This window comes from Mycobacterium kansasii ATCC 12478 (assembly GCF_000157895.3).
GTDB lineage: Bacteria > Actinomycetota > Actinomycetes > Mycobacteriales > Mycobacteriaceae > Mycobacterium > Mycobacterium kansasii.
In genome coordinates this window covers 172,077-283,895 of record NC_022663.1, presented here as the reverse complement: position 1 = coordinate 283,895, position 111,819 = coordinate 172,077, and the positions used below count along the sequence as shown (strand labels likewise).

Sequence of the window (111,819 nt, the reverse complement as noted above, 5' to 3'; positions counted from 1 at the left end):
AGCTCGAGGCAGATCTTGGGCAGCTGGGTGGTCTTTCCCGAACCGGTTTCGCCGGCAACGACGACCACCTGATGCGCCCGCACCGCGTTGGCGATCTCCTCCCGTCGCCCGCTGATCGGCAGGTCAGGATAGGTGATCGTCGGGACGGCCGCGTGCCGCGCGGCCACCAGAGCTTCCGCCACCGCGATCTGGTCGGTGAGCTGTCGCAGCTTGTCGGGCTTGGCACCGCGGAGGTTCTTCAGGCGCCGGCCCAGGCGCGCCGCGTCGCGGATGGTCAGACCGTCGAGTCGGCTGCGTAGATTCGCCCTAGACGTTTCGACGGACGGCTCGGACACGCCGGCCAGGATAGGCGCCATCCGGCTGCCTCGGCGACACTCCTCAGGTGGCCAACCGGGCGTCCGACCGCCGCCCGGCGTTACCAACCGCGTGCGGCAGGGTATGGGGTGGCGAAGGCCTTACGGCGGGCCGACCGGAAGATCCGACCTCAACGGAAGCAGTTATGACTGAATTCGATAGCGACCACCTGGACCACTCTCAGAAGCTGGAGAACATCGTCGACCGGCTCGATGAGAAGGTCGCCGAGGAACGCGAGGCCGAAGGCGTACCGGGCAAACCCAGCGACCGGGAACGTGCTGCACCGGGTGGCTCGGAGGATGAGCCGCCCGATTAGCCGGATCAGCAAGGCGCTGCGACTATCGGCACCGGCCTGTCGCATTTCGTACCTTCTGTTGCGATGCGGGCATTTGGGGCCCGACGACGCACGGCGACAATTTCGTAGGCTGGCGGCCACCGTCCGCCGGCGCCGAAATGTTTCGGCGGCCGCTAGATTTCTGCACCGAAGCGGTGTCCCCCGATTGGCGGACATGGTATCCATCAAACGTATCGGTCGATCGGTGGACAGACCGCCTTGGGGAGTAAGGGAAAGATAAGACGAAATCCCTACCGCCTGGCATGGCTGAGATTGCGCATTGCCAAGAAGTGACGATGTAATGGCTGAGAACGGTTTTGAGACATCACCGCCAGTGGAAGTCCGGCTGCGCGATGTGCCTGGGCAGCCCGCATCGTGGCGGTCGGTTGTTAGCGGGTGCTCGCTGCTGGCTGATGGTGTGGGTCGGGTGGTGGCGTGACGGTTTTGCTGGTCAATCCTCCGGGGGTCCGTGCCAACGGGCGAACCTATGTCGGCGAGCAGAAACTCGGCGATCCGTGGGTGTATTCCTCGATGCCGATGGAGCATTTGGGGATGATGTCGATCAAGGCTTATGCCAAGGCGCGTGGGCTCGAGGTCGCGACGGTCAATGGGTTGGTGGCCGGGCATGAGTGTGTGGAGCAGACGTGGCAGGCGATGCAGGCCGCAGCGACGGTGTCGGGCGTGCCTCGGTTGGTGGGCTTTTCGTGTATCGACACCTTCGCCGAGGTGCTGTGGTTGGCCCGGCGGGCGCGTCAGTGCTGGGAGGGCGTGCAGATCGCGTTGGGCAATGTGATCGCCACACTGAACTACGAGCGCATTCTGGGTGAGTATGACTGCTTCGACTTCGTCGTGGTCGGCGACGGGGAGGTGACGTTTACCGAGTTGGCCTTGGCGGTGGCCAATGGTGCTGGGGTCGAGGGTATTCCGGGGCTAGCGCGCCGTGACGAACAGGGCCGGATCGTGTGCTCGCCGTCTGGTCTGGTTGATCTGGACGAATTGCCATGGCCGGCTCGGGAGGAGTTGCCGACGGTGCTCGGCGATGGTTTTGCCGCGTCGGTGTTCACCACCCGGGGTTGTCCGTATCGTTGCACGTTCTGCGGGACCGGGGCGGTGTCGGCGATGTTGGGCCGCACCAGTTACCGGGTCAAGTCGGTGGATGCGGTTGTTGATGAAATCGCCTATCTGGTCTCGGATTTCGATATCCAGTTTTTGTCGATCACCGATGACTTGTTCGTCTCCAAGCATCCCGGTTCACAGCAGCGCGCGGTCGAGTTTGCCTCCGCGATGCTTGGCCGGGGTATCGACGTCAACTTCATGATCGATATCCGGCTGGACTCGGTCGTCGACCTCGACCTGTTCAAACACTTGCACCGGGCGGGTCTGCGCCGGGTGTTCGTCGGGTTGGAGACCGGCTCCTACGACCAGTTGCGCGCTTACCGCAAGCAGATCCTCAGCCGTGGCCAAGACGCCGCCGACACCATCAACGCTTTGCAGCAGTTGGGAATCGACGTGATCCCCGGGACCATCATGTTTCACCCCACGGTGCGCCCCGAGGAGCTACGCGAAACCGCCCGCCTGCTGCGGGCAACCAAATACACCCAGCCTTTCAAGTTCATGGGCCGGATCACCCCGTATCCGGGAACGCCGTTGTACCAGGCATATTCGGAGGCAGGCTATCTGAGCGCGGAATGGCCGCTGGGTCAATGGGACTTCGTCGACCCGGAAGCGGCACGGGTTTACGCCGATGTGGTCGCCCGCATCGCCCCCGACGAAGACATCACCTTCGACGAAGCCGAAGCGTTCTTCCTCGCCCGCCTCGACGAATGGGACAACGCCACCGCACGCCAAATCGCCTGAGCGGTAGGCCGAGACATCGACGGAGCTATCAGTCGCGCCGACCGCACAAAACCCAAAGCCAGATGCTTCGCGACGGGCCATCCGATCCGAACCGCGCGTTCTTGGCTTCAGCTCATTCGAGATTGAGGTTTCCTGGTTTGCCGGCCGGCCCGGTGGCGGCCGCACAAGGGCGCAGAATGGCACAAAGGCGCATGAAGACCAGGCGGCTGCCAGCGCCGACCCGGCGGCACCGCGCTCGCCGGCGATGTGTCAGCATGTGCAGATGACTACACGCAGCCTTGCTCGCATCGTTGGTGTCGCGGTTGTGACGGCGTGGGCGATGGTGAGCGCAGCCGTCATCAGCCCCGCCGCTCAGGCCGACCCATGCTCCGACGTCGCGGTGGTATTCGCTCGGGGCACCCATCAGGCGCCCGGTCTCGGGGACGTCGGCCAGGCATTCGTCGACTCACTCAGCTCGCAGGCGGGTGGGCGTTCCGTCGGGGTCTACGCGGTGAATTACCCCGCCAGCGACGACTATCACGCGAGCGCGTCAATCGGGTCCGACGATGCGGCTGCTCACATCCAGAACACCGTCGGGAGTTGCCCCAACTCGAAGATTGTGCTCGGTGGTTATTCTCAGGGCGCGGGCGTGATCGATTTGGCGTCTGCGGCGATGCCGCCCTCGGTGGCCGACCATGTGGTTGCGGTCGCGCTGTTCGGCGAGCCGTCCAGCGGGTTCTCGAGCATGTTGTGGGGCGGGCAGCCGTTGCCAACCCTCAACCCGCTGTACAGCTCCAAGGTCATCAATTTGTGCGCCGCCGACGACCCGATATGCACGGGCGGCGGAAACATCATGGCCCACGTTTCCTACATCCAGTCCGGGATGACAACGCAGGCAGCCACATTCGCTGCTGACAAGCTCGGCCAGGGCAGCGAACGCGCGTAGCAGCACGCCCGATTACCAGCTCGGGCCCGGCCGCCTACCGGCTAATGAAAGACCGTCGTCCCCACGCCGGATGGGCTGTACGAGATGTACACCGGTTGCTGGTCGAAGGGCACGTACCCGGTGTTCATCAGGCCACTGGAAATGACCCGGGGGCCGTTCCCGTTAACGACGTATTCGTACAGCAATGTACTGCCGTCGTTGGTGTAGACCTGAATGTGAGTTCCGTTCGGCACGTTCCCGGAAACCTGGCCGGTGCCGAGCACGTTTGCCGGCATGGTGCCCAGCACGCCGCCCGAATCGACGATCATCGGAACGTGCTGCAACGAGCCGCCGTTGATTCTGAGACCCAGTGTCGCGATCGGCGATCCGGTAATGGAGTCTCCGCCGACCAGCGGATCGGGACCGAACCGCATCGTGCCCTCGGGGATGTTGATGAGCACACCCTGATTGAGGTCGCCCGGCAGCGCCTGGTTCGGAATGCTGGGACCGGGGCCGGTCGCATTGGGTCCAATGCCCAACACGCCGTTGACACCGGCGGGCGCGAAATACCCGGAGAATGTTTGGGGGAATGACAGCAGGACGACGTTGACGTTGGTCGGCGGGGTGGCGATGCCGTTCCCGAAATCGACTGGCGCATGGTAGGTGGCATAGAGGTAGGTCAGCCCGCCGCTGTAACCGCTGAGCCCGAAATTGGTCGGCAAGCCCATGCGGAAGAGGCCGAATAGTCCCCCGACCTCGTTGGGCGTGACGACAAGGCCGGCGGATCCGGTGTCAACCAGTATGGGCACGTTCGGTCCGCCGTTGACGGACATGAATACCACCGGCTCGGTGACCGCGTGCATGGTCAGCGGCACGGTTCGGCCGTCCAGACCTGGCCCGCTGATCCCGGCGTTGCCCCACAACAAGCCGCCGCGCCCACCGGCGCCGCCGGTGCCGAGCATTCCGCCGTCGCCGAGACCGCCGGCGCCACCACCCCCGCCCCAGCCGAGCAGGCCCGCAGCGCCACCGACGCCACCGGTCCCGCCAATGCCAAGCGACGCCCCGCCGGCTCCGCCGTGCCCGCCGTAACCCCACAGCCAGCCACCGTTACCGCCGGCCCCGCCCGGTGCGCCGGTTCCGCCCGTACCCCCGGCGCCGCCGTTGCCGATCAGCCCGGCCGGGCCACCAGCCCCGCCGGGTACTCCCGACGCCGTTTGGGAATAACCGTTGCCGCCGTTGCCGAGCAACAGCCCACCCGCCGCACCGTTGGGACTCGACACGGTCCCGTGTGCGCCATCCCCGATCAGCGGGCGACCCAACAGCGCCAGGGTGGGTGCATTCACCGCGCCCAGCAGATCGCTTTGTGCCGTCTGCAACAGCGACACGGCCTGGGCTTCTCCGGCCTGATAGGTCCCGCCCGACGAGTTCAGCGTCGCCACGAACTGCTGGAAAAAGGTATTGGCCTGGGTGCTGAGCACCTGGTATTCCTGACCGAACCCGGCGAACAGGGTGGCCACCGCCGCCGACACCTCGTCAATGCCGGCGGCCGCAAGCACAGTTGTCGGTCCGGCAGCCGCCGCGTTCGCCGCATTCAGCGCCGAGTAGAGGCTCTCCAGATCCGCTGCCGCCGATGCCACGATCTCGGGAGCCACGACCAGAAGTGACACGCCGCTCCCTCCGCGTCAATCGCCCACCCGTGTGTGCACTAAGGGTATCCAGGTCCTGCCTCGGGATATGCGTTTTCGGCACAGCGGCCCTATATCGCGTCACGAATCGGCCCGGGGCACCCGGTGCCGCCTTCCTGCCCTCAGTCAACCGGCGCGGCCTTCGCGCAGTGACGAAATTGCCCGGGGCGGGTAGGTAGTGTCTGCACGCGGGTTGATCGGAAGGGTCGGGGTATGCGATTGGTGGTCGATCTCAACAGGTGCCAGGGCTACGCCCAGTGCGTCCCGCTGGCGCCCGAGGTGTTGCAGCTTGTCGGCGAAGAGGCGCTGGCCTACGACCCGAACCCCGACGACTCGCAACGCCAGCGGGTCTTGCGCGCGGCGGCCTCCTGCCCCGTCCAGGCGATCATCCTCGAAGTGGACCCGCCGGCGGACCGGGACACCAAATGAACGCGGTTTCACTGGTCGATCAGCTTGTCGACAGCTTCAAGGCTCAGGGCCGGATCGTCATCGTGGGTGCGTCCCTGGCAGGTCTGCGTGCAGCAGAAGCCTTGCGGGACAATGGATTTCGTGGCGCGCTCACCATCATCGGCGACGAGCCGCACGAACCTTACGACCGGCCGCCGCTATCCAAGCAGGTGCTGAAGGGCTGGGTTCCCGCCGACCACACCAAACTCCCCCGGCTGCGTCCCGTCGACGCGCAGTGGCGGTTGGGCGTGGCGGCGGTGGGGTTGGACCGGTCCAATCGCCAGGTGCTGCTGGCCAACGGCGAGAAGGTGGACTACGACCGGCTGCTGATCGCCACCGGGACCAGGGCCCGGCCCTGGTTCAACCCGGAGGAGGCGGCGTTGCGGGGGCTGTTCACGGTGCGCACCTGTGACGACGCCGCGAAGTTGGCGACCGCGCTGCAGGCGCGGCCTCGCCGGGTGCTCATTGTCGGTTCGGGTTTCGTCGGTTCGGAGATCGCCTCGGTGTGCCGCGAACTCGGCCTTTCGGTGACGGTCGCCGAGCGCGGCAAAGCGCCGCTGGTCGGCGCGCTCGGCGGGGTGATCGGCGACATCGCCGCACAGATGCAGATCGAGGCCGGGGTGGACCTGCGCACCGGGGTTGCAGTGGAAAGTCTCGACGGTGACGCCGACGGCCATGTCCGCGCGGCGCGGCTTTCCGACGGCACCGTGCTCGACGTCGACGTGGTGGTGGCCTCGCTGGGCTCGATCCGCAACGTGGAATGGCTCGACGGCGCCCAGCTGGCGAGCGGATTCTGGGGAGTCGCGTGTGACGCCGGCTGCCGCGCCTTCGACATCAACGGGGTGGTGACCGACAACATCTTCGTTGCCGGTGACGTGGCACGGGCACCGCACGTGCTCTACGAATACCAATTCATGTCCCAAGAGCATTGGGACAACGCCGTTTTCGGAGCCCAGGTGGCGGCCAACAACATGATCAGCCTGGAGACCGGACGACGGCCGCATCTGCCGCTGCCGTCGTTCTGGTCCGGGCAGTTCGGCGTCAATATCAAGAGCGTCGGCGTGTGCTCGTTCGGCGACCAAATCGTGTTCACCCAGGGCTCGCCCGCGCAACGCCGGTTCGCGGCCGCTTACGGCCATCGGGGCCGCATCGTCGGGGCGGTAACGTTCAACCACGGCAAGTGGCTGCCTTACTACGCCTCACTCATCGAGCGGTCCGCGGCGTTCCCACCGCCCCCGCCGGGCTACGACCGACCAGCCAGTTGCGAGCCGATGCCGGCCCGGTTCCCCGACCCTCGCGAACCGACCGCGGTGCCCGACGTGGTGCTGACCGGACACGACCCGACCTCGCGGGGTGCCGAATTCCGCGCTCGAACCCGCTGACGGTAGGAGAAGACGTTGGACGCCGCAACCGCCTGGGCCGAGGCGATGAAGTTCGAGAACCGCCCCAACCCCTACCCGTACTTCAAGGAGCTGCGCCGGACTCCGGTGGCCAAGGTCGCCGACAAGACTTATGTCGTCACCGGTTACCTCGAATTGCTGGCCCTGGCGCACGACCCGCGGATCAGCTCCGACATCAGCCGAAGCCCCGCAAGCTTGGGCGGCGAAAAGCCCGCTCCCGGGAGCGAACACATGCGGACCTACGGCCGCAGCCCCAGCATCATCGTCTCCGACCCGCCCGAGCACGACCGGGCCCGCCGGCAGGTGATGCGCCACTTCGGCCCGCCGCACTCTCCCGATCTGATCCCGGGCATGGAGCCGTTTGTCGTGCAGCTCGCCGACGACATGCTGGACAAGGTCAAAGCCTGCGGCAAGAGCCGCTTGGACGTGGTCGAGGAGTTCGCCTACCCGATACCCGTGACGGTCATCTGCAAAATTCTCGGCGTGCCGGTCGAAGACGAGCCGATGTTTCACGCCTGGATCTTCGACTTCATGATGGGCAGCGACCTGGGCCCGGATGGCGCCACCGAGGAGGGCCGCGCGCTGGCCGAGAAGGGCCGCGCCAGCACCGCCGCGTTGCAGGGCTACCTCGGAGGCCTGGTGCAGAAGTACGCGCAAACACCCGGCGAGGGCCTGCTGTCCAGGCTGCTGCACGACGATGGACCCGACGGCCCGATGTCGGCGGCGGAGACGACGTCGAACGCCATGCTGCTATTGGTTGCCGGCCACGACTCGACGGTCAACACCATCACCAATTGCGTCATGACGTTGTTGCGCAATCCCGGCTCCTGGGACCTGCTGCGGCAGAACCCGGAGCTGATTCCACGCGCTATCGAAGAGGTACAGCGCCTGCAGTCCGCGGTGCAGTTTTTCCCCAGCCGCAGCGCCACCGCCGACATCGAGATCGGCGGGACGGTGATCCCGGCAGGGGCGGCGGTGCACCTGATCTATGCGGCGGCCAATCGTGATCCACGGCGGTTCGACAATCCGGATCGCTTCGACCCGTTGCGCGAGGACAACGAGCACTTCGGCTGGGGCAGCGGCATCCACACCTGCATGGGCGGCCCGCTGGCTCGCCTCGAGGTCAACTTGGCGTTGGAGATATTGCTGCGCCGTGTCGAATCCCCGACGCTGGTGGTCGACCCGCCGCCATATCGGCACAACCAGGTGTTTCGCGGTCCCCGGCATCTCTGGGTGGACTTCGCCGCGATCGCCGGTTGAGCCTCGTTCTCGGTGATCTGCTGGCGGCCGGCACGACCCGGACCAGTTGTCGACGGCGTCTCGGCGATATCGCCGAGATCGACACCGACGGGTCGAATTGCTATCGCTGGCGGCTGCGCGACCAACGAAAGGTGATGTGGAACTCGAGGCTGGCGGAGCCGGACGGGGTCCGATTCGTCGGCGATACGGGCCTTGATGCGGGCTGCGTGCCGGGCCGGCTAAGCATCCCCGGACCCGCCGGCGGCAAGGCTGCAGGACGCGATCAAAGCCGGCCCATAGGTAGCTGCACCGCACTCGCATTGCCAACAGATGTGCCGTCCGCAGGAACATTGGATGGTGGCCACGATCATGTGCCCGGGCAACAGCCAGTGGCCACGCCCGCAACGCCGGGGCGGTCGGTCCGCCCAGTGCGCTGCCCAGCCATGCGCCAACTCGCCGACGTCAACACTCACCGCAACACACTCGCATCCGTTTGCGGACCAATTCCAGGGTGGGCGCCGAATCGTTATCCTTCGTTTTCCGCTCTTGGCCGTGTCGTTGCATCCGCATTGGTGCCGGGTGCTCCCCACCCGCGTGGCCACCGTGTCGCCAGGGTCGGCGCGAAGCGTTACTTCTGTAGCGTGAACTGGTTGACGTCGATGTAGCCGGTGCGGAACGCCTTGGCGCAGCCGGTCAGGTACTTCATGTAGCGCTGGTAGATCTCTTCGGACTGGATCGCGATGGCCTCGTCCTGGTGCGCCTGCAGCGCCTGTGCCCACAGGTCCAGGGTCCGCGCATAGTGCTGTTGCAGCGACTGGCGCCGGGTCAGCGTGAAGCCCGACTTTGCCGAGCGCTCCGCCACCATGTCGATCGAGGGCAACCGGCCACCGGGGAAGATCTCGGTGACGATGAACTTGACGAAGCGGATGATGTCGATCGAGATGGGCAGACCCTGCTCGCTGAGCTGCTCTCGGGTCAAGCCGGTGATGGTGTGCAGCAGCATCACGCCGTCGGCGGGCAGAACCCGGTATGCCATGGCAAAGAAGTCGTCGTAGCGGTCGTGGCCGAAGTGCTCGAAGGCGCCGATGGACACGATCCGGTCGACGGGCTCGTCGAACTGTTCCCAGCCTTTCAGTAACACCGTCCTGGTGCGCGCGGTGTCGAGCTCGTCGAAGCTCTTCTGCACGTGGGCGGCCTGGTTCTTCGACAAGGTCAGGCCGATGACGTTGACGTCGTACTTCTCGATGGCCCGGCGCATGGTGGCGCCCCAGCCGCAGCCGACGTCGAGCAGCGTCATGCCCGGCTGCAGGCCCAGCTTGCCCAGCGCCAGGTCGATCTTGGCGATCTGGGCCTCTTCCAGGGTCATGTCGTCGCGCTCGAAGTAGGCGCAGCTGTAGGTCTGGGTCGGGTCCAGAAACAGCCGGAAGAACTCGTCGGACAAGTCGTAATGCGCCTGCACCTTGTCGAAATGCGGCCTCAGCTTCTGAGCCATGATCGTGTGCCTTTCTGGCCCCCCTGAGGCCCCCGCGGTGGCATGCACCGGTCTGCACCATTCTCCCCGTGTTATCCATCAAACCAGCCGGCGGGCCATCCACCCGTTCGTACCCCGCCCGTCGGGTGCGCCAGACCAGGGCCGGGGCGCAAGGAGGGGTGGGCTCCCGGTGTGGTTGGCTGGACTTTCGCGACAAGTAATCGGGCGCGCCTGTGGACCGAGGACAACGCATGAACATGAATCCAGAGCGGTTTGTCGTCAGCCGCATCATCGCCGCGACACCGGCGGAGGTTTTCGCAGTTCTGGTCGAGCCGTCACGCCATCGGGACACCGAGCCCGGCGATTGGGTCCGCGACGCCGTCGACGCCGCACCGATCACCGGCCGCGGTCAGGTCTTCGCGATGAATATGTACTTGACTGAAGCCGGTGGTGACTACGTCACCTACAACTTGGTCAATGTCTTCGACCGGGACCGCGCCATCGGCTGGTTGCCGGGCCAGCTCGACACCGCAGGAAACCACGTTGCCGGCGGTTGGTGGTGGCGTTATGACCTGGTCCCCAGGGGGGAGCACACCGACGTCACTCTCACCTACGACTGGAGTGCCACTCCGCAGAGTTTTCGCGACCAGGTCGGCGGGATGCCTCCGTTTTCGGAGGCCTACCTGGCCGCGTCGCTACAGACGCTGGAGCGCTTGGTCAGCGGTTGAGCCGCGATCCACAATCGCGGCTCACTGCTTGCGCCGCAAGGCCATTGAACTCATGAGCCGATGCGTCGAGGCGAACGACGCCTGATGGTCCGACCGGTCGCAGCCGACAGCGATGGTCCCCGAGGGGATTCGCCAAATCCCACCCCCAGAAGTCTTGACTGATTCAAGATAAGGCGTCATAGTGGCGAAGTGGCGTCAACGGCGCACTACACACAAAAGCTGCGAATGGCCGACCTGCGTGTCACCCGGCCCCGGCTGGCCGTGCTCGAAGCCGTAGACGCCCACCCGCACGCCGACACCGAAACAATCTTCTCGGCGGTACGCACCGGCCTGCCCGACGTTTCCCGCCAGGCGGTGTACGACGTGCTCAATGCGCTCACCTCGGTAGGCCTGATCCGCCGGATCCAGCCCTCGGGGTCGGTGGCCCGTTACGAGTCCCGAGTCGGCGACAACCACCATCACGTCGTGTGCCGCTCGTGCGGAGTGATCGCCGACATCGACTGTGCGGTCGGGGATGCGCCGTGCCTGACTCCCGCGGACGACGGCGATGTTCTTGATGGCTTCGTTCTCGACGAGGCCGAAGTCATCTACTGGGGCATGTGCCCCGACTGCTCGACCGCAGTACCTCGATCACAGCCGTGATCGCAGCCCGTTTCACTCACCCGGAAGGAATGCTGTGTCATCCGATACATCCGAAAGCCGCCCGCCGCACCCGGATTCGAACACGGCGAGCACCAGTGAGAGCGAAAACCCGGCGATCCCGTCGCCCAAGCCCAAGGCGCATGCGCCGCTGACGAACCGCGACTGGTGGCCCGATCAGATCGACGTGTCGATGCTGCACCCGAACCCGCCGGCGGCCAGCCCGCTGGGCGCGGACTTTGACTACGCCAGTGAGTTCGCCAAGCTCGACGTCGACGCGCTCAAGGCGGACCTGGTCGAGGTGATGACCACCTCACAGGACTGGTGGCCCGCCGACTACGGTCACTACGGCGGCCTGTTCATCCGGATGAGCTGGCACGCCGCGGGCACTTATCGCATTCACGACGGCCGCGGCGGCGGTGGCCAGGGTATGCAGCGGTTCGCCCCGCTCAACAGCTGGCCGGACAACGCCAGCCTGGACAAGGCCCGCCGGCTGCTGTGGCCGGTCAAGAAGAAGCACGGCAACAAGATCTCCTGGGCGGACCTGATCATCTTCGCCGGCAACGTCGCCCTGGAATCGATGGGATTCAAGACCTTCGGCTTCGGCTTCGGCCGCGAAGACGTCTGGGAGCCCGAAGAAATCCTCTGGGGCGAAGAGGACGAATGGTTGGGCACCAACAAGCGCTACTCGGGCGAACGTGACCTTGCCCAGCCCTACGGAGCCACCACCATGGGCCTGATCTACGTCAATCCCGAAGGCCCCGAGGGCAAGCCGGATCCGATCGCCGCGGCGATCGACATCCGCGAAACGTTCGGCCGGATGGCGATGAACGACGAGGAGACGGCAGCCCTGATCGTGGGTGGGCACAGCTTCGGCAAGACCCACGGGCGCGGCGATCCCGAGTTGGTCGGCCCCGAGCCGGAGGCCGCCCCAATCGAGCAACAGGGGCTGGGCTGGAAGAGTTCCTACGGCAGCGGCAAGGGCAAGGACGCCATGACCAGCGGCCTGGAGGTCGTCTGGACACCCACACCGACCAAGTGGGACAACTCCTTCCTGGAAACCCTGTACGGCTACGAGTGGGAGCTGACCAAGAGCCCAGCCGGAGCCTGGCAGTTCACCGCTAAGGACGGCGCCGGCGCCGGCACCATCCCCGACCCGTTCGGCGGACCGGGCCGCGTCCCGACGATGCTGGTCACCGACATCTCGCTCCGCGAGTCGCCGATCTACCGCGACATCACCCGGCGTTGGCTGGATCACCCCGAGGAGTTGCAAGAGGCATTCGCCAAGGCGTGGTACAAGCTGCTGCACCGCGACATGGGGCCGATCAGCCGCTACCTGGGTCCGTGGGTTGCCGAGCCGCAGCTGTGGCAGGACCCGGTTCCGGCCGTCGACCACGAGCTGGTCGACGAGCAGGATGTCGCCGCGCTCAAGAGCAAGGTGCTCGAATCCGGCTTGTCCGTCCCGCAACTGGTCAAGACGGCATGGTCGGCTGCGGGAAGTTTCCGCCGTACCGACAAGCGGGGCGGCGCCAACGGAGGCCGGTTGCGGCTCGAGCCGCAGAAGAGTTGGGAGGCCAACGAGCCCGCCGAGTTGCAGCAGGTGCTGCCCGTGCTGGAGCGCATCCAGCAGGAGTTCAACGGATCGGCATCCGGCGGTAAGAAGATCTCGCTGGCCGACCTGATCGTGCTGGCCGGATCCGCGGCGGTGGAGAAGGCGGCCAAGGACGCCGGCTATGAGATCTCGGTGCATTTCGCCCCCGGGCGAACCGACGCCTCGCAGGAGAACACCGACGTGGAGTCGTTCGCGGTGCTCGAACCACGGGCCGATGGGTTCCGCAACTACGTGCGTCCCGGCGAGAAGGCTCCGCTCGAGCACCTGCTGGTCGAGCGGGCATACCTGCTGGGGGTGACGGCTCCGGAGATGACGGTGCTGGTCGGCGGGTTGCGTGCCCTCGGTGCCAACCACGGGGGCAACAAGCACGGTGTATTCACCGACCGGCCGGGCGCGTTGACCAATGACTTCTTCGTCAACCTGCTCGACATGGGTACGGAGTGGAAGCCCTCGGAGGCCGCGGAGAACATATACGAAGGTCATGACCGGGCCACGGGCAATCTGAAGTGGACCGCGACCGCCAATGACCTGGTGTTCGGGTCGAATTCGGTGTTGCGCGCACTGGCCGAGGTCTACGCCCAGGACGACAACGCGGGCAAGTTCGTCGAGGACTTTGTCGCGGCCTGGGTCAAGGTCATGAACAACGACCGGTTCGATCTCGCCTGATCCGCCGGCGCGACCGAGCGACACCCCGCGAGCCGCCGGTTCGCGGGGTGTCGTTTTCGCTCAACCTGCGGCGGCAGTGACCACGATCGAATCCCCGCCGGTGCGCCAGGCCGCCGTGAAGGCGGTCACGGCGACCTGCTCGTCGGCATGGTCGGCGCCGGGGTCGTTGAGGTGGACGATCTCGTTGTTGGTGTCGATCCCGGTGACGACGAGGAAGTGGTCGGCCGTGCTGCGCTGATCGTCACTGTTCCAGATGACCGCGGAATTGACCCAGGCGATGATCTTGCGGTTATCGGTGAGGTACCGCTGCAGGGCGGGCAGCCCGGTCTGATCGGGGTGCGTGGTATCGGTCATCAAGGATGTGATGCCGTAGTGCGCCAGCAGTACGACCGTGTCCCCCAGCTCGATGCCCCCGGTGCCGTTGGCGTGGCTCGGGTCGTCGGCGGGGGCATATATCGGCCCCGGGTTGGCCTGCGAAGGAGTGCTTTCCGCCAACGCGATCATCTCTTGCTCGGTCGGCGCGTGCCCGGTGATTTGACCGACCACGTCGGCGACCGAAATCAGCCCGCAGTTGTCCTCGAGCGACTGCTGCTGCCAGTACCTGGCGGCCGCGACGGGGTCGCCGTACATGCCGGCGACGATGGTCGGGGACGCCGTTACCGGGAGATTGGTGGACGTGGCACCGGCGGTGACCGTCGACAGCGTCGTCGACGGTTCCGACGGCGCAGGATGGCCACACGCCGAGACGATGGAAATACCGGCCACGACCAACGCGGCCCGCACCGCATTGCGCGCGGCGGCTGCGATCCGGACGTCGGCCATGGTGTTGATTATCGATCAGGGTCTGGCTGCAGTTGTGATTTCGCCTCTTTAACCAGATCCGCCGCGGTGCGGCTGGCTTCGTGGGCCTTGCGTTCGGACAGCGCGGCATCGGCATCGGCCCTGGCGTGACATCCCGCTGCCCGAGAACGAGCCGGTTGACAATCCACGCCGCCGTCGTGGGCTTGCGCGCCGCGGAGATCCCTTTCGCGGCGGCGGCATGATCTCTCGCCCGGTGCGCAACATCGGTTTCAGATCACCCACCCACGGGTTACTTGATACCAGAGCTGCCGACGCCCGAAATCAACTTCGGGCCAGCACACGAAAACCGGGGACCACAAACGTCAATGACGTGCAACGACAGTGCTGAGTTGGTCCGGCGGATACTGGGCATCAGCTGGCCGCGCCGCTTTCTGCTAGCCGTGTTCGTCGTAGTCGGGGTGGTCGGTGCGATTCGGATCGCCGGGTTGCCCGGTTGCCCGGACTGCCGTCGGCCCGGGGCCACGGCAGAGGCGTCTGGACCCGCACACGTGACGATCACCCCCGGACCCGACGCCCACGACGTCGACCCGGTGGCGCGCGTGGTGGTGAAAGCCGATGTGGGAACGCTGACCGATGTCCGCATGGTCAATGACGGCGGCAAACCGGTGCCGGGCATCATGACCCCGGACAACACCGTGTGGAAACCCACCGTGCCCCTGGGCTATGGCCGCACCTACACACTGACGGTTGCCAGCCGGGGTCCCAACGGCGTTGCGGCCGAACACGTGTCGTCATTCGCCACGCTGCGGCCGTCCAACCAGACCAAGGTTTCGCTGACCACCACCTCGGAGGCCCCGTTGCGCGAGGGCGGCACTTACGGCGTCGGAACTGTGATCGTCGCGCACTTCGATGAACAGATCGTTGACCGCGCCGCCGCCGAGCGACAGCTGGCGGTGACGACCGATCCCGCGGTCGCCGGCTCCTGGTTCTGGGTCGACGACCAGAACGCCCATTGGCGACCCGAGCATTACTATGCGCCGGACACCACCGTCACCGTCGAGGCAAAGATCTACGGAATCGCGTTGGGTAACGGCATATTCGGGCAGGAAGACAACCGGGTGTCCTTCCGGATCGGCGGTTCGCACATCGCTATTGCCGACGATGCCACCAAGCTGGTCAGCGTGTTCGACAACGGCGCGCTGGTCCGCACCATGCCCACCTCGATGGGAATGGGCGGCACCGAAACGGTCGGTGGGCGCACCCTGTCGTTCTGGACTCCCCCCGGCATCTATACCGTGCTCGACAAGGGCAACCCGGTGGTGATGGACTCGTCGACCTTCGGGCTGCCCAAGAATTCCCGCCTCGGATATCGCGAGACCATCAACTACGCCACCCGGATCAGCACCGACGGCATCTATCTGCATCAGCTCGACGCGACGGTGTGGGCTCAGGGCCATACCGATACTTCGCACGGATGCTTGAACCTCAACGGCGACAATGCGAAATGGTTCTACGACTTCGCCGTACCCGGTGATGTGGTCGAGGTGCGCAACAGCGGAGGACCGCCGCTGCAACTGTCGCAGAACGGCGACTGGACCCTGAGTTGGGACCAATGGCGCAAGGGCAGCGCCTTGAACGCCGGCGGTAACTAATTTCCGGCGAACCACGCGGTGGCCACCGCGCGAGTCTGCGGCGGCGGGAAGTGCTCGCCCGGTGTGCCCAATTGCCCCACCTTGACCGTCCACAGCGGCGCCGAGCGGTCGATGCAGGTCCCGGCGCCCTGGCTGGGCAGCCACAAGACCGCGAGGTTCGCGTCGGGCGCGCCGCATCCGTAGACGCCGACGTATCCATCGTCACGGCCGCCCCAGGCACCGCCGTTGCGTAGCAGGCAGCGGGTCCCGTCGTCGAGTGCCAGCGCGAACGGATCGGGTGTCGCGATCGGGTGCACCCGTGGGAGCGGGCCGCCGTAGGTCACCCGATGCAGCCGCTGGTCCCACGGATTGTCCACGCACAGCAGCGATTCCGGCGTCGATGGCCAGCAGGTTCCGGCATCTGCCGCGCTCGGCGAGCAATAGTAGATGTTGTCGGCCACTGCCGACGGCGACGCCGTCGTGCAGCTATCGACGGCGGTGACGTTGCCCTGCGCGGGGGCCTCGCGGTACCCATTGATCGGCTGGCCATCGGATCCGACGGCCACGGCGGTGATCACCCGCGTCGGTGCGGGATCGGCCAGCGCCGACCCGCACACGGAGAAGATCGCGCAGGCAAGCATCGCGCTCGGCGTCGCGACGGCTCGAAAGACGAAGTCCACGAGCCCAACTCTGCTCCCTCGCGGGCCAGCTTTCAAAGGGGCAATCCGATTCACCTTGTTGATTCGGAGCCGAAGCTCAGTCCCGTACCCCGTCCACCGTGACGACCACGTGGCGTGGCCCGCGCAGCAGAGGATTCCTGCGGTACGGAGGCGGATCAGCGACCAGCCGCGGTGATTCCAGCCGGCGTACCAGTGCGGTCAACGCGATCTGTGTCTCGAGCCGAGCCATGGGAGCACCGAAGCACGCGTGAATGCCGTGTCCGAAACCGAGATGTTGATTGTCCGGGCGGTCGGGCACGAACAGGTCAGGGTCGGTGAAGCGTCGCGGATCCCGATTTCCCGCGGCAAGCAGAAGATTGACTTTCGCGCCCCGTGGGATCGTCTCCCCGGCAATGGAGATGTCGGCCAAGGCAACCCGCGGCGTGATTTGTGCGGGTGGCTCATACCGGAGCAGTTCCTCGACCAACGGGATGACGAAGTCGGGTTCGCGGCGCAGCCGGTCCATCACCTCCGGATGCCGCAGTAGGGTCAGCATCCCATTGGCGATCAGGTTGACGGTAGTTTCGTGGCCGCCGATGAGCAGCAGGACTCCCGTGTCGGCGATCTCGGTCGTGCTCATCTGGCCGTCGGGGTTGTCGTCGGTGACCCACCGCGACAGTATGTTGTCCCCCGGCTGGCGGCGATAGGCCTCGGCGATTTCGGTGATGTATTCCCGCATCTCGGCGATCGCTTGCTCGCCTCGCTGCCGCTGTTGGGGTGTCCCGAATTCGCCGTCGAGGAAGTCTTGTGTCCAGCGCTGGAACCGGGGTTCGTCCTCGAGCGGGACCCCGAGCATGTCGCAGATCACCGACACCGGAAGTGGATACGCCAGGTCGTCCACGATGTCTATCTGGCCACGGCCGCGACAGTCGTCGATGAGGCGCTCGACCATGTCGGCGAACTTGTCGCGCATGCCGTCGATCCATCCGGCCCGGTGCGGCGGACCGAAATGCCGCATCGCCATGCGGCGCAGCCGGCCGTGCTCGGGCGGGTCGAGCGTGATGAAGCCCGGAATCAGATCAGGCTCGAGCTGGGTGCCCTTGGTCATGTCGGAGCTGATCCGCGGGTCGTGAAGCAAAGCCACGATCTCCCGATGGGTGCTGACGACGTAGCTGCCATCCTCGTACCGGGCCACCGGTGTCTGCCGCAGCTGGGCGTACAGCGGATATGGGTTGGCGCGGTTGGCGTAGTCGAGGACTTGTCGATACGCGGACTGTCGCGTCATGACGCCTCACTTTCAGTCCGCTCAGGAAAGGTTCGTGACTGGCTTGCTCGTTGCCGCGGCGGTGCGAATGTCGCGCGGCGCTCACTCGATGCGTGGCAGATCGGAATGACGTCGGGCTGTTGGCTGGGCAGGCCGCGAGTCGGGAATCGAGCAGGGACCGGCTGGGCGTCGGCCGGTCGGTCGAAACCGGGTGCAGCCGGCGGGAACGGTGCCGATTCGGCGATCAGCCGTTCGAAGAAGTCCAGCCACATGCCCTGGTTGACGGTGACAGCCCCGACGAGTCGGCCTTGCCTGCCGTAGGCGGCGACGAACCGGTGTTTATCGACCGAGCCTTGGCTGACGACGACCTCATCGGCGAAGCGCGGCACGCCGACGGACTTGATATTGACGCCGAACTGGGCGGACCAAAACGTGGGCACCGCCAGATAGGGACGGCGCCGGGCGGGGGCGCACACCATATTGTGGGCCGCGACCTCGGCCTGGGCCACGGCGTTGCTCCAGTGCTCTACACCCAGGAACTCGAAATCGTAGAGCGGGTGTGCGGCGCGGGCCACGTCGCCTGCGACGAAGACATTGTCGGTGACGATGCCGTTCAGATCGAAGGCGCGGCAGGCCGGGTCGCAGGCCACACCCCAGTTGCTGTCGGCGGCCAGCCCCGAGTCGTGCAACCACTCGGTATTGCGGAGCGAGCCGAGCGCGACCACGGCCACCTCGACGTCGAGCGTGGTCCCGTCGGACAGGTGAGCGCGCCGGAGTCGCCCGTTCCCATCGTCCTCCAACTCGGTTACGGTGACGCCGCAGCGCAGATCGACGCCGTGCTGTCGTTGCAGTGTCGCGGCGACGTCGCCGATCACCCCGCCCAAAGCGTTCTCCAGCGGAGCCCGGCCCCGATCGACCACCGTCACGGGCAGGTCTAGTTCGCGGCAGACCGATGCGATTTCCGAGCCGATGAACCCGGCGCCGATGGTGAGCACCCGCCGCGGCTTGACGGCCAGGTACTGCCGCAGCCGGGCCGCGTCATCGCGCGTGCGCAGCACACCGACGCCGTCGAGAGTGGCTTCCGCTTGGTTCGGCCAAGGTCGGGCGCGCGCCCCGGTGGCGATCATTATGCGGTCGAAGCCAACTTTCTGACCGTCGGCGAGGTGCACCCGCTGCGCGGCCAGATCCACGCCGACGGCGGCGACGCCCAGCCGCCATTCGGCATCGAGCCGGCACAGGCGCGGCAACGCGGTTTGGTCGGCCGGCGCGTAGCCCGTCAGGACTTGCTTGGACAGCGGCGGGCGGTCGTAGGGCTCGTGGGGCTCTTCGCCGATCAGGGTCAACTTTCCGCGAAAACCCTTCTTGCGCAACGTCTCAGCCGCCCGCAGTCCCGCCAGAGACGCACCGACGATCACGATCCGCCCGCGGCGGTGGCGGGTCTCGGCAACCGAGCCGGTCATACTGACCCCGTTTCGTGGGCCAGTTGCGAAGTTTCTAACGGGTCCATCCGGATCGCCTGGACCGGACAGGCTGCCGCGGCCCGCAGGATCTGCTGACGTTGCGTATCGTCCGGATTGGGGTGATATACCAGCGCCTCCTCCCCCGCCAGCTTGAATGCCCGGGGCGCAAGGAAGCAGCACTGGGCGTAGCCCTGACAACGCACCAGGTCGACCACGATACGCAAGACAAATTCTCCTTTGCGGCCGGACGAGAGTTCTCGTGAGGGCGTGAAGCGGCGCATCCGAAGTGCCATGTTTTCGATGCAGCCCCGGCGAAGTCTCCCCAGGTCGGCGATCGACCCATCGTCACTGAGGTTATCGAACGATAACCGAAGTGTCAATGGACGCTCCGCGCGCTGACCGTTGAACTCGATCGGCAGGTCGCTGAGTCAGCCCCGGGACTGAGTGCGCCGCGACACCCGGGCGATGCGCGGTGACCTCGCCGAACAAGTCGTCTTACACCCGGAACCGCGGCTGCTAGTACCGCGGCAGGAAACATTCTGGGCCACACGGAAAGTCGAGTTCCGTCACGGGTAACCCCGAGGTTTGGATCGGGCGGCTCGGCTAACACGTCGACTGACAGTGCCCATGCTACGGATAGCGGCGACGGCTACCCGACGCCCGTGGTGATAGCAGCGGAACTCGCCGCGGCTCAACCAGTTTCGCGAACCCGACGGCCACGGAGTTGACTGCCCGCCGCCGGATCCGTCGCCGGATACGGCGAGCCACCATCACCGCGACGACACCGACCGCTACGTCGGCAAGTATCGCCCCGCGCGCTCGGCGCTGCCGGCGTGGGCTGCTCGAGCGGCGGCCGAGGCGGTAGCCGACGCCCAGCGCAATCAGCAACGCAGCGATCGCCGTCAACGCGGTCATGCAATTGAGGATCTTGCGTCGCCGTCGCGGTTGGGTCACGGGCCAGGCACGCCTTGGCCAACACCAATGGTGCTACCCACCCGGGCAACCGGAGCTGGTCAGCGATCGATGCGGAAACGTTTGAGCCGCGAGCGCGCGCCCGACACCAATTCGACTCGGGTCCTTGGCAAGTGAAAGTGAGCTGCCAGCAGCCGGGCAACCGCTTCGTTGGCTTTGCCGCCCACCGCCGGCTCGGGCACGTAGATCGTCAGCTCGACGCCGGAAACCGTCTCGACCCGCGGACCGTTGCGAGAGCCGGGTTTCACCTTGACGACGACGATGTCGGCCATGCCGGGTGCCGCTATCCGGTACTCGCCATCACGATTGGTGGGTGCGGAAACTGAAGGGGCTTGGGCTCGCAGAACGCGTCCTCGAGAGTGAAGAAGTCGCTCGAAAAGTTCACCAACTCCTCGGTCCAGAGCCTGCGGATCACCGTCAATGCTTCGTCGACCATTGCGACCCGGCTCACTGGGCTCGGCAACGCGATCCCGTACCCACGATGCTCGGCCTCGTGCCATCCCGCGCCGATGCCGAAGTTTTGCCGCCCGCCGGAGATGTGGTCGACGGTGGCCGCCATTTCGGCCAGAACCGCCGGATTCCGGTACGTCACGCCGGTCACCAGGCAGCCGATCCGAGTCTGTTCGGTAATCGCCGCCATGGCGGCCAGCGTCGTCCAGCCCTCGTAGGTCGGCTCGTCGAACTCCGATGGTCCAAAGAAGTGGTCGTAGTCCCAAATCCCTTCGAAACCAAGGTGATCGGCGCTTCGCCATAAATCGTTGAGTTCGGGGAATGCGAAACTCAGGTGGAACTTTACCGAGATCCGCATGCCGCGATAGTACGGTCGGCGCCGCGGTCGCGTGGCGCTTATCTGCTCATGCGCGGCCAATAGCCGGCAGTCAGCGTCAAGCCGGCCAACGGCTGGGCCGGAATGGCTACCATCTTCGTGTGCGCGCTCCGCTTGCCGTGAAGTCGGTTGAACAATTGTTGGTGGCTGGTGCAGTCTCCGTTGCGCTGACGATCGCCGCGGCCGTGTTGCCGCCCGGCGCGCCGGGCGCCCCGCGGCGGGCCAGTGCGGCGAATTGCCCGCAGGTGGAAGTTGTCTTCGCCCGCGGCAGATTAGAGTCGCCAGGGCCCGGCGTGATCGGCAATGCGTTTATCAGCACTCTCGCCTCCAAGGTTGGCGGCAGGAGCATGGGCAGCTATGCCGTCAAATACCCGGCCGACACCGAGGTCGACGTCGGCGCCAACGACATGAGCCGTCACGTTCAGTACATGATCAATGCCTGCCCGGCCACCCGGCTGGTGCTCGGCGGCTACTCCCTCGGCGCCGCGGTCACCGACGTTGTGCTTGCGGTGCCGATGTCCGCATTTGGGTTCGACAGCCCGCTACCCCCGGGCGCCGACGAGCACATCGCCGCCGTCGCGTTGTTCGGCAACGGAAGTCAGTGGGTGGGTCCGATCACCAACTTCAGCCCGCTCTACAACGACAGGACCATCGAGTTGTGCCACGGCTCCGACCCCGTCTGCAACCCCGCCGACCCGAACACCTGGAAGCAGAACTGGCCGCAACATAACCCCAGCGCCTACATCCAGGCGGGCATGGTCAACCAGGCAGCCGACTTCGTCGCCGGCAAGCTCTAGAGGGTGGATATCGGGCGACTCGTCACGCGTTACGCCCGCCGTTTCAGTCGGGTGCACGCCGGCGTGCACTCGGTGTCGTCGCCGTTGGGCGCGTGGTTGCTCCTCGCCCTGGCCGCGCCGGTTGCGCGCGGTCGGGTCCGAGACGACATCGAGGACGTGCTCGGCACCGACGCCGAGCATGCGCGCCGGGCGCTGGACGAACTGCTCGCCGACCCGCCGGATGTCATCCGGGCCGCGCTGGCGGTGTGGGGCTTCGACGACTGGCCCGGTGGTCTGCCGGCCGACGTGGATGTGGGCCCTGTCCCCAGCCAGGAGCAGGCCAATGGGTGGGCTCGCGACCACACCGACGGGTTGATCGAGCGTTTCCCCGTTGCCGTGTCGGATATGACGGCGGTGTTGGCCAGCGCGCTGGCGACCCGCATCAGTTGGCGTCGACCCTACGAGGTCACCGATGCCCGCGAGCTGCAGTCGCCGTGGAGCACGCGGCTGGCTGACGCCCTGACGCTCGGCGGCGCCGACGGTTACTTCACCGACATTGAGAAGTTGGGCAAGTTGGGCAAGTTGGGCAAGTTGGGCATTGGCGCGGTGCACCCCGCGGTCGGCAACGGTGACCTGCATGTGACGTCGGTGATCGCGAGCCGAGACGCTTCGTTCGAGGCGGTGCTGGCGGCCGCACACGACATTGCCCGGCGAGAAGCAACCGGTTCCACCGTGCGCCGACGTGCCTTAGCGGACATGACGCTCGGCGAGGGTGAATTCTGGACGATCACGCAGGAACATCGGCCCGGCGGTGAGCAGGTCCGGGTGGTGTTGCCGGCGTGGCAGGCCACCTCGAACCACGACCTGACCGCCGACCCGGGCCTGGGTTTCGCCGCGGTGGGACGGGCACTGGCAGCAGCGACGACGACGTCGCCCGGGATCCCGGACATCAGCGCCCGGCAGTCCGCGGCAGCCCGCTACGGCCGGTGGGGATTCGAGGCGGCCGCTGTCACCTCGGTTGCCCTACGCAGCGCGGTGGTGTCGTCGGTGCCGTCGCGGTCGGCCACGCTGCGTTTCGGTCATCCGTACGCGGTGGTGGCAGTGACCGGTGCGCGTCGGCGCGGTGATCCGTGGGCGGGCGTGCCGGTGTTCGCCGCGTGGGTGTGCGAACCCGCCGACGTCGCGGCGATCGGCTAACCAGCCGTCATTTGGGCTGCCGCCATTCGTTGATTTTGCGGCCCAGCGAATCGGCCGCGCTCGTGGCGGCACGCCCGACGCCGTCGACGAAGCCGCCGAGGCCGTCGCGGATGCCCTTGATCAGCGGGTCGTCGGATTGGTCGAATCCGTCGCGGTAGTGCCGGGCAGCCTGGCCCAGGTCGTCGGTAAACGAGGACTTGTCGTCGTCGGCTCGGCGCGGATAGTCGCCGGACATCACCTTGCCGTAGCCGCCGGTGTCCACCCACTTGTTCAGGGCGGCGGCCCGCAGCACCGAGAACGGATGTGTCTGCAATTCCAGGTTCAGCAGCTTGAGCAGCCCGTCGCGCATGTCTCCGGAATGTGCGTACTCCCGCGCCTGGGCCAAAAAGGCCTCGGAATCGAGCTTGTCCAACCGGCCACCGCCGGCGAGCTTCATCTCGACCCGAATCGCGGTGTCCAAGTCCTGGCTGCACAGCAGCCCGGCCCGGTCTCCGGACAGCTCGGATTTTCGTTGCCACTCCAGCAGGGCGGCGATGATGGCGCGCAGCGCCCAGCCGCCGACCGGTACCACGCCGAACGACCGTGCCAGGCGCATCAAGTGCATCATCATCGTGCGGTACACCGCGTGCCCGGACAGCGCGTGGCCCAGCTCGTGACCCACGACGAATCGGAGTTCGTCGTGGGTCATCAAGTCGTAGAGCGCGGAAGTGATCACGATGAACGGCTGCTCCATCCCGATCGTGTAGGCGTTCACGATCGGCGACTGCACGACGTACAGCTCGGGCTTGGCCGGCGCGTCCAGAACGTCGGCGCATTCGTCCAGCAGGGCGTCGAGGTCAGCGAATTGGCGCGGCCCGACGCGGGCGGCGCTGGCTAGGTAGAGCAGCCGGTGTTGGCGCTCGCGCAGCATGCCCGAGAGGAGTTTCAGGATTTGGTCGAAGCCTTTGAGGCGGCGCAATGCCGATAACGCGGTCCGGTCGGCGGGATGCTCCCAGGCGCGCGAGCTGATGCCGGGGAAGGTCGTGCGGGTGGTGGCGGGTGTCTGAGACATGGCGCTCCCCTCGGTGTTCCGTATCAGGATACGGAGGCTGGCGCGGGGCGCCATTGAACTGAATGTGGGCAGGCTGTAGGCCGGCTTTAGGCCGGTGCGTCGGCGCTGACCCATCCTGGGGTGGCGGGCGCACCGGTGCCGACATCATGCCCCATTGCTGCTGCGCGCTGGCGACCCAGATATGCGGGATGACGACGCATCTCTTCGAGGAGTTGACTTTCCCGCCGCTGGGCCGCAATCCAAGCCGGGTGTGACTCCAGACTGATCACCGTTGCCCCTGATGCCTTCGCCACGATTGTCCGCTCCTCTCATCCCAACGACTCAGGTTCACACGGCGCTGTGCAACGTAAAGTTAGGATTCTTAGCAAACCTGTGATCAAACCGTGTCTTTAGATAAGAATTAGCCATGAATTTCCGGGGGCACCCCGCGTTTCCGCAGGTCCGGCGCCGGCGGCGGCCCGCGGGCCGGTCACCGGACGACGTCGTTGCATTGCCGGTGGATCCGAAAACCGGCAGTTGATGATGCGCGTTGCCCGGTCCTGGGGCGAATTGTTATCGGACGCAGCGGAAATCCGCGGAGACGTCAATTTGTGTAGTTCGTGGATTCACTGCGTGAGCAGGGCGACCGCACTCCAAGGTCTACGGCCCGGATGACGCGGATTGGGCTGGGGCAACCATGCGACTGCGCGCATGGATTTGGGCAACCGGTGAAATCGATTTGCGGCCGCAAACAACGATTCCGATTCGGTTACTCGCCAGCCGAGGCTTTCGAAGAAGGCCAGCCCGTTATCGGGCGCGAATGTGAAGGGCGCATTCTCCAGCATGCCGGCCATCCTCTTGTTCATCATCTTCTTCAGACCCGGACCGGCGAAATCGAGCATCCACCACCCGACTTCGGGTCGGCGTATCGCTTCCGAAAGTGCAACGACGTCCTGCTCGTCGAGATACATCAGCAAGCCCTCGGTCAGGACCAGTGCACGGGCGGCACCGTCCAGGGCCTCGGCGAAAAACGCCTCGCGGGCAAGCGGGTCGGCCAGGTCAACGGCGCTGCGGGTCAGTTGGCATCGCGGTGTCTGGTCGGCAAGCAATTCGGTTTTTTCGGCCAGCAACTGCGGCAAATCGGCTTCGATCCATTGCAAATGAGATGGCAGATTCAGCCGATACGGTCGGGTGTCCAGTCCGGCGGCCAGGTTGAGCACTCGGTCACAGCCGTCCGCGATTGCCCGGGCAATGGTGTCGTCGATGATTTTGGTGCGGGCGACCAGCCACCAGCCATTGCGAAGTGTCCACGGGGCGTGCCGGACAATCGTGCGGCCGTGCTGGCCGGCCAGGCGCTGGGCAAGCGGGTCGCTGAACAATGCGTCGGGCCGGGAAGATTCGGTGGCCCGATGCAGGGCCGTCAACCTGGCCGTGTCGGAAACATGCGTAATGACGTGCCCATCGCCGGACTCAGAGCCTGACATAGAGGCGTTATAGCATCCCCGGCGAAGTCCGCCGCGATTCGCAAGCAAATAGGATCTGGCGCATCTGCCGCGGCGCTGACGGGTCGGGTACCGTGCGCTCATGCCCGATCGCAACCGCCGATTTCTGCTCCGTGAACGACCGACCGGACGCATCGGTGCGGACACCTTCGAACTCAGCGAAGCGCCGGTCCCCGAAATCGCCGACGGGGAGGCGCTCGTCCGCGTCGACTGGATATCGCTCGATCCGACGAACCGCGCATGGATCAACGACATGCCGTCCTACCTGCCGCCGGTCGGTATCGGCGAGGTCATGCGTGCGGGCGGGCTCGGTGAGGTCATCGCGTCGAAAAATCCCAGATACCCGGTCGGTCAGACGGTGCAGGGTCTTGTCGGCTGGCAGGAATACGCGGTGGTCTCGGACGCGATGCCGTTGCTTCCGGTCGACGTCGCCGAGGGCGTCTCCCCCAGCGCTTACCTCGGCGCACTCGGGATGACCGGGCTCACGGCGTGGATCGGGATCCGCGACGTCGGCAGGCCGCGGGCCGGCGAGACGGTGGTGGTGTCGGCCGCCGCCGGAGCCGTCGGCTCGGTTGCCGGCCAGCTCGCCAAAGCCGACGGGGCGCGCGTCGTCGGGATCGCCGGAGGCCAGGAAAAGTGTGCTTTGCTCACCGAACAGCTCGGCTTCGACGCTGCTGTCGACCACCGGGCCGACGACTGGCCGGCACAACTGGCCGCGGCCACTCCCCACGGCATCGACGTCGACTTCGAAAACGTCGGCGGCGACATCATGGACGCGATCTTCGCGCGCCTCAACGTCGGCGCGCGCATCGCGTTGTGCGGTCTGATCTCGGGTTACAACTCGGCCGAACCGCCACCCGGACCTCGGGCATTCGCCAATCTGCTCGTCCAGCGGGCGACGCTGCAGGGCTTCATCATCCTCGACCACCTGCACCGCGCACCGGAGGCGATCGCGGAGATTTCCGGGCTTATCGCCCAGGGCAGGCTCACGCCACTGGAAACCGTCGTGGAGGGCTTCGAGCAACTGCCCACGGCGATCAACATGCTGTTCGACGGCAAGAACATCGGCAAGCTCGTGGTCAAGGTGTCCGGGTAACCCGGTCGATCGCGGTTTAGCGCGGTACGGCGCGGGTTGTCCAGGGCTGCTATCGTCCCTGGCTTATGCCTGAGATGGATCGTCGTCGCATGATGCTGATGACGGGCTTCGGAGTATTTGGCGTGCTAGGGGTGGCGAATCCGGTCCCCAGGGCGCATGCCGACCCGTCCCGACGCGGCGCAGCGGTGGGACGAACGCCGATGCCCGCGGCGCCGGCACCCAATGGCCAGTCGACCAACTACGTTTTCCACGACGAGTTCGACGGCCCGGCCGGTTCGGCACCCGATTCGTCGAAGTGGACCATAGCCCGGGCGCGCGAACAGATGAAGGATCCGACGTACTGGGAGCGGCCCGAGAACGTCGGGCAGTACCGCGACGATCGCCAGAATGTGTTCCTCGACGGCCATTCCAACCTGGTCATCCGGGCCGCGAAAGACGGCGGGACCTATTATTCAGGCAAGCTGCAGAGCCCGTGGCGGGGCGGCATCGGCCACACCTGGGAGGCTCGCGTCAAACTCGACTGCCTGACCGCCGGATGCTGGCCGGCGTGGTGGTTGTCCAATGAAGACCGCGGCGAAATCGACATCCTCGAGTGGTACGGCAACGGCAGCTGGCCGTCGGCCACCACCGTCCACGCCAAATCGAATGGCTCCGAATGGAAGACGCGCAACATCGCGCTGGACAGTGGGTGGCACACCTGGCGATGTCAATGGGATGAGACCGGGATGCGGTTCTGGCAAGACTATGTCGACGGCGCGCAGCCGTACTTCACGGTGGCGGCGCACTCGCTGCCGGACTGGCCGTTCAACGATCCCGGCTACACCGTGGCTCCGGTGCTGAACCTCGCGGTCGCCGGCTCCGGCGGCGGCGACCCCGGGCCGGGCAGCTATCCAGCCCAGATGCTCGTCGACTGGGTGCGGGTCTGGTAGTCACAACGTCTCGACCACGAGGACTTTCGACGGGTCCCGGGGATCCACCCGCACCGGCACCTCGGCGCCGACCGCGAGATGCGGGGCCGTCGCCAGCTCAAGCGCGATGCGCCGCGTCGCGCGGTACGAATCACGTTCTGGCAGTTGCACATCCAGTTCCAGCTCATGCCAGGATCCCAGCGTTGTGGTCGCGACGTTGCGGCGGATCCCGACGATTGTGGCCATACCCACCAAGCCGTCGCGCAGCAGCCGTTCCCGGTCGGCGTTGAGCGTGGTGAGTTCGGCGAACGCGTCCACTGCCCGCTGCTGGTCAGCACGCGTGACTCGTTGGCCCGCAGCGGCTTTCCTCGCTCGCCGCAACCAGTTCATGTCCGTCAGGGTACGGCGCCGTCCGGTGATCGTCGATCTGGCCGGCCAGACCCGGGAACCGGCGCGGGCCGGAACACAGTACCGTTGCCGCATGTTTCGCATGACGGTCCAGGACGTGTTCTTCATCCGCGGTCGCGGGATCGTGGCCACCGGCCGCGTGGAATACGGGCAATTACGCGTCGGCGACGAGGTGCGGATCAACGACGGACCCGGGGTGCGGGTCGACGCCATCGAGGCGTTCCGTAAGAAGCTGGATACAGCGACCGCCGGTGACAACGTCGGCCTGCTCTTCAAAAAGCTGAGCAACCGCGACCTGGCCGCCGGGGACGTGATCACCTCGTCGGCGGGTGTGTTTCTGGCGTAGCGCCAGGTCTTCCCGGACCCGCCCGCCGGCGTCCGGTCCGGCGGCCGGCGCGCATTGTTGGGATCGGTAGCGACCTCACGGCCCTGTACTTGTCGCAACGACGACGCCACCGAGGCGGCGCCTCACGCGAAAGGAAGAGCCCATGAACATCATTCCCGCCGGCATCGAAGAAAAGATCAACCGCGTCGATCGCCAACCAAGCCTGGCGATCGGCATCAGCCTCGGCTTGCTGGCGGCGTGGTCCTTCTACCGGGTGATCTGGCTGCTGTACCTTTCGATGACGTTCGGCTGGTTCATGGGCTCGGTGGCTTTCCAGTTCGTGCTGTGGACCGTGACCGGCGCCATCGCGGCGATCGCGGCTACCGGCTTCCTGACCCGCTACTTCAAGGGACCCGGCGCTGACCATTGATGGCTCGCGGCGACGAACCGTGCCGGACCCAGGTTCGGCACGGTGCCGTCTGTAGGCAGGTCAGCGGTTGGAGATTCGGCGCAGCGTGCTGTCGAAGAGGGCATCGAAGAGTTGCTGGTGCCCAGTGCTGGCCGTGCCGCTCAGAATCAGTCCCGAAGTGCGCGCGTAGGAGTAGTAATCGGTCCGGGCGGCGTCCGGCTCTCCGCCAATGGTTGCGGTGATCGAGTACCGGAACCGCTGCGGTCCGTCGGCGGAGTGCGAATCCTCGAGGATGCGCACCTCATAGGAGCCGACGGCGGCGCTGCTGAAGCGCAGACACCGTGATACCAGGCCGGTGAACGTGTCGAATCCGGTGGGATCGAATTCGCGACCGACCATGAGCCGGATGTCTCGACGGTCGGCGACCTCCGGCGGATCGGCGGGGTCATGGCCGAACACCTCGGCCGCATCGAAAGCGCCCGTCGAGGCGACCCCCACCACCGCGAAGCATTCGACGGGGCTGAAGCCTAGGCCTTCGTCGGACACGTGGTACCTGAAGTACCCGAACGTATCGGACAGTTCTTTGATATCGCTGACGGTCCACGAGGCAGGAAAATCGCTCGATTTGGGCAGCAACTCCGCCAGTTGTTGGTCGCTCAACGAGGCCAGCTTCGGTGCGAGTGAGCGCGGGGCCGCGGGATTGCTATGCCGCCAGGCGCTGAGCACCCCGGGTGCGGTGATCACGATGGCGGCCGCCGCCAGCACGCACAGCGCGGCCGCGATCACCCATGGCCGCTGCGAGAGCCGGTTCATAGCGCGCGTAGCCGTTGCAGCGTTCGGCCGGCGAGCTTCTGCACCAGATCGAGCTCGGGACCCTCCATGTAGATAGTGCATTCGAGTAGTACGCCGCGCACCGCGTAATACGTGACGTGGTAGGTCGACGAAGGGTCGCGGCTACCGATCGTGGTGAATGTTCTGGTGACTGTGACGGCGGCATCGGCGCCGGCGGCCGAGTGCGCTCCCACCTGAGTGGTGACGGTCCGATGGTTTTTGACCCGGCCATCGAAGAAATAGTTGGTGACGCGATAGGAGCCGCAACGGCTCAGCCAATCCAGGTAGTTCGCGATCCGTGCCGCCGCGTCCGGAACGACCCAGATGGCGAAGCGGGCATTGGGTCCGTGCTCGCGGCCTTCGCCGGTCGCGGCGAAGTCGGCCGCCGCCGCGTCCTGCACGAATAGTTGGGCGTAACGGTCGACCTGGACGTATGCGGCCAACGCACCCCCGGCATGGTCCAGGAGCTTGGGAATGTCGCCGCAGCTGCCCGGTTCGTAGGCCGCTGCCGGGTCCTGATGAGGCGCCGCACTCAACGCCCCAGGATCTGCTGTCGCGGCTCGCCGCAACCGCCCCGTCAACGAATATCCCCAGTCGGACGGGAAGTCGGCGCCGGCGGGCAACGCAGTCGCCAGGTCCCAGTCGGTTCGCGATGCCAGGTTCGCCGGGGCGGTATCCGAGCGGGGAGCCGTCAGCACCAAGGCCGCACCGCACGCGGCCAGCACGGCAAGAGCGACGGCCCCTACCAGCCGGGCCCATGGTTGGCGGCGCGCAGTACCGGGTCCTGCGGCCTGGGATCCCATTCGCGACTCCTCCCGCGGGCCGGCCGGTGCGACGTCCGCATCGCCACCGGGGTCGCCGGCGTAACACTATCGCGGCCGCCCAGCCGTCAATCCGATCGACACAGTGCTCCGTTTCGGCAAAAACGGCTGCTACGGCGTCGTGGTCGACGCGGCATCGATACTCCGATGTCACGTCAGTCGCAGGTCGAAGGCAAGCTGGGACCGCCGGACCAAACTCGCGAAACTTATTCCGGTGGGCCGGCGCTGCGGCATTTCGTTACTGTCGGGCGTGAACCAACTCCGGGTGAAATCTGGCCACCATCCGACGTAATCCCTCGCGCCAGTCGACTGTGGTTGCGCTGCCGATGAGTTCGCGCATCCGGGTCACGTCGACGGGATTCCCGCGCAGCGCCCGATCGCTCTCGGTGAACAACGGCTCCTTGCCGATCAGGGTGCCCAGGTAGGCGCACCACTCCTGGATGCTGACAATCTGGTCACCGGCCCAGTTGACCGTGGTCGCCGGAATCGATGCCACCGCAAGCAGTTTCGGGATAGTGGCGATGATGTCATCCTGATGAATCGGGTTGTAGCGTGCCGGTCCGCCGGGCGGAACCGGGATCGGAATGCCGGCGAGCATCATCTCCATATGGAAATACGGCCAGCCGCCGGCGTCGCCGTACGGCACGTTGAGGCGGGCGATGGTAGTGGGTAGCTCCAGGATCCGTGCCGTCGACCGGGCGACCGCCTCACCGGCGATCTTGGAGATCGAATACGTGGGGAACAGAAACCGGTGGTTGTCGCCGAGGGCCGCACCCTCGGTGCGCGGCAGGTCGTCCGGCGGATCGTAAACGGCCGCTGATGAGCAGTGCAGGAACGCCTTGGCGCCGCGGCACCGCGCCATCAGCAGACCAATTGACTCCGCGTTGGCGCTCAGGTCCTTGTCCCAGTGACCGCTTTTGGCCACCGCAAAGTTGAGGACGTAGTCGAAGTCGGACGGGATCGCGGTGAAGTCGCCGGCGGCCAGGTTGACCGATTGGCAGCGGACACCGGCCTTCTCGAGGCCGGCACGGGCGGCGGCGTCGGCGAAGCGGGCGATGCCCCAGACCTCGTTGTCGGCCGCCAGGGCCCGGGCGACGGGTGCGCCGACCTGGCCGGTGACACCGGTGATCAGGATTTTTGAGTCGGGCATGACGGCGATAGTAAGCGGCTTAGCGCCTTGCGGGATCCGATCGGTCGGCCGGCGGTGCGCGCGCCTCGGCCGGATTCCAAGGGTTCGTCGCTGAGCGGCCCGCCGGGCCCCGCTCTTGCAGCCAATTGGTTTGCGAGGCAACGGTGTTCATCTTCATCGAGCCGGTGCCGGCTACATCGTGCTGAGCGCCCGGCGCCGCCGGCAACCCCGATCCGGTCCGGGAAGCCAAGACCCGCAGACTTTCGCGCATTCTGCTCATCGGCGCGGTAAGGTCCCCTCATGGCGTACCGGGGTCGTATCGACTTGCGGCTCGCCAGCCGGGTTCTGCTGCTGCAACTGGTGCTCGTGACGCTGACGTTGGTCGTCGCATTCGCGTTGTTCGCCCAGTTCAATCGGCACCGCCTAGACCTTCAGTACGGTGTTCACGCGTTGGACATCGCTCGTGTGGTGGCGTCGTCCCCCACGGTGCTCACCAACATCTCGCGCTACGACCAGAACCCGTTGGCCCCGAGCCCCGCATTGATCGACGAGCTGGCGACCGGACCACTGCAAAGCGTTGCCTCACGAGTCGAGCAACGTACCCATGTGCAGTTCGTGGTCATCGCCAACAACCAGGGCATCCGGCTTGCGCACCCGCGTCGTGACGAGTTGGGCGGCCGGGTCAGCACCGATCCCGCCGAGGCGCTGGCCGGACACGAACAGGTAATCCACCAATCCGGCACCCTTGGGCGGTCGATCGTCGCGAAAGTGCCTGTGGTGGAACCCGGTTCAAATCGGGTGCTGGGCATGGTCAGCGTGGGCATCTCCACCAAGGCGTTCGACGAGCAGTTCTCCAAGAATCTGCGGGTGCTGGCCCCGTTGGGCGGCGCGGCGCTGCTGATCGGTGTGGCCGGCTCGGTAGCTTTGGCCAGGCGCTGGCGCGGGCTGACCCTGGGGCTGCGGCCGGCCGAGATGGCCGAGCTGGTCCGCACCCAGGCGGCCGTGCTGCACGGTATCGGCGAGGGTGTCCTGGCGGCCGACGAAACCGGAAGCATCACCTTCGTCAACGACGAAGCGTGCCGATTGCTCGAGATCGCTAACGACGTGGGCCGCCGCATCGACCAGATCGGGCTGACCCCACGCGTTCTCGACGTGTTCACCGCGGCCGAGGCCGCTCCCACGCTGGCCACGGTCGGCCAACGCATCGTCGTGGTCTCGGCGCGAAAGGTATCCCGCGACGGCCGCGAGCTGGGAACGGTATTGGTGGTGCGGGACCGGACCGATGTCGAGTCGCTGACCCGCCAACTCGATGCGGTGCAGGTGATGAGCACTGCGCTGCGCGCGCAACGCCATGAGTTCGCCAATCGCCTGCACCTGCTGAACGGGCTGTTGCACACCGGCCACCTCGATGAGGGCTTGCAGTATCTGGAGGAGCTACTCGGGTCGGGTCCACTGGCGTCCGCGGTACCGGGCATCGACGCCATCCGGGACACGCACCTGCAGGCGTTCCTGGCGGCCAAGGCCGCGGCCGCCCGCGAGGCCGGAGTCACGCTGGGCATCGGCGAGAACACCTGGATTACCGGCCGGCTCGAGTTGCCCGTCGACGTCACCACCGTGGTGGGCAACCTGCTGGACAATGCGATCGACGCCGCCCGGGTGAGCCGAAACGCTCCCCGGGAAGTGGAAATCGAGCTGCTGCAAGAAGATTCGACATTGCATCTCACGGTGGCCGACAGTGGCGACGGTGTGGCACCCGAATTCGTCGAGCAGCTGTTCACCGAGGGCACCACGACGAAGCAAGACTCCGGAATACCGGGCGGGCGCGGAATCGGGCTGGCGTTGTCGCGACAGATCAGCCGTTCCCTGGGCGGCGATCTTTGGCTCTCGAGCCCGGGCGACCCGGCAGCACCGCTGCGGGGTGCAGAGTTCATCGCCCGGCTGCCGGGCGTGCTGGCCGAGGAGGGGCAATGGGTGGCTCAGACCTGAGCGTGCTGGTGGTCGACGACGACTTCCGCGTCGCCAACATGCATGCCGGGGTCGTTGCCGCGATGCCGGGTTTCACGGTGACCGGTACCGCCAACACCGTTGCGGCCGCGCGCGAGGCGCCTGCTGTCGACCTGGCGCTGGTAGACGTATACCTGCCCGACGGCTCCGGAATCGATTTCGTTCGCGAACTGCGTTCCGACAGCATGATTTTGACCGCGGCGACCGAAGCAGAGACCGTCCGCGCCGCCATGGCCGCGGGCGCGTTGAGCTACCTTGTCAAGCCGTTCCCGACCACCGAGCTCGCCGCGCGGCTGTCCGGCTACGCCCGCTACCGGAAGATCCTGGCCGGTGCCAACCTCAGTGCCCGCGACGTCGACGCGGCGCTGGATGCGCTTCGCCCCCGTCTGGCCCCCGCCCAGTCCTCGGCAACCGCGGCCTCCCCCACCAAACAGCTTGTGCTACAGGCATTGAAGACGTCACAGACACCCATGTCGGCGGCCGAGGTAGCCGCGGCCATCGGGATATCCAGAGCCACCGCACAGCGCTATCTGGCGGCGATGGCCTCCAGCGGCGACGTGAGCGTTGGGCTGCGCTACGGCGCGACCGGCCGGCCCGAGCAGGAATTCGCGGCGATCGTGTCGCGCTGAGCGGGTCAACCGGCCAAGATGGCGGCGGTATACGCGGCCCCGTCCAGCGGTTCGGGGCCTGGCCAGCCGGTGGTCGCGGTAAGTGAGAACTCGCGCAGGGTGGGTACCAGGTCATGTCGCACAGAACCGCCGTCGGTGAACGGCAGCACGGCGAGGTGGTATGCGGGTCCTTGTTCGGCCTTGACGGGGCTGCCCGCCTGCTCGATCAACCACGCGTCGAATTCCTCGCGCGGGCGAATCGGCGCGATCTCCAGGCCGGACGAGCGCCGTGGCGATACCCAGCAGTGGCGGCCGAACGGCAATCGTGACCGCTCGATGCTGCGGGACAACCGTCCCTGCTGCAGATGACGATGGAATCGGCGCAGGCCGTCGAAGTCGAGCCCGCGGTTATATACCCAGGCGCACTGCAGCAGGCCGGTGGCCCCTGTTGCCTGCTCGCCGAGGAACATGGCTTGGTCGGCCAGGTCAATGACATTGTTGATTTCGCCGGGACCCGGTGTCGGCGCGGTGAGCCAGTCACCCGAGGACCATTCTTTGACGCTGCAGGATGCAACCATGACTTTATTCCCGTCTGATTTCGGTCTGATTCGGAAATTATTTGGTCGCCGGATAATTGGGTCCGCCAAGAAATGGCCGATGGTGATTACACTGACAATCGACCGGCCAGTGGGCTCACCAGGCCAGCCACGGGTTAGTCATCGGAAAGAGGGCCAACAGTACGCTCTCGGCGGCGGCTTCATCGACGTCGGTGTAAGACTGGGCGACTTGCCTGAACGCGGCACCGGTTCGCACCAGCTCTTCCTGCGCTGCCTGGTTCAGTGCCAGCATCGAAGCTGCTTGGGTGTGGAAGGCCGTTACCGCCTGCGCTGAGACCTCATCCGCCCCGGCGGGAGCGAGGCCGGTCACCGAGCTCACCGCCGTGGCGCCGGCCTGCAGGGAGCGGGTACCCAGATCGGCCACCTGGCTACCGATGTCGGCCACCACCGGATCAAATGACATGGGCTGCATCGACGTACTCCTCGTTTGCTCGTGTCGAAGCCGTCTGCCCGGTGGGAAAGTGGCAGAACGGCAACTCGAGAATGGATATTCAATCCGCGCCAATTGAACTTTCGCGTGGTGATCGCGAATGTCTTCGGTGCTTGTGAGACCGAATTTAAGACGTCGCTGCTCTTGTGTCGCGCTTGTAGGCGATACCGGGCATAAGTGACGATTTCCAGCTTTTGCGCATTATGCTCAAGCCCGGCGCCGGCAGCCTGAGCCCGGTGATTTTCCCGCGCGATAGCACAGGCGGCATGGTGCGCTGCGTCACAATTGACCCCGGGGATTCCGGCAACGTGCCCGCTGGCGCCGCCACCAGCCGTCCTGAAAAGAAAGTGGCTGGCTAGGGCTCCGCGAGGCCTTAGAATTGAACAATCGTGCAGCGCAGCTGTACCGGAGTTTGCGGCAGCAGCCGCGCCACGGGCCCCGCTGATCGTTGAATTTCTAGGCGGTCACGACCACGGTCATGTCCGCGCACAAATACATAGGAGCAGCAGGCAAATGGACACCATGTCACACGACCCGTCGGCAGGCGACATCGGTTCGCAGTTGGTCGACATCGGCAGCCAGGGCATAAGCGCGGGCAGCACCGCGGCGATGACGGTGCTGACCGGCCTGATCCCCGCAGGCGCTGAGGAGGTCTCGGCGCAGGCGGTGATGGCGTTTGCGCAGGAGGCCGCCTCGATGTTGGCGTCCAACGTAGCGGCTCAAGAAGAGCTGATGCGGACCGGTTCGGCGCTGACCAACATCGCCCGGATGTACGGTGACGCCGACGACAGCGCCGCCGACGCCCTGGCCTTCCGTGGTGCGGCGATATCCCGCTCGGCCGCGGGTGGCTCCGGCGCAACGCTTGGCCCGGGACTCATGGGCCCCGGGGCAGTTCAGGCAGCGGCCGAGCCGGCCGTGCGCGCGCCGCTGATGTCGCAGGTGGTGGAAGCGTCATCCTCGCCGCTGGCCTCGACCGCCGCCAACGCCGGATCATCGGCGATGAGTGGCGCGGCCCCGCTGGGCAGCGGAATGGGCGGCGGCGCACCGGCCGGCGGTGCCTCAAAGGCAGGTCTGGCGTCAGCTACCGGACCTGGGGATCAGGACGAACGCGAACGCGACGAGCAGGCCGACGCGCAATCCGGTGAACGCCTGGCCTGACAAATTTGTCCGTCCCGCAGTTGTTGTTCGCTGGCTGAACCGCGCATCTGTGGCAGGCGTTCGACCCACTGCATGCGGTAGTGAACAGTCGCACATCACGGTTCAGTCTGCGGCGCTTCGCCGAACCGCGGCCCGCATCTCCTACGCTTGCGCTGTCCCGTGGTAGCGCAGGAAGCGAAAGAGAGGGTGTAGTGACCAACCCGGATATGGCCACCATCTTGCGGGAGATGAAAATCCCGGAGCAGTTGACCGGCAGCCAGGCGCTGCGCGACTTCTTGCTCATCTACATCGATGACCAGGAGTCGCTGGCGAACAATCCGGAACGACTCAAGCAGTTGAACGGCCTGCTCATCCTTTCGCACCTGGAGGTGGTCAACGCTCTCGGGTCGCTGGAAGCGGCCGCCGCTGAGCAGCACGTGGAGAAGTTCCGGAAAGAGATCAACCGAAAATACCGGAAACGCTGGTGGTTCTAGCCAGGATCTCGCATCGTACGGTGAGGTGTGCGCTGGATCGTCGACGGTATGAACGTGATCGGGAGTCGCCCGGACGGTTGGTGGAAGGACCGACACGGCGCCATGGTCGCGCTGGTGGACAGGCTGGACCGGTGGGCAGCTGAGGGGCAAGGTGCGGACGGTAACCACGTGACCGTGGTCTTCGAGCGACCCCCGTCGCGCGCTATCGGTTCATCGGTGGTCGAGGTGGCGTATGCGCCTAAAGCGGCCGCCAACTCCGCTGACGACGAAATCGTGCGGCTGGTGCAAGCCGACGCCCGACCGGATGCGATTGCAGTCGTGACATCGGACAAGGCGTTGACCGACCGGGTCCGGCGGTTAGGCGCTTCCGTCTACCCGGCGGAACGTTTTCGTGACCTCATCGACCCGCGCGCCATCGGATCCGCGGATCACGGTGGCCTTCAATGAGTACTCACGCCGCAGGGGCGGGGTTCAGCCAGGGCGACTCGTGACGCCGCAGCCGACGCGCGGCCCGTCGCTGGGTACGAGTCGCGTGGCCATTAAAGATCACTCACTCGCAACGGCGGGCCGGTGTAGTTCTCCGCCAGCCCCATTGCGGCGGCGTCGCTCGAGTACAGCCAGTGCAGCTGAGACCGCTGCAACTGCGCGTCGAACGGGTCTCCGGTGGTGTGCAACATGGTGGTCATCCACCATGAGAAGTGGGTGTATCGCCAGACCCTGCGCAGTGCGGCCGCGGAGTAGGCGTCGGCCAGTTCTGCCTGGTTCCGTCTAACCAACGCGCTCAGGGCGGGAGCGAGCAACGCGACATCGGCAATGGCCAGGTTCAGCCCTTTGGCACCGGTCGGCGGAAGGATGTGCGCGGCGTCGCCCGCCAGGAACAACCGGCCGTACCGCATTGGGGCCTGCACATAGCTTCGCATCGCCAGGACGCTGCGTTCCGCAATCGGGCCCCGGCGAAGCGACCAGCCCTCGATGCCGTCACCGAGTCGGCGTGCGAGGGCATCCCAGATGCGTTGAAAAGTCCAGGAAGCGAGGGTGTCGTGGTTGGAAACTTGCAGATACAACCTGCTCACCGTGCTGGAGCGCATGGAGTGCAACGCGAAGCCCTCCGGGTGCCACGCATAGATCAGTTCGTCGGTTGACGGTGCGACGTCGGCCAGGACTGACAACCACGAATAGGGGTAAGTGCGTTCCCAAACCTGTTTGGCGCTTTCGGGTACGGACGCGCGGCTGGGTCCGAGCGAGCCGTCGCACCCGACGATCGCATCGGTGTCAAGCCGGTGCGGTAACCCGTCGCCGTCGATGAATGTGAGATACGGCCGCTCCGTGTCGATGTCGTACAAGGCAGCGTCGGCGACCTCATAAAAAATGCTTTGACCCGCGGCCTCGCGGGCGGCAATCAGGTCGCGTTGGAGTTCGGTTTGTCCGTACACCCACACGCTGCGACCAACCAGGTCGACGAAGTCAAGACGTTGGCGTTCGTCTTCGCACTGCAGATAAATTCCGCCATGCTCGATTCCGTCTTCGGTCAGCCGCCGGCCCAGCCCCACCGACTGGAGGAGCTGGACGGAGCAGTGGTCCAGGATGCCGGCGCGGATGCGCCCTAAGACGTAGTCCTGGGAACGGGCTTCGAGGACCACCGAGTCCACGCCTTCGGCGGCCAACAGGTGTGACAGCAGCATGCCGGCTGGACCGGCTCCAACGATTGCGACCTGGGTGCGCACGGCCCAAGTGAACAACACAGTGGGCCGCTCACAAAAGAACGGGGCTGCCGGTCTCGGCCCTGACGGGTCGGCGAGCAGCAGGGCAACTGATCATTCGGATGGTCATCAGCAGGCGCTTCGGCATGAGGCGAATTGCGCATATCGCGTCGTCGAGCGTTCCCTCGTGGCTCAGGCAGGTCACGGAAAAGATGTGGCGCATTCTTTGCCGTCTCAGTAGTGCACTGGCGCAAGCGGTTTCAGAGCAACGGCCGCCTCGGATGGCTGTTACTTCGCACCTGGTGTTGCGTTAGCTTGCCCAATTCCGCATAGTGCGGCCGCGAAAAATGCCGGGCAGAAAGTGCTCAGTAAGAACAATAACAGATTGGCCGTCTACGATCATATGATACCGCCGCGCAATGGCGTGTGCGGGTGATTTCCTTTCGGACGTCGAGACCAGCCAATCGGGCAACTCCCCTTCCCAGATTTCGGCCGTCTCCTTGAACACCTCCAGACAACTGGCTACCATCAGCTCCCCAATGGGATGGTCTGTTTCCGTCAGTTTCCGCAGAATCGCCGTTGGCAGCAGATCCATTGCGATCAAGGCTTCTGCGGCTATAAATTCTTCGCCCGAACTAAGGCCTTTGAGTATTGTTTGGCGTTGCAAAATCCGGCTATCGGGTAGGCGCTCCAAGTCAGGTATTTCGGGCGCGGTGGGATGAATCTGTTGATTGATGATCTCCACGACGATCTCATCATCCGCGATGATCTTGAGGATCCTGGTAAGGGTACCGTTCGTCGCGAGAAGGATTTGCAGGTCGCGGTCGAGCTCTCGTATGTCTATGTCGGACAACATGGTTCGCGTCATATTTTCACTCCTGTCCCCGGCCCAATGCATTAAGTCCGCCGGGGGACTCGATATATTGGGCGCATTCTTGGCTTGCCGGGAATCGATAATTAACTAGAAACTGCCGCTACTAATAATTTCTGACAGATCATTGGGCAATCAGCGTCTGCAAGATTGACCCTTGCATGGTACGTCGCGGGGAGAAAGCTCGCAAGCTGGGCAATGGGCTAGCAAAGGTTGAACTCAACACCCGGCACCGGTGTATTTGACAACATCGACGGCTCGTGGGAAGCGACCTTCGGTCGCGTACAATCGGCCATCGGCGACCGCCGAAAATTGCGGTGCGTCATCGTGTGGCTTCTTCTTCGTCGTAGTCGGCGAGCACCTCTTTTGCGATCTGGAAGGCATAATTGACCTCCGGTACACCGACGTAGATCGCCAGGTGCATCAACAGCTCCTTGATCTCGTCATTGCTGAGGCCATTTCGTCGTGCGGCCCGAAGATGCATGGGCAGATAGTCGGGGTGGCCGCACGCTACCAACGCGCTCAACGTGATCATCGATCGGCTGCGCCTGTCTAGCCCGGGACGGGTCCACACGCTGCCCCACGCGTAGCGGGTGATCATGTCCTCGAAGTCGGATGTGAAGTCCGTCTTCTCGGCGATGATGCGGTCAACATGTGCATCGCCGAGGACTTCTCGCCGTACCGCAATGCCTGCCTCGTAGACGTTGTCCCGGGTGTTGATGCGGCTGAGTATCAGGTCCGCGACTTGCTCGGGCGCTTCGACGGGGGCTAGGTGGCCAACTTCATCGAGGACCTCCACCCGGCCGTCACCGACCCCGAATGCAATCTGGCGCAAAGATTCCGGGGGCGTTACCCAATCTTCGGCGCCTGCGATCGCCAGGACCGGGGTGGTGATGCGAGTCAGCCGGCCGGCGACGTCGAAGTCTGCCAGCGCTTCGCATGCCAGAGCATAAGATTCGGCGTCGGTCACGCCGAGCACGCCGAGCAATCGTGCGACAACGGCCGGTCGACGGTCGCGAAACCCGGCGGAGCACCAGCGCTTAGGCGCGCACTCTGCGAGCGCGCTGATGCCCTCTTCCCGAACCCGCGCCGCGCGGACCTTCCAATCTTCGGCCATGCCGATCGTTGAGCCGGTGCACAGCAATGTCGCGGAAGTCAGCCGGTCCGCCGCATCGAGGAGTAATTGAAGCCCGACCGCCCCGCCGATGGAAACCCCGGCGTAGTGAAAGGTGCGTGCACCGGCGATCTCGTCGGCCAACATCAACACCGCCTGCGCCAGCTCGGCGATGGTGAACGGTGATGTGGCGGTGGGGCTGTCGCCATGGCCGGGCAGGTCCCAGCCCACGACGTGCACGTAGTCGGCGAGCCGTTCGGCCGCGTCCGCCCACAGAGCGTTCGCCGTCGTGCCCAGCGATGGCCCGAGAAGTAGCACGCCCGCGTCGTGGGGACCGCCGAAATCCGTTGCGATCAGGCGTGGGACCGCCATGTCGCCTCCTTGACGTTCACATGTCGAAACTCGCTGTCGACCGAGTTGATTTTCCCAAAGTCGTCGGCGCCAGGCATTGAATTCGCTTGTTTCGGGGTATCCGCGCGGGGATGCTAGGCGTGTGACGCAGGGTATGTTAGCGGGCCTTGGTGGCCGATTGTTGGTTTGGCAGTTCAAACTTGGGTTGCTGGCCATCATCTGGGGTTGCAGCTTCTTGTTCATCAAAGTTGCTTTGGCGGATTTGTCGCCGGCCGAGATCACGCTCGGTCGCTGCCTGCTAGGGGCTCTTGCGGTAGCTCCTGGCGTTGCGGTGAGGCGCCTAGCGCTACCGCACACACAGCGATTGTGGATGCACCTTTTCGTAGCCGCCCTTTTCCTCAACACCGCGCCGTTTTCGCTGTACGGCTACGCTGAGCGGCACGTGTCTTCAGCAGTGGCCGGAGTGGCAAACGGGACGTCAGCGCTATTCACCGTGTTATTTGCGTTTACCGTTCTGCATGACGAGCGTGCGACGGTACATACCGTATTGGGGATCCTCATCGGTCTAACCGGTGTGGCGGTGGTTCTGCGGGTGTGGGACGGTGTCCATGCCGACACTGGCGGTGTGTTGGTGGCAGTCGCGGCAGCGGCCTGTCAGGGGTTCGGATGGGTGTACGTCCGCCATTTCCTCCGGCACACCGGTTATTCGCCCTTGGTGCTCACTGCCGGTCAGCTCAGCCTCGCCAGTGCGCAATTGATATTGCTTTGCCTGGCCACGGCGCCGCGGATTCCCACAATGGGCACTACCACCCTCGCTGCCGTTCTGGCTCTTGGTGTCCTGGGCACGGGACTTGCGTATGTCTTGCAGCACAGCATCATTCGTGATGCCGGCGCCACGGCTGCTTCCACCGTGACGTATCTGATCCCGGTAGTCGCTGTTACCGTGGGCGCCATATTTCTGCACGAGCCGGTTGGATGGAGTCTGCTCGGGGGCGCGGCGCTGGTATTACTCGGCGCGGCGCTGACGCAGCGTCGTCGGCCAGCCGGTTGATCGAGGGCCAGACCTGCACCGCCGGCGACCTTCCTGCCCATCGCCTGATAGACGTGATAGATACGCCAGCGACACCGGCGGTGGCCCTGATCCCGTTGATCGTGCGAATGGGCCGACATGCCGTGCTGGATCTGTTCAGATGTTTCCGGCGATCTCCGTTGACAGTCGCCGACAAGAGCGCGCGGCTGACACATCCACAGCAACCGATCCGGCTACCAGGTGGTCAGTGCTGGGCAGCCCGAACGTCAGCCGCTAACTGCGGCCAGCGCGGCGTCGTAATCGGGCTCTTGCCCGATTTCCGGTACCAGCTGGGTGTAGGCGACGTTGCCGTCGCCGCCGATCACCACGATGGCTCGGGCAAAGAGGCCGGCCATGGGGCCGTCGGCGATGGTGACGCCGTAGTCCTCACCGAAGCTGTCCCGAAACGCCGAGGCCGTCGTGACGTTCTCGATCCCCTCGGCACCGCAGAATCGCTTCAGCGCGAACGGCAGGTCTTTCGACACGCACACCACTGTCGAGCCGGTTGCGGCGGCACGCTCGTTGAAGGTCCGCACGCTGGCTGCGCATACCGGCGTATCGATGGACGGAAAGATATTCAGCACGACGGCCTTGCCGCGGAACTGGTCGCTGCCGACGGGCCCGAGATCGGCGCCGGTCAGCGTGAACGCCGGGGCCGAAGATCCGACCGCGGGCAGCTCGCCGACAGTGTTGATCGCATTACCGTGCAGGGTTATCTGTGCCATGGGCACAGTCTGCCAAGGTCGGGATTGGGAGTTGTGAGCAGGTCCGAAGACGGCGCGCATGTCCTAATTTGTGGGATATAGGGCGTAGACGCCATACCGCTGCCTGGCCAACACTGAATCCATGGTCCGCAAAGTGCTGATCGTCGGCTTCCCCGGGATTCAGGCGCTCGACGTCGTGGGACCGTTCGAGGTGTTCGCCGGCGCATCGCTGCTGACCCGGGGCGGATATGACGTCACGCTGGTCTCCCCCGACGGCCAACCGGTGACCACCGCGACCGGCCTTGCCCTGATGACCCAGCCGCTGCCCGACCCGAGCGCACCCGTGGACACCGTCCTACTGCCCGGCGGCGCCGGTGTCGACGCCGCGCGCGGCAACATCGAGCTCATGGACTGGATCAAAGCGGTCGCGGGCACCGCGCGCCGCCTGGTCACCGTCTGCACGGGCGCATTCCTGGCGGCGCAGGCCGGGTTGCTAGACGGCCGTCGTGCCACCACGCACTGGGCCTTCGCCGACCGGTTGGCCCGCGAGTTTCCCGCCGTCGAGGTGGATCGCGACCCCATCTTCATCCGCAGCTCCGAGACGTTGTGGACCGCCGCCGGGGTGACAGCGGGGATCGACCTCGCGCTGTCGCTGGTGGAGGACGATCGCGGCACCGAAATCGCGCAGACCGTCGCCCGCTGGCTGGTGCTGTACTTGCGCCGCCCCGGCGGCCAGACGCAGTTTGCGGCTCCGGTCTGGCTGCCGCGGGCCCAACGGCCCACCATCCGGCAGGTTCAGGAGGCCATCGAAACGCAACCAGGAGGCTGCCACCGCATCGACGACCTGGCGCGCCGCGCGGCAATGAGCCCGCGCCACTTCACCCGGGTGTTCACCGATGAGGTCGGTGAGGCGCCGGGCCAATACGTCGAACGCGTCCGCACCGAAGCCGCGCGCCGGCAACTGGAAGAGACCGACGACACCGTGGTGGCCATCGCCGCCCGTTGCGGGTTCGGCACCGCAGAAACGTTGCGGCGCAACTTTATTCGCCGTATCGGCATCCCGCCGGACCAGTACCGCAAATCCTTCGCCTAACACTTCAAGGAGGACCCCGATGACCCAAATCGCAATCGTCACCTATCCGGGATTCACGGCGCTGGACATGATCGGCCCCTACGAGGTGCTGCGAAACCTTCCCCACGCCGAGGTGAGGTTTGTCTGGCATGAAGCCGGGCCCATCACCGCAGACTCCGGTGTGCTGGTAATCGGAGCCACCCATTCGCTGACCGAAACGCCCACGCCCGACGTCATTCTCGTGCCGGGCGGACCGTCGACCCCGGTGCATGCGCGCGACGCGAAACTGTTGGACTGGCTGCGCGGGGCTCACCGGACGGCCAGCTGGACCACCTCGGTGTGTTCCGGTTCGGTGATCCTGGCAGCCGCCGGGCTGCTTAAGGATCGACGCGCGACGTCGCACTGGCTGACCCTTCCGGCGCTGAAGGCCTTCGGCGCCATCCCCGTCGCCGACGAGCGGATCGTGCGGCAGGACAACGTCATTACCAGCGCCGGTGTGTCCGCGGGGCTCGACCTGGCGCTATGGCTGGCCGGGGAAATCGGCGGCGAAGGTCGCGCCAAGGCGATCCAGCTGGCGATCGAGTACGACCCACAGCCCCCGTTCGACTCCGGCCACATGTCGAAGGCATCGGTTACCACCAAGGCCGCGGCAACGGCTCTACTGTCGAAGGACAGTGTCAAGCCGGCCAACCTGACGGCCACGACGATGCTGGCATGGCAGCAGACGCTGACAGCGGTCCGGTCGCGGCGGCGCAGGCGTCAGCCGGAGAGCAATATCAGTACGAAACTGTCGCTCCGAAAGCCTCGGCCACATGAGTCGCCGTGACGTCATGAGCCGTGGCAGTGAAGTTGTCGTCGAAGAAGCCCCTACTTTCAAGATGGGCCTCAATCCGCGGCAGCAGATACTTGTCGATTGGGCAGTCTTGCAGGAGGTAGCTGTCGAAGTGGCGCGCGATCGGGCTAGTGTCGCATGCGCCCAGGAAGGCACACTGAGTGCAGACCGACTCCTTGAGGCGCTTCTCTTCAGTGATCAGGTTTCGGTAGGTGGAGCCATCAATGATGTCCGCAATGGGCCTCTCGGTGATGTTTCCGAGGTCCCGGGGTTTGCGATAAGCCTCGTGACTCAGCGTGCCATCACGATCGATTTCGAGAACATCGTTGCCCAACAGCGCACGGTCTTGTGTCGGGCGCTCCAAGCCCAAACGCTTGAGGATCACCGTGCGCATGTACTGATCAAGAGGATCGACCCGGGGGGTCATACCGGCCGAGATCCACAGATCAAAAAACACCATCATCGCATCGAGAATGTCTGACTTGGCGACCGTGACGCCATCCATCGGACGCGTCGCCGGGCCGCTGAACAATGGCAGCAGCCGCGTCGGTTTGTTGAGTCGCGCGATCTCTTCGAATATCTGCCTGATCTGGCTTATCGTGTGGGCGGCCAGCACCGTGATGATGCTAAACGGCAGGCCTCTGTCTTGCAGCCGGCGCATGTTTGCGCGTACCGCCGCCTCAGTTGGACGGCCCCCTGCCGTCAATCGCACGCCTTCGGAGAAGTCGACCGAGACCCCAAGTTCGATTCCAAATTCTTCGAAGACGTCGAGGTGCTCATCGCGCACGACATAGAGATTCGTTTGCAGAACATTTCGCACCCGACGGTTTTCGATCCAATCTCTAGGGAAGACGTCCCGCTGAAGTGCAAAAACGCGCTCAAAATAGGTACGAGGTAACAGCGTCGGCTCGCCGCCGTGCCAAATGATGTCCAGAGGAATGTCGTAGCCGCAGCGCCGGGTCGTCAGCTCGGCGTAATCGCGGATGGCGACCAAAGCGTGTCGCCAGACGCCCTCCGGCATCCTCGTCGGGTCCGATAGGTGCTCCCACTCGTAACAGTATTTACACCGCAGATTGCAGAGCTTGGTGGTCTTGATTACCCATTGCATAGCAGCACTCTGGCGCAGTCCGAACGCCAACGCCCCCGTATTTGACTACCGACACAACTCGCGATCAGCCGGCATCAGAAAAAAGACTGCCCAATCGGGGATGCTTCCGGCGGCAGCGGTGCCACCGACCAGGCGGCCCTTCTCGATCACCAGCGACTTGCCGCATGCCAGGACGAAGGTGCCAGTGGGTGCTGGATCGATGGTCGTGCCCGCTGAGACCAATTCCGCGGCCGACGACGACCTGTGGGTAAGCGTGCTAACTCGGATTTCTTGCCCGTCCACGGTCTTAAGGGTGACGACACTCGGCCGGAAGCCGCTCCCGGCAGGCGTACCTCGATGTTCAACGAAAGCCTTAATGATGGACGCAGTGGTCGCTGACTTCAATGCCTCCGCGATAACCTTGCTGACAGCTGACTGCGTCGTCTCGTGCAAAATCGTCAAGTTACGCTCCTTACGCTTGGTGGCGGTGTGTCTATGCAGTCACATATGCGGCGTGCGCGCATTATACGGTCGCCGTTCTCAGCTATGAATAAATGCAATCATACACCATAGACGACATGCGTGCTCACGTCCGTTGCGGCGATATGTGACCGCGAATTAATTAGAAAGGCCTTCTGATTTTCGCCTCAGTACCGTGGGAGCTTCGCTTAGTGGAAGTGGTGGCGATGGTGAAATCCCGATCGGGAGGTGCGTGAGTCGGCAGCGTCAGCCCGGTGGGTGAATTTGGACGATGCGCTCACCGCATGTGCGGGAACCTGCCGATGCCGGACACACTAGAGCGTGCGCCGGTTGGCGGTCACCGTATGGAGGGGATGGCGAATGAGCGTGTTGGACTTGTTCGACTTGCACGGCAAGCGGGCGCTGATCACCGGGGGCTCCACCGGCATCGGCAAGAAGGTGGCTCTGGCCTATGTCCAAGCCGGGGCTCAAGTAGCCATTGTCGCAAGGCATTCCGACTTATTGGCGATGGCCGCCGAGGAACTCGCCGCAGCCGGCGGCACGGTGCTCCCCATCTGCTGCGATGTGACTCGGCAAGAGCAGGTAACCAGCATGTTGGACCGGGTCACCGCGGAGCTGGGTGGGATCGACATCGCCGTGTGCAACGCCGGGATCGTCGGAGTCACGCCGATGCTCGAGATGTCGCTGGAAGAGTTCGAGCGCATCCAGAGCACCAACGTGACCGGCGTATTCCTCACCGCCCGGGCCGCAGCCAGGGCCATGGTCAAACGAGGGCAGGGCGGGGTCATCATCAACACCGCCTCGATGTCGGGCCACATCATCAACGTCCCGCAACAAGTGGGCCACTACTGCGCGTCCAAAGCGGCGGTCATTCATTTGACCAAGGCCATGGCAGTGGAGCTGGCCCCGCACAAGATCCGGGTTAACAGCGTAAGTCCGGGTTACATCCTTACCGAGCTCGTCGAGCCCCTCGCGGAGTATCACCGGCTGTGGGAGCCGAAAATACCGCTCGGCCGCCTGGGCCGTCCGGACGAACTCACCGGCCTCTACCTCTACTTGGCCAGCGAGGCATCGAGTTACATGACAGGCTCCGATATCGTGATCGACGGTGGATACACCTGCCTCTGAGGCCTGTTTCGGTTGCGCGGTATGCGGCAACATGGCGGGACGGGTGCGGCTCGCTGGACCAGCCGAACCGCACGGTGACAAATCCCGGCCGGCCCTTGAGGCGTTGGCCGAGTTGGATGCCCTGGTTCGCCCGCAAGGCCAAGCCCGCGTCGTGGTGGAGACTTTCTTCGGCGTGGCCAGTCAGCCCCTTTCGGCCGACCGCGCCGACGTCGTGGCCGAAGCGATCGCCGGCGCGGACGCGTCCGCGCTGTATCGCGTCGGCTACGCTTATGCGCCCTTCCATTGCCCGGACTGCGCGGCGTCTTACTGCGGAGACCATTGGAACTGGCGGGAATTCGATGACGACCCGTACAGCGGCATCGAAGGCGACTGTCCCCGAGGGCATTTCCACGTGCTGGCCTATTAACCCCACTCGACGAGGCGGCGACGCCCGAAACGCGTTCGCATACCTGGCGAATACAGCGCACGCAAACGTGGGCCGGCGGGTCGCACCCCGCTGGCGTCGCGCAGTTCGTCATCGAATTCGACGATCTCCGCGGCATGCAATGGCCACGTGTCATGCTCATTCGGTACCCACCACGTGCGGCCGCCCCGGCGAGTGTGGGCGCCCCAGCGGGCGGTCAGCCAGATCTCCAGCGGCGTGGGCTCGACCACCTCGCCAATGTCGATGGTGAGCCGGCTGCGCAGCCCGCGCCGCGGCCAACGGCGCACGCTGTCATACGTAATCCGGTTGCCGTAGCGCATCATTCGCATCCTGGCCCAGGTGTAGGGGACGCCGAGGCCGATCCGGGTGACGGGCACGACCGCCAGCCGCGCGGTTTCCAGCGATCGGAAGAGGACGCCGTGGCGCCCGGCGTCGTCGACGGAGTAGAGCCGGATGTTGGTTTCCTGGAAGCTGCCGAAATAGGGCAGCGGGAGTGCGGTGCCGAGTTTGGTGCTCGTCAAGAAAAACGGGACCAACGCCACGTAGGTCATCCCATCGGCGAAGACGTCGGGCCGGGTCCCGGATGGATACAGCTGCGCGATACTGTTCGGTAGCACCGGCCAATGGACGAACGTCAAATCAGTCCAGAGCTGGTCGAAGACAACCGGACCGCTCAGTCGCGGGGCGGTGACCGGGTACCCCACCAGGGCCGAATTCTCATCTGGCGCTTGCGACGACGGCTCAGGGGTGGCTGTCATTCGACCATCGTGGCACGCGGGCCGGACGGTGGTACGGATTCGCGAAAGCTCATCAGCGGGGCCGGCGCCGTCAATTCAGATCGGGAGCCGACGGTTCAGGAGCCGTCGATAATCCATCTTCGTGCTTCTTCGGTCTGTGCGGCGGGAAAGTGACGAATCGTTGCCGCCACGAAGTGTGACGCCAGATGCTCGACGACATCTCCAAGATGAGAGTCGGTGACCACCGCGACCTTTTTCACGTGCTTGTGGTGATCTCGGACGAATCGGAAGTGGGTGACCATCGCACCGAAGCTGTCCCAGCCGGGAAACCCGGGAGCATCGATGATGAGCCCGGCCAGGTCGCCCGTCGCCTCGATATGGGGGTCAGCCGTCTTCGCGAGTTGGTCGAAGTCGTCGCTGTCGAGCGCGGATTTGGGTCGCACCAGCAGGATCGAGTGGTCGGTGTCCAAGTCGTATTCGATCATGTGTTACTCCTACCAGTAATACTTGCGCGAAGGTGGAACGAGATCGTCGAAGGCCGAATCATTGCCGTGGCGCCAGCGCCCGAGCGCGGCGTGGACGGCTAAGCGGTCACGATGCCGCTGATTGCGGTTCTCCTGACGATGCTGTGGCCCGGCATGGCACATCGAGCAGGAGCAGACGTTGGTGCCGGTGTAGTGAAGGCCCCAGTGACACTTGGTCGCTGGGAACCAGCTCTCCCACTTCGCGGGGGGACGCTCAGGAAGATCGCAGACAGCGTGAGCGGATGCATGCTGCGCTTCGGCAGCGAGATCGCCCCGGGCGAGTTGAACCCAGAACGGAGCATGGGCGTCGGTGCGGGACAAGGCAGAGCCTCCGGGGACTATGGCCCCTGCCCGCTACCCCCGGATGAGGACGGACAGGGGCTGAGGTGTCTCCACCGAGTCCCGGGCCCTGCGATATACCGTGCTCACGGATCCAAAGCTATCCAGCAATGCTCCCACCGGATACCGACAGCTCACGTTGGCGGGTGTCCGCTCTTAACACGATTGAACGGTACCGAGTTCTTGCTGGCGACGTCCGTGATCGCCTCCGCCGCAAGTCGTGGCTAAGAGGCCAAAGTCCCCTCTATGTTGGCCGGTATGGCTATTTCACGGTGTCGTAAAGGGGGCTCGTTAGTCGCCGCGGTCGCGGTGTTGATCGGAATCGGCGTGGCACCGGCCGGACGCGGCGGGGCCGATCCGGAGTGTGCCAACGGGCAACCCGACGCCGTCCCGGCCGGCAAAGGCCAGCAGGTGATCGTCGACTACTTCGCGGCAATCAACAACCACGAATACCGCACCGCATGGGGATACCTCGGTGGGCCGATGCGGGCCATGTACAGCACCGGGCTGGCGACGTTCTCGTCTGTCATGCGTGAACACGTGAAGTGCGTACGAGTCACCAGCATCACCGTTGCGAGGAGTACCGACCCGGATATCTCCGCGTCGCTGGGAATCCAGTGGTATCGGGTGACATTCGACGCTGAGTACCTGACGCCGTTCGAGGCAGGCGTGGGCACGCTGCCGCCGTTCTACAAGACCCACGCCGACCCCCATGAAGGAGCGCCACCGCCCCTCATCATCAACCAGGGCACCAGCCCCTGAGTCTTGGGGCGAGCGAGGAGCTGAAGATGGGAATATACCCCCGCCGGTATTTGTTGGGACGGGTTGGACCACCGAAAGGACCGCGATGACCGTCACCGACACTCCCACCGCCGCCATGCCCCGGATCGGGGAACCAGCACCGGCTTTTACCGCCGTCACCACCCAGGGCCCGATCAACTTCCCTGCCGACTATGCCGGCAAGTGGGTGATCTTCTTCTCCCATCCAGCGGATTTCACGCCGGTGTGCACGAGCGAATTCATGACGTTCGCGTCGATGCAGCAGGAGTTCGCGGCCTATAACACCGAGCTGGTCGGCTTGTCCGTGGACTCGCTGTACAGCCACATCGCTTGGTTACGAACGGTCAAGGACAAGATCAGTTTCCGCGGTATGCATGACGTGGAAGTCGGTTTCCCGCTGGTCGAGGATGTCTCGATGCAGGTCGCGCAGAAGTACGGGATGATCATGCCGGGCGAGGACGCCACGAAGGCGGTGCGCGCAGTCTTCATCATCGACCCCGGGGGCATAGTCCGCGCGATCATCTATTACCCGTTGAGCCTCGGACGCAACTTCGACGAGCTGTTGCGAGCGGTCAAGGCGCTGCAGACGGCCGATCGCTTCGATGTCGCGACGCCCGCCGATTGGCGCCCCGGAGACCGGGTGATTGTGCCACCGGCGGGTTCGTGCGGCACCGCCAAGGAGCGAATGGATGGTCACGTCGCGGGCGTCGAGTGCGACGACTGGTTCTTCTGCACCAAAGAACTCGGCGCCGATGACGTCGAGTCGGCGATTCGAGTCGATGGCCGTGCCTGACACGCCGGGTGCCAGCGAGTCCGAACGGCACTTTCCCCCCAGGCCGTGGCGGCGTACCTGCCGGGAGGTCCCGGACGACGATCCGTCCGACCTGGGCTGTCGAGACCCGGATCAGGCGGTCGTTGTGCCCGTGAATGGACTGGGGCCGAAGACGTTTCGTACCGGACCGACCGCGAGCTGACGGCGCCGGGGAACCGGTTTCGGGATGCGGCGCCCGCGTCACCGGGCGCCATGGCAGGCTGTGCGTCGTGACAGCGGCAGAAGCGGCGAAGCTCGCCTTCCAGATAAGCCTGTTCGTCGTGATCCTGGGTTACGGATTGACCGCACAGTTCGGCGACGTGGGCTACCTGACGCAACGCCCGGCACTGCTGGTGCGGTCGCTGTTGGCGGTCCTCGTCGTTGCACCCGGGGTGGCGGTGCTGCTGGTACAGGTGATGGATCTGCGGCCGGAGATCGCCATCGCGCTGGTGACGTTGGCGATCTCGCCCCTGCCGCCTTTGTTGCCCCGCCGCGGGGAAAAGGCCGGCGGGCATGTCCAATTCGGGTTGGGCCTGGTCATCGTGCTGGCGGTGCTCGCCGTTCCCGTGCTCGCCGTGGCTGCGACCTTGCTGGGCAACGTATTCGGGCATCAGTACGTGGTCAGCCCAGGGGCGATCGGCAGGCTGATGCTGGTGTCGGTGTTGGCGCCGCTCATTGCGGGGATGACGATCGGGGCGGTCTGGCCGGCGGCGGCCAAGCGCATCGCGGGTCCCATCGAGAGTGCCCAGCGCTGGGTGCTGCCGGTGGCAATGATCGTGCTGTTGGTCGCCGTGGCGCCGCGGATGTGGAAGCTGGTGGGCGAATCCACCCTTGTCGCCATGGCGGTATTCGTCGTGGCGACCTTGGCCGCGGGGCATCTGTTGGGTGGGCCCGATCGCCGGTTTTCGGCGGTGGTGGCTTTCGCGAGCAGCTGCCGCCACCCGGCGACCGCGTTGGCCATCGCGTCGGCGAACTTTCCCGGCACCGACGAGCACGGGGCGGTTGCGCTGTACGGCCTGATCACTGCCGGGGTCGGCATCCTCTACATCCGTTGGGTGCGGCGGCACGAAGCTGCCTCGCCCGGTTAGAGAATTCCCAAGCCATGCAAGGCTTTCCACCCGAACCAGAGTCCGAAAACCGTGCCCACGACGACCATGATGGGTCGGTTGTTGTCCTGGAGCCAGCGCAGGATCCGGTCCAGCAGGGTGCGTGACTGGGTGGGGAATAATGCGGCCATGGCGATGATCAGCAGGTTGGCGCTCATGGCCAGCAGCACGAACGCGATGTAGGAAGCGATATTGGCGGCGCGCGGCAGCCCCGCGTTGCCGATCACGCTGATCGCGGCCAGAGTGAACACCCAGGTCTTGACCGAAACCGTGATGACACCCGCGCCGATGAAGAAGGCCTTGGTGGGCGTCGCCGTCGTCAGCATCGTCATCCACTTCGGCGGTGGCGCTTCGGGATCGTCGTCGCTCAACAATTCTCGCGCCGCGGTGACGAGAAACAGCAGGGCGACCACCAGGAGGACGGTCGACACAATCCAGTGGTGCGGGTGCGTCGCGTCAGTGCTGCGGGCACGGGTGCCCCAGTGCAGGATGGTGCCGAATATGAGGCCCTGCAACAGGCGGGTGCCGATATGCCCGCCGACCCAGGCGCCGGCCGTCCGCAGATGCGATGGCGTGCCCAGCAACATGATCGTGATCGCGATCTCGATCGGTTCCAGGACGCCGCCGAGAATCAGCGGGATAAGGCTGCTCCACATGGCGGTCACCGGCTGAGGATAGCGAGTCGTCGCCCCGTCTCCGCTACTGTGAGCCCAGCGCGGCGCGCATCTCAGCTTCGGCGATCGCGGCGGCGAGATCGGCCGGATGCGGGTCGACGGTGACGTCGATGCGATCGATCCGGCCGGTGAACCGGAAGTCATGCCCGTACGGTGCGACCGGAGACCCGGTATCGACGCCGACGTCCAGCGTTTCGCCGCTCATCGAGAACCGGAACGGGACGGTGCGCTCCAACCGGCCGCTGACCACGGCGGCGTGGTCGACCAGCAGCGTCACCGATGCGCCCTTGCCCAGTCCCCCGCCGTCGTAGTCGAGCGAAAGCCCAAGATTCACAGGGCCTTCGGGCAGTGGCCGGGGTGCGGTGACTGTGGTGAGTTCGTGGCCCAGATAGTTGTAGGCAAAGCTGGGCACCCCGTCTTGCAGATAAAGGCTCCACCCGGCCATCGCCCCGCCGACAGAGATGACCACCCCCTGAGCACCCCCCGGCGGGATGTGCAACTGTGCCCGCAACATGAACGACGTACTGGTGTAGCTCAGCGTCACCGGTTCGGGGATGCGTAACTGACCCGGGTAGTAGGTGACCGAGGTGCGATCACCGAGCAGGCTCGGCCGGTTGACAGGCAGCGCCCGCGCCAGCGTGGCATCGCTGAGCGGGTAGACGTCGTACTTGCGTGCTTCGGCGTCGAAAACGGCCTGCAGCTCGGCGAGTTTGTCCGGGTACTGCTCGGCCAGGTCGGCGCTCTGGCTGAAGTCGTCGGCGATGTGGTAGAGCTCCCAGCGCTCGGCGTCGCCGAACGGGATATTGCGCTGGGCGCGGATCCAGGGCAGCCGGCCATGGAAGCAGCACGCCATCCAGCCTTCGTGGTAGACGGCACGATTGCCGAAGATCTCGAAATACTGCGTGGTGCGCCGGCTTTCGGCGGTGGCGTCGTCGAACGAGTACCGCATGCTGACCCCTTCGATCGGCTTCTGCTCGATGCCGTTGACGCGCTCGGGCATCTCGATGCCGGTGACCTCCAGGATGGTGGGGACGATGTCGATGACGTGGTGAAACTGGCTGCGCTGCTCCCCCGCGCCGGTGATACCGCGCGGCCAGGAGATGGCCATTCCGTTGCGGGTGCCGCCAAAATGGGATGCCACCTGCTTCATCCACTGGAACGGCGCGTCGAGCGCCCAGGCCCAGCCGACGTTGTAGTGGTTCTCGCAGCGCGCCGTGCCGAAATCGGCCAGGTGTGCAAGCAGCCATTCGGGGTCCTCGGGCAGTCCGTTTTGGAACGCCGGCGAGCTCCAGGCACCGTGCAGCGTTCCCTCGGCCGACGCGCCGTTGTCACCGCAGATATAGATGAACAGCGTGTCGTCCCATTGCCCCAACTCGTCGATGGCCTCGACCACCCGCCCGATCTGGGCGTCGGTGTGGGCCAGGAACCCGGCGTAGACCTCCATCAGGCGCCGGGCCACCGGCTTGTATCGATCGTCGTAGTCCGCCCAGGCGGGTATCTGCTCGGGGCGAGGGGTCAACTGCGTGCCGGGTGGGATGATGCCCATCTCGATCTGGCGGGCGTATGTCTGCTCCCGCAACGCATCCCAGCCGTCGTCGAACTGGCCGGCGAACCGGTCGGACCACTCCGGCCACACGTGGTGCGGGCTGTGTGTCGCCCCGGGCGCCAAGTACACGAAAAACGGCTTGTCGGGCGCCGACGTCTTCTGCATCCGGATCCACTCGATCGTCTTGTCGGCAAGATCCTCGGTGAGGTGATAGTCGTCGCGCCCCAGATACGGCTCGACGGGTGTGGTCTGGTCGTAAAGCGCCGGCTCGTACTGCGATGTGTCGCCGCCCAGGAAACCGTAGAAGCGCTCGAAGCCAAGGCCGGTGGGCCAGCGGTCGAACGGGCCGGCGGGGCCGGTCTCCCAGGTGGGGGTGAAGTGCGCCTTGCCGAACAGCGCGGTGCTGTAGCCGTTCATTTGCAGGACCTGTGCGACGGTCGCGGTGCTCTGCGGCAGCACGCTGTCGTAGCCGGGGAATCCGTAGGCGATCTCGCAGATGGTCCCCATGTGGGCGCTGTGGTGGTTGCGTCCGGTCAGCAGCGCGGCACGCGTCGGGGAGCACAGGGCGGTAGTGTGAAACTGGTTGTAGCGCAAGCCCGCTCCGGCAATGCGTTCGAGAGTGGGCGTGGGAACCGGCCCGCCGAACGTGGACGCGGCGCCGAACCCGACGTCGTCGAGCAACACGATCACGACGTTGGGGGCACCGGCGGGTGGATAGGTGATCGTCGGCTTGACCGGGGTGGACCCGGCCACCGTCGGGTTGATGGCCCCGGTGAATGGTTCGTTGCCGCGCGGTAGGTCGACCACTATGCCTCCCGCTGGTCGGGTGGAGCCTGCTCGATTCCGGTCCGCCCGGCGCCGTACACCGGGCCACTACACCGTAGTGGCTCGAGGTTCGCGGCTGCAGGCACACGGCAAATCAGCGACGACCCGGGCGTCCGGATGGCGCGCGCCGGCCGCGGTTTTCAGCTCAACCATGCTGAGCAACAAGGAGTTTCGCGAGCCGAAGCGCCACCCGCCCGACGTTGCGAGACGCTAGTGCGCTCCCAATACGCCGCTGAGGTATTGGGCACGACAGGCCCGGCGAGCCAGCTTGCCGCTGGTGGTGCGCGGAATGGCCCCTGCGGGGAGGAAACGCACGTCGGCGGCCCACAGCCCATGGCGATCGGCAACCGCGGCCCGGATCGCCTCGATCGCCGGTTTCGGGTCGGCGTGACTGGTGCCCGCCGCACGTTCGGCAATGATCACCAACCGCGGGCTGGAGTCGTCCGTATCGCCAGCATCCGGCAGCTCGTTGGCCGGTGCCGCGAAAGCCGTGACATATCCGCGCCGGACGATGGGCGATGCCGCCGCGACGGTGGCCTCGATGTCCTGCGGATAATGGTTGTGGCCGTCGATGGTGATGAGATCGGCGATCCGCCCCGTGACGTACAGTTCACCGCCGAGGTAGACGCCCAAGTCCGAAGTCCGCAGCCAATTCCCTTCGAGCGCAGCGCCGTTGGTGCGGCTGTGCTCGTTAAGCGCCGATTGCAGCCTGGCGCCGAAGGTGTGGCGCGTTTCGTCCGGCCGCCCCCAGTAGCCGCGGCCCACGTTGTCTCCCTGCAGCCAGATTTCGCCGACTTCGCCATCCGGCAGTTCGGCGCCGGTGTCGGGGTTGACGATCACGGCCCACAGGCTGCGCGCGACGTGACCGCACGAGACCTGCACGACGGCGTTGGGGTGATCCGCCGCGACGCGCACCGCCCGGCCGGTGCCCAGTTGTTGCCGGTCGAGGTAGATCGCCGTCGTTTCGGCGGCGTGGTCGATGGTCGCAACGAGCAGCGTCGCCTCGGCGATGCCGTAGGAGGGCTTGAACGCCGTCCGGGGTAGCCCGTAGGGCGCGAACGCCTTGTTGAACGTCGTGATCGCCTCGATGCTGACCGGCTCGGATCCGATGATCAGCACGACATTGCGCAGGTCGATGTCGTCGCCCTCGGCGGGCAGACCACGCTGAGCGGTCCACTCGTAGGCGAAGTTCGGCGCCGCCGTGACCACCCGGCCGGTCCGCGACCCCGCGGCCAGCGCCTGGATCCACCGCTGCGGCCGCCGGACAAACGCGGTCGGCGACATCAGGGTGGAGTGCCCGCCGTACACCGCCGGGAAGCCGATCATGGACAGCCCCATGTCGTGGTAGAGCGGCAACCAGCTGACGCCGTGCGTGTTGCGGTTGAGCAGGTCGATCGACAGGATCATCTGCACCAGGTTGGTGCCGACGGCGCGGTGGGTGATCTCGATGCCGACCGGCGGTCGCGTCGAACCCGAGGTGTACTGCAGGTGGGACACGGCGTCCATGTCCAGCTCGACCGGACTGAACTGCTCCCCGGCCGAATCCGGTATGCGATCGATGGTGAGCACGCGCGGCTTTCGCAGGTGCGGATGGGTGGCCAGAAAGCCCTCCACGGCGGCGCTGGCGGCCGTGGTCGTCAGGACGACCGCGGGCTCCGAGTCGCGCAGTGCGGTATCGAGACGTTCGGCGTGACCGGGCAATTCCGGGGCAAACAGCGGCACCGCAATGGTGCCGGCCTTGATCGCCGCATAGAATCCGGCAACGTAGTCGATGCCCTGAGGCGCCAGGATGGCTACCCGGTCACCGTTGCCGGCGAGCTGTTGGATCTGCGCGCCGATGGCCGCCAAGCGCACCCCGAGCTGCGCCCAGGTCACTTCACGGGCTTGCCCCTCGGCGGAGCGGGTGTAGTCCAGATAGCGATACGCGATCGAGTCACCGACGTTGGCGATGTTGCGTTGGATCAGCGAGATCAGGGTGGTGCCGGGCGGTAACGCGATGCTGCCGTCTGCAGCCAGGCAGTCCTCGATCTCCAGCAGGCCTTCTGGAGCCGGGGAGCCCCGCCGGAAACCGTCATTCATACGCGCAGTCTATGCACCCCTGCCCCGTCCCTCGGGCAACGACCGGGTGGCCTCGGTCACCGATCGGGTGCCCCGATCGAACCCGGCGCCGGCAACCGGTCCACTAGAGTCCGTGCCGAACCCGCCCGCCGATCGCGTCAGCCCAGGAGCATCCATGGATTCAGCCGACCAGCGCGTCCTGTCAGTCACCCGCGACGAAGCGCTGAGCCGGGTGCTGGTATATCGGGAACGTGGCCGGACCCGGCCGATGGTGGTGCGCGCACCCCTGGCCATGCTCGCCGGTGCGTTGGTCATCGCCTCCATCCCGCTGATCGTGCTGCTTCCCGAGCTGGGCATCCCGGCGCTGCTGGTCGCATTTCGGCTGCTCGCGGTCGAAGCCGATTGGGCCGCGCGCGCCTATGCGTGGACCGACTGGCGTTTCACGCAGGCGCGTGCGTGGTTGCACCGTCAGTCCGGATTTGTGCAGGCAGCCGTCATAGGCGGTTTGCTGCTGGTGGCCGCCGCTTTGGTGTGGCTGGTGGTCGACGAGCTGGGTTAGGCAGGTCTAGGCGGGTCGAGGCAAGGTCCAGGCACGGGCGACCCAATGACGACCGAAAAGGACCGGCAGGGTAGGCGACGCGGCGTGATACAGCCGCTCACCGCGCTATCCGTCCGGTATGTCGAACGCCTCATGCCGGATCCGTATTTGTTCGCGGTGATCCTCACCGTCGTAGTGGCCGTACTGGTCGGCCTGCTGGTCGACGGCGCGACGCCGGCGGGCGCGCTCAACGCGTGGTACGGCGGCGTGTGGGGCTCGCAGAACATCTTCACCTTCGCCTTCCAGATGGTGCTGATCCTGGTGACGGGTTACACGCTGGCCGAGGCGCCGGTTCTGAAGCGGGCCATCATCGCGGTGGCGAGCAAGCCGACGAACCAGGTCCAGGCCGCACTGCTGTGTTTCGGTGTGAGCGCGGTCTTTTCGTTGCTGAACTGGGGGCTCGGTCTGGTCGCGGGGGCGCTGGTCGCCCGTCAGGTCGCGAAACGGCTTGCGGGCGCCCATTTCGGTTATCTTGTCGCCGCGGCGTTCATGGGTTTCATCGTGTGGACGCAGGGGCTGTCGTCGTCGATTGCGCTGGCCAACACCGATGCCGGCAGTCCGATCAACGTGATACACAAGCTGACCGGCACGGTGGTGCCGCTGAATCTGACGATTTTCCAGCCCTACAGCTGGGTCGCCGTGATCGTGGTGCTGGTGCTGCTCGCGCTCGCTATCCGGCGGATGGAGCCGGCGCAGCCACTCGAGCCCGACCCGGCCGTTTTCGAGGACGAAGAGCCCGTCGCGGCCCCGCCCGCGGGCAACCGGACATTTGCCGAATGGCTGGAAAACCTGTGGATTCTCAACGTCGGTGTCTTCGCCGCCGGGCTCAGTTACTTCTGGCTGAGCGGCTTTGCGCTGAACATCTCGTCGACGGTCATGCTGTTCACGGTCACCAGTGCGTTGCTGCACCGCACACCCATTCGGTTCATCCGCGCGTTTTCCGGTGCGGCGAGGGTGTCCGGCCCGCTGCTGCTGCAGTATCCGCTGTACGGCGGGATCATCGGTCTGCTGGGTTATGTCCCCGCTGGATCGGGCCAGCCGCTGCAGACGGTGCTCGCTGCGGCCCTGGTGACCGGCGCCAGCCAATCCACCCTGCCGTTGTTGACCTTCGTCGGTTCGATCGTCATCTCGCTGTTCGTGCCGTCCGGCGGCGGGCACTGGGCTGTGCAGGGGCCCGTCGCGGTCGACTCGGCACTTGCCATCGGCCAGCACTCGCCGGCCTACCTCGGGCTGATCTCGATGTCCGTCGCCGTCGGCGAAGCGGTCGCGAACATGATCCAGCCGTTTTGGCCGCTGCCGCTGCTGGCCATCGCGAAGCTCAATGTCCGCCAGGTGATGGGCTTTACCGTCGTCGCCTTCCTGATCGGTTCGGCGGTTTTCAGCGCTGCGCTGCTGGTGGCGCCGCATGTGCTCTGACGTCGCCGCCGGGTGCTCGCCGCGGGACGTCACCGCGGAGTTGGCGCGCCGTCTCGTCGACACCCAGTTCCCGCAGTGGTCGGCACTGGCCATCACTCCCGTGGCCCGGCACGGTGTCGACAACCGCACCTACCGGCTGGGTGACGAGTTGTCGATCCGGTTGCCCGCTGGGGACCGGTATGCGTATCAGGTTGCCAAAGAACAGCATTGGCTGCCGCGGCTGGCACCGCAGCTGCCGCTGCCCATACCGCAACCCGTCGCGATGGGCAGGCCCGCATTTCACTATCCCCATCACTGGTCGGTATACCGCTGGCTCGACGGCACCACCGCGGCCGAGGCGATCACCGACTGGGGCCCGATCGTGCGCCCGTTGGCCCGCTTCCTGCGCGCGCTGCACCGAATCGACGCCGGCGACGCCCCAGAACCGGGACCGCACAACTTCTTTCGTGGCGCACCCCTGCCGGTGTACGCCGAGGAAACCTGCGCAGCCATCGACGCCCTCGACGATGAAATCGACGTCGCCGGCGCGCAAGCGGTGTGGGCCGCCGCCACCGGCAGCACCTGGACCGGCGAACCGTGCTGGTTTCACGGCGACGTGGCTGCCGACAACCTGCTGACACAGCGCGGACGCCTCACCGCGGTCATCGACTTCGGGCTCTGCGGTGTGGGCGATCCCGCGTGTGACACCGTCCTGGCCTGGACCCACCTCGACGCGGGCAGCAGAACGACATTTCGCCGAACGCTGGACGTCGACGCCGCAACCTGGGCCCGCGGCCGTGGGTGGGCGCTGTGGAAGGCGCTGGTGAGTCTGCGCGGCCACCTCGAAGCCGGCGACCGGCACGCCGCCGCGGTTTCCCGGTCCACCATCGATCGTGTCATTGCCGACCATGCCGGCGAGCGATAACGCCGCCGGTATCGCACGGCCGCCCGATCCGCCCACCGAAGCTCACGTTATGTGCCAACAGTTTTGACTGTTACCCCTTGCCAAACGCCGTCGGCTGGCATAGGCCTGAATACATGACATCGAAGGATCCGCAGCAACCGAAGCGCCCCGACAGCCGTGCGTTCGGCCCGGTGATCGACCGCCTCGGCCCGCGGCTGCGCGCCGAGTTCGAGCAGTTGCACCGGTCGGAGCGCGCCATCCTTGCGGCGCTGGCCAAACCGGAGGTCGCGCGGCAGTTCGCCACCGACCCGCTGGCCACCTTGACGGCGTTGAAAATCGATGTCCCGCCGATCATCAAACAGCGGCTCAAGGCGGCATCGCTGACCGGCGACGCCCCCGACCTGCACCGCCCACGAGCGTTCCGGTTGCCGAACGGACAGGTGATCACCGCCAACGTCAACATCCGATTCACCGGCTAGGCCACTCGTGACCAGACAACGCCAGATAAGGAGGGTGTGGTGTCGGGGGAACAGACGCACGGCTACGACCTCGTCGTCGAATTCGCTGAACAGGCCTATCAGCAGCTACTGAGCGTCGTCTTCGACACCGGCGGCTTTCTGCTGGGCACCATCCTGGGGGGCCTCGGCATTCATCTCGACCCGGCCACGCCCTTTTCGGTAACGGTCTCCTTCGACCGGCCGGGCGGCCTGCCGCCCGGCGCGACCGACGTCGTCGACATCCATGTGCTGCTCGGCGACGCCGGCACCCTCGGGACGTTGCGCATCGTTGCCAGCGTCGACGTGGACACCAGCACCAACGGAATCGACCTGGTGCGAATCGATCTCGAACAGAAGCTGTGGCTCACCGAGATCTCGGTGGCGGGGTTCCCGATCCCCGGCCTCGACGGACTGTTCGCCGCCTTCCTGCGGAACAACGTCAAACTGATCCCGCTGGTGCCGTTCCCCGTCGACCACGCCACCAGCACCACGACCGCAATGAAGAACGCCGACGTGCTCATCGTCGACGACACCTCCCCGGCCGACAAAGACGCGTCGGCGTTCCTGGTCACGTTCGGCGGCGGCAGCCCCGGCGACAAGTCGGCGTTCACCCAGAGCTTCATCACCGGGGGCGGCAACGGGGGGATCGTCGCGTCGATGGGTTGGATCTGCCGGGTCATCAGCCCGATGATCGACAGCGCGCTGAACCTGGGCGGCGCGTTCACCAACTGCACGCTGACCCGCACCGTGCGCATCGACGAGGACAACGAGGTGGATCTGACCGGGTTGTCGATCACCGCGGGTGACGACGGCGCCCTGCATGTTCAGGTCAAGATCACCAAGTCGGGCTTCTGCTATTCGGCCACCGGCACCGTCGGGGCGAAGATCACCATCGCCGTCGCCGGCGGCCAGCTCGTCGTGCAGGTCCAGGCGGACGATCCCAACGTCGACGTCGACATCCCCTGGTACTGCTGGGTGGCGGGCGCGGTGATCGGCGCACTGCTCGGGGCGTTGCTCCCCTCCGTGATCTACGTGATCGTCGGCGCGGTGCTGGTCCCGCTGATCATGTACATCGCCGAAGAGGTGATCGAGGGCACCATCAACAGCGTCGCCGCACACATCACCGACGCGCTGAACCAGCTGCTGGTCCCGGTCGATATCCCCGCGGTGGGCTTCAACATCGTCTTCAGCGACGCGCGCATCGACGACGTGCAGATCGGCTGCCGCATCCGGCCCATCGACACCGCCCCGGTGCGCGCCGCCGGCACCGTCGTCGTGCCCAACGGTTCGGCGTTCGATCTCGACAGCGGCCGGGTCGGCGCGCGCGACATGCCCAGCGGCGACCTCACCGTGCTCGGCGGCGCGTTCGACCGGACGGTACGGGCGGTGTGCGGTGCCCGCTGGGCCCGAACGGGCCTGCGTGACTTCGACGGCCTCTACCGCGCGGCCGTGTACGGCTACGCCTACGACGCTCCGAACCCGATACCCCTGGCCGACCTGGCGACCATCGACCCCTTCGGGCTGCTGTTCGGCAACCCGTTCAGGGAATCGCTGCGCATCTACGGCGTGCGCACCAACGAAGGCAGGTGGGCGGCCGTTCAGGCCGTGGACGTGACCGTCGACCACATCCGGTTCCGCTACATCACCTGGGAGAAGGCGCTCGCCTCGGTTCAGATTGTCGGCGGTTTCACCTGTCCGCCAAGCGTTTTCGGCACCTTCGGGGAGGTCGCCAAGCCGGGCGCGGCGGTTTTCGCGCCCTCGCCGGCATTGCGCGTCAGCGCAGTCGGGACGCAACGTGATCCCTGCAACCAGTTGCGTGCGGCGCTTGATGCCGTGGCCGCGGCTCCCCCTGCCGTCAAGGGCGCCGACACCGTGAACGACGCCATTCGCGCGTTACCTCTCATCGATCGGCGCATCGGTACCTTCGTCGGAACCGTGGTGCGGCCGATGCGTCCGCAGGGCCGATTCGACGCTGTCGCAACGGGTTTCGGCCCGGGACTTCAGGCCAAGTGGCAACTCGACGGCACCGCGCTCGGGGCGGCCAGCGGTCAAGTAGACCTGGGCGGCGGAGCGATCGCGCACTACCGGATCGCCGGGACCACCCTGTTGCTGACCGTGCAGGCCGGCAAGCCCGTCGAGATGCTGCTATCGGTGACCGTCGTCGACGAAGAGGCGCACGTGGCCTCGGCCGAGCGGTGTGTGCACTACGAGCCGCGATGCGTCAACCGCGGCCGCCTGACGCCGGCATGGCGCGACTACCGCACGGCCTGGGCGACGAACTTCGGCGTCGTCGAGGTCCCGGCCCCGCGCCCGGTCATCGGCTGACCAGCCGCTACGACGCCGGCTCCTGCTCGTCGGCGCCCCGGTAGGGCGCACCCAGATGGGGCACCTCGAGCGGCCCGGCGCGACGCGCGGCCGAGATGGCGCTGCTCAGCAGCGGCGCCAGCCCGGCGAACGATCCGACATCGAACAGCAACAGCGTCAGCAGGCGGTTGTGCACATAGCCGAACGAGCTGCCGGTGTCCGGGTCGGCCCAGCCAAGAGTTCCGCCCAGACCGATGTGGCCGTATCCGGGCAGCAATCCCGGCACCGGCGACGACTGGTAGCCGTGGTGATAGCTGAACGGAATCCCCAGGTTCAGATCCGGTGTCAGATTGGGTTTTCCCCGCAGTTCACTGACCAACTCGGAGGACAGCAGTCGGGTCCCATCGATGACGCCGTCATTGGCGATCGCCCCGTACACCTTGGCCAGCCCACGCGCGGTGACCACGCCATTGACAGCGGGAAGCTCGCCGTCGAGAAACGGCATATCGCCCTGCAGCATCGACATGATCCCCGGGAAGTAGATCGAACCGAGCAGCCCGGAGAACGACAGCCCGGCGACCTTCGGCGCGACGAAGTCGAGCACCGGCGTGGGGATATTCGCCTGCGGTAACAGCGTCTGCGCCGCCGTGGTGGGCGAATCGGCCGGCGGACGGCCCAGATGCAGACCGTCGATGTCGAGCGGGAGCGCAAGCTCTTCACGGAACAGCTCGCGCATGCCCTTGCCGGTCACCGCCCGGGCCAGACCGGATAGCAGCCATCCGTAGGTCACCGCGTGATACGCCATCTTCTTGTGGGTGTGGTCCAGCGGCGCCGCGGCCAGCTTCTCCTCCATCAGGAGGTGGTCCAGCACTTCCTTTTTGCCCACCCCTTTGAGGTGAGACAACCCGGCGCGATGCCGCAGCACGTCGCTGACGGTGACTTCGGACTTGCCGTTGGCTCCGAATTCCGGCCAGTATTCGGCGACCGGCACGTCGTAGGACAGCAGCCCGCGGTCGACCAGGCGGTGGACTACCGTCGCGGCCAATCCCTTGGTCGCCGAGAACACCATGGCCCCGGTGTCGGCCGTCCACGGCACTTTGCCACGCCGGTCCGACCAACCGGTCCAGACGTCGACAACCTGCACACCGTCGATGTAGACCGCCAGCGCTCCGCCGCCGAACATCCGGCCGGGAAACAGCGCATTGAACGCCCGGATGAGCCCGGCGAAGCGGGAATCGCAGGCACCTTTGACGCTGGACGGCAGGCCATTGTCGGTGGTCAAGACGGACGGTTTCGCCATAACTGAATGATTATGCCTACCGCGAGCGCGGCGCATGGGAATGACGCATCGGGTTGAAGTAGAGATCGACCCGAAGCTACATCCAGAGACGTCCCAGTGCGTCGGCCATCGTTTCGGGGTCCTGCTTTTCGGTGTTGCAGCTGATGGCCACCGAGGTCCGCCGGTCACTGCTGACGCGAAACTCGGTGACGAACCCCGCCCAGCTGCCGCTGTGTTCGAGCGTGCCGTCGGCGCGCGCGAAGATGCCTGCGCCGTAGCGGTCGCCGCCGCCGGGCTCGGTTTCCACCGCCCCGGCCAGCTGCTCCTCGAGCAGCTTGGGGCCACCCACCGTGCCGGTTCGGTAGTTGTCCGCCCATCGCACGAGTTGGCTGGGCGTGGTCTGGATGGCCCCGTCGCCGATCTGTTCCCATGGCGAGTCCAGCACCCGAAACTGGGAACCGGTGTCGCCCTTGTCATACGACACGGCCTTGTCGGGAATCTTGCCGACCGGATCGACCGCCATGGCCAGCCCGAGCGGTTGGAAGACCTCGGTGCTCAGGAATTCCGGCAGCGGATGGCCAGACACCCGCCGGACGATCTCACCCAGCAGCAGGTAGTTGGAGTTGGAGTACTCGAAGTGGGCGCCCGGGCGAAACCCCAACTCGGGCGCCGCTGCCAACGCTTGCAGCGCTTGAGCCTGGGTGGTCCGGTCGGTTGATTGATATCCCTGCTCTTCGAGCAGTCCGATGTAGTCGGGTATGCCGCTGGTCTGGTGCATCAGTTCGGCCACCGTCACGGTGGCGGCCCAGTCCGGCAGGTCGGGAACGTACTGGGCCAGCGGGTCGCTCAGGGCCAGCCGTCCCGCGTCGACCAGCAGCAGGATCGCGGTAGCGGTGAACTGCTTGGCCACTGAGCCGATGTCGAAAACGGTGTCGGCGGTGATCTTGGTGCCGGTCGCCAGGTCCGCGATACCCCGAACTCCCGTCCAGACCACTTTCCCCTCCACGCCTACCGCGGCCGAGCAACCCGGCTCCTCGGCGTTGACGGCGCCGTCCAACACGGCCTGGCTGCGGACCTTGGCGCTGGAGTTGGCGGCGCTGGTCGCGGTGGTGGTGGTGGTGGTCGAGGAGCTGACGGCGGTGTGCTGGCCGGCGCACCCACCGAGCAGCAACGCGACCGCCAACAGGGGCCCCCACCGGTGTCGCTTGCCGGCACGACCTGGCCGCTTGTGGGCGGGCTCGACCGGAATCGCGGGCTGCGACGGGGACAGCGACATCTCAGCGGGAGCGTTCGTCAAGCCGGACCACTGTCGCCACATCCCCTTCGTCATCGCCGTCACGGACTCCCCGCGTCCGGCCGGCGATCGTCGGGTAACACACCCAACGGTGCCGGCAAGACTACGCTGCCGAGCCGATTGGCCGGCATTTCGACGGGCCTGCGGACGGATTAGTCCGCTGGAAACCATCGAAATCAGTTTGGCTGCTTGGGCTTTCAAGCGTCTGAACGGAAGAGCCGGCCCACCAGGGATCGGTTCGGGTCGGCTTCGCGCTCGGCAAGCATCAGTTCGATGCCCTCCTCGATCGCGGCGGCCGCACGCTCGCGCACCTTACGGGCGGCGTTGTCGTCGGCTTCGTGTCCGGCGAACTCGGTGGTGTCGATCGGCTCGCCGAACCAGTAGTACTGCCGCTCGGGTCGCGGTACCGGGGTCAGCCCCACGCCGCGAACCAGCGGTGGGCCGTCGGGCGTGCCGAGCAGCTTGGCAGCCAGGAACTGGCTCGGCGCCAGCAGCGGGGAATCGGTGTCGAGCACGATATCGATGCCGTGCTCGGCTCCCACCGAAGCGAACGGCACGATCGGATACCCGTGCTGAATTGCCAACCGCGCGAACCCGAGTCGGTTCTTCCAGACCAACTTGTACTGCTCGTTCTTGCGCTTGTTGACCTCACGGGCGCCGCCGGGAAACACCATGACCAGTTCGCCGCGGCGCATCAGTTCCGAGGCAATCTCGCGGGTGCCTTCGACGACTCCCATCCGCGTCAGCATGTCGCGCCACCCCGGAACCTTGAAGTGGGCGTGGTCGCCGAGGGATCGGACCAATCTGCCGCGCTCCCAGAGCTCGGCGGCCAGCAACGGCGCGTCGACCAAGCCGAGCGTGTTGTGGTTACCCACCAGCAACGCACGTTCGGTCGGCACATTCTCGATGCCATAGACCTTGGGCTTGATCAGTATTCGCAGCGGCTTCATCAGTCGTAACGCCGCGTCGACGTCAGCTTGGGACAGCGCGGCTGGAACTGAGACAGTTTCGGCGTTCGGCACATCGTGAGTATGCCCCGGCGCCGCCGCCGCGGCATTGTTTTCGCTGCCCTGCGACTGCCCGAGGCCGCTCCGCAGGCGGTGTCACGGTAGGGTACCCGTCAGCCAGGTCAGTTTTGTCGGGGCGGGAGTCGGATATGCCGGGACGGAAGTTCTCCTTCGAAGTCACCAAGTCCAGTAGCGCGCCGGCCGCGACACTGTTCCGGCTCGTGACCGACGGTGGTCGATGGTCGGAGTGGGCCAAACCCATCGTCCTGCAATCAAGTTGGGCGCGCCAAGGTGATCCGGCGCCTGGCGGGATCGGAGCCGTCCGCAAGGTCGGCATGTGGCCGGTGCTCGTGCAGGAGGAGACCGTCGAGTACGAGCAGGATCGCCGTCACGCCTACCGGCTGATCGCGCCCCGGACACCGGCCAAGGACTACCACGCTGAGGTCGTCCTCACGCCGAATGCGTCGGGCGGCACCGATATCCGCTGGAGCGGCTCGTTTACCGAGGGCGTCCGCGGAACCGGACCGGCGATGCGGGCGGCGCTGGGCGGCGCGGTCAAGTTCTTCGCCGGCCGGCTGGTGAAGGCAGGCGAGCGCGAGTCCGGTACCGCACCGTAGCATTGTGGGCTTGGCTCAACGACTTTCGGGTCGCGCGGTCGAACTGACCTCATCTTGATACTTCTTGGTCATGTGCTCGATGGCCTGTAGCTGGGTGCGTGCGAGGTCGTCACGCACCTCGCCGGCGCGCGCGGCGGCGTCGAGGGTCGGTTGCGCCTGCCCTTGAAAGTGCGGCATCACTTCGGCGGCAAACAATTCGGCGGAGCGCTTGGTCGCCGCCGGGTTGGCCCACTCGTGACCCATCTGCAGCATGCAGCCGAATCCGCCGGACTGATCCCATAACCGCTGCACCTGCGCCCGCGCCCGTTCGGGGGTGCCGATCACACCGGCCCCATTTTCGTTGATCATGTCGATCATTTCGTCGAGCCGGTCTCCCGACATGGTCATCTGCGGGAAGGCGGCGATCTTCTGGAAATAGCGGAACCACGGCTCGATACCGAATTTCACATCGGCACGGGCCTGTTCGTCAGTCTCGGCGATGTGGAAGGGACCGACCAGGGACCAGTTCCTGCGGTCCACCATGGTGCCGAACGCCGCGGCACGTTCCTCGACGATGCCCCAGTGATAGGAGAGCGCGTTGAAGCCCTCGATGGTCAGCGTCGCACCGATGGACAGCAGCCCGATGCCGTGCTTGCCGGCCAACCGCGCGCCGGTGGGCGACGCGACAGCGGCCACCGCCAGCGGAATGCCGGATTCGGAATAGGGGGCCAGCTGCAACTTGGCGTCGACGAGTTGATGCGTGGCGGTTTTGGCGGTCACGGTCTCCCCCGCCAGCAGCCGAACGACGATGTCGAGATTGGTTTCCAGAAGCTCCCGCGTGTCGGTGGGCGTCAACCCGATCATCGCCGAATCCGTGGGCAGCGAACCCGGGCCCACCCCACCGATCACGCGACCATGGGTCAGGTGATCGAGCAGCATCAACCGGTCGGCGACCCAGAGCGGGTTGTGGTAGGCGAGTGAGATGACCCCGGTGCCAAGCCGGATCCGTTTGGTTCGTTCTGCGGCGGCGGCAATGAAGATTTCGGGCGAGCTGATGATCTCGCTGCCGGCCGAGTGATGCTCGCCGATCCATGCTTCATCGAAGCCAAGGGCATCGATATGTTCGACGAACTCCAGGTCGCGTTGCAAGGCCAGCGACGGGTTGGTGCCCGCGCGGTGGAACGGGGCGATGAAATATCCGAACCTGAGCTTGGCCATGTCGATGCTCCCTTGCGATCCGCCTGAGGCGAACCTTAACCGTTATCGACCGGTCTTAGGCCTGTCTTAGGCCGCAACGGAAGTCAACGACGGCGCGCCATCACGGGTAGCCGCCGCAGATGTTGCCGATGCAGCCGCCACCGCCGCCCGGTCCGCCGCCGCCTCCGCCGACACCCGGAATGGTGCCGCCACCGCCGCCCGGTCCGCCGCCGCCGGTGGGCCCGCCCGGGACGCTGCCGCCACCGCCGCCCGGTCCGCCGCTGCCGGTGGGCCCGCCCGGGACGCCGCCACCACCGCCGCCGGGTCCGCCGCTGCCGGATGGACCACCCGGTGCCGGTGACGTTTCGGACGGCGGCATGCTGGACGGAGCCGTCGTCGATGTCGTCGTTGTCGTTGTCGACGGCGTCGTGCTGCTGGTGGGTCCCTTGTTGTCGCCGCCACCGCAGGCCACAGCCATGACCAGCATGGCGCCGCCACCGAAAACCGCGAATGCTGTCCTGGCTGGTCTTGTCATCAGCTTCTCACTTTCGGTTCAAGGCTTTCGGTTCAAGGCATGCGCCGCATACCCCCAGTTGCCCCGGCGTAAACCGCAGGTCGGGTTGGTCTGGCCGCGTGATAGATCGCGGAAGGTCTTATTCCCTGCCTTCCCGACATCGCCCGCGGCTCGGCGCAATCTGGCCGCTGGCATCGCCTCAGCTAGTTGTTTCATGACTGGAAAGCTGTGTTAACCGGATCGATTCCAGCCTCAAGTTGGCCCTTTCTGCTTTCCGCACAGATCATCTGATGTCAGCCCTCTTGCCTCAGGGCCGTCGTCAGGGCCTGGTTCACAGGCATGCGGGGATAATGTCGAGGTTGAAATTCCGATTAGTCGGCTAGCCCTGCGTCGCGGCCGCATCGGACCAATTCGGTTGGCCGCCAGTCGATTTTCCGCTGACGACAATTACTTTTTGCTTGACATTGACCACTCAACACCCCGCCTCGCGCGGACAATGTAAAGAAGTTTGGCATTCTCTCACAAATGTCATCACATTTCTATAACATTCTCATACCGTTTTGATTAACGCGGTGGATCATCTTGCCTCGCCGCGTAGCTTGTGCACCACGCACGGCCTCTTGGCGACCGGTCTTAGAGCTCAAGTGCGCTTCACCGGGAAGGGTCGAAGCGATGAATTTTTCAGTGCTGCCACCGGAGATCAACTCGACGTTGATATACGCCGGTGCAGGTTCGGAAGCGATGTCGGCGGCCGCGGTGGCCTGGAACGAGTTAGCTGACGAATTAGCCTTGGCGGCAACCTCTTTCGGATCGGTGACCGCTGGGCTGGTCGGTGGATCGTGGCAGGGCCGCGCGGCCGTTGCGATGGCAGCGGCGGCGGCTCCTTACGCCGGCTGGCTTACCGAGGTGGCGGCGCAGGCCCAGCAGACGGCCGCGCAAGCCCTAGCCATGGTGGCCGAGTTCGAGGCCGTCCGTTCGGCGATGGTGCAGCCAGTCCTGGTGGCAGCCAACCGGAATCAGGTGATTTCGCTGGTGATCTCCAACCTGTTTGGGCAAAACGCTCCGGCCATCGCTGCGGTGGAAGCCGCTTACGAGGAGATGTGGGCCGTCGATGTGTCGGCCATGTCGGCCTACCACGCCGGGGCTTCGGCCGCCGTCTCGGCGTTGACCCCCTTCGCGCAGATTGTCCAGGGCATGGCGGGGCTGCCAGCTCAGCTGGTCGCAGCCCCGGCGGCCATCGCGACGGCCGCACAAGCGGCCGTCTCGAGTATCCCGAGCGTGATGAGCAACTTCGGCCTGGGCTTTGCAAATGCCGGTTTCGGTAACGTTGGCAATGCGAACCGCGGCAATTTCAACCTGGGCAATGCAAATCTCGGCAGCACCAATTTCGGTAGTGCGAACCTCGGCAACCTCAACTTCGGCAGCGCAAACCTGGGCAGCTCCAACTTCGGCTTCGGCAACCTCGGTAGCAATAACATCGGTTTCGGAAACGTGGGTCCGGGTGTGACCGCAGCCCTGACCAACTTCGGTTTCGGCAATACCGGCAGCAACAACATTGGCTTCGGGAATACGGGTAACGGCAACGTCGGCTTCGGCAACACCGGCAATGGCAATATCGGCATCGGGCTGGATGGGAACAACCTGCGGGGGTTCGGCGGGCTGAACTCTGGCGCTGGCAATATCGGTTTGTTCAACTCGGGCACCGGGAATATCGGCATCGGAAACTCGGGTACCGGAAACTTCGGTATCGGAAACTCCGGCAACAGTTACAACACCGGCATCGGTAACTCGGGCGAGGCAAACACGGGATTCTTCAACGTCGGCATCGCCAACACCGGCTTCGGCAACACAGGCAACTACAACACGGGCAGCTTCAACCTGGGCAGCTTCAACACGGGCGACTTCAACCCCGGCAGTTCCAACACCGGCTCGTTCAACCCCGGTGACCTCAACACTGGTTGGGCAAACACGGGCAACGTCAACACCGGCGCACTCATCTCGGGCAACTACAGCAACGGCTTCTTATGGAGAGGCGATTACCAGGGCTGGCTCGGTGTTTCCGGCACAATCACTATTCCGCCAGCCGCACTGGACCTCGACGGTACCGGCCTCCTCGGCCCGATCACCGTGCCGCCTATCCACATTCCCCCGATCAATCTGGGGCTCAACACTAACGGGGCTATTGTCGGTCCGATCACTGTTCCGCCGATTCATATTCCGCCGATTAACTTGGGGCTCAACAGTAACGGGGCTATTATCGGTCCGATCACTGTTCCGCCGATTCATATTCCGCCGATTAACTTGGGGCTCAACAGTTCCGGGGCTATTGTCGGTCCGATCGCTGTTCCGCCGATTCATATTCCGCCGATTAACTTGGGGCTCAACAGTTCCGGGGCTATTGTCGGTCCGATCGCTGTTCCGCCGATTCATATTCTGCCAATCAGCTTGGGTCTCAACAGTTCCGGCGCTATCGTCGGGCCGATCAATATCCAACCAATCAGCATCAATCCGATTGGCTTATCGCTATCGAGCAACCCGCTAGTCATCCCGATTACGATTCCCCAGTCTCCCTTTACATTCGGCATCTTTCCCTTGCCGCCCGCCCCAGGTACCATCGGCCCCTCCGCGGTCGATCTGACGGTAGGCGGCATCACGGTGACCGGTACCATCGGTGGCATCACCACACCAACCGTCAATATTTCGGGTATCCCTTTGGGCGTCAGCGTGGGTGGTGTTGTTGGTGATCCGGTGAATGGCATCACGCTGTTCCCGGGTGGTTATACGCTTCCTGGGATTCCGTTGGACATCAATGTGGGTGGTGTTGTCGGTGATCCGGTGAATGGCATCACGCTGTTCCCGGGTGGTTATACGCTTCCTGGGATTCCGTTGGGTATCAATGTGGGTGGTGTTGTCGGTGATCCGGTGAATGGCATCACGCTGTTCCCGGGTGGTTATACGCTTCCTGGGATTCCGTTGGGTATCAATGTGGGTGGTGTTGTCGGTGATCCGGTGAATGGCATCACGCTGTTCCCGGGTGGTTATACGCTTCCTGGGATTCCGTTGGACATCAATGTGGGTGGTGTCGTCGGTGATCCGGTGAATGGCATCACGCTGTTCCCGAATGGCTACACGCTGCCCCAGATCCCGTTGAGCCTTCATGTATCCGGCCCCGTCGGCCCGATCAATATTCCGGTCGATATCGGAGGAGGTCCGGGTTTCGGAAATTCGACCAGCACCCCGTCATCGGGCTTTTTCAACAGCGGTCCCGGTAGCACCTCGGGTATCGGCAATGTCGGGTCGGGAGCTTCGGGCTTCTGGAATCTTGCTCAGAGCTTGGGGAACTCGGGCTACTTTAATGTCGGGCCGTTGACATCGGGTGTCTTCAACTTTGGCAACACCGTCTCAGGCGTCTATAACACAAGCACGCTTGGTTTGGCGACAGCGGCCTTTAGCTCGGGCGTCGGCAACACCGGCAGCCAGCTCGCGGGCATCTTGCGCGACGGCGTGGCAGGGACCACCTTCAACTTTGGCTTCGCCAACGATGGCACCCTCAACGTGGGTGGCGCAAACGTCGGTGACTACAACCTCGGCAGCGGAAACGTCGGCAGCTACAACTTTGGTTCAGGCAATGCTGGCAGCAGCAACTTCGGCTTCGGCAATGTCGGCGGCAGTAACTTCGGCTTCGGGAACTTTGGTAGTAACAACGTCGGGTTTGCAAACACCGGTCCGGGGTTAACGGCAGCCCTGCACAACGTCGGCTTTGGCAACATTGGCAGCAATAACTTGGGCTTCGGCAACTTCGGTAACGACAACCTCGGCTTTGGCAACACAGGTAACGGAAACATCGGTATCGGGCTGACCGGCAACAACCAGCTAGGGCTTGGCGGGCTGAACTCGGGCAGCGGAAACATCGGCTTCGGCAACTCTGGTACCGGAAACATTGGTTTCTTCAACTCGGGCACCGGAAACTTCGGCGTAGGGAATTCCGGCAACTACAACACCGGGCTGGGCAACGCGGGCAACGCCAACACTGGCTTCTTCAATGTCGGCAGCGTCAACACCGGGGTTGCCAACACGGGCAGTTACAACACGGGCAATTTCAATACCGGCAGCATCAACACGGGCGACTTGAATCCGGGAAACACAAACACCGGCTACTTGAACCCGGGTGATTTGAATACCGGCTGGAGCAACACCGGCGATGTCAACACCGGTGCCTTGATATCCGGCAACTTTAGCGATGGCTTGTTGTGGCGTGGCGACTTCCAGGGCTTGCCGGGCTTCTCGGGCACAATCACTATTCCGCCAATCCCACTAGGTGTCCATGTGACCGGCGGGGTAGGCCCTATTATTGTGCCTGACATTAATGTACCCGCAATTCCGCTTGGTATTAATGCCATCGGCACGGTGGGCGCGATCTCGGTGCCTAGTGTCCCTATTCCTACGATTCCGCTGGGTATTAATGCGGGGGGTACGGTGGGCGCGATCTCGGTGCCTGGTGTCCCTATTCCTACGATTCCGCTGGGTATTAATGCCATCGGCACGGTGGGCGCGATCTCGGTGCCTAGTGTCCCTATTCCTACGATTCCGCTGGGTATTAGTGCGGGGGGTACGGTGGGCGCGATCTCGGTGCCTAGTGTCCCTATTCCTACGATTCCGCTGGGTATTAGTGCGGGGGGTACGATCGGCGGGATCAACGTGGGTACTATCACTGTTCCCGGAATACCTGTGACAGTAGGCGTGACGGTCCCAGTCGATGTCACTATTCGAGCGGTTCCATATAGCGTCGCTCTGGTCGTTTCGGGCACCATCGGCCCCATCACACTAAGTCACTTCGACATTGGCCCCACGTTGACTGGCGGCACGGGCCCAATCGTCGTCAACGGTGTCAATATTCCTCAGTTCGGTTTCAGCATCCCGTTGAGCGGTCAGCTTAATGGGTTCACGATTCCTGGGTTCGATATTGGGCAGTTCGGTTTGAATATTCCGTTGAGCGGTCAGCTTAATGGGTTCACGATTCCTGGGTTCGATATTGGGCAGTTCGGTTTGAATATTCCGTTGAGCGGTCAGGTTAATGGGTTCACGATTCCTGGGTTCGATATTGGGCAGTTCGGTTTGAATATTCCGTTGAGCGGTCAGGTTAATGGGTTCACGATTCCTGGGTTCGATATTGGGCAGTTCGGTTTGAATATTCCGTTGAGCGGCCAAGTCGGTGGGTTCACCATCCCTGGTATCACCATTGACGGCTTCCCCCTGAACGTCGATCTGAACGGTGGATTAGGACCGATCAGTATCCCGATTAATATCGGAGGCACCCCGGGTTTCGGAAACGTTACCACGAACCCGTCGTCGGGTTTCTTCAACAATGGCGACGGGAACGTATCGGGAGTAGCAAACGTCGGGTCCGCTATTTCAGGCTTTTGGAACCAGGTCCCGGATTCATTGCCCGGCATCATTTCGGGTTACTACAACGTCGGGCACCTGGAATCGGGCATGTGGAATCTCGGCAACACCATCTCGGGTCTGTACAACACCAGCCCGTTTGGCATTCTTACGTCGGCCTTCAACTCCGGCGTCAAGAACGTCGGGCAACAGCTCGCGGGCTTCTTCCGCACGGGCACCGGGCCGTAATAACTGGTCAGGGCCGGCCAGCCGGACAATGGTGCCGCCAGGACCGACGCCTACCCCTCCTTGGTGATCAACTGCCGCAGCGCCACCCGGTCGGCCGTCAACAGCTCCTCGATGCGCGGCTTGTTCACCTCGGCCACGATGATCTCGCCGACGTCCTGGTTGACCTCGCTGAAGATGCCGTGCGACTTCATCTTTGAGGTCTGGTACTGGTTGTCCTCGGTCGGCGTGACGTAGTAGACGGCGTCGGCCTTGAACCGGTGGACCAGCCAGAGGTGGATCAACGTCATCAGCCGCTTCTGGCGTAGCTTCTGGGCGAACGTGTTCTGGTCACGCACCGTGAGAATGCTGCGGCCGTGCCGGTCCTTGATGGGGTCGAAGACGACGTTGGCCAGCGGCTCGTCGTCGTTGCCGTAGATCCCGAGCTCGAGCACATCCGAGCCGGCGCGGCGGGGCCGCAATTGCACCCGCAGCTTCTCACCGAGCTGATAGTGCTCGCTCCACAGGGCTAGCCATTCCTCCAGCAGCTTCTTGGGCACCTCGGTCTGGACTAGGTGCTGATGCTGGGTGGAGCCCTTGCCCATCGCCTTGGTGGTGGCCGTCCGGCCAGACGAGGCGGCCAGTGCGGCGTCGCTGCGCGGCCCGCCGACCAGGGTCTGCGGGGTGCGGTAGGGCGACTCGACCAGGCGCATCTTGCGCTGCAGGCGGGCCAGCGCAAGCATGCCGTCCTGCTGCAGCGAGGTGGCGAACTCCTCGGCCGCGACGCCGTCGATTTGGTGTCCGCCGTAGGTGATGAAGTTGAAGACGAAGCCCATCTTGCCCAGCTCAACGGGGAACTGCTTCATCTCCTCGTCGGTCATACCGGTGGTGTCCCAGTTGAACGACGGCGAAAGGTTGTACGCCAGCATTTGGTCGGGATACTCGGCATGGATCGCCTCGGCGAATTGGCGGGCATCGGCCAGATCGGCGGTCTTGGTTTCCATCCAGAGGATGTCGGCAAACGGTGCGGCCGCCAGCGATTTGGCGATCGCATACGGAATGCCGCCACGGACCTGGTAGTAGCCCTCCGGGGTCTTGGCCAGCTCGCAGTCCCACCCCGGGTCGGCGCCCAACTCCTTGGCCTTTGTCCGTGCGGCGTAGAGCGAGGCGCGACCGGCGAACGCCCGCCATTCCTCGGGACTCATGCCCACGGATTCGCCTTCACTCTCACCGAACGCGAGGACGTCGGCCACGGCTTCGCCGTACGTCATCAGCCCGGCGTCGTCCTCCCAGGCGGCCACGAACCGCGACTCCACCTGGTCGAAGAGGTCGTCGATCGATGTCATGCCGTTTTCTCGCCAGGTGTTGACGGCATCGGTGATGACGCCCATGATCCCTTGGCGTTCGAGCCAGGCGGTGGCCGTCGCGTACTCGCCCTCGGCTAGCGCGTAGAGAAGGTGACCGTTCAATTCTTTGACGCCCAGTTCGTGGAAGCGCCGCAGCATCGCCAGGAAACACGCTTTGTACGAGGGAATGTTGAGGTTGGTGGCGCCCAGCAGGAACGGCTGGTCGCGTTCGTCGGCCCGGCTGTCGATCAGGTTGGCCGCCTCGGCGTCGGTGCGCGCGACGATGATGCCGGGCACCCCCATGACGTCGAGCTGGAATCGGGCGGCGTTGAGTCGCTTGATCTGCTCGTCCGACGGCACCAGAACCTTGCCGCCCTGGTGACCGCACTTCTTGGTGCCGGGGCGCTGGTCCTCGATGTGGTACCCCGGCACGCCGACCTCGACGAAGCGGCGGACCAGGTTGCGAACGTGCGGATCACCGCCGTGGCCGGTGTCGGCGTCGGCGATGATGAACGGCCGGAAGTCGTAGACCGGGGCCGCAGCGCGCTGCTGTTCGGTCATGTTCAGCCGCAGATACTCCTGGTTGCGGTCGGCGGTCAGCAGTGCGCGCACCAGGACGGCGGCGTCGTCGGGCACCTGGCTCAGCGGATAGCTGGCCAGGTCGGGGCCGGGATCTTCGGTGGTGGAACCCTTGGCCGAGGTTGCCCATCCGCCGAGGTAGATCGCCTCGATGCCCATGCGCTTCATGCTCACCGCCTGCCCCGGCGAGTAGGGCCCGAAGGTGGTGATGCTCTTGTTCGCGGCGAAAAGCTCGCGCAGGCGCTCGTAGAAAGCTGCCGCCGCAGTGCGAGCCACGGTGTAGTCGACCGGGATTGTGCCGCGCTGTTCTACGACTTGCCGGGCAGTGTAGAGCCGGATGATTCCGGCGAAGCGGGCGCTGTCGAAGTATCGCTGCGTCTCTGCTGTCTCTTTGTCGAAGTCCTGCTCGAATGGTGTACGGACCGCAGTGTCCGTTTCGGCGATAGCCATGGGCTTGCGCTCCTTTGTGCGCCCGATTCCGCTGACGCAGAGAGTGTATCCCTGGATTGGGCAGTTAATTCACCGGCTGACCGGGTGGTTATCCGCCCGGTTCGAGACGCGGCGGTGAGGCCGCGCGGCCGGTAGCCGGCACGCCCGGGAGCGCGAGGTCACTGCGGGTCAGTTACGTCCAAGGGCGGGCCCTCTCAACCAATCCCGCTGACGCCGGACGAACTCCGCGTCGACGACGCTGCCGTGGCCGGGGACGTAGATGGCCTCGGGTCCGCCGAGTGCCAGGAGCCGATCAAGCGTCGCAGGCCAGGCCGCGACATCGGAATCGGCGTCGATCAGCGGATCGGCGGACTCCTCGACGAGGTCACCGGTGAAGACCACGACCGGTTCGGCGCTGGCGGCTGCGCTCGGGACCACGACCACCAGGTCCGCGGTGGTGTGGCCGGCGCCCGGGTGGGTGACCGTGACTGAGCGGCCGCCGAGATCGATTACCGCGTCGTAGATACCCCGCCGAGGTGGCCGCAATGCGGCGATCGCGCGGTCGATCTGCACCGCGTCGGCACCGTATTGCAGTGCATGGGCGCGCAGCTGATCGGCCGCCGACGACAGATGGTCCGCAACCTCGGGTGCAGCGTATATCTGGGCGCCGGCGAAGCCGGCTGATCCCAGCACGTGGTCAAAGTGCTTGTGTGTCAAGACAATATGTGTTACCCGACAATGGGCGATCTGGCTGATGTCGGCCTGGATCGCGGCCGCTTCAGCCAGCGTGGTGCCGGCGTCGATCAGCAGCGCCGTGCCGCGGCCCACCACCAGGCCGACCGTGACGTCGCAAAACGGCAGTCGGCAGCGATACACGCTTGCGGTCAGCCGCTCCCAGCGGTAGTGCACAGCTAACACGATAGGCCCGCGAAGCCCGGCGCCGTCCCAGCCATTCCGGCTTGGTACCGGCGACAAACGGATTGCCGGCGTGTTCAATCACAGGGGACTCCCCGCTTGCGGGGTTGCGGCAAGGCCGGGTGCTGCGATTCGACGAGCCGATTCGGAGGAACACAAATGCGTGCAGTCGTTATCACCAAGCATGGTGACCCATCGGTGCTGCAGGTGCAGCAACGGCCCGACCCGCCGCCACCCGGTCCGGGCCAGCTGCGGATTGCCGTTCGCGCCGCCGGTGTGAACTTCGCCGACCACCTCGCCCGAGTCGGCCTGTACCCGGATGCACCGAAGCTTCCGGCGGTGGTGGGCTACGAGGTCGCCGGGACGGTCGAGGCCGTCGGCAAGGGTGTCGACCAAAGCCGGGTCGGCGAACGTGTCCTGGCCGGAACACGATTCGGCGGCTACGCCGAAATCGTCAACGTGGCCGCGACCGATTCGGTGGTGCTTCCCGAGGCGTTGACCTTCGAGCAGGGCGCCGCGGTTCCGGTGAACTACGCGACCGCGTGGGCGGCACTGCACGGATACGGGTCGTTGCGTGCCGGCGAGCGGGTGTTGGTTCATGCGGCCGCGGGCGGGGTGGGCATCGCGGCGATTCAATTCGCCAAGGCTGCCGGCGCCGAAGTGCACGGCACCGCCTCGCCGGGAAAGCACCCGAAGCTGGCCGAGTTGGGCGTGGATCGTGCCATCGACTACCGCCGCGACGGCTGGTGGCAGGGCCTGGGCCCCTACGACCTCGTGCTCGATGCACTCGGCGGCACCTCGCTGCGGCGGTCCTACGATCTGCTGCGCCCCGGGGGAAGGCTGGTCGGATACGGGATTTCGAACATGCAACAAGGCGAGAAGCGCTCGTTGCGCCGGGTGGTTCCGCATGCGTTGTCGATGCTGCGCGGCTTCAATCTGATGAAGCAACTCGAGGACTCGAAAACCGTGATCGGTCTCAACATGCTGCGGTTATGGGACGACCGTGGCACCCTCGAACCCTGGATCACGCCGCTGCGCGAGGCTCTTGGCGAGGGTACGGCCCGGCCGATCGTTCATGCGGCTGTGCCGTTCGCGGAAGCGCCCGCAGCGCACCGGATTCTGGCGGCACGGGAGAACATCGGCAAGGTTGTCCTGGTCCCCTGAGTACTGAAACGCCGGCTGGCAGCTCCGTTGATCGTTGTTTTAGCCGGCGCGGAGTTGGCTATGTTTCCTCCCATGGCCGTGACCGAGTCCCGCGAGCTCGTCATCGAGGCGACGCCCAAGGAAATCCTGGACGTTTTGTTCGATCTCGAATCGTTGCCGCAGTGGTCCTCGATTCACCGAAAGGTCGAAATCCTGGAGCGCGACGATCAGGGCCGCCCGACCAAATCTCGGCAGGAGGTCAGGGTCGTCGGCATCGGCGACGAGCAAGTGCTGGACTACTCGGTTCACGACGACGGCGTGAGCTGGACCTTGGTCAGCGCCAAACAACAACGCAGGCAGCAGGGCCGTTACACGCTGACCCCGGACGGCGATTCCACCAGGGTTCGGTTCGATCTCACCGTAGACCTGCTGGTGCCACTGCCGGGATTCGTCGTTCGACGAGGCGCCAAAGGAGTGATGGACACTGCTACCCGAGGCCTTCGTGACCGGGTGTTAGCGGTCAAGGGGCGTGCCGGCTAAGGCGCGGCGGAGGCGCACGGTTAATCGCCGATCGGCGGCATCCGGCGGGTGAAACCGCTTTATTCCGCAGTCGCTGCGCGCGACACTGTCCATATGAAACTCATAGCGGCGCACCTACTTAAGTCGATTGCCCCGGTTTTCACGGGGCTGGCTCTGGTGCTGGCATCAGTTGGCCACGGCGGCGACGGCGCCCCCCGGACGCCTTCGTCGGCGCCGGCCCTGCTGACGGCCGGCATGACGAAGGCGGCACCCGCCGGGGGGCCATTGACGATCAGCAGTCCCGCATTCGCCGACGGCGCGCCTATCCCGGTGCAATACACCTGCAAAGGGGCCAACATCGCGCCGCCGCTGAGCTGGTCCGCGCCGCTGGGGGCAGCGTTGGTTGTCGATGATCCGGACGCGGTCGGGGGAAACTACGTCCACTGGATCGTGATCGGAATCCCTCCCGGAGCCGGCAGCTCCGCGGATGGTCAGACTCCTGCCGGAGGCACCAGCCTGCCGAACTCGGGTGGCCAGGCCGCATACAGCGGGCCCTGCCCGCCGCCGGGTACCGGGACGCACCACTACCGCTTCACCCTGTACCAGCTTCCGGCCACGCTGCAACTTCCCCCGGGATTGGTTGGGTTACGGGCGGCTGAGGCGATAACGCGAGCCACCACCGCGCAGGCCCAACTCACCGGAACGTTCGGAGGCTGACCGAACCCGTCGGCTACCGGTCTTCCAGTGCCTGATAGGCGGCGTGGTAACCGGGAATGAAGGTAATGCCGGGACCACCATGGCATCCGGCGCCGCCGGGATACAGACCCTCCATCGGAATCGGGAAGTCGCGAAATCCTTTAGGGCCCGGCCGGTTAGGGTCCATCAAATCGGGGTGTAGCAGCCCGTGGCAGAAATCGCCGGCGGGGGCTCCGAACATCGATGGTATGTGGTACGGCGCGAAGATGATCTGGCCGATCGCGACGCCTTTGAGGTTCGGAGCGAAGCATTGACGTTGTCGATAACACGTTGAGCCATCTCATTTTTGAGGTGGCCGTGTTGGTTGCGGTCGGCTTGGAACGGGACGCCTAGGCGAACGCGCTCGCCCTACGGCGCCAGCCTGATAACGCCCGGCGGCGAGGGGCGTGCCGGCGACGGCTGCACCGGACCGGCTTCGCCGTTGCCGCCACCGCCGCTGCCGCCGCCACCGCCGCTGCCGCCGCTGCCGCCGCCACCGGCGCCGGGCTGAGGAGCATCAGCGGGAGGCTCCACCTCTTGCGGTGCTGGTGGCGGCTCTTGCGGTGGTGGCGGCTCTTGCGGTGGTGGCGGTTCTTGCGGTGGCGGCGGCGATTGTCTTGATGGCGGCGGTGTCGCGGCCGGCGCGGGCGGTGTCACGATGTGCGCGGTCGGCGGCGGTGGTGCCGGAGTTTGCGGCGGGCTCGGTAGCTGCGGATCGCCCTCGGGAACCGCCGCGAGCAGCGAGGCCAGCATGGCGCCAAGTGCGTTACCGGCCGACCGGTTTCCGTAGCGGCCCGCCATGGCAACACCGCTATCCGTCAACGGCAGCCGCGTCGTAGCGACGCCGGTCGGTTCGTGCCACGTAGCCGGCATGTTGGTCATGTCCAGCGCCGGCGTCGTCAGTACCTGGCATCCCACATTGACTGCGTCTCGGGTGTACGTGGCGATCCAGCGGGTCGGTTCATTCGATTGCGGCGCCGGAGTAGCCGTGATGGAAGCGATCTTGCCCCGGTCGTACGGACAGTAGATCTCCACCGCCGCAATGACGAATCGGGTCATGGTGGACGTGACGCGCCTGGGCGGGTATTGGTGCAAGGTCGGGTCCATGTTGTACGCGTCATTGCGCAGCCCGTCGACTATGTCGTCCACCGGCATGCCGCCATCGAGTTTGCGACAAACTTTGTGGGCTGCGGCGATCACGCGGGGCACATTTGAGAGGACAGGGATTTCTTTCTTCTCGAGCAGTGCCAGAAACTGATCGTCCTGATTCGGGTCGGCCGCTGCTGCGCCGCCCCGGAGAATTGCTGTGCCGGTTACCACCACGACGGCGGTAACCAGGGCGCCGACGTGACTAGTGATGCCGCTGAACATGGCAGGGGCTTCCATTCCGCTAGAGGCGTCACTTGGCGGGCTTTGGATCGCGATTTACGCCGCACGAGTGGCTATCTGGTCAGGTTTCCCGGGATACCTCCGTATCTTCTTGTCCGCATTCGCAGCATGCCACACATATACCCCACCTGGGTAGGGGCGAAAGACCCTTAGCTTGGACAGTGCCGCAGGTCGCCTGCCCAAGCCGCTGCGAGCCGGCGCGCTTCGCTGCCGTTAACCTGAAAAGGGTATCCAGCGGCGACAGCTGCAGCATGCAGACGGTGTGGCCTCTGATTGTCTCGGTCACCCAAAACGGCCAAGAGGACTGCTCTTTCGGCCTTGGCCGGGCTCGTTACTCACCGGAGAACTCGAAGGAGTGTGGCAATGTCGCTGAGCACCCGCCTGACCGAATTCTTCGGGATCGAATATCCGATACTGCTAGCGCCGATGGCCCTGGTTTCCGGGGGCAGGCTCGCGGCGGCGGTGACCGCAGCCGGGGGTCTGGGTCTCGTCGGCGGCGGCTACGGCGAAGCCGATTGGCTGCTAGCCCAGATCGACGAAACCGACGGGGCGCGAGTCGGATACGGGTTCATCACCTGGAGCCTGGCACGTAACCCCGGGCTGCTCGACAACGCTCTGGCGCAGCAACCCGCGACCATCATGCTGTCGTTCGGCGATCTGACGCCGTTCGCCGAGCGCATTCGCGGCGCCGGAGTTCCGCTGACCGCTCAGGTGCAAACTCTTCACCAGGCGCGCCTTGCCCTGGCAGCCGGCGCACAAATCATCGTCGCCCAGGGTGGCGAGGCGGGCGGGCACGGAATGGGTGCCCGTTCGACGTTCACGCTGGTGCCCGACGTCGTCGACCTCGTAGCGCAACGCTCGGCGGAAACGCTGGTAGTGGCCGCCGGCGGCGTCGCCGACGGCCGTGGACTGGCCGCCGCGCTGGCGCTCGGGGCCGACGGCGTGCTCGTCGGCACCCGGTTCTGGGCGGCGACCGAGGCGCTGGTGTCACCGCGGGCCCGGCAGCGGGGCATCGCGGCCGGCGGTGACGACACCGTGCGCACCAGGGTTTATGACATTGTGCGGCAGCGTGATTGGCCCGAGGAATACGACGCCCGGATGGTCGGCAACGCCTTGACAGCGAGGTGGCACGGCCACGAGGCCGAATTGTCGGCCCGGTTGCCGGACGTGCGTAAAGAATTCGAAAGAGCGGCTGCGGCAGAGGATTTCGACGTCATCACGGTACTCGTCGGCGAGGCGGTAGGACTCGTCCACGACGTTCGCCCCGCCGCTGAGATCGTGCATCGCATGGTCCGCGACGCCGCACGAATCCTGAATCAGTAAAGCGGCGACCACGCCGATGTGCGCAGCAGCCGGCTCTGCCACTGGTCGCGATATTTCAGCGCCTCGTACATGTAGCTGCCCGGTCCCCGGTGCTCGGGCGGAATATCGTTGGTCAGCAGGTCAACAGGCGTGCTTGTCGGCGCGCTTGGACCGAGTGTTGTGACGGGTTCGGGGGCGGTCGTTCATGCCGCTTATTTGGCACGTTGATTCCGGCGCCGCGTCGCTGACCCTGCCGAGGTGATATCGAGCCTGCGCTCACCGCGCCACCAAGTCGCACATGGCGCCTATAGCCGCAGAACCGATGCCGTGGCCGCAGAACCGATGCCGTGAAGACTCGATGTTTCAACGGCCGAGTGGGTGTTCGGCGAGGCGAGCCAGCCGGCGGCCACCGCCCGCGGTTCGGCCCAGCCCGCCACCTGGCCGCGCACCCGGCCCGGGACTGCGACGCACATCTGGACAGTCAAGCCGAGAATCTGGTTTGCTGCGATCGGTAGTCGTATTTACCCGGCAGGAGTTCGCGCATGGCCCGACTTGACGTGCCGGACGGTCCCGGCGGCGAAGCCGCGATGATCTGGAGGCTGCGTCCCGAGCTCGGTGGCATGGTCGAGCGGATGATCCGTGGCGCATACCAGCAGAGCATCATGCCGGCCGACGAGCGCGAGCTGGCCAGGATGCGTATCGCCCAGATCAACGACTGCGTCGCGTGCTCGGGCTTCCGTGCGCCGTCACTGCGGGACGCCGGCCCGAAAGCCCCGGCAGCCGAGCTCTACGACCACGTCGCGGACTACGCCGGCTACCCCGGCTACACGCCACGCCAACGTCTTGCCATCGAGTTCGCCGAGCGCTTCGCCATCGACCACGCGTCGCTGGACGACGCATTCTTCGGGCGGCTGCGGGCGCTGTTCTCCGATGCGGAGATCCTCGATCTGACGCTGTGCGTCGCGGTGTTCCTGGGCCTGGGGCGTTCGCTGACGGTGCTCGGGGTCGACCAGTCCTGCGCGATGGACATCTAGGAGACAAATGGACTTCACGTGGACCTAGCCTCGGTCGACGAGCTGCTCACCACCACGCGGTCGGTACGCCGACGCCTCGATCTGAACCGGCCGGTGGGCCGTGAGGTGATTCTCGAGTGCCTGCGGCTGGCCACCCAGGCCCCTACCGCCAGCAATGCCCAGGATTGGCGCTGGCTGGTGATCACCGACGCCGACAAGCGTGCGGCGGTCGCCGACATCTACCGCAGCGTCGGCGCCGAGTATCTCGCCCGGGCCGCGGCCACCGCATCCGATCCGCAGACCCAGCGGGTGTATCGCAGCGCGCTCGGCCTAACCGAGACGCTGGCCCGTGTTCCGGTGCATGTCATTCCCTGCCTGCAGCGGCGCATCGACGAAAGTAACCGGCTGGTCGCCGCGTCGGCCTGGGCGTCGATCATCCCGGCCGGCTGGAGCTTCCTGCTTGCGCTGCGATCCCGCGGCTTGGGATCGGTGTGGACGACGATGCATCTGGCAAAGGAGAAAGAGGTGGCCGGGGTGCTCGGAATCCCGGACACGGTCACCCAGGCTGCGCTGTTCCCGGTCGCCTACACCATCGGCACCGACTTCCGTCCGGCCGCGCGGCCGCCCGTGGAGACCGTCACTTATTGGGATGCCTGGGAACAGCCTGTTGGAGAAAGCTGATGCAGTCCTACACCGTGCGATTTCACGTCGATGCGCCCCCGAACAAGGTGTGGCGGGTGCTGCATCCGCCCGCGCCGCCGAATTCTGCGCGTCCGAGGGTGCTCAGGTGGCCGACGGGCAGCATGGAGATTTTGCACGAAGGAGACGAGGCCGGCGAAGGTCTGGTCCGCACCTGCATTTTCGAGGTGCCCAAGTACCTGCTGTCCGGTGGTAAGGGGCGGTCGTTCGAGACCGTCACGGAGGCAAAGATCAACAAGCTGTCACGGTATGTGGCCGTCGGCGCGCCGCTATGGTCGCGCGCCGAGGGCTATCACCAACTCGACGAACAGCCCGACGGCACAACGGTGCTGACCTTTCACGAGACGTACCACGCCTACCACCCGGTGCTGCGCTGCTTCCTCGAACGCCCTGTGCACGCGGCTATTTCGCGCGACAACCTCAAGACCTACGAGCATGCGCTGGGTTGCGCCGGGCGGGTCACCCGACTGGACCCGTGATCTGGCTTCCGGCGCCGGGGAGTGCTGCGTTAACTTCGGACTCACACGAAGGTGGTGATCAACGCCAAGACGGCGATGCACCAGGCCAGGACGGCAATCAGCACACAGAGGGACCCAACCGCCGCGAGCCGGTCACTGCGGTCGGCGTTTTCGTCCAGCGTGACGGCGAAACTATTGGGCATTCGCCGGAATACGTCCGGCCACGCCACCCGCGAGGCGGCCCTCTTGATACCGGTTGGGTCTTCGTCGGTGCGGCGCCGTGGCGCCACCGCGGTGCCGTTCGTGACAAGCACAAAGCCCACGGCAAACGACGCCACACCCGCCACAATGAGCGGCACGGCAAGCCACAGCATCATGTCCTCCCCTCCCTCGACCCCGTCACCTGTGTCGTCGACTCCAGTTGCGTTGCGGCCCACCATGGTCCCGCTAGGCGCCCGCAGTCATGGTGGATACCCCAACCCCCGTTCACGCAAACGACGATCGCCGGTCGTGCCGGCTGGTCTTGCCTGCGATTCCACACGCGCCACGTGGTCGGTCCTCACCGTTGCGAGTGATTCGCACCGAGCCGGCGGTTCGAAATTGGCTGCCCGTCCCGGTAGGCTGCTGAGCTATGAGTTCGAAGGCGCCGGCCGCCCGATTTCTCGTTGCGGGGCTGATCCTCGCGGGCTGGGCCGGATCCGCCGGCGTGGCCGCCGCCGACCCCCAGCCGGCGCCGCCGTCTGCACCCAAGACGACCATCGATCACGACGGCACCTATACGGTGGGCACGGACATCGCGCCGGGCACCTACAGCTCTGCCGGACCTGTCGGGAACGGCACCTGTTATTGGAAGCGGTTAGGCAATCCCGAAGGCGCGCTGCTCGACAATGCCCTGAGCAAGAAGCCGCAGGTTGTACAGATCGAGCCGACCGACAAGGCATTCAGGACATCCGGATGCCAGCCCTGGCAGATCACCGGCGAGGGCACCGCGCCGGCGGAAGTTCCGGGGCCCGCGGCAGGTGCCCAGCTGCAAACCGATCTGGCGATCCTCAACGGGCTGCTTGGCCCGACCGGCCAACGGGTGCCACAGTCCTGACGGCCGGGTAGCGCTGCTGTGGCTGACCGTGTGCAACAGGTCGTCGTCATCGGTGCCGGCGTCAGCGGATTGACTTCAGCGCTGTGCCTGGCCGAAGCGGGGTGGCCGGTGCAGGTCTGGACCGCCGCGATGCCGCAGGACACGACCTCGGCGGTGGCCGGGGCCGTGTGGGGCCCGGTATTCACCGAGCCTGTCGCCAAGACGTTGGCTTGGGCGGCGGAATCGCTGCGCGTGTTCGGCGAACTCGCCAAGGACCCAGCCACCGGAGTGCGCATGGCACCTGCCCTTACTGTCGGTGACTTACCCGTGGACGCGGCGCTGCCGCCGCAGGTCGCGTTGATCCCCGACCTTCGGCCGGCCGATCCGGCCGAAATACCCGAAGGCTTTCCGGCGGGGTTTCGCTCCACGCTGCCCATGATCGACATGCCCCACTACCTCGACTACCTGACCAAGCGGTTGGCCGCGGCCGGCTGCGAGATCGAGATCCATCCGGTACGGTCGCTGGCCGAGGCCACCGAGGCCGCACCGATCGTGGTGAACTGTGCCGGTCTCGGCGCCGCAGAGCTGACCGGCGACGACACGTTGCGGCCGCTGTTCGGCCAGCATGTTGTCATGGCCAATCCCGGTCTGCAGCAGATATTTCTGGAACGCAACGACGCCCCGGAATGGGTCTGCTACTTCCCCCACCCGCAGCGCGTGGTCTGCGGCGGCATCAGTATCGCCGACCGCTGGGACACGACTGCGGACCCCGCGGTGACCGGACGGATCCTGCAGCGCTGCCGGCGGATCGAGCCGCGGCTTGGCCAGGCCGCGGTGATCGAGACGATCACCGGGCTGCGTCCCGATCGCCCGTCGGTGCGGGTGGAATCCGAGCCGCTCGGCCGGGCGCGGTGTATCCACAACTACGGTCACAGCGCCAACGGAGTAACGCTGTCGTGGGGATGTGCGCGGGAGGTGGCGCGCCTCGTCGGCGCGCAATGAGCGTCAGGCCGGCGGCGCCAGCGCGTTCTCGACCGAGCTGTACATCGGCAGCAGGCGACGCAGGCCGCACGCGGCGATCGTGCGGGCCACGATCGGCTGGTTGCTGACCAGCCGCAGGTTCACGCCACGACGGCGGCACCGCACCGATTCCTGCGCCAGTACGGCATACGCGCACGACCCCATGAACTCAAGGTCTCTGACGTCGATGACAAACGGACCCGGCGCGACGGCGATGGCGGCGCTGCGGGTCACCAACCGTTGCCAGACTGCCTCGTTACTGGCATCGATGTCACCACCGACGTGGACCACAACAGCCGAGCCGGTAGATTCGGTGACCGCCCGCAGACCGCTTTGCGCGTCACCTAGTTGCAAACTCAGCCGCGTGCTCGCGGGACCGGAGGATGCTCCGAGCGCGACAGTGTCCATCTTGTGCAACGTCCCGTCCGTCGTGTGGTGCCAAATGCTGCCGTCCTCGCTGTGGGAAGGCGCGCGGGTGATCGTCCTGGCTAGGAGTGCCCTGTTTTCACAGTGGTAGTAAGCATATGTGTAACAGATCCTGAAAAAGAAGGATGTCTAAAACCAAATTTTGCGGAATTCATGACGGCGGGCACGTTCTTGGCCCTGCGACCAGCGGGCCGGGCGACATCACTACTATCTGATCAAAGCTTGCTACTGCTAAGAGAAACCGGCCAATAACGCGGTGAGCATCGATTACACGCAGCATGACCACCTCGACCACATTGTCACCATCACAATCAACCGGCCCGAGGCGCGCAACTCTCTCGACATGGCGCATTTCCGCGACCTCGCCCACGCCTGGGCCGCCTTTCGCGATGACGCCAATGCCTGGGTCGCCGTCATCACCGGCGTCGGGCACGACTTCTGTACCGGAGCCGACCTCAAGAAGTTCATCCCCGAGCTGACCGGGGATCTTCCCCGGCCCGAAGGGTGGAACAAGGACGACGCTATCCACGCCGTCTTGCATCGCTTCCCGGTGTACAAGCCGATCGTCGCCGCGGTGAACGGCACGTGTGTCGCGGGCGGCTTCGAAATGCTGGGCCTGACCGACATCCGGGTGGCCGTACCCGAGGCGCGGTTCGCGGTGATGGAGCCCAAACGCGGACTTTTCGCGGGTGGCGGTAGCACCGTGCGACTGCCGCGCCAGATTCCCTACGCGTTTGCGATGGAGCTGCTGCTGACGGCCGACCTGGTGGATGCGGAGCGCGCGCTGGCCATGGGGCTGATCAACCGCGTGGTCGCCGCGGACCGGCTGATGGATACCGCTTATGACTACGCGGCGCGGATTGCCGCCAATGCGCCGCTGGCGGTGTCGGCAACCAAGCAATCCGCCGTCGAAGGCCTGGCATTCGACCTCGAGTCCGCATACGACAACGAGACTCGTCACAGCGACCGAATCTTCGAGACCGAGGACGCCAAAGAGGGGCCGCGCGCTTTTGCCGAGAAGCGACCGCCGCGATGGCGGGCGCGCTGACCGGTCAGCTAACTGCGACTGCGCGCGGCGCGGCGAGTCAGCAGCGACAGTAGCCAGCTCACGATCGACAACAGGATCGCCGCCCAGATCGCGCTCCACCAGAAATGGTCGATCTGCAGGCCCCAATGCGTGGTGTCCTTGGTGATTTGGGCGGTGATCCAGAGCATGAACGCATTGATCACGATGTGAAAAAGACCCAGGGTGAGGATGTACAGGGGGATCGACAGCAATTGCACGATCGGCTTGATGATCGCATTAACCAATCCGAAGATCACCGCGACGACGAAGATGATGAGGACCCGCTGCAGCGTCGTATCACCGCCGACAAAGCGCACCCCCGGAACGCACAGGGTGACCACCCACAACGCAAACCCCGTCAACGCCGCACGAACCAGAAAAGGGCCCATACGCCGATCCTGCCATTAATTCAGCGCGTAGAAGCGCTGGGCGTTGCGGCCGCCGATCTTTTCCCGCGACTCTTCGCTGATGTCGGAGCGGGTACGCAGATGCTTTGTGCTCTCCGGCCATTCGCCGTCCCAGTGCGGGTAGTCGCTGGCGAACATGATGAAATCGTCGCCGAGTACGTCGATCACGCCCGGCAGGATCGGCTCCTCGGGCTCACAGGTCACCCAGATATTGCCGGCCCGCCAGTAGTCGTGGGGGTCATGGCGCCACCCGCCCTCGATCCAGTCGCCGCGCTTTTCGTAATGCTCGTGCAGGCGGTCGATGAAGAACGGCACCCAGCCGGCGCCCGCTTCGAGGAAGGCGACCCGCAATTGGGGATGGCGTTCGAAGACGCCTCCGGAAACCAGCGCGGTCATCGCCGTCATCTGATCGAACGGAAAACTGATGCAGTGCACCTGGATGTAGTTGGTGAAGCGGTCCACGCCGATCTTGGGCAGATGAATACCGGGGGCGCCGTGAATGCCGAGCGGCATCTGCAGTTCGACGGCGGCGGCGTAGAACGGGTCGAGGTCAGGATGGTCGAGGTTGCGGGTCTTGAGTGCCGGCGGCACCAGGGTGGCGACCAGCCCGAGGTCTTTGGCTTCGGCCATGATGTCGATGGCCACCTGGCCGTGTTCGATCGGGGTCACGGCCACGCCGCGCAGCCGGCCGTTGGACGGCGCACAGAAATCGGCGATCCACTGGTTGTACAGACGTGCGAAACCCGCTGCGAAATCCGGGTTTTCCAGGCTGGGCACGCACAATCCGAGGCTGGGATACAGCACCATCGTGTCGAGGTGATCGCGGTCGGCGTCACCGAGCACGCCGTCGGTGGTCGCGGTGTGGAGGTCGCCTGCCGTGGTGATCCCGTGCTGGGGCGGGCAGCCGGCGCCGGGTCCCGTGTCCTCCGGGTAGTTGCGGCCTTCGATTCTCAGTCCGGGCCGCCCGTCGCTGCTGGCTTGGACGTACTGCGGCCAGCGCTTGAGTGCTTCGATAGCCAGTGACGGGTTTTCGGCGACGTGTCCGTCGGCATCGATGATTCGCATGTCTTCCGAAGTTACTCGCGCGCCTTTCATACCCCAAGGTGCGCGGGGTGGCACCCGTGCTGCACGATGCTGACGTGACAACAGCGGGGCTGACCGTCGACCAGCGAAACTCGTTCATTGCGGCGTTCCTGGGCTGGACGATGGACGCCTTCGACTACTTCATCGTGGTGCTGGTCTATGCCGACATCGCGAAGACCTTCCACCACACCAAGACTGAGGTCGCGTTTGTCACGACGGCCACCCTGGCCATGCGCCCCGTGGGTGCGCTGCTGTTCGGGCTGTGGGCCGACCGCGTGGGCCGGCGGATCCCGCTCATGGTCGACGTGACGTTGTATTCGGTGGTCGGATTTCTGTGCGCCTTCGCGCCCAACTTCACCGTGCTGGTGATCCTGCGCCTGCTGTACGGCATCGGCATGGGCGGCGAGTGGGGGCTGGGTGCGGCGCTGGCCATGGAGAAGGTTCCGGTCGGTCGGCGCGGCTTCTTCTCGGGCCTGCTGCAGGAGGGCTACGCGTTCGGCTACCTGCTGGCCACCCTGGCCTGCCTGGTGGTGATGAACTGGCTGGATCTGTCGTGGCGCTGGCTGTTCGGCCTTTCCATCATCCCGGCGCTGATCAGCCTGATCATCCGCTACCGGGTGAAGGAATCCGAGGTGTGGGAAGCCGCGCAGAGCCGAATGCGGCTCACCAAGACCCGGATTCGCGATGTGCTGCGCAACGCGCGGATCATCCGCCGGTTCTTTTATCTGGTGTTGCTGATGACCGCCTTCAACTGGATGAGCCACGGCACCCAGGACGTCTACCCCACCTTCTTGACCGCGACCACCGACCACGGGGCGGGGCTGTCGACCGTGACCGCCCGCTGGATCGCGGTCGTCTACAACGTCGGCGCCATCATCGGCGGGCTGGTGTTCGGCACGCTGTCACAGCGATTCGGCCGCCGCTACACGATCGCGTTCTGCGCGGTGTTGGGGCTGCCGATCGTGCCGCTGTTCGCGTACTCCCGGACCGCGGCGATGCTGTGTCTGGGTTCGTTCCTGATGCAGGTCTGTGTGCAGGGCGCCTGGGGGGTGATTCCCGCGCACCTCACCGAGATGTCGCCGGATGCCATTCGCGGCCTGTACCCCGGCGTGACCTATCAGCTCGGTAACCTGCTGGCGGCGCTGAACCTGCCGATTCAGGAACATCTGGCGACATCGCACGGGTATCCGTTTGCGCTGGCGGTGACGATCGTGCCGGTGTTGACCATGGTCGCGATCCTGGCCATGGTCGGTAAGGACGCCACCGGTATCCGATTCGGCACTGCTGAAAGTGCGCTTGTCCCAACGCAAGTCGCGTAGGCTACGTGGCACTCAAGGTGCGGCGCAGCAGGTGCATGGCCACGGTCGTCGAACGTTCGCGGATGTCGGACCGGTTTCCGGGCAGCCGCAGCGTGCGGGTGAGGGTGCGGCCGTCGTCGAGCAGCACGGTGAAGCACACCGTTCCCACCGGCTTTTCCCGCGTTCCCCCGCCGGGTCCGGCGATCCCGGTGATCGCGACGGCGGTGTCGGCGCCGAAGCGTTGCAGCGCACCCGCCGCCATCGCCTGGGCCACCGGTTCGGACACGGCGCCGTGCGTTCGGATCAGTGCGGCGTCGATGCCCAGTAGTTCTGTCTTCGCGTCGTCGGAATAGACGACCAGGCCACCGGCCACGTAGTCCGAGGAACCGGGACGATCGGTCAGCCGTGCCGAAAGCAGCCCGGCGGTGCAGGATTCCGCGGTGGCTATCCGGCGGCCGGCCAGCATCCGGGCGACCACATCGTCGACCTGTGAACCGTCCTCGGAATAGATCTGGTGGCCGTGCTTGTCCCGCAGCAGCTTGGTCAGCTGCGCGTACACGTCGGCGTCGGGCGGCTCATAGCGGGTGACCATTTCGATCTCCCCGCGGCGCAGGCAGGTGGTGATCTCGAGCCGGTCGTATCCGGGAATGGATGTTTGGGCGGCGCGCAGAGTCTCGGCAAGGCCGGACTCGGGCAGGCCGAACATGCGAATAGTTGCCTGGTGGTAGGTGGTACGGCCGGCGATTGCCTGTTGGGCCGCGGGTGTCTGAATTGCCTTGCCCCACATGGGTTGAAGCTCGCGCGGTGGTCCCGGGAGCACGATCACCGCCGGCTTTCCGGGCACGACGACACCCGGTGCGGTGCCCACCGGGTCGAGCACCTGCGCGCCGGCCGGGATCATGGCCTGCTTGCGGTTAGCGGCCCGGACGGCCTCGAAGTCGCCCTGGTCGAAGTGAGCCATGAGCTTCTTGAGGATGTTGGCGATCGTGTTCTCGACCGCGGTGTCCAGGATCAGCTCGCGGCCACAGAACCGGGCCACCACCTCGACCGTCATGTCGTCGGCTGTCGGGCCCAGGCCGCCGCTGGTGACGATCAGATCCACACCCTGGTCGGCCAGGAAGCGCAGTTGCGCATCGATGTCGCCGGGGCGGTCGCCGCAGATGGTGATGTGAGCCAGTTCGACCCCGAGCTCCAGCAGCCGATCGGCGATCCAGGGGCCATTTCGGTCTTGCACTCGTCCGGTGAGGACTTCGGTTCCGGTAACGACGATTCCCGCGCGTGCGCTCACCGGAATGAGCCTACGTACCGGCGATCGCGGTGTTGAAAGTGCGTCGGTGCCAACCGGTTACCAACTGGGCGACAACGTGGCCAATCCGCTGCCCGAAGCCGCTGGACGGGCCGGCGCCGGGCGGTCAGACGATCGTTCCGCTGCTGCCATTCGAGCCGGGGAAACCGCCGCTGCCACCGGTGCCCCCGAAACCGCCGAGGCCGGGCGTGAACGACGAGTCGATGCCTCCCACATGCGCTGCGGCGGTCGCCAAGAGGTCCGGTGCAGCGATCAGGTTAGACATCGTGGCGCTCCCGCCTGGCCACTCGATGATCCGAAGAACTGAGGTCGCACACAAGTATTGCGAGCGGGACGATCGTTCGGGGTAATTCGGCTCGATATAGGACTTTTGTACGCGCAGCGGATACAAACTAGCCCGTCACCGCTGTCGTCGCGACGAGCAGCAATTTTGGTGAAACCAGGAAGGCGGATCGCGTTGCTACTCGTGCGTCAAACCTTGGAGTCTAGGGGCTCATCGACGGGTCCCCGGGGTTACGGGCCGACCTATTTTGTTGAGCGGCAACATAACCTGGCACCGCTGAAAAGGGTCGTTTCCGCCTGGGGTGGCGGGTGTTGATCGACCAGTGCCGTTGCCGGTCAGCGAGCGTCTCCAGCGCCGTGGTGGTGATAATCCTCAGCGATGCCGTCGTGGACTGAAATCCGTGGCCGGAGCTACCGGAAGTCAATTTATCGACTTTGAAATTTGTTACGTGGTCAAATCAAACTCCTTTAGTTGCCCACGGTTCGCTAAAGCATTAAGCCGCGCCACGTCATGCAAGAATGGGTTCGCAAGGCGTTTGACCGGTATGCGAACTGGCGGCGCAGGTTCTCTGCGAACACGCCGCGAATGGCCGAGGATCAGCCGAAACCAACAGTGGCCGGTGCCCTGCAGTCGGATGCAGGCATCCGGCGGGTCGGTACTCGTTGCCCGGTCAGCCTGGTTCGCCGGGTTGGCCCGGCTGCCCGGGTTGGCCCGGCTGCCCGGGTTGGCCCGGTTGCCCGCCCGCGCCGGGGGCGCCACCGGGGCCGCCCGCCCCGCCCTGACCGGGCTGACCGCCGGGGCCTGGGGCTCCGCCCATGCCGCCGTCACCCCCTCGACCGCCTTGGCCGCCCGGCCCGCCGACACCGCCCTGGCCGCCTTGACCTCCGGCGCCACCTCTACCCCCGGCCCCGCCGGCACCGCCTCGACCCCCGGCCCCGCCGGCACCGCCTCGGCCACCTGCGCCGCCCGGACCGCCGGGCTGGCCGGGTTCACCGGGCTGGCCGGGCTCACCGGGCTGGCCGGGCTCACCGGGCTGGCCGGGCGAACCCTCCGAAGGTGTATCGGCGTTCATGCGCGTAGGGCCGGTGCTGGGGTAGAAAGCGCCATTCGTCTGCCTTTCTGCACGGCGCCTGGTTCTGCGCTCAAGTCAAACTACCCGACTTAGCTGACGGTTCGCCACGATTTGCGGGGCAACTGCGGCCGGTCGCAGACGGGTTGCCCGGTTGATCGTCGTTAGCCATCGAAGCGGCTGGCCGTCGAACTGCTGGCGACGACCGCGCGGCACGAGCCCGAGATTTCAGGTTCCGGTGGAAATTCCATGGACGCGCCATCGCACACATGCCGCGAGCGATTCGTGACGTTTGCGGCCGGCGGCCCGACAGGCGGTCGACACGGCCGGTCCGCGCAGCTGGGCTGATCAGCATCGCGTTCGTTGCGGGCATAACGGTGCCGTCATCGCTGCCCTTTCGGCCGGATGCTCGCGGCGCTCGGCGGGTGATTGCCGGGGCTCGCTACGCGACAATGTGTCGATGATCGACATCATCGACATAGAGGTACTTCAGGCCGACGTGACCAAGCTCGAACTCGACGCGATCACCAACGCGGCCAACACCACGCTTCGCCACGCCGGAGGCGTCGCGGCAGCCATCGCGCGCGCCGGCGGACCGGAAGTGCAGCGCGAATCAAACGAGAAGGCGCCCATCGGGCTCGGGGAGGCCGTCGAAACCACAGCCGGCGACATGCCCGCACGTTATGTAATCCATGCCGCGACGATGGAGCTCGGCGGTCCCACCTCGGCGGAGATCATCGCCCGTGCCACCACGTCTACGTTGCGCAAGGCCGACGAGCTGGGCTGCCGCTCACTGGCTTTGGTGGCTTTCGGCACCGGTGTCGGCGGCTTTCCGGTCGAGGAGGCCGCGCGGCTGATGGTCGACGCCGTCCGTCGGCACCAAGCGGCTTCGCTGCAGCGGGTGGTGTTCGCCGTCCACGGCGACGCCGCCGAGCGGGCGTTCGTCGCGGCAGTGCAGGCTCACGACGAAAGATAGCGCTCGATGGAAGCAACCTTCTGCGTCATCGCGTCGACGGCCCCCTGGCGCCAGTCAACCTTGATCACGGTGCTGACCCGAGGCGCGCGAGCGGCCACGGCCTCCACCGCGCGCTGTACCACCGCCATGACTTCGTCCCAGGTGTCGCCTTCGATCTCGGTGAACATCGAATCCGTCTTATTCGGCAGCCCCGAATCCCGCACCACCCGAACCGCTTCGGCGACGATCTCGCCGACCCCCTCCCCCACACCGAGCGGGGTCACCGAAAACGCGACGAGCACCGACATGACACGAGCCTACCCAGCAACGTAGCGGCCAAAGCCGGCCTGGCAGCATTGCGCCCATGAGGGTTCTGGTGCAACGGGTTTCCTCAGCGTCCGTAGTGGTCGACGACGAGGTCGTCGGCGCCATCCGGCCGGAGCGGCAGGGCCTGCTGGCATTCGTGGGTGCGACCCACACCGATGATCCCGACAAGGCGCAGCGGCTGGCCGAAAAGCTGTGGAACCTACGGATTCTCGACGACGAGAAGTCCGCGTGCGACATCAACGCGCCGATCTTGGTGATCAGCCAGTTCACCCTGTACGCGGACACGGCCAAGGGCCGGCGGCCGTCGTGGAACGCCGCCGCACCCGCCGCCGCGGCCGAGCCACTGGTGCAAGCGTTCGCCGACGCGTTGGGCGAGCTCGGCGCGCACGTGCAAACCGGAGTCTTCGGTGCCCACATGCACGTGGAGCTGGTCAACGACGGCCCGGTGACGGTAATGCTGGAGCTTTGACACGAGAGGATTGCCCGTGACAGGACCGGAATTCGGATCGCTTCGCTCCGACGACGATCAGTGGGACATCGTCAGCAGCGTGGGATACACCGCGCTCCTGGTCGCGGGGTGGCGCGCGCTGCATGCAGTGGGCCCACAGCCACTGGTCCGGGACGAATACGCGAGATCCTTCGTCACCGCCTCGGCGGACCCGTATCTGACCGGACTGCTTGCCAGCCCGGCAACCTCCGCCGACCAGACGGCGTTTCCCCGCCTCTATGGCGTACAGACCCGATTTTTCGACGACTTCTTCCGGTCGGCCTCCGAGGCCGGCGTTCAGCAGGCGGTGATCGTCGCCGCCGGCCTGGACTCACGCACCTACCGGCTTGACTGGCCTTCCGGAACAACAGTTTTCGAGATCGACCTGCCCAAAGTCCTGGAGTTCAAAGCGCAGGTGTTGGCTCAGCAGGGTGCCGAGCCCAAAGCCCACCGAGCCGAGGTCGCCGCCGACCTGCGCGCCGACTGGCCGACGCCACTCAAAGCCGCCGGCTTCGATCCGCGACAGCCCAGCGCCTGGTCGGTGGAGGGGCTCTTGATGTACCTGACCGGCGACGCGCAAAACCTACTCTTTGCAAGAATCGACGAACTGTCGGCGCCCGGCAGCCGGGTTGCCGTGGGCGCCTTGGGCACCCGCCTTGACCATCAACAGCTCGCCGCTCTGGAAGCCACCCACCCGGGGGTGAATCTGTCCGGCGAAGTGGACTTCTCGGCGCTCAGCTATGACGACAAGACCGACCCGGCACAATGGCTGGCCGCCCGCGGATGGGCCGTCGAGCCGGTCCGCAGCACGCTCGAGTTGCAGGCCGGCTATGGAATGACACCCCCCGATGTGGACGTCAAGATCGACCGTGTCATGCACTCCCAATACATCACGGCTATCAAGGCCTGAGCATCACCTTCACATTGTCGCCCGAACGGGACCCCGCTATCGCATAGCCTTCGGCAGCTGCGTCCAACGGCAGTGTGGTGGTGAAGATCCCATCCACGTCAAGACGGCCGGACTGAAGCAGCGCAATCAACGCCGGCCAGGTGCGCTGCACCGGCGCAATCGTCAGTCGCAGGGTGATGCTGCGCAGCAGGCACGCCAGCGCCGGAAGGGGAAACGGCTGCAGGTCATGGACCCCGACGACCGAGACGGTGCCGCCGGGCCGCACCGCGCTGAGTGCGTCCGTGAGTGATGCGTCGGTGCCGACGGCGTCGATCACAGAGTCGGCGCCACGGCCACCCGTCGCGGCCAGAACGGCCTCGACCGCCGGCGAGCCGACCGGCGTCGCGCCCCATTGCGCGGCCCGGCGCAGCCGCCCGTCGACTCGATCCGCAGCGAACACCGTTGCAGCGCCTTGGAGGAACGCGCAGCGCAGCGCGCACAGCCCCACCGCACCCAGGCCGATGACCGCTACCGTGCCGCCGAACGGAATATCGGCCCGGCGGGCGGCCGCCCATCCCGTGGCGAGATTGTCGGTGAGCAGCAGCGCCTGCTCGGTGGTGATCCCCTCGGGAATCTTGAGCACTTGGAAGTCGGCGGCAGGTACTGCCAGCAGGTCGGCCTGCGCGCCGCCCAGCGCGCCGGAGCCGAAAATCTGTGGGCCCAAACGACACATCGCCGGATCGCCGGTGGCGCAACCCTCGCAGCCGCCGCAACCGGCCACAGAGGACACCATGACCTGGTCGCCGACCGTGACGGTATGCACCTGCGGTCCGGTTTCGACGACGGTGCCGACCGCCTCGTGACCGAGGGCGACAGGCTCGGCAAGTGGATACTCGCCGTCGTAGAAGTGCAGATCGGAACCGCAGATGCCGGCAGCGCCCACCGCGACGATGACTCCGTCGGGCCCGGTAAGCGCCGGGTCCGGACGGGTATCGACGCGGACGCTTCCCGGCCCGTCGATGACTACCGTGCGCATGTCGGAGTGCTCACTTTCTTTGTCGCAGCACGAATTGAGACCAGTCCGGTTCGTGTACCGCGGCCCAGTACTGGCTCAGGCGCCACGGGCTGACAGTGTGGATTTCCCCGTCGGCGTTCTTGAAATAGGAGTGTTTGACGGCCGGGTGTGACCACACCATCTGCCGGATTTCGGCCTGCGTGCGCTGATGCCAGTCAGCGGCGGCTTGGGCCGTCGGCTCCATCGAATGCACATTGCTGGTGATCAGGTGTTCCAGGCAGCGATTGATGTAGCGCATCTGGAGTTCGGACTGGAAGATCAAGCTGCCGCCATGGGCCAGATGAGTTCCGGGCCCGTAGATGAGGAAGAGGTTGGGAAAGTCCGGAACCGTGATGCCAAGGTAGGCGCAGGGCCGGGTGCCCCACCTCTCGCGCAGGTCAATCCCGTTGCGGCCCAGGATCTTCAGCGGCCACAGCACGTCGGTATGACGGAACCCGGTGGCATACACCATGACGTCGGCGTCGTATTCGCGGCCGTCTTCGGTGACGATCCCGTGGCGGGTGATCCGCCGGATCGGCGTGCGCACGAGTTCGACGTTGTCCCGCTTCAGGGTCTGCAGCCAGCTGCCGTTGTCCTGCAAAGTCCGCTTACCGGTGGCCGGATAGTCGGGCATCACCTTGGCCAACAGCTCGTGGTCATCGCCGACCTGGCTGGTAATCCATTGGCTGAACATCATCCGGGCGGCGGCGTTCATCTCGCTGACGGCATAGTCCTGATCGGCGTAATCCGGGTCGGTCCGCGCCGCGTCGAGACCCTTGTCGGCTCCCGGCCACAGCAGCAGGAATCGATACCACCGGCCATAGAACGGCAGGTGCCGCATCGCCCAGCGCACCCCGTCGCCCACTTCGTCGTGATACATCGGGTTGGGGAACATCCATTGGGCGGTGCGCTGGAAGACGGTGAGACGTTCGACATCGCCGGCGATCGCCGGCGCGATCTGGAAGCCGCTGGCACCTGCCCCGACGAGTGCAACCCGCTTGCCGGTCACGTCGACGGAGTGGTCCCAGGCCGCGGAGTGAAACGACGGCCCCTCGAACGTGTCAGCGCCGTCGAATGACGGGATATGCGGTCGATTCAGCTGACCGACCGCGGTGATGACAGCCCGCGCACTCACGCTGGTCTGGCCGTCGGGCGAGCCCAGCAAGACACTCCACATGCCCTCGGCGTCGTCCCATTCGGCCGCCAGCGCTTCGGTGTTCCACCGCACGTGCTCGGCCACGCCATACTTGTCCATGACCTGCGTGAAATAGTCTTGTAGTTCGCCCTGTTCGGCGAAGAAGTGTGTCCAGTCGTTGTTGGGTTCGAAGCTGTAACAATAGAAATGGTTCGCCACGTCCACGCGGGCACCGGGATAGCTGTTCTCCCACCATGTTCCACCGGGGCCGGCATTCTTTTCCACGATGGTGAAGGGAATGTTGGCCTGTTTCAATCGGATTCCGGCCAGAATGCCGGATTCCCCGCAGCCGATCACGATCACCGGCAGCTGAGCCGCGCACTCGGACGGGATAGGTCCCGGCCGGCGCGGGTCGGCCCCGTCGAGATCCATCTCTTCCAGCACCAGCGGCAGGTAGTCGTCGGGAACGTGTTCGCAGGCCGCCCAATCCATCATCTCCCGGATCAGGTCGATGCTCAGCGGCTGGGGTTCGGGGCAGCCGCGATCACGATACTGCGAGATCACGGCGAGGGCTTCGGCGCGGGCACGGGCCTTGTCCTCCTCCGACATGAACCCCTGGACTTCGTTGAGGAAGAGCCCCATCGGCTTGAAGCCCCGGATGAAGCGGGGATCGCCGGTGATATGGACCAGCGACAGCAACAGCGTAGGGATGCTGACGTCCTCGAGCGCGGACGCGATCTCCGGGGTGGACGTGGTGAACGGCAGCCCGGCGTACCCGCTGCGCATCGAAGCTGATCCTTTCGTGCGATCTCAATTACGATACTGCCCGTTTCGTAATTGCCGGCATTACGCTACCTCGCTCAGCCGCCCCCGATCAAGAGCGCCGAGCGCTGCAGAACCAATCTGCGCCGAGAACTCCAACGGCGGGAATCCCGCGCATAACCCAATGCGGCAAATTGCGGCGGGGTCCTGCAGTCGCTATGCTGCCGCGCATGCGTGCTGAGGACACATTGCGCCCGGGCGCCTCGGAAAATGACAATCGAACAAAATTTTTTCGCGATCCGACGAGAAATTACGCGGGCGATTTGGCCGGGCCTGACGGTCAAGTCCGCAGCGTGCTGGATGCATGTCCTGATACCGCGCTAAACAATATCGCTGATGACAATGATGATATCGCGGTCAACGCCGCCGACTATGTGCGGGAAAGTTTGCCTTCATACGACGAGCTGCGTGAGCTGACGAAGACAGATCCCGGCAAGGCCTATTATTGGTCGGGGCGCGATGCCAATGGGGTTGGCGTGGGGCCGGATGGTTCCAGAATTGCCGAGCGTTTGGCCGACGAGGCTAATGCCACGACACTGAAAATGTTGTTGGAGCGGCGCGGAATGGTGCCAGTTCCGGGATGGGACGCAGCCTTTCCGGATACGATCAGGTTCTGGGACGAGGCGGCCAGAGCCTATGCGGAGAACGCCGCCGGCACGGTAACGGCGATCGTGGGATGTGATGTCCGTCCCGACAATATTTGGCAGCGCGTGGAAGTTCCCCGGCTCAGGAACAATCCGAACGTAACCCGGATAATACAAATTGACCCGGATTCGCGCGTGTCGACCGTTATATACGAGCGGCGCGCAACGGCGCGTCCAGGCATGCCGGCGGTTGTTTTCCGGTTGGCGGACATGGCATTCAGTCGCCGGATGAGCCGATTGCTGGCCAGTCTGAGTCGGTCGGCTTGAGATATTTGCTGGCGGGTCGGGCACGGGCGAGTGTGGTACCGGGCGGCGGCATGCCGTTTCGCTGCCCGGCAGCCTGGGCGCGAACCGGCATGTCGCGGTCGCCGCGGTGATGGAGCCATGACGTGACGGCCCTTCTGGTCAATCCTCCCGGTGTTCGCGCTAATGGGCGCTCTTACGTTGGTGCACAGAAACTTTGGGGTCCGTGGGTGTATTCGTCGATGCCCATGGAGCACCTGGGGATGATGTCGATCAAGGCCTACGCAGCCAGTCAGGGGCTTGATATCGCGACCGTCAACGGGTTGGTGGCCGGGCATGTGGGTGTGGAGCAGACGTGGCAGGCCATGCGCGACGTTGCACGGGTGGCCGGCACGCCGGGGCTTGTCGGGCTTTCCTGCATCGACACATTTGCCGAGGTGTTGTGGTTGGCGCAGCGGGCGCGTGAGAGTTGGCCGGGTGTGCAGATCGCGCTGGGCAATGTGATCGCCACGCTGAACTACGAGCGCATCTTGCGCCAATATGACTGCTTTGACTTCGTGGTCGTGGGCGACGGGGAAGTCGGTTTTACCCAGTTGGCTTTGGCTGTGGCCAACGGCGACGAGATAGCGGATGTACCGGGAGTGGCGCGCCGCGACGCCCGGGGCCAGATCGTATGCTCACCGTCGACGTTGGTCGACCTCGACCGGTTGCCCCGCGCGGCTCGCGAGGAATTGCCGACGGTCCTCGCCGACGGTTTTTCGGCCGCAGTTTTCACCACTCGCGGTTGTCCGTACCGGTGCACGTTTTGTGGGACCGGAGCCATGTCGGCGATTCTTGGCCGCAACAGCTACCGGGCCAAGTCGGTCGACTCGGTTGTCGACGAGATCACCTATCTGGTATCGGATTTCGATATCAATTTTGTGTCGATAACCGACGATTTGTTTGTCTCCAAGCATCCCGGTTCGCAGCAACGTGCCGTCGAGTTTGCCAGCGCGATTCTGCGTCGAGGTATCGACGTCAATTTCATGGTCGATATACGGTTGGACTCGGTGGTGGATTTGGACGTTTTCAGGCACCTTCACCAGGCGGGTCTGCGGCGGGTGTTCGTCGGGATCGAGACCGGCTCCTACGAGCAGCTGCGCGCCTACCGCAAGCAGATCATCAACCGCGGCCAAGACCCCGCCGAAACCATCAACGCCTTACTGCGGTTGGGGATCGATGTGATCCCGGGAACCATCATGTTTCATCCGACGGTGCGCCCCGAGGAGCTACGCGAGACGGCACGCCTGCTGCGCGCCACCAGGTACCGGCATCCTTTCAAGTTCCTCAGCAAGATCACGCCCTATCCGGGAACGCCGCTGTACCAGGCGTATTCGGCCGCGGGTTATCTCACCGACGAATGGCCGCTGGGCCAATGGGAATTCGCCGACCCGGAAGCGGCGCGAGTCTACGCCGACCTCGTGGCGCGCATCGCGTCGGACGCGGAAATCACCTTCGACGAGGCGGAAGCCTTCTTCCTCGCTCGCCTCGACGAATGGGACAACACCGCCGTCGATGACGAGGCCCTTCGCTGCTGACGTGACGGGTGCCCACCGGCCCAGCGTCGCGCAGGCACGGGTGCAACTGGGGAAGCTACTGGGATTTGTGCGATACGTCGGCGACCACGCCGCCGTCGACGACGAACTCGGCGGCGGTGGCATATGACGACTCGTCACTGGCCAGGAACAGCACGAACGCCGACACGTCCTCGGGTTCGCCGGGGCGTCCGAGCGGAATGTTGAGCATGTCCTGGGGCAGTTTGGCGGTCATCGGAGTGCGGACGAAACCCGGGTGAATGGAGTTGACCCGAATGTTGTTGGGCGCCAACTCCAATGCCGCGGACTTGGTCAGGCCGCGCACCGCCCACTTCGAGGTCACGTACCCGTGCACCCACGCCGCGCCGCGCAGGCCCTCGATGGACGAGATGTTGACGATCGAGCCGCCGTTTGCAGCGATCATCGGGTCGATAACAGCCTGGATGCCCAACAGGGTGCCGGTGACATTGACGTCGAGGATGTGTTGCCACTTGGTCAGGTCGAAAGTCTTGAGCGGACCGTAGTTGATGATCCCGGCGTTGTTGACCAATACATTCAGCCTGCCGAACTCCCCTACCGCGGTTGCGGCCGCCGCCGTCCAGTGCTCCGGTTTGGTCACGTCCAGATGCACGTAGCGCGCCGCCGGGCCCAACTCGTCGGCCAGGTTTCGGCCGTCGTCGTCGAGGATGTCGCCGATCACCACCTTGGCGCCCTCGGCGACGAGCAATCGGGCATGGGAGGCCCCCATCCCGCGTGCGCCGCCGCTGATCAGTGCAACCTTGTTGTCAACCCGGCCCATGACGGGCCAGGCTACTCCCGGCACATCGGTACGAGAAGCTGGTTCGACTACCTCGCGACCGGTCATGCGAAACAATAATTGACGTGATGGCCGGCGCCGGTTGCCAATGGGAGGTGAATGAGCGTCGTGGCCCCGTTAATCACGGCCTGCGGCGGGTTCTTGCTCGCAGTCTTGTGGATGGACTTGATATTCGACGTCCAGGTTCTGCGCTACCGACGCGCGAGCGACCAACTGCCCGAGCCGGTGCTGGCGTCCATTGCGGGCTACTACCACCGCGCGACCACCACGTCGCGCCCGATGAGCCGGCTGATCGCGCTGGTGATGGTGATCTTGGTGGGTGCCCTGGCATTCGCGGCCCTGCGCGGTCCCGAGCCCCGATGGTTGCTGGCGGCGTCAGCCGTTCTCGCCGGTATCCCCGTCGGGCTGGCCGCAGCACACACGGTTCCCTGCGCGGTTCGACTTGGAAACCGTGTCGATAGTCCTGCCGAACAGACCCGCCTCGCACGAGCCATCTGCCGGGATCACCTCGTCTGCATCGGCTTCATGCTGGTGTTCCTGCTCCTATGGCTGGCATACGGCATCGCCCGCTGAAGGGCCCTAGTCGCGACGTGCGCCACCTTGCTGGTCGCGTCCGCAACTCCCGTACTAAACTAGAACACGTTTCAATTCGGCGAGGGGCTCAGGAGCAGGCATGCACACCGCCATATGTGATCAACTTGGCATCGAGTTTCCGATCTTCGCATTCACCCACTGCCGCGATGTCGTCGTCGCCGTCAGCAAAGCCGGCGGATTCGGCGTGCTCGGCGCCGTCGGCTTCACCCCCGAGCAGTTGGAGATCGAGCTGGACTGGATCGACGAGCACATCGGCGATCACCCGTACGGCGTCGACATCGTGATCCCGAACAAGTACGAGGGCATGGACTCGCACCTATCTGCCGAGGAACTCGCCGAGACACTGCGCAAAATGGTGCCGCAGGAGCACCTGGACTTCGCCAAGAAGATCCTCGCCGATCACGGTGTCCCGATCGAGGACAGCGACAAGGACAGCTTGCAGCTCCTCGGCTGGACCGAGGCGACGGCCACCCCGCAGGTCGAAGTGGCGCTGCAGCACCCGAAGGTGGCAATGATCGCCAACGCCCTGGGCACCCCGCCGGCGGACATGATCAACCACATTCACGAATCCGGCCGCAAGGTCGCGGCGTTATGCGGCTCGCCCTCACAGGCCCGAAAGCACGTCGATGCCGGCGTCGACGTCATCATCGCCCAGGGTGGCGAGGCCGGCGGGCACTGCGGCGAGGTTGGCTCGATCGTGTTGTGGCCGCAGGTGGTCAAGGAAGTCGCGCCGGTACCGGTCCTGGCAGCCGGCGGTATCGGCAGCGGCCAGCAGATCGCGGCGGCCTTGGCCTTGGGCGCCCAGGGCGCCTGGACCGGCTCGCAGTGGCTGATGGTCGAGGAGGCCGCCAACACCCCGGTTCAGCAAGCGGCCTACGCCAAGGCAACCAGCCGCGACACCGTGCGCAGCCGGTCATTCACCGGCAAGCCTGCTCGCATGCTCCGCAACGACTGGACCGAGGCATGGGAGGAGCCGGACAACCCGAAGCCGCTCGGAATGCCGTTGCAGTACATGGTGTCCGGCATGGCGGTGCGAGCCACCAACAAGTACCCGAACGAGAGCGTCGACGTCGCGTTCAATCCCATCGGGCAGGTCGTCGGTCAGTTCACCAAGGTCGAGAAGACCGCTACCGTCATCCAGCGGTGGGTGCAGGAGTACCTCGAGGCAACCAACCGGCTCGACGAGCTCAACGCCGCCGCGACCGCCTGAGACTCCCTGAGACGCCCAAGCGCCGGCTAATCCAGGTCGTCGTCCTTGCCGGTGAATACCTCTTTAACCCGGTCGACGGCGTGCGTGGCGATGTCGATCGAGCTCTGCACGATGCCGCTGGCGCCCCCGGCGATGTCGCCGCGGATGATGTCGCCGGCGTTTTCGACGATGTCCGACGCCTTCTCGACGGCGTTGGTCGCGATGTCCTTGGCTGCATCGACTGCATCTTTGGGATTGATGGCCATCGGAGGCTCCTCATTTCGTTGACGGGATGCTTGCTACGACTGTAGACCCCACAAAGGGCATCAGTTCCCGGGTCAGTAGTCGACCAACGTGCGCCAGTAGTGCTCCGGAATTTCGCTGCCGGAGCGCAATACGCGTGCCAGCCCGACGGCCATCGCGATGCCGAGCAGTCCCAGCCATAACCCGGCCAGCGCGATGATCCACCATAGGACGGCGGTGACCGCCGGCCACGGCGACACCAGCGCCAGCACCGGCGCAAAGAAGAAGCCGGTCCCGACGTACCACGCCGAGCCCGCCCGATCCGACGCCAGGACAAACCGCAACCAGCGCGGGATCGGTGACTCAGCTGGCTTGCGGTCGGTCGTCATCGCACTTAGGTCAACCGATCATCCTTCGGGCGGGAAGAACCCGGCCCCGGTGAACCACCCGGCTTGCCATCCCTGCGCTCCCAGACACAACATCGGCAGGCCGTCCGGTGTCTGCGCCGCCGCCTGCGGACCCGGGCAGGGGGCACCCGCCTGCTGCACTCCGTACAGCGGGTAGGAGATCACCCAGTAACCGGTGGTGGCTGCCGGGAACTGGTTCGGTGGCGGGAAATGACAGGCTTCGGCCTGGCCGCTGGTGCCGCGGCCGAAGATGAAGCGCTCGTAGTTGTCACACGGTGCTCCCAACGAGGCGTCATAGTTCATCCCGGGCACATCACCCTCGTAACGCCCGTTGTCGGCGCCGGCGACCGGCGCCGTGCCGATCGCGGCCCCGGCGATCGCAGCGGTGGTCAGCAGTTCCCGAATCATGTCGACCCCTTCATGCCCTGCATGCACCGGCTAGTTTCACCACAGCATAACGACTGTGGCGTAGCCCACAACAGCCGCCGCGACCCGCGCCGATCTTGCCGATGCAGGGGCAGGTGACCAGGGCATTCCCCACTGGCTGCTGATCGCCGGGCGATCCACCACGCCGGCGCCGATGGTCGGCCGTCGTTGGTCGCCCATGCCAAACCGCTCCCCCGCCCGCCGAACACTTGCGCGACCAGTCTGGACGACAACTCGCCAGGGAACGACGCGGCAGCCCCGTCCGAACGCTTCCACGGCCGCAGGTTAAGGCCGGCTGAACACGTTGCAGTTCGGCGTCCGCCACGTTGCATCAATGCTTCCCATCTCAGGTGGAGCAATGGATTATTGGCAGTAGACGACCACTAGCAGAATTCATATTGAGGAGTGGGCCTTGTCAACAGCCAAGTCAGCAGCCGAGTCAACAGCCAAGCCGGCACCCAACCTGCCTCCCGGGTTCGACTTCACCGACCCCGACATCTATGCCGAGCGCCTGCCGGTGGCAGAACTGGCCGAGATGCGCCGATGCGCGCCGATCTGGTGGAACGAGCAGCCGATCGGTTGCGGCGGCTTCGATGACGGCGGCTATTGGGTGGTGACCAAACACAAAGACGTCAAGGAGATCTCGCGCCGCAGTGACGTCTTCTCCAGCCTGCAAAAGACTGCGCTGCCACGCTACAAAGACGGCACGGTCGCCGAGCAGATCGACCGAGGCAAGTTCGTCCTGCTCAACATGGACGACCCACAGCACACCCGGCTGCGCAAGATCATCTCCCGCGGCTTCACGCCGGGGGCCGTCGAGCGGCTGCGCGACGACCTCAACGAGCGCGCCCGGCGCATCGTCGAGGCCGCGGCGGCGCGGGGTTCCGGCGACTTTGTCGAGCAGGTGTCCTGCGAACTGCCGTTGCAGGCCATCGCCGGGTTGCTCGGTGTGCCCCAGGAAGACCGCATGAAGCTCTTCCACTGGTCGAACCAGATGGTGGGCGACCAGGATCCCGAGTTCGCCAGCAATGACGCCATCACCGCCTCGGTCGAACTGATCATGTACGCCATGCAAATGGCGGCCGACCGGGCCAAGAACCCGGGGCCGGACATTGTCACCAAGCTGGTCCAGGCCGACATCGACGGCCACAAGCTCTCCGAGGACGAGTTCGGGTTCTTCGTCATTTTGCTGGCCGTTGCCGGCAACGAGACCACCCGCAACTCCATCACCCAGGGCATGATGGCGTTCACCGACTTTCCCGACCAGTGGGAGTTGTACAAGCGGGAGCGTCCCGCCACCACGGCCGACGAGATCGTGCGGTGGGCCACCCCGGTCACCTCGTTCCAGCGCACCGCGTTGCAGGACTACGAGCTCTCGGGAGTGCGGATCCAGAAGGGTCAGCGAGTGGTGATGTTCTACCGCTCGGCCAATTTCGACGAAGAGGTGTTCGACGACCCGTTCACCTTCAACATTCTGCGTAGTCCCAATCCGCACGTGGGATTCGGCGGCACCGGCGCGCACTACTGCATCGGTGCCAACTTGGCGCGGATGACCATCGACTTGATGTTCAATGCGATCGCCGACGCCATGCCCGACTTGGAGTCGACAGGCAAACCCGAGCGGCTGCGGTCGGGCTGGCTGAACGGAATCAAGCACTGGCAGGTCGACTATCACAGCACCGCGTCGGCGAAATGCCCTGTGGCACATTGACCATGAGCCGGTAGGGTAAGTGCATGTCCACGCACAAGGCTGTCCGGATAGCGTCGGCGGGTGCGGCTTTGGAGCTCGTCGACGTCGACACCGCGCCGCCCGCTCATGACGAGGTACGCATCGCGGTTTCCGCGTGTGGGGTATGCGGCACTGACCGGGCGTTCGTCAACGGCGGCTTTCCGAACACACCCTGGCCATTGACGCCGGGGCATGAGATAGCCGGCAGGATAGTCGAACTCGGCGGGGGCGTCGATGATTTCGAGATCGGCGACCGAGTCGCCGTCGGCTGGTTCGGCGGGCACTGCAACAGGTGCGGCCCCTGCCGCAAGGGCACCTTCATCCACTGCGCGAACATGAAGGTGCCCGGCTGGCAGTACCCCGGTGGCTACGCGGAATCGGTGACAGTGCCTGCCAGCGCACTGGCCCGGATTCCGTCCGAACTCTCTGACGTGGAAGCGGCTCCCATGTGCTGCGCCGGCGTCACCACATATAACGCACTACGCCACACCAAGGCGCTGGCCGGTGACCGGGTGGCGATTCTCGGTATCGGCGGTCTGGGTCATCTCGGTGTGCAGTTCTCCCGGGCGATGGGCTTCGAGACCATCGCCATCGCCAGAGGGACCGCCAAAGCCGAGGATGCGCGCCGGCTGGGCGCCCACCACTACGTCGACTCCACCAGCGGTGACGTCGCCGAAGAGCTGCGCAGGCTCGGCGGTGTTGCGGTCGTGCTGGCCACTGCGGGGAACTCAGCCGCCATGGCCGCGACGGTGCCCGGCTTACTTCCTCGCGGTGAACTGGTTGTGGTCGGTGTGACGACCGATCCGCTCCCGATCAGTCCGAGACAGCTGATCAACCCGGGCCTCAGCATTTCCGGACACCCCTCCGGTACCGCGAAGGACGTGGAGGACACCATGCATTTCGCGGTGCTGTGCGGCGTGCGGGCCTGGGTCGAGCAGACACCTTTTTCGCATGCGGCGGATGGTTACGCGGCGATGGAGCAGGGACGGACGCGCTATCGCACGGTCCTCACCATGTGAACGCCGCGGCGAACGAATAGAGTCGTGCCGTGAGCGACACGGTGTGGACGCTGGATCCGTCCGGCGGTGAGTTGATCGTTCGTACCGGTGTCGCGGGTCGAGCCGCCCGAATGGGCCATCGGCTCACCATCGCTATGACTCGCTGGCAGGCCACGGTGAACTGGGTGGCTGATGAACCCGCCACCGCAGAGCTTGCCGTGGAAGTGGATTCGCTGGAGGTGCTGCGCGGCGAGGGTGGTGTCAAGAGCCTGTCCGGGCCGGAGAAGGCCCTGGTCCGGTCGAATGCGCTGAAGTCGCTCAACGCCGGTCGCTTTCCGGATATCCGCTTCACCGCATCAGAGATTGACAAGACCGAGGACGGTTACCGCCTCACCGGACAGCTGCAGATCCGGGGCAAGTCGCGTCAACACATGATCGACCTGCGCACCGAGGATCTTGGTGACTCCTGGGCGATGTCTGCCGAGTCGACGGTTCGCCAGTCCGATTACGGGGTCAAGCCCTATTCGCTGTTGATGGGCTCGCTGCAGGTCGCCGACGAGGTGACCGTGTCTTTTACCGCGGTTCGGCCCAAGGACGGTTGACCATTGGACCGATGCGGGGTAGGCCCTGCAGCCAGCGTGCCGCCGTTGGGCCCGCACTGGCGACAAGCCATCCGATCGTCGATCCGGCAGTTCGACTACTCCGGCGGCTCCATACCGGTGTCGCCGTAGGTGCCGGGAATGTGCTTGAGCACCCGGGTCAGCAGCGGCGATCCATCGTTCGGACTCGGTTGCGACGCAACGTCGTTCGGCTGTTCGGAGATGGCGTCGGTGAGCTCTTCACCAGAGGTGAGCTGGATGGGCTCCCGCTGTGTCGCGGGCCCCGGAAGAGGAGCGGGCAGCTGGGCACTCGCGGGCACCGGAGCTGCAGTCGCAACTGCCTCGGCGATTTCCGGTGTCGATGTGGGTATGGAGCGCTGTGCTGTTTCGGAGTGCCTGTCCGGAGTCAATTGCAGGCCAACCGCCAGCGACACCGAAGCCACGAAGGTAACCGCAGCTGCCGCCAAAGTGGTTGCAGCCCCGGCGTATTGGCGTGACCGCTTGGGCACGGCGGTGGTTTCACCGGTGTCTGCCACCAGTCGCTCGTCGGTGAACTCGGTGGTTCGGGCCGCCGCCTGCGCCGTGCCTCGCGCGATTGTCACCTGCGCCATGGTCTGCGCGAAAACCGGTACCGGAAGGGCGGTTTCGAGTTGCCAGGAAAAGTCGCTGATGTCAAGGTCGGAACCCACCACCACCACTGCGGCCGGACGCCACGCACTGCGGTCGAACATTCCGGTCAGCCACGAGGTCAGCCCGTCATAACCACCACGGACATATTTGACTGCGGTTTGGGTCTTTCCGTCGCGGGTGTCAACCATGACGACGGTTGCCCATTCGCGCTCGAGGATGCACACCGCGGTCTGTTCGTATCCGATTACCGGTGCGACCGCCTCGGCCAGCGTCTCGACGGCATCGAGCAACCGAACCGGTACAACGTTGTCGAATCCGGCGTCGGTCAAGGCCTCGACCAGTAGCGCGGCTTGGGCGGAAGCTTCGTCGTTCCAGGTCACGCCGACGACACGTAAACGGTGGCCGGCCGCGGCCGCCAATTCCCCCGCACGAATGACTTCGGCCGCCGCCTGTTCCGCGGCATGGACGACGCCCACGCCTCGGCCACCGCGCAGCCGCATTTCGTTGTGATGCAGGATGGTGCCCTCTGCGCCGTGCCCTTCAGCCAGGACCCAACCCACGGCGGTCGGTGTCACTGATAGCCCAAGTACCGTCTCCAAAATTTCGCACCTCAATCGTTCCCGAATCGTTCCCGGTTCTTCAGGCGCCTCGAGCCAACGCCGTCGCACCCGCATACACCGAGGGGCCTGGTGTGCTGGTGCGTGAGCGCCGGAACGGACCGGATAGCCCGGAAGATCCCGGAACAGCCCGGAATATCCCGGAGGATCGTTGTCTCCATCGGCTTGCCTGACAGAGACTACGCGGTCGGTGCAAGTTCAGCTCCTCCGGTGGGCAAACCGCCAGGTGACTCACATGAAACGAACATGGCGACCGGATCGCCGGCCGCCGCCACTGACTCGAGCCGGATGCGCCGGCACCGGGCTTCCCGCTCGTCTGGGCACCAGCCCGGGGTAAACCCGCGAAACGTTGCTCGAGCTACGTCCGGCGTGTCGAGGTTCGGCGTGCCGCATCGGTTAACTATTCTTTGTACCGCTCCCCGCCTGCCGCCTTCTGCCCTGCTCCGGGTGCATAGCACCCGTTTGCGCTCCGGATTATCCGGGCCGCAACGGGGCAACGGGGGAAGCGGTGGAGTCCGTCGCCGACTCGCATAGCACCGTTGCTGTGTTGGCGGGGGTAACCGATATCGAAATGGAATGACTTCGCGTCCCGATCGACATTTGCCCTACTCACACGGTAAGTTCTGCCGGGAGCACGCGAGCACATACGGACAAGGGGCAGGGTATGACAGACGTGAGCGGGAAGATTCGGGCGTGGGGCCGACGCCTTCTGGTCGGCGCGGCCGCTGCTGCGGCCCTTCCTGGCCTGGTCGGACTCGCCGGCGGAGCGGCGACCGCGGGAGCGTTCTCCCGTCCCGGCCTGCCGGTGGAGTACCTCCAGGTGCCGTCGGCTGCGATGGGTCGCAGTATCAAGGTTCAATTCCAAAGTGGCGGGGACAACTCGCCGGCGGTGTACCTGCTCGACGGTCTCCGCGCTCAAGACGACTACAACGGCTGGGACATCAACACCCCGGCCTTCGAGTGGTACTACCAATCGGGCCTGTCGGTCATCATGCCGGTCGGCGGACAGTCCAGTTTCTACAGTGACTGGTACAGCCCGGCCTGCGGCAAGGCCGGCTGCACGACCTACAAGTGGGAGACCTTCCTGACCAGCGAGCTGCCGCAATGGCTGTCCGCGAACCGGAGTGTCAAGCCCACCGGAAGCGCCGCGGTCGGCATCTCGATGGCCGGCTCGTCGGCCCTGATCCTGTCCGTCTACCACCCGCAGCAGTTCATCTACGCGGGTTCGTTGTCGGCCCTGATGGACCCCTCCCAGGGGATGGGGCCGTCTCTGATCGGCTTGGCGATGGGTGACGCCGGTGGTTACAAGGCCTCGGACATGTGGGGACCCTCGAGTGACCCAGCCTGGCAGCGTAACGACCCGTCGCTGCACATTCCGGAGCTGGTCGCCAACAACACCCGCCTGTGGATCTACTGCGGCAACGGCACCCCGTCCGAGTTGGGCGGTGCCAATGTTCCGGCCGAATTCCTGGAGAACTTCGTTCGCAGCAGCAACCTGAAATTCCAGGACGCCTACAACGCCGCGGGCGGCCACAACGCCGTGTTCAATTTGGACGCCAACGGAACGCACAGCTGGGAGTACTGGGGCGCGCAGCTCAACGCCATGAAGGGTGACCTGCAGGCCAGCCTGGGCGCCCGCTGATCGCGCAACGGTTGCCGCTACTGGGCTTGACGGCAAGACGCCGTCAAGCCCAGTAGTGTGTTCGGCACCTTGAACGCTGGTCCGCCATGTTCAACGAGCCGGTCTACCTGCCCGCACCGAACAAGCTGGTGACATCGACCCAT

Annotated in this window: 111 protein-coding genes and 3 pseudogenes (2 of these 114 running past the window's edge); 59 read left to right on the top strand and 55 right to left on the bottom strand. The window is 65.3% G+C overall.

Annotated elements, in window-relative coordinates:
* Positions 1-356 carry the beginning of an ATP-dependent RNA helicase HrpA gene (gene hrpA / locus MKAN_RS01295; RefSeq protein WP_023364446.1) on the bottom strand. Its footprint begins 3,619 nt before the window's first position, so only the first 356 of its 3,975 coding nucleotides appear in the window; it begins with the start codon at positions 354-356; the stop codon falls past the left edge of the window.
* Between the two features lie 143 nt (positions 357-499).
* Here hrpA and MKAN_RS30935 point away from each other — a divergent pair, with 143 nt between their 5' ends.
* From MKAN_RS30935 to MKAN_RS01280, 3 genes are all read left to right on the top strand, one after another.
* Positions 500-670, top strand: a complete 171-nt coding sequence (locus tag MKAN_RS30935; RefSeq protein WP_165800781.1) for a hypothetical protein — start codon at positions 500-502, stop codon at positions 668-670.
* 453 nt (positions 671-1,123) lie between these two features.
* A complete protein-coding gene (locus MKAN_RS01285) occupies positions 1,124-2,545 on the top strand; it encodes a B12-binding domain-containing radical SAM protein (RefSeq protein WP_023364442.1) in 1,422 nt (473 codons plus the stop codon).
* 262 nt (positions 2,546-2,807) lie between these two features.
* On the top strand, positions 2,808-3,470 hold the full coding sequence (locus MKAN_RS01280; RefSeq protein WP_042313150.1) for a cutinase family protein: 663 nt from the start codon (positions 2,808-2,810) through the stop codon (positions 3,468-3,470).
* Between the two features lie 41 nt (positions 3,471-3,511).
* On the opposite strand, the gene MKAN_RS01275 is transcribed toward MKAN_RS01280, so the two are convergent.
* Positions 3,512-5,116, bottom strand: coding sequence for a PecA family PE domain-processing aspartic protease (locus tag MKAN_RS01275; protein ID WP_023364437.1), 1,605 nt, complete (start codon positions 5,114-5,116; stop codon positions 3,512-3,514).
* 231 nt (positions 5,117-5,347) lie between these two features.
* Between MKAN_RS01275 and MKAN_RS01270 the strand changes: the two genes are divergently transcribed.
* The 3 genes from MKAN_RS01270 to MKAN_RS01260 are packed head-to-tail and all read left to right on the top strand — an operon-like array spanning position 5,348 to position 8,241.
* Positions 5,348-5,563, top strand: a complete 216-nt coding sequence (locus tag MKAN_RS01270) for a ferredoxin (protein ID WP_023364435.1) — start codon at positions 5,348-5,350, stop codon at positions 5,561-5,563.
* Entirely contained in the window at positions 5,560-6,963 is a 1,404-nt protein-coding gene (locus MKAN_RS01265; protein ID WP_023364433.1) for an NAD(P)/FAD-dependent oxidoreductase, read from the top strand. Before MKAN_RS01270 ends, MKAN_RS01265 begins: the two co-directional genes overlap by 4 nt.
* A gap of 15 nt (positions 6,964-6,978) precedes the next feature.
* Complete coding sequence (locus MKAN_RS01260) at positions 6,979-8,241, top strand: cytochrome P450 (RefSeq protein ID WP_023364431.1); 1,263 nt, start codon at positions 6,979-6,981, stop codon at positions 8,239-8,241.
* A 607-nt stretch (positions 8,242-8,848) separates the two neighbouring features.
* Here MKAN_RS01260 and mmaA2 read toward each other — a convergent pair.
* Positions 8,849-9,712: a cyclopropane mycolic acid synthase MmaA2 gene (gene mmaA2 / locus MKAN_RS01255; RefSeq protein ID WP_023364430.1), complete on the bottom strand. Its 864-nt coding sequence runs from the start codon at positions 9,710-9,712 to the stop codon at positions 8,849-8,851.
* Positions 9,713-9,942: 230 nt separating this feature from the next.
* Between mmaA2 and MKAN_RS01250 the strand changes: the two genes are divergently transcribed.
* The 3 genes from MKAN_RS01250 (at position 9,943) to katG (ending at position 13,336) form a co-directional block, all read left to right on the top strand.
* Positions 9,943-10,419 (top strand): SRPBCC family protein, encoded by a 477-nt coding sequence (locus tag MKAN_RS01250; RefSeq protein ID WP_023364428.1) that lies wholly within the window; start codon positions 9,943-9,945, stop codon positions 10,417-10,419.
* Between the two features lie 189 nt (positions 10,420-10,608).
* On the top strand, positions 10,609-11,061 hold the full coding sequence (locus tag MKAN_RS01245) for a Fur family transcriptional regulator (protein ID WP_023364426.1): 453 nt from the start codon (positions 10,609-10,611) through the stop codon (positions 11,059-11,061).
* Positions 11,062-11,095: 34 nt separating this feature from the next.
* Complete coding sequence (gene katG, locus MKAN_RS01240) at positions 11,096-13,336, top strand: catalase/peroxidase HPI (protein WP_023364424.1); 2,241 nt, start codon at positions 11,096-11,098, stop codon at positions 13,334-13,336.
* 60 nt (positions 13,337-13,396) lie between these two features.
* On the opposite strand, the gene MKAN_RS01235 is transcribed toward katG, so the two are convergent.
* The gene (locus tag MKAN_RS01235) at positions 13,397-14,158 is read right to left on the bottom strand and encodes a C39 family peptidase (protein WP_023364422.1); all 762 of its coding nucleotides are present in this window, start codon (positions 14,156-14,158) and stop codon (positions 13,397-13,399) included.
* Positions 14,159-14,502: 344 nt separating this feature from the next.
* Between MKAN_RS01235 and MKAN_RS01230 the strand changes: the two genes are divergently transcribed.
* On the top strand, positions 14,503-15,789 hold the full coding sequence (locus MKAN_RS01230; protein ID WP_023364419.1) for a L,D-transpeptidase: 1,287 nt from the start codon (positions 14,503-14,505) through the stop codon (positions 15,787-15,789).
* Here the strand turns inward: MKAN_RS01230 and MKAN_RS01225 are convergent.
* From MKAN_RS01225 to MKAN_RS01195, 7 genes are all read right to left on the bottom strand, one after another.
* Complete coding sequence (locus MKAN_RS01225) at positions 15,786-16,409, bottom strand: hypothetical protein (RefSeq protein WP_042313143.1); 624 nt, start codon at positions 16,407-16,409, stop codon at positions 15,786-15,788. The genes MKAN_RS01230 and MKAN_RS01225 overlap by 4 nt on opposite strands.
* Before the next feature lie 115 nt (positions 16,410-16,524).
* Positions 16,525-17,712: a cytochrome P450 gene (locus tag MKAN_RS01220; RefSeq protein WP_023364416.1), complete on the bottom strand. Its 1,188-nt coding sequence runs from the start codon at positions 17,710-17,712 to the stop codon at positions 16,525-16,527.
* Entirely contained in the window at positions 17,709-19,151 is a 1,443-nt protein-coding gene (locus MKAN_RS01215; protein WP_023364414.1) for an NAD(P)/FAD-dependent oxidoreductase, read from the bottom strand. The genes MKAN_RS01220 and MKAN_RS01215 overlap by 4 nt, the downstream gene beginning before the upstream one ends.
* On the bottom strand, positions 19,148-19,375 hold the full coding sequence (locus tag MKAN_RS01210) for a ferredoxin (protein ID WP_036395838.1): 228 nt from the start codon (positions 19,373-19,375) through the stop codon (positions 19,148-19,150). Before MKAN_RS01210 ends, MKAN_RS01215 begins: the two co-directional genes overlap by 4 nt.
* A 406-nt stretch (positions 19,376-19,781) precedes the next feature.
* Complete coding sequence (locus MKAN_RS01205; protein ID WP_133163504.1) at positions 19,782-20,066, bottom strand: hypothetical protein; 285 nt, start codon at positions 20,064-20,066, stop codon at positions 19,782-19,784.
* 98 nt (positions 20,067-20,164) lie between these two features.
* Positions 20,165-20,395, bottom strand: coding sequence for a DUF167 domain-containing protein (locus MKAN_RS01200; protein WP_023364407.1), 231 nt, complete (start codon positions 20,393-20,395; stop codon positions 20,165-20,167).
* Between the two features lie 11 nt (positions 20,396-20,406).
* Positions 20,407-20,931 (bottom strand): LLM class flavin-dependent oxidoreductase, encoded by a 525-nt coding sequence (locus tag MKAN_RS01195; protein ID WP_023364405.1) that lies wholly within the window; start codon positions 20,929-20,931, stop codon positions 20,407-20,409.
* A 155-nt stretch (positions 20,932-21,086) separates the two neighbouring features.
* Between MKAN_RS01195 and MKAN_RS01190 the strand changes: the two genes are divergently transcribed.
* Both MKAN_RS01190 and MKAN_RS01185 read left to right on the top strand, forming a co-directional pair.
* On the top strand, positions 21,087-21,746 hold the full coding sequence (locus MKAN_RS01190; protein ID WP_371686058.1) for a cutinase family protein: 660 nt from the start codon (positions 21,087-21,089) through the stop codon (positions 21,744-21,746).
* 3 nt (positions 21,747-21,749) lie between these two features.
* Positions 21,750-22,922 carry a hypothetical protein gene (locus tag MKAN_RS01185; protein WP_023364400.1) on the top strand — a complete coding sequence of 391 codons (1,173 nt, stop codon included), beginning with the start codon at positions 21,750-21,752 and terminating at the stop codon, positions 22,920-22,922.
* A gap of 7 nt (positions 22,923-22,929) precedes the next feature.
* Here MKAN_RS01185 and MKAN_RS01180 read toward each other — a convergent pair whose 3' ends face one another.
* The 3 genes from MKAN_RS01180 to MKAN_RS01175 all read right to left on the bottom strand — a co-directional run bounded on the left by MKAN_RS01180 (position 22,930) and on the right by MKAN_RS01175 (position 25,436).
* Entirely contained in the window at positions 22,930-23,973 is a 1,044-nt protein-coding gene (locus tag MKAN_RS01180) for a M48 family metallopeptidase (RefSeq protein ID WP_036395842.1), read from the bottom strand.
* 86 nt (positions 23,974-24,059) lie between these two features.
* Positions 24,060-24,266 carry a hypothetical protein gene (locus tag MKAN_RS29085; RefSeq protein ID WP_080673969.1) on the bottom strand — a complete coding sequence of 69 codons (207 nt, stop codon included), beginning with the start codon at positions 24,264-24,266 and terminating at the stop codon, positions 24,060-24,062.
* A 312-nt stretch (positions 24,267-24,578) separates the two neighbouring features.
* Entirely contained in the window at positions 24,579-25,436 is an 858-nt protein-coding gene (locus MKAN_RS01175) for a class I SAM-dependent methyltransferase (protein WP_023364397.1), read from the bottom strand.
* Positions 25,437-25,536: 100 nt separating this feature from the next.
* Between MKAN_RS01175 and MKAN_RS01170 the strand changes: the two genes are divergently transcribed.
* Both MKAN_RS01170 and MKAN_RS01165 read left to right on the top strand, forming a co-directional pair.
* Positions 25,537-26,550 carry an NADP-dependent oxidoreductase gene (locus MKAN_RS01170; protein WP_023364394.1) on the top strand — a complete coding sequence of 338 codons (1,014 nt, stop codon included), beginning with the start codon at positions 25,537-25,539 and terminating at the stop codon, positions 26,548-26,550.
* A gap of 65 nt (positions 26,551-26,615) precedes the next feature.
* A complete protein-coding gene (locus MKAN_RS01165) occupies positions 26,616-27,479 on the top strand; it encodes a glycoside hydrolase family 16 protein (RefSeq protein ID WP_036395771.1) in 864 nt (287 codons plus the stop codon).
* Here the strand turns inward: MKAN_RS01165 and MKAN_RS01160 are convergent, their stop codons facing one another.
* A complete protein-coding gene (locus tag MKAN_RS01160) occupies positions 27,480-27,848 on the bottom strand; it encodes a hypothetical protein (RefSeq protein ID WP_023364389.1) in 369 nt (122 codons plus the stop codon). It abuts the gene before it with no gap.
* A 91-nt stretch (positions 27,849-27,939) separates the two neighbouring features.
* Here MKAN_RS01160 and MKAN_RS01155 point away from each other — a divergent pair, with 91 nt between their 5' ends.
* Together MKAN_RS01155 and MKAN_RS01150 are read left to right on the top strand one after the other, a co-directional pair.
* Entirely contained in the window at positions 27,940-28,212 is a 273-nt protein-coding gene (locus tag MKAN_RS01155) for an EF-Tu/IF-2/RF-3 family GTPase (RefSeq protein WP_036395844.1), read from the top strand.
* A gap of 142 nt (positions 28,213-28,354) precedes the next feature.
* Positions 28,355-28,621, top strand: a complete 267-nt coding sequence (locus MKAN_RS01150; protein ID WP_023364386.1) for a hypothetical protein — start codon at positions 28,355-28,357, stop codon at positions 28,619-28,621.
* A gap of 60 nt (positions 28,622-28,681) precedes the next feature.
* On the opposite strand, the gene MKAN_RS01145 is transcribed toward MKAN_RS01150, so the two are convergent.
* The 3 genes from MKAN_RS01145 to MKAN_RS01135 form a co-directional block, all read right to left on the bottom strand.
* Positions 28,682-29,413 (bottom strand): hypothetical protein, encoded by a 732-nt coding sequence (locus MKAN_RS01145; protein ID WP_023364384.1) that lies wholly within the window; start codon positions 29,411-29,413, stop codon positions 28,682-28,684.
* Positions 29,410-30,234, bottom strand: coding sequence for a hypothetical protein (locus MKAN_RS01140; protein ID WP_023364382.1), 825 nt, complete (start codon positions 30,232-30,234; stop codon positions 29,410-29,412). Before MKAN_RS01140 ends, MKAN_RS01145 begins: the two co-directional genes overlap by 4 nt.
* Positions 30,235-30,490: 256 nt before the next feature.
* A complete protein-coding gene (locus MKAN_RS01135) occupies positions 30,491-31,402 on the bottom strand; it encodes an NAD-dependent epimerase/dehydratase family protein (RefSeq protein ID WP_023364380.1) in 912 nt (303 codons plus the stop codon).
* A 279-nt stretch (positions 31,403-31,681) separates the two neighbouring features.
* Here MKAN_RS01135 and MKAN_RS01125 point away from each other — a divergent pair, with 279 nt between their 5' ends.
* Together MKAN_RS01125 and MKAN_RS01120 are read left to right on the top strand one after the other, a co-directional pair.
* Positions 31,682-33,367, top strand: a complete 1,686-nt coding sequence (locus tag MKAN_RS01125; protein ID WP_023364376.1) for a sensor histidine kinase — start codon at positions 31,682-31,684, stop codon at positions 33,365-33,367.
* Positions 33,349-34,014: a response regulator gene (locus MKAN_RS01120; RefSeq protein ID WP_023364375.1), complete on the top strand. Its 666-nt coding sequence runs from the start codon at positions 33,349-33,351 to the stop codon at positions 34,012-34,014. The genes MKAN_RS01125 and MKAN_RS01120 overlap by 19 nt, the downstream gene beginning before the upstream one ends.
* A gap of 122 nt (positions 34,015-34,136) precedes the next feature.
* On the opposite strand, the pseudogene MKAN_RS01115 reads toward MKAN_RS01120, so the two are convergent.
* Together MKAN_RS01115 and MKAN_RS01110 are read right to left on the bottom strand one after the other, a co-directional pair.
* Positions 34,137-34,496: pseudogene (locus MKAN_RS01115) on the bottom strand (hypothetical protein); the annotation flags it as partial.
* 190 nt (positions 34,497-34,686) lie between these two features.
* Positions 34,687-35,022, bottom strand: a complete 336-nt coding sequence (locus MKAN_RS01110; RefSeq protein ID WP_023364371.1) for a PE family protein — start codon at positions 35,020-35,022, stop codon at positions 34,687-34,689.
* A 531-nt stretch (positions 35,023-35,553) separates the two neighbouring features.
* On the opposite strand from MKAN_RS01110, the gene MKAN_RS32835 reads away from it, so the two are divergent.
* From MKAN_RS32835 to MKAN_RS01095, 3 genes are all read left to right on the top strand, one after another.
* Positions 35,554-36,198: a PE family protein gene (locus tag MKAN_RS32835; RefSeq protein WP_023364370.1), complete on the top strand. Its 645-nt coding sequence runs from the start codon at positions 35,554-35,556 to the stop codon at positions 36,196-36,198.
* Between the two features lie 191 nt (positions 36,199-36,389).
* Positions 36,390-36,671, top strand: coding sequence for a hypothetical protein (locus tag MKAN_RS01100; protein ID WP_023364367.1), 282 nt, complete (start codon positions 36,390-36,392; stop codon positions 36,669-36,671).
* A gap of 27 nt (positions 36,672-36,698) precedes the next feature.
* Complete coding sequence (locus MKAN_RS01095; protein WP_023364365.1) at positions 36,699-37,118, top strand: NYN domain-containing protein; 420 nt, start codon at positions 36,699-36,701, stop codon at positions 37,116-37,118.
* Positions 37,119-37,210: 92 nt separating this feature from the next.
* Here MKAN_RS01095 and MKAN_RS01090 read toward each other — a convergent pair whose 3' ends face one another.
* The 3 genes from MKAN_RS01090 to pcaDC all read right to left on the bottom strand — a co-directional run bounded on the left by MKAN_RS01090 (position 37,211) and on the right by pcaDC (position 40,728).
* Positions 37,211-38,395: a 4-hydroxybenzoate 3-monooxygenase gene (locus MKAN_RS01090; RefSeq protein WP_036395851.1), complete on the bottom strand. Its 1,185-nt coding sequence runs from the start codon at positions 38,393-38,395 to the stop codon at positions 37,211-37,213.
* A gap of 286 nt (positions 38,396-38,681) precedes the next feature.
* Entirely contained in the window at positions 38,682-39,239 is a 558-nt protein-coding gene (locus tag MKAN_RS01085; protein ID WP_036395853.1) for a chorismate--pyruvate lyase family protein, read from the bottom strand.
* A 325-nt stretch (positions 39,240-39,564) separates the two neighbouring features.
* Complete coding sequence (gene pcaDC, locus MKAN_RS01080) at positions 39,565-40,728, bottom strand: bifunctional 3-oxoadipate enol-lactonase/4-carboxymuconolactone decarboxylase PcaDC (protein WP_023364357.1); 1,164 nt, start codon at positions 40,726-40,728, stop codon at positions 39,565-39,567.
* A gap of 133 nt (positions 40,729-40,861) precedes the next feature.
* On the opposite strand from pcaDC, the gene MKAN_RS01075 reads away from it, so the two are divergent.
* Positions 40,862-41,758, top strand: a complete 897-nt coding sequence (locus MKAN_RS01075) for a DMT family transporter (protein ID WP_036395855.1) — start codon at positions 40,862-40,864, stop codon at positions 41,756-41,758.
* A 245-nt stretch (positions 41,759-42,003) separates the two neighbouring features.
* Here the strand turns inward: MKAN_RS01075 and tpx are convergent, their stop codons facing one another.
* The gene (tpx, locus tag MKAN_RS01070; protein WP_023364353.1) at positions 42,004-42,501 is read right to left on the bottom strand and encodes a thiol peroxidase; all 498 of its coding nucleotides are present in this window, start codon (positions 42,499-42,501) and stop codon (positions 42,004-42,006) included.
* 121 nt (positions 42,502-42,622) lie between these two features.
* Between tpx and MKAN_RS01065 the strand changes: the two genes are divergently transcribed.
* Positions 42,623-43,573 (top strand): GlxA family transcriptional regulator, encoded by a 951-nt coding sequence (locus MKAN_RS01065; RefSeq protein WP_023364351.1) that lies wholly within the window; start codon positions 42,623-42,625, stop codon positions 43,571-43,573.
* Positions 43,574-43,592: 19 nt separating this feature from the next.
* Positions 43,593-44,378 (top strand): DJ-1/PfpI family protein, encoded by a 786-nt coding sequence (locus tag MKAN_RS01060; RefSeq protein WP_023364348.1) that lies wholly within the window; start codon positions 43,593-43,595, stop codon positions 44,376-44,378.
* Here the strand turns inward: MKAN_RS01060 and MKAN_RS01055 are convergent.
* Both MKAN_RS01055 and MKAN_RS01050 read right to left on the bottom strand, forming a co-directional pair.
* A complete protein-coding gene (locus tag MKAN_RS01055) occupies positions 44,329-45,492 on the bottom strand; it encodes a radical SAM protein (protein ID WP_023364346.1) in 1,164 nt (387 codons plus the stop codon). The two genes, MKAN_RS01060 and MKAN_RS01055, sit on opposite strands and share 50 nt — an antisense overlap.
* A gap of 45 nt (positions 45,493-45,537) precedes the next feature.
* The gene (locus MKAN_RS01050; RefSeq protein WP_023364344.1) at positions 45,538-45,933 is read right to left on the bottom strand and encodes a hypothetical protein; all 396 of its coding nucleotides are present in this window, start codon (positions 45,931-45,933) and stop codon (positions 45,538-45,540) included.
* 378 nt (positions 45,934-46,311) lie between these two features.
* Here MKAN_RS01050 and MKAN_RS01045 point away from each other — a divergent pair, with 378 nt between their 5' ends.
* Together MKAN_RS01045 and MKAN_RS01040 are read left to right on the top strand one after the other, a co-directional pair.
* Positions 46,312-47,079 carry an SDR family oxidoreductase gene (locus tag MKAN_RS01045; RefSeq protein ID WP_023364342.1) on the top strand — a complete coding sequence of 256 codons (768 nt, stop codon included), beginning with the start codon at positions 46,312-46,314 and terminating at the stop codon, positions 47,077-47,079.
* The gene (locus tag MKAN_RS01040) at positions 47,060-47,485 is read left to right on the top strand and encodes a hypothetical protein (RefSeq protein WP_133163505.1); all 426 of its coding nucleotides are present in this window, start codon (positions 47,060-47,062) and stop codon (positions 47,483-47,485) included. The genes MKAN_RS01045 and MKAN_RS01040 overlap by 20 nt, the downstream gene beginning before the upstream one ends.
* Here the strand turns inward: MKAN_RS01040 and MKAN_RS01035 are convergent.
* Both MKAN_RS01035 and MKAN_RS01030 read right to left on the bottom strand, forming a co-directional pair.
* Positions 47,482-48,261: a YqjF family protein gene (locus MKAN_RS01035; RefSeq protein ID WP_023364338.1), complete on the bottom strand. Its 780-nt coding sequence runs from the start codon at positions 48,259-48,261 to the stop codon at positions 47,482-47,484. The genes MKAN_RS01040 and MKAN_RS01035 overlap by 4 nt on opposite strands.
* A gap of 95 nt (positions 48,262-48,356) precedes the next feature.
* Positions 48,357-48,725, bottom strand: coding sequence for a SpoIIAA family protein (locus MKAN_RS01030; protein ID WP_023364336.1), 369 nt, complete (start codon positions 48,723-48,725; stop codon positions 48,357-48,359).
* A 636-nt stretch (positions 48,726-49,361) separates the two neighbouring features.
* Between MKAN_RS01030 and MKAN_RS01025 the strand changes: the two genes are divergently transcribed.
* The 3 genes from MKAN_RS01025 (at position 49,362) to MKAN_RS01015 (ending at position 51,782) form a co-directional block, all read left to right on the top strand.
* Complete coding sequence (locus MKAN_RS01025) at positions 49,362-49,865, top strand: hypothetical protein (protein ID WP_225722824.1); 504 nt, start codon at positions 49,362-49,364, stop codon at positions 49,863-49,865.
* A gap of 85 nt (positions 49,866-49,950) precedes the next feature.
* Positions 49,951-50,676, top strand: coding sequence for a peroxiredoxin (locus MKAN_RS01020; RefSeq protein WP_023364332.1), 726 nt, complete (start codon positions 49,951-49,953; stop codon positions 50,674-50,676).
* Between the two features lie 248 nt (positions 50,677-50,924).
* Entirely contained in the window at positions 50,925-51,782 is an 858-nt protein-coding gene (locus MKAN_RS01015) for a bile acid:sodium symporter family protein (protein ID WP_023364330.1), read from the top strand.
* Here the strand turns inward: MKAN_RS01015 and MKAN_RS01010 are convergent.
* From MKAN_RS01010 to MKAN_RS01000, 3 genes are all read right to left on the bottom strand, one after another.
* Positions 51,779-52,456, bottom strand: a complete 678-nt coding sequence (locus MKAN_RS01010; protein WP_036394177.1) for a GAP family protein — start codon at positions 52,454-52,456, stop codon at positions 51,779-51,781. The two genes, MKAN_RS01015 and MKAN_RS01010, sit on opposite strands and share 4 nt — an antisense overlap.
* A 43-nt stretch (positions 52,457-52,499) precedes the next feature.
* Positions 52,500-54,827 (bottom strand): arylsulfatase, encoded by a 2,328-nt coding sequence (locus MKAN_RS01005; protein WP_023364326.1) that lies wholly within the window; start codon positions 54,825-54,827, stop codon positions 52,500-52,502.
* A gap of 228 nt (positions 54,828-55,055) precedes the next feature.
* Positions 55,056-56,924 carry a fatty acyl-AMP ligase gene (locus MKAN_RS01000; RefSeq protein ID WP_023364324.1) on the bottom strand — a complete coding sequence of 623 codons (1,869 nt, stop codon included), beginning with the start codon at positions 56,922-56,924 and terminating at the stop codon, positions 55,056-55,058.
* Positions 56,925-57,078: 154 nt separating this feature from the next.
* Between MKAN_RS01000 and MKAN_RS00995 the strand changes: the two genes are divergently transcribed.
* The 5 genes from MKAN_RS00995 (at position 57,079) to MKAN_RS00975 (ending at position 62,622) form a co-directional block, all read left to right on the top strand.
* Positions 57,079-57,462 (top strand): hypothetical protein, encoded by a 384-nt coding sequence (locus MKAN_RS00995; RefSeq protein ID WP_023364322.1) that lies wholly within the window; start codon positions 57,079-57,081, stop codon positions 57,460-57,462.
* Positions 57,463-57,507: 45 nt separating this feature from the next.
* Complete coding sequence (locus MKAN_RS00990) at positions 57,508-58,917, top strand: TIGR00366 family protein (RefSeq protein ID WP_023364320.1); 1,410 nt, start codon at positions 57,508-57,510, stop codon at positions 58,915-58,917.
* Positions 58,907-59,821 (top strand): aminoglycoside phosphotransferase APH(3'), encoded by a 915-nt coding sequence (locus tag MKAN_RS00985; RefSeq protein ID WP_023364318.1) that lies wholly within the window; start codon positions 58,907-58,909, stop codon positions 59,819-59,821. Before MKAN_RS00990 ends, MKAN_RS00985 begins: the two co-directional genes overlap by 11 nt.
* 113 nt (positions 59,822-59,934) lie before the next feature.
* Positions 59,935-60,279, top strand: a complete 345-nt coding sequence (locus tag MKAN_RS00980) for a hypothetical protein (protein ID WP_023364316.1) — start codon at positions 59,935-59,937, stop codon at positions 60,277-60,279.
* A 39-nt stretch (positions 60,280-60,318) separates the two neighbouring features.
* Positions 60,319-62,622: a hypothetical protein gene (locus MKAN_RS00975; RefSeq protein WP_133163507.1), complete on the top strand. Its 2,304-nt coding sequence runs from the start codon at positions 60,319-60,321 to the stop codon at positions 62,620-62,622.
* Between the two features lie 7 nt (positions 62,623-62,629).
* On the opposite strand, the gene lipL is transcribed toward MKAN_RS00975, so the two are convergent.
* The 3 genes from lipL to MKAN_RS00960 all read right to left on the bottom strand — a co-directional run bounded on the left by lipL (position 62,630) and on the right by MKAN_RS00960 (position 66,124).
* A complete protein-coding gene (gene lipL, locus MKAN_RS00970) occupies positions 62,630-63,901 on the bottom strand; it encodes an esterase/beta-lactamase LipL (protein WP_023364312.1) in 1,272 nt (423 codons plus the stop codon).
* A 76-nt stretch (positions 63,902-63,977) separates the two neighbouring features.
* Positions 63,978-65,156, bottom strand: a complete 1,179-nt coding sequence (locus MKAN_RS00965; protein ID WP_099184914.1) for a serine hydrolase domain-containing protein — start codon at positions 65,154-65,156, stop codon at positions 63,978-63,980.
* 215 nt (positions 65,157-65,371) lie between these two features.
* Positions 65,372-66,124, bottom strand: coding sequence for a lysophospholipid acyltransferase family protein (locus MKAN_RS00960; protein ID WP_023364308.1), 753 nt, complete (start codon positions 66,122-66,124; stop codon positions 65,372-65,374).
* A 206-nt stretch (positions 66,125-66,330) separates the two neighbouring features.
* Here MKAN_RS00960 and MKAN_RS00955 point away from each other — a divergent pair, with 206 nt between their 5' ends.
* Positions 66,331-66,798 (top strand): SRPBCC family protein, encoded by a 468-nt coding sequence (locus MKAN_RS00955; RefSeq protein ID WP_023364306.1) that lies wholly within the window; start codon positions 66,331-66,333, stop codon positions 66,796-66,798.
* Positions 66,799-66,813: 15 nt separating this feature from the next.
* Here the strand turns inward: MKAN_RS00955 and MKAN_RS00950 are convergent, their stop codons facing one another.
* Complete coding sequence (locus MKAN_RS00950) at positions 66,814-67,995, bottom strand: LLM class flavin-dependent oxidoreductase (protein WP_023364304.1); 1,182 nt, start codon at positions 67,993-67,995, stop codon at positions 66,814-66,816.
* A 100-nt stretch (positions 67,996-68,095) separates the two neighbouring features.
* Positions 68,096-68,509 carry a hypothetical protein gene (locus MKAN_RS31360; protein ID WP_023364301.1) on the bottom strand — a complete coding sequence of 138 codons (414 nt, stop codon included), beginning with the start codon at positions 68,507-68,509 and terminating at the stop codon, positions 68,096-68,098.
* 651 nt (positions 68,510-69,160) lie between these two features.
* Here MKAN_RS31360 and MKAN_RS00940 point away from each other — a divergent pair.
* Positions 69,161-74,119 carry a PPE family protein gene (locus tag MKAN_RS00940; RefSeq protein WP_023364299.1) on the top strand — a complete coding sequence of 1,653 codons (4,959 nt, stop codon included), beginning with the start codon at positions 69,161-69,163 and terminating at the stop codon, positions 74,117-74,119.
* Positions 74,120-74,169: 50 nt separating this feature from the next.
* Here MKAN_RS00940 and aceA read toward each other — a convergent pair whose 3' ends face one another.
* Both aceA and MKAN_RS00930 read right to left on the bottom strand, forming a co-directional pair.
* Positions 74,170-76,470 carry an isocitrate lyase ICL2 gene (aceA, locus tag MKAN_RS00935; protein WP_023364297.1) on the bottom strand — a complete coding sequence of 767 codons (2,301 nt, stop codon included), beginning with the start codon at positions 76,468-76,470 and terminating at the stop codon, positions 74,170-74,172.
* Between the two features lie 168 nt (positions 76,471-76,638).
* A complete protein-coding gene (locus MKAN_RS00930; RefSeq protein ID WP_023364295.1) occupies positions 76,639-77,358 on the bottom strand; it encodes an MBL fold metallo-hydrolase in 720 nt (239 codons plus the stop codon).
* 165 nt (positions 77,359-77,523) lie between these two features.
* Here MKAN_RS00930 and MKAN_RS00925 point away from each other — a divergent pair, with 165 nt between their 5' ends.
* From MKAN_RS00925 to MKAN_RS00915, 3 genes are all read left to right on the top strand, one after another.
* The gene (locus MKAN_RS00925; protein ID WP_023364293.1) at positions 77,524-78,528 is read left to right on the top strand and encodes a zinc-binding dehydrogenase; all 1,005 of its coding nucleotides are present in this window, start codon (positions 77,524-77,526) and stop codon (positions 78,526-78,528) included.
* Between the two features lie 72 nt (positions 78,529-78,600).
* Positions 78,601-79,047, top strand: coding sequence for an SRPBCC family protein (locus MKAN_RS00920; protein ID WP_023364291.1), 447 nt, complete (start codon positions 78,601-78,603; stop codon positions 79,045-79,047).
* Between the two features lie 93 nt (positions 79,048-79,140).
* Entirely contained in the window at positions 79,141-79,743 is a 603-nt protein-coding gene (locus MKAN_RS00915) for a YbhB/YbcL family Raf kinase inhibitor-like protein (RefSeq protein WP_023364289.1), read from the top strand.
* 13 nt (positions 79,744-79,756) lie between these two features.
* On the opposite strand, the pseudogene MKAN_RS29075 reads toward MKAN_RS00915, so the two are convergent.
* Both MKAN_RS29075 and MKAN_RS00905 read right to left on the bottom strand, forming a co-directional pair.
* Positions 79,757-80,106, bottom strand: a pseudogene (locus MKAN_RS29075) (NAD(P)/FAD-dependent oxidoreductase); the annotation flags it as partial.
* A 24-nt stretch (positions 80,107-80,130) separates the two neighbouring features.
* Positions 80,131-81,132 (bottom strand): DUF732 domain-containing protein, encoded by a 1,002-nt coding sequence (locus tag MKAN_RS00905; RefSeq protein ID WP_036394183.1) that lies wholly within the window; start codon positions 81,130-81,132, stop codon positions 80,131-80,133.
* A 381-nt stretch (positions 81,133-81,513) separates the two neighbouring features.
* On the opposite strand from MKAN_RS00905, the gene MKAN_RS00900 reads away from it, so the two are divergent.
* The 4 genes from MKAN_RS00900 to MKAN_RS00885 all read left to right on the top strand — a co-directional run bounded on the left by MKAN_RS00900 (position 81,514) and on the right by MKAN_RS00885 (position 84,643).
* Complete coding sequence (locus MKAN_RS00900) at positions 81,514-82,473, top strand: NAD(P)H-dependent flavin oxidoreductase (RefSeq protein ID WP_023364283.1); 960 nt, start codon at positions 81,514-81,516, stop codon at positions 82,471-82,473.
* Between the two features lie 521 nt (positions 82,474-82,994).
* Positions 82,995-83,486: a carboxymuconolactone decarboxylase family protein gene (locus tag MKAN_RS00895; RefSeq protein WP_023364279.1), complete on the top strand. Its 492-nt coding sequence runs from the start codon at positions 82,995-82,997 to the stop codon at positions 83,484-83,486.
* Between the two features lie 18 nt (positions 83,487-83,504).
* A complete protein-coding gene (locus MKAN_RS00890) occupies positions 83,505-84,146 on the top strand; it encodes a nitroreductase family protein (RefSeq protein WP_023364278.1) in 642 nt (213 codons plus the stop codon).
* Positions 84,146-84,643 (top strand): SRPBCC family protein, encoded by a 498-nt coding sequence (locus MKAN_RS00885; RefSeq protein ID WP_023364275.1) that lies wholly within the window; start codon positions 84,146-84,148, stop codon positions 84,641-84,643. The genes MKAN_RS00890 and MKAN_RS00885 overlap by 1 nt, the downstream gene beginning before the upstream one ends.
* 41 nt (positions 84,644-84,684) lie before the next feature.
* Here MKAN_RS00885 and MKAN_RS00880 read toward each other — a convergent pair whose 3' ends face one another.
* Complete coding sequence (locus tag MKAN_RS00880) at positions 84,685-84,999, bottom strand: hypothetical protein (protein ID WP_023364274.1); 315 nt, start codon at positions 84,997-84,999, stop codon at positions 84,685-84,687.
* Positions 85,000-85,253: 254 nt separating this feature from the next.
* On the opposite strand from MKAN_RS00880, the gene MKAN_RS00875 reads away from it, so the two are divergent.
* Together MKAN_RS00875 and MKAN_RS00870 are read left to right on the top strand one after the other, a co-directional pair.
* A complete protein-coding gene (locus MKAN_RS00875) occupies positions 85,254-85,718 on the top strand; it encodes a hypothetical protein (protein ID WP_023364272.1) in 465 nt (154 codons plus the stop codon).
* Positions 85,719-85,736: 18 nt separating this feature from the next.
* The gene (locus MKAN_RS00870; protein WP_036394070.1) at positions 85,737-86,699 is read left to right on the top strand and encodes an FAD-dependent oxidoreductase; all 963 of its coding nucleotides are present in this window, start codon (positions 85,737-85,739) and stop codon (positions 86,697-86,699) included.
* Here the strand turns inward: MKAN_RS00870 and MKAN_RS00865 are convergent.
* Positions 86,696-87,125, bottom strand: a pseudogene (locus MKAN_RS00865) (anti-sigma factor antagonist); the annotation flags it as partial. The gene MKAN_RS00870 and the pseudogene MKAN_RS00865 overlap by 4 nt on opposite strands.
* A 274-nt stretch (positions 87,126-87,399) precedes the next feature.
* Here MKAN_RS00865 and MKAN_RS00860 point away from each other — a divergent pair.
* Entirely contained in the window at positions 87,400-88,191 is a 792-nt protein-coding gene (locus MKAN_RS00860) for an enoyl-CoA hydratase/isomerase family protein (protein WP_023364266.1), read from the top strand.
* 8 nt (positions 88,192-88,199) lie between these two features.
* Here MKAN_RS00860 and MKAN_RS00855 read toward each other — a convergent pair whose 3' ends face one another.
* Together MKAN_RS00855 and MKAN_RS00850 are read right to left on the bottom strand one after the other, a co-directional pair.
* Positions 88,200-88,598 (bottom strand): phage holin family protein, encoded by a 399-nt coding sequence (locus MKAN_RS00855; protein ID WP_023364264.1) that lies wholly within the window; start codon positions 88,596-88,598, stop codon positions 88,200-88,202.
* Between the two features lie 15 nt (positions 88,599-88,613).
* Positions 88,614-89,681 (bottom strand): amidohydrolase family protein, encoded by a 1,068-nt coding sequence (locus MKAN_RS00850; RefSeq protein WP_023364262.1) that lies wholly within the window; start codon positions 89,679-89,681, stop codon positions 88,614-88,616.
* Positions 89,682-89,821: 140 nt separating this feature from the next.
* Between MKAN_RS00850 and MKAN_RS00845 the strand changes: the two genes are divergently transcribed.
* Entirely contained in the window at positions 89,822-91,018 is a 1,197-nt protein-coding gene (locus tag MKAN_RS00845) for an MFS transporter (RefSeq protein ID WP_230589240.1), read from the top strand.
* A gap of 1 nt (position 91,019) precedes the next feature.
* On the opposite strand, the gene MKAN_RS00840 is transcribed toward MKAN_RS00845, so the two are convergent.
* Both MKAN_RS00840 and MKAN_RS30165 read right to left on the bottom strand, forming a co-directional pair.
* The gene (locus MKAN_RS00840) at positions 91,020-92,285 is read right to left on the bottom strand and encodes a competence/damage-inducible protein A (RefSeq protein ID WP_023364258.1); all 1,266 of its coding nucleotides are present in this window, start codon (positions 92,283-92,285) and stop codon (positions 91,020-91,022) included.
* 124 nt (positions 92,286-92,409) lie between these two features.
* Entirely contained in the window at positions 92,410-92,568 is a 159-nt protein-coding gene (locus MKAN_RS30165; RefSeq protein ID WP_023364256.1) for a hypothetical protein, read from the bottom strand.
* A gap of 652 nt (positions 92,569-93,220) precedes the next feature.
* Between MKAN_RS30165 and MKAN_RS32445 the strand changes: the two genes are divergently transcribed.
* Positions 93,221-93,751: a hypothetical protein gene (locus MKAN_RS32445; protein ID WP_023364254.1), complete on the top strand. Its 531-nt coding sequence runs from the start codon at positions 93,221-93,223 to the stop codon at positions 93,749-93,751.
* A 364-nt stretch (positions 93,752-94,115) separates the two neighbouring features.
* Entirely contained in the window at positions 94,116-94,631 is a 516-nt protein-coding gene (locus tag MKAN_RS00830) for a macro domain-containing protein (protein ID WP_178131769.1), read from the top strand.
* Here MKAN_RS00830 and MKAN_RS00825 read toward each other — a convergent pair.
* On the bottom strand, positions 94,616-94,918 hold the full coding sequence (locus MKAN_RS00825; RefSeq protein WP_023364250.1) for an MTH1187 family thiamine-binding protein: 303 nt from the start codon (positions 94,916-94,918) through the stop codon (positions 94,616-94,618). The two genes, MKAN_RS00830 and MKAN_RS00825, sit on opposite strands and share 16 nt — an antisense overlap.
* A gap of 56 nt (positions 94,919-94,974) precedes the next feature.
* Here MKAN_RS00825 and dtd point away from each other — a divergent pair, with 56 nt between their 5' ends.
* On the top strand, positions 94,975-95,406 hold the full coding sequence (dtd, locus tag MKAN_RS00820; protein WP_036394076.1) for a D-aminoacyl-tRNA deacylase: 432 nt from the start codon (positions 94,975-94,977) through the stop codon (positions 95,404-95,406).
* Positions 95,407-95,422: 16 nt separating this feature from the next.
* The gene (locus MKAN_RS00815) at positions 95,423-96,334 is read left to right on the top strand and encodes a class I SAM-dependent methyltransferase (RefSeq protein ID WP_023364246.1); all 912 of its coding nucleotides are present in this window, start codon (positions 95,423-95,425) and stop codon (positions 96,332-96,334) included.
* On the opposite strand, the gene MKAN_RS00810 is transcribed toward MKAN_RS00815, so the two are convergent.
* A complete protein-coding gene (locus MKAN_RS00810; RefSeq protein ID WP_023364244.1) occupies positions 96,324-97,349 on the bottom strand; it encodes an alcohol dehydrogenase catalytic domain-containing protein in 1,026 nt (341 codons plus the stop codon). The two genes, MKAN_RS00815 and MKAN_RS00810, sit on opposite strands and share 11 nt — an antisense overlap.
* Before the next feature lie 10 nt (positions 97,350-97,359).
* A complete protein-coding gene (locus MKAN_RS00805) occupies positions 97,360-99,288 on the bottom strand; it encodes a flavin-containing monooxygenase (protein WP_023364242.1) in 1,929 nt (642 codons plus the stop codon).
* A gap of 206 nt (positions 99,289-99,494) precedes the next feature.
* Here MKAN_RS00805 and MKAN_RS28555 point away from each other — a divergent pair, with 206 nt between their 5' ends.
* The gene (locus tag MKAN_RS28555; RefSeq protein ID WP_129111773.1) at positions 99,495-100,235 is read left to right on the top strand and encodes a hypothetical protein; all 741 of its coding nucleotides are present in this window, start codon (positions 99,495-99,497) and stop codon (positions 100,233-100,235) included.
* A gap of 122 nt (positions 100,236-100,357) precedes the next feature.
* Positions 100,358-101,788: a B12-binding domain-containing radical SAM protein gene (locus MKAN_RS00795; RefSeq protein ID WP_036394083.1), complete on the top strand. Its 1,431-nt coding sequence runs from the start codon at positions 100,358-100,360 to the stop codon at positions 101,786-101,788.
* A 55-nt stretch (positions 101,789-101,843) separates the two neighbouring features.
* Here MKAN_RS00795 and MKAN_RS00790 read toward each other — a convergent pair whose 3' ends face one another.
* The gene (locus MKAN_RS00790; protein WP_023364236.1) at positions 101,844-102,584 is read right to left on the bottom strand and encodes a glucose 1-dehydrogenase; all 741 of its coding nucleotides are present in this window, start codon (positions 102,582-102,584) and stop codon (positions 101,844-101,846) included.
* A 126-nt stretch (positions 102,585-102,710) separates the two neighbouring features.
* On the opposite strand from MKAN_RS00790, the gene MKAN_RS00785 reads away from it, so the two are divergent.
* Positions 102,711-103,175, top strand: coding sequence for a hypothetical protein (locus MKAN_RS00785; RefSeq protein WP_036394190.1), 465 nt, complete (start codon positions 102,711-102,713; stop codon positions 103,173-103,175).
* Positions 103,176-103,275: 100 nt separating this feature from the next.
* Complete coding sequence (locus MKAN_RS00780) at positions 103,276-104,406, top strand: nitronate monooxygenase (protein WP_023364232.1); 1,131 nt, start codon at positions 103,276-103,278, stop codon at positions 104,404-104,406.
* 26 nt (positions 104,407-104,432) lie between these two features.
* Here the strand turns inward: MKAN_RS00780 and MKAN_RS00775 are convergent, their stop codons facing one another.
* The 3 genes from MKAN_RS00775 to MKAN_RS00765 form a co-directional block, all read right to left on the bottom strand.
* The gene (locus MKAN_RS00775; RefSeq protein WP_023364230.1) at positions 104,433-104,651 is read right to left on the bottom strand and encodes an Rv1893 family protein; all 219 of its coding nucleotides are present in this window, start codon (positions 104,649-104,651) and stop codon (positions 104,433-104,435) included.
* 72 nt (positions 104,652-104,723) lie between these two features.
* Entirely contained in the window at positions 104,724-105,017 is a 294-nt protein-coding gene (locus MKAN_RS00770) for a hypothetical protein (RefSeq protein ID WP_023364227.1), read from the bottom strand.
* 18 nt (positions 105,018-105,035) lie between these two features.
* Positions 105,036-105,443 (bottom strand): hypothetical protein, encoded by a 408-nt coding sequence (locus MKAN_RS00765; RefSeq protein WP_023364225.1) that lies wholly within the window; start codon positions 105,441-105,443, stop codon positions 105,036-105,038.
* 430 nt (positions 105,444-105,873) lie between these two features.
* Between MKAN_RS00765 and MKAN_RS00760 the strand changes: the two genes are divergently transcribed.
* Genes MKAN_RS00760 through MKAN_RS00750 form a run of 3 tightly spaced genes read left to right on the top strand, consistent with a single transcriptional unit; the run spans position 105,874 to position 108,790 of the window.
* Positions 105,874-107,172, top strand: a complete 1,299-nt coding sequence (locus MKAN_RS00760; RefSeq protein ID WP_023364223.1) for a cytochrome P450 — start codon at positions 105,874-105,876, stop codon at positions 107,170-107,172.
* 23 nt (positions 107,173-107,195) lie between these two features.
* Entirely contained in the window at positions 107,196-108,209 is a 1,014-nt protein-coding gene (locus tag MKAN_RS00755) for an alcohol dehydrogenase catalytic domain-containing protein (RefSeq protein ID WP_023364221.1), read from the top strand.
* Positions 108,210-108,238: 29 nt separating this feature from the next.
* Entirely contained in the window at positions 108,239-108,790 is a 552-nt protein-coding gene (locus MKAN_RS00750) for a YceI family protein (protein ID WP_023364219.1), read from the top strand.
* 95 nt (positions 108,791-108,885) lie between these two features.
* Here the strand turns inward: MKAN_RS00750 and MKAN_RS00745 are convergent, their stop codons facing one another.
* The gene (locus MKAN_RS00745; protein WP_036394084.1) at positions 108,886-110,016 is read right to left on the bottom strand and encodes a DUF7159 family protein; all 1,131 of its coding nucleotides are present in this window, start codon (positions 110,014-110,016) and stop codon (positions 108,886-108,888) included.
* A gap of 682 nt (positions 110,017-110,698) precedes the next feature.
* Here MKAN_RS00745 and ag85B point away from each other — a divergent pair.
* Complete coding sequence (gene ag85B / locus MKAN_RS00740; protein ID WP_023364215.1) at positions 110,699-111,676, top strand: diacylglycerol acyltransferase/mycolyltransferase Ag85B; 978 nt, start codon at positions 110,699-110,701, stop codon at positions 111,674-111,676.
* A 103-nt stretch (positions 111,677-111,779) separates the two neighbouring features.
* Here the strand turns inward: ag85B and MKAN_RS00735 are convergent, their stop codons facing one another.
* A protein-coding gene (locus MKAN_RS00735) for a hypothetical protein (protein WP_225722822.1) crosses the window boundary here: on the bottom strand, positions 111,780-111,819 show its final stretch. The gene runs 443 nt beyond the window's last position; the window shows 40 of its 483 coding nt (coding positions 444-483); the start codon falls outside the window, past its right edge; it ends in the stop codon at positions 111,780-111,782.

Bases quoted from the DNA above. Each gene is read 5' to 3' on its own strand.
- MKAN_RS01110 (WP_023364371.1), bottom strand. From the start codon at position 35,022: ATGCAGCCCATGTCATTTGATCCGGTGGTGGCCGACATCGGTAGCCAG.
- MKAN_RS01160 (WP_023364389.1), bottom strand. From the start codon at position 27,848: ATGAACTGGTTGCGGCGAGCGAGGAAAGCCGCTGCGGGCCAACGAGTC.
- aceA (WP_023364297.1), bottom strand. From the start codon at position 76,470: ATGGCTATCGCCGAAACGGACACTGCGGTCCGTACACCATTCGAGCAG.
- MKAN_RS01120 (WP_023364375.1), top strand. From the start codon at position 33,349: ATGGGTGGCTCAGACCTGAGCGTGCTGGTGGTCGACGACGACTTCCGC.
- MKAN_RS01250 (WP_023364428.1), top strand. From the start codon at position 9,943: ATGAACATGAATCCAGAGCGGTTTGTCGTCAGCCGCATCATCGCCGCG.
- MKAN_RS01175 (WP_023364397.1), bottom strand. From the start codon at position 25,436: ATGTCAGGCTCTGAGTCCGGCGATGGGCACGTCATTACGCATGTTTCC.
- MKAN_RS00895 (WP_023364279.1), top strand. From the start codon at position 82,995: ATGGCCCGACTTGACGTGCCGGACGGTCCCGGCGGCGAAGCCGCGATG.
- MKAN_RS01195 (WP_023364405.1), bottom strand. From the start codon at position 20,931: ATGCGGATCTCGGTAAAGTTCCACCTGAGTTTCGCATTCCCCGAACTC.
- MKAN_RS00885 (WP_023364275.1), top strand. From the start codon at position 84,146: ATGCAGTCCTACACCGTGCGATTTCACGTCGATGCGCCCCCGAACAAG.
- MKAN_RS00940 (WP_023364299.1), top strand. From the start codon at position 69,161: ATGAATTTTTCAGTGCTGCCACCGGAGATCAACTCGACGTTGATATAC.
- MKAN_RS31360 (WP_023364301.1), bottom strand. From the start codon at position 68,509: ATGACAAGACCAGCCAGGACAGCATTCGCGGTTTTCGGTGGCGGCGCC.
- MKAN_RS00880 (WP_023364274.1), bottom strand. From the start codon at position 84,999: ATGATGCTGTGGCTTGCCGTGCCGCTCATTGTGGCGGGTGTGGCGTCG.
- MKAN_RS00900 (WP_023364283.1), top strand. From the start codon at position 81,514: ATGTCGCTGAGCACCCGCCTGACCGAATTCTTCGGGATCGAATATCCG.
- MKAN_RS00830 (WP_178131769.1), top strand. From the start codon at position 94,116: ATGATCGACATCATCGACATAGAGGTACTTCAGGCCGACGTGACCAAG.
- MKAN_RS01065 (WP_023364351.1), top strand. From the start codon at position 42,623: ATGGTCCGCAAAGTGCTGATCGTCGGCTTCCCCGGGATTCAGGCGCTC.
- MKAN_RS00775 (WP_023364230.1), bottom strand. From the start codon at position 104,651: ATGGCCATCAATCCCAAAGATGCAGTCGATGCAGCCAAGGACATCGCG.
- lipL (WP_023364312.1), bottom strand. From the start codon at position 63,901: ATGGCGAAACCGTCCGTCTTGACCACCGACAATGGCCTGCCGTCCAGC.
- MKAN_RS00755 (WP_023364221.1), top strand. From the start codon at position 107,196: ATGTCCACGCACAAGGCTGTCCGGATAGCGTCGGCGGGTGCGGCTTTG.
- MKAN_RS00915 (WP_023364289.1), top strand. From the start codon at position 79,141: ATGAAACTCATAGCGGCGCACCTACTTAAGTCGATTGCCCCGGTTTTC.
- MKAN_RS01215 (WP_023364414.1), bottom strand. From the start codon at position 19,151: ATGACCGGCTCGGTTGCCGAGACCCGCCACCGCCGCGGGCGGATCGTG.
- MKAN_RS01180 (WP_036395842.1), bottom strand. From the start codon at position 23,973: ATGTCTCAGACACCCGCCACCACCCGCACGACCTTCCCCGGCATCAGC.
- MKAN_RS30165 (WP_023364256.1), bottom strand. From the start codon at position 92,568: ATGTCTAACCTGATCGCTGCACCGGACCTCTTGGCGACCGCCGCAGCG.
- MKAN_RS01235 (WP_023364422.1), bottom strand. From the start codon at position 14,158: ATGGCCGACGTCCGGATCGCAGCCGCCGCGCGCAATGCGGTGCGGGCC.
- MKAN_RS00770 (WP_023364227.1), bottom strand. From the start codon at position 105,017: ATGACGACCGACCGCAAGCCAGCTGAGTCACCGATCCCGCGCTGGTTG.
- MKAN_RS01170 (WP_023364394.1), top strand. From the start codon at position 25,537: ATGCCCGATCGCAACCGCCGATTTCTGCTCCGTGAACGACCGACCGGA.
- MKAN_RS01055 (WP_023364346.1), bottom strand. From the start codon at position 45,492: ATGCAATGGGTAATCAAGACCACCAAGCTCTGCAATCTGCGGTGTAAA.
- MKAN_RS01270 (WP_023364435.1), top strand. From the start codon at position 5,348: ATGCGATTGGTGGTCGATCTCAACAGGTGCCAGGGCTACGCCCAGTGC.
- mmaA2 (WP_023364430.1), bottom strand. From the start codon at position 9,712: ATGGCTCAGAAGCTGAGGCCGCATTTCGACAAGGTGCAGGCGCATTAC.
- MKAN_RS01125 (WP_023364376.1), top strand. From the start codon at position 31,682: ATGGCGTACCGGGGTCGTATCGACTTGCGGCTCGCCAGCCGGGTTCTG.
- MKAN_RS01075 (WP_036395855.1), top strand. From the start codon at position 40,862: ATGTTAGCGGGCCTTGGTGGCCGATTGTTGGTTTGGCAGTTCAAACTT.
- pcaDC (WP_023364357.1), bottom strand. From the start codon at position 40,728: ATGGCGGTCCCACGCCTGATCGCAACGGATTTCGGCGGTCCCCACGAC.
- MKAN_RS00905 (WP_036394183.1), bottom strand. From the start codon at position 81,132: ATGTTCAGCGGCATCACTAGTCACGTCGGCGCCCTGGTTACCGCCGTC.
- MKAN_RS32835 (WP_023364370.1), top strand. From the start codon at position 35,554: ATGGACACCATGTCACACGACCCGTCGGCAGGCGACATCGGTTCGCAG.
- MKAN_RS01060 (WP_023364348.1), top strand. From the start codon at position 43,593: ATGACCCAAATCGCAATCGTCACCTATCCGGGATTCACGGCGCTGGAC.
- MKAN_RS01205 (WP_133163504.1), bottom strand. From the start codon at position 20,066: ATGACCGCGTTGACGGCGATCGCTGCGTTGCTGATTGCGCTGGGCGTC.
- MKAN_RS01000 (WP_023364324.1), bottom strand. From the start codon at position 56,924: ATGAATGACGGTTTCCGGCGGGGCTCCCCGGCTCCAGAAGGCCTGCTG.
- MKAN_RS01020 (WP_023364332.1), top strand. From the start codon at position 49,951: ATGACCGTCACCGACACTCCCACCGCCGCCATGCCCCGGATCGGGGAA.
- MKAN_RS01010 (WP_036394177.1), bottom strand. From the start codon at position 52,456: ATGTGGAGCAGCCTTATCCCGCTGATTCTCGGCGGCGTCCTGGAACCG.
- MKAN_RS00925 (WP_023364293.1), top strand. From the start codon at position 77,524: ATGCGTGCAGTCGTTATCACCAAGCATGGTGACCCATCGGTGCTGCAG.
- ag85B (WP_023364215.1), top strand. From the start codon at position 110,699: ATGACAGACGTGAGCGGGAAGATTCGGGCGTGGGGCCGACGCCTTCTG.
- MKAN_RS00850 (WP_023364262.1), bottom strand. From the start codon at position 89,681: ATGCGAATCATCGATGCCGACGGACACGTCGCCGAAAACCCGTCACTG.
- MKAN_RS00965 (WP_099184914.1), bottom strand. From the start codon at position 65,156: ATGTCGCTGTCCCCGTCGCAGCCCGCGATTCCGGTCGAGCCCGCCCAC.
- MKAN_RS01085 (WP_036395853.1), bottom strand. From the start codon at position 39,239: ATGACGCGAACCATGTTGTCCGACATAGACATACGAGAGCTCGACCGC.
- MKAN_RS01025 (WP_225722824.1), top strand. From the start codon at position 49,362: ATGGCTATTTCACGGTGTCGTAAAGGGGGCTCGTTAGTCGCCGCGGTC.
- MKAN_RS01230 (WP_023364419.1), top strand. From the start codon at position 14,503: ATGACGTGCAACGACAGTGCTGAGTTGGTCCGGCGGATACTGGGCATC.
- MKAN_RS01220 (WP_023364416.1), bottom strand. From the start codon at position 17,712: ATGACGCGACAGTCCGCGTATCGACAAGTCCTCGACTACGCCAACCGC.
- MKAN_RS01200 (WP_023364407.1), bottom strand. From the start codon at position 20,395: ATGGCCGACATCGTCGTCGTCAAGGTGAAACCCGGCTCTCGCAACGGT.
- MKAN_RS00845 (WP_230589240.1), top strand. From the start codon at position 89,822: ATGGACGCCTTCGACTACTTCATCGTGGTGCTGGTCTATGCCGACATC.
- MKAN_RS01155 (WP_036395844.1), top strand. From the start codon at position 27,940: ATGTTTCGCATGACGGTCCAGGACGTGTTCTTCATCCGCGGTCGCGGG.
- MKAN_RS00960 (WP_023364308.1), bottom strand. From the start codon at position 66,124: ATGAAGCCGCTGCGAATACTGATCAAGCCCAAGGTCTATGGCATCGAG.
- MKAN_RS00855 (WP_023364264.1), bottom strand. From the start codon at position 88,598: ATGGGCCCTTTTCTGGTTCGTGCGGCGTTGACGGGGTTTGCGTTGTGG.
- MKAN_RS00790 (WP_023364236.1), bottom strand. From the start codon at position 102,584: ATGGGCCGGGTTGACAACAAGGTTGCACTGATCAGCGGCGGCGCACGC.
- MKAN_RS01135 (WP_023364380.1), bottom strand. From the start codon at position 31,402: ATGCCCGACTCAAAAATCCTGATCACCGGTGTCACCGGCCAGGTCGGC.
- MKAN_RS00980 (WP_023364316.1), top strand. From the start codon at position 59,935: ATGACATCGAAGGATCCGCAGCAACCGAAGCGCCCCGACAGCCGTGCG.
- MKAN_RS30935 (WP_165800781.1), top strand. From the start codon at position 500: ATGACTGAATTCGATAGCGACCACCTGGACCACTCTCAGAAGCTGGAG.
- MKAN_RS01035 (WP_023364338.1), bottom strand. From the start codon at position 48,261: ATGACAGCCACCCCTGAGCCGTCGTCGCAAGCGCCAGATGAGAATTCG.
- MKAN_RS00950 (WP_023364304.1), bottom strand. From the start codon at position 67,995: ATGGCCAAGCTCAGGTTCGGATATTTCATCGCCCCGTTCCACCGCGCG.
- MKAN_RS01140 (WP_023364382.1), bottom strand. From the start codon at position 30,234: ATGGGATCCCAGGCCGCAGGACCCGGTACTGCGCGCCGCCAACCATGG.
- MKAN_RS00995 (WP_023364322.1), top strand. From the start codon at position 57,079: ATGGATTCAGCCGACCAGCGCGTCCTGTCAGTCACCCGCGACGAAGCG.
- MKAN_RS00920 (WP_023364291.1), top strand. From the start codon at position 78,601: ATGGCCGTGACCGAGTCCCGCGAGCTCGTCATCGAGGCGACGCCCAAG.
- MKAN_RS00990 (WP_023364320.1), top strand. From the start codon at position 57,508: ATGACGACCGAAAAGGACCGGCAGGGTAGGCGACGCGGCGTGATACAG.
- MKAN_RS01145 (WP_023364384.1), bottom strand. From the start codon at position 29,413: ATGAACCGGCTCTCGCAGCGGCCATGGGTGATCGCGGCCGCGCTGTGC.
- MKAN_RS01165 (WP_036395771.1), top strand. From the start codon at position 26,616: ATGCCTGAGATGGATCGTCGTCGCATGATGCTGATGACGGGCTTCGGA.
- MKAN_RS00985 (WP_023364318.1), top strand. From the start codon at position 58,907: ATGTGCTCTGACGTCGCCGCCGGGTGCTCGCCGCGGGACGTCACCGCG.
- MKAN_RS01225 (WP_042313143.1), bottom strand. From the start codon at position 16,409: ATGCTTGCCTGCGCGATCTTCTCCGTGTGCGGGTCGGCGCTGGCCGAT.
- MKAN_RS00810 (WP_023364244.1), bottom strand. From the start codon at position 97,349: ATGCGCACGGTAGTCATCGACGGGCCGGGAAGCGTCCGCGTCGATACC.
- dtd (WP_036394076.1), top strand. From the start codon at position 94,975: ATGAGGGTTCTGGTGCAACGGGTTTCCTCAGCGTCCGTAGTGGTCGAC.
- MKAN_RS01280 (WP_042313150.1), top strand. From the start codon at position 2,808: ATGACTACACGCAGCCTTGCTCGCATCGTTGGTGTCGCGGTTGTGACG.
- MKAN_RS32445 (WP_023364254.1), top strand. From the start codon at position 93,221: ATGCAGGCATCCGGCGGGTCGGTACTCGTTGCCCGGTCAGCCTGGTTC.
- MKAN_RS00780 (WP_023364232.1), top strand. From the start codon at position 103,276: ATGCACACCGCCATATGTGATCAACTTGGCATCGAGTTTCCGATCTTC.
- MKAN_RS00875 (WP_023364272.1), top strand. From the start codon at position 85,254: ATGAGTTCGAAGGCGCCGGCCGCCCGATTTCTCGTTGCGGGGCTGATC.
- MKAN_RS00805 (WP_023364242.1), bottom strand. From the start codon at position 99,288: ATGCGCAGCGGGTACGCCGGGCTGCCGTTCACCACGTCCACCCCGGAG.
- tpx (WP_023364353.1), bottom strand. From the start codon at position 42,501: ATGGCACAGATAACCCTGCACGGTAATGCGATCAACACTGTCGGCGAG.
- MKAN_RS01045 (WP_023364342.1), top strand. From the start codon at position 46,312: ATGAGCGTGTTGGACTTGTTCGACTTGCACGGCAAGCGGGCGCTGATC.
- MKAN_RS01150 (WP_023364386.1), top strand. From the start codon at position 28,355: ATGAACATCATTCCCGCCGGCATCGAAGAAAAGATCAACCGCGTCGAT.
- MKAN_RS00955 (WP_023364306.1), top strand. From the start codon at position 66,331: ATGCCGGGACGGAAGTTCTCCTTCGAAGTCACCAAGTCCAGTAGCGCG.
- MKAN_RS28555 (WP_129111773.1), top strand. From the start codon at position 99,495: ATGCGTGCTGAGGACACATTGCGCCCGGGCGCCTCGGAAAATGACAAT.
- MKAN_RS00825 (WP_023364250.1), bottom strand. From the start codon at position 94,918: ATGTCGGTGCTCGTCGCGTTTTCGGTGACCCCGCTCGGTGTGGGGGAG.
- MKAN_RS00765 (WP_023364225.1), bottom strand. From the start codon at position 105,443: ATGATTCGGGAACTGCTGACCACCGCTGCGATCGCCGGGGCCGCGATC.
- MKAN_RS01265 (WP_023364433.1), top strand. From the start codon at position 5,560: ATGAACGCGGTTTCACTGGTCGATCAGCTTGTCGACAGCTTCAAGGCT.
- MKAN_RS01030 (WP_023364336.1), bottom strand. From the start codon at position 48,725: ATGATCGAATACGACTTGGACACCGACCACTCGATCCTGCTGGTGCGA.